The 113,283-nt window shown below is 59.2% G+C and carries 108 protein-coding genes (1 of these 108 only partly in view); 42 read left to right on the plus strand and 66 right to left on the minus strand.

From position 1 onward, the window contains the following. Window positions 1-19 precede the first annotated feature (19 nt). Together ACIQT8_RS04465 and ACIQT8_RS04470 are read left to right on the plus strand one after the other, a co-directional pair. Complete coding sequence (locus ACIQT8_RS04465) at window positions 20-1,207, plus strand: bifunctional 2-C-methyl-D-erythritol 4-phosphate cytidylyltransferase/2-C-methyl-D-erythritol 2,4-cyclodiphosphate synthase (RefSeq protein WP_400964383.1); 1,188 nt, start codon at window positions 20-22, stop codon at window positions 1,205-1,207. Then, window positions 1,204-1,713, plus strand: coding sequence for a CinA family protein (locus tag ACIQT8_RS04470; RefSeq protein ID WP_400963936.1), 510 nt, complete (start codon window positions 1,204-1,206; stop codon window positions 1,711-1,713). Before ACIQT8_RS04465 ends, ACIQT8_RS04470 begins: the two co-directional genes overlap by 4 nt. On the opposite strand, the gene ACIQT8_RS04475 is transcribed toward ACIQT8_RS04470, so the two are convergent. Both ACIQT8_RS04475 and ACIQT8_RS04480 read right to left on the minus strand, forming a co-directional pair. Next, window positions 1,695-2,150, minus strand: coding sequence for a type II toxin-antitoxin system RatA family toxin (locus tag ACIQT8_RS04475; RefSeq protein ID WP_138795449.1), 456 nt, complete (start codon window positions 2,148-2,150; stop codon window positions 1,695-1,697). The genes ACIQT8_RS04470 and ACIQT8_RS04475 overlap by 19 nt on opposite strands. Before the next feature lie 9 nt (window positions 2,151-2,159). Then, on the minus strand, window positions 2,160-2,729 hold the full coding sequence (locus tag ACIQT8_RS04480) for an AAA family ATPase (protein ID WP_138795450.1): 570 nt from the start codon (window positions 2,727-2,729) through the stop codon (window positions 2,160-2,162). A 239-nt stretch (window positions 2,730-2,968) separates the two neighbouring features. Here ACIQT8_RS04480 and ACIQT8_RS04485 point away from each other — a divergent pair, with 239 nt between their 5' ends. The 3 genes from ACIQT8_RS04485 (at window position 2,969) to ACIQT8_RS04495 (ending at window position 5,032) form a co-directional block, all read left to right on the plus strand. Next, window positions 2,969-3,145: a hypothetical protein gene (locus ACIQT8_RS04485; RefSeq protein ID WP_178340584.1), complete on the plus strand. Its 177-nt coding sequence runs from the start codon at window positions 2,969-2,971 to the stop codon at window positions 3,143-3,145. A 111-nt stretch (window positions 3,146-3,256) separates the two neighbouring features. Further along, window positions 3,257-3,997: an AraC family transcriptional regulator gene (locus tag ACIQT8_RS04490; protein ID WP_400963941.1), complete on the plus strand. Its 741-nt coding sequence runs from the start codon at window positions 3,257-3,259 to the stop codon at window positions 3,995-3,997. Window positions 3,998-4,093: 96 nt separating this feature from the next. Beyond that, window positions 4,094-5,032, plus strand: coding sequence for a DMT family transporter (locus tag ACIQT8_RS04495; protein WP_400963943.1), 939 nt, complete (start codon window positions 4,094-4,096; stop codon window positions 5,030-5,032). A 253-nt stretch (window positions 5,033-5,285) separates the two neighbouring features. Here the strand turns inward: ACIQT8_RS04495 and lipA are convergent, their stop codons facing one another. The 12 genes from lipA to ACIQT8_RS04555 all read right to left on the minus strand — a co-directional run bounded on the left by lipA (window position 5,286) and on the right by ACIQT8_RS04555 (window position 17,464). Continuing rightward, complete coding sequence (gene lipA / locus ACIQT8_RS04500; protein ID WP_262525465.1) at window positions 5,286-6,257, minus strand: lipoyl synthase; 972 nt, start codon at window positions 6,255-6,257, stop codon at window positions 5,286-5,288. Window positions 6,258-6,397: 140 nt separating this feature from the next. Beyond that, the gene (locus tag ACIQT8_RS04505) at window positions 6,398-6,646 is read right to left on the minus strand and encodes a GlsB/YeaQ/YmgE family stress response membrane protein (RefSeq protein WP_138795454.1); all 249 of its coding nucleotides are present in this window, start codon (window positions 6,644-6,646) and stop codon (window positions 6,398-6,400) included. Window positions 6,647-6,730: 84 nt separating this feature from the next. Further along, the gene (lpdA, locus tag ACIQT8_RS04510) at window positions 6,731-8,176 is read right to left on the minus strand and encodes a dihydrolipoyl dehydrogenase (protein ID WP_138795455.1); all 1,446 of its coding nucleotides are present in this window, start codon (window positions 8,174-8,176) and stop codon (window positions 6,731-6,733) included. A gap of 63 nt (window positions 8,177-8,239) precedes the next feature. Beyond that, window positions 8,240-8,884, minus strand: a complete 645-nt coding sequence (locus tag ACIQT8_RS04515) for an SGNH/GDSL hydrolase family protein (RefSeq protein ID WP_400963946.1) — start codon at window positions 8,882-8,884, stop codon at window positions 8,240-8,242. A 64-nt stretch (window positions 8,885-8,948) separates the two neighbouring features. Further along, window positions 8,949-10,310, minus strand: a complete 1,362-nt coding sequence (locus tag ACIQT8_RS04520) for a pyruvate dehydrogenase complex dihydrolipoamide acetyltransferase (RefSeq protein WP_400963948.1) — start codon at window positions 10,308-10,310, stop codon at window positions 8,949-8,951. A 14-nt stretch (window positions 10,311-10,324) separates the two neighbouring features. Continuing rightward, window positions 10,325-11,713 (minus strand): pyruvate dehydrogenase complex E1 component subunit beta, encoded by a 1,389-nt coding sequence (locus tag ACIQT8_RS04525; protein ID WP_138795458.1) that lies wholly within the window; start codon window positions 11,711-11,713, stop codon window positions 10,325-10,327. Window positions 11,714-11,730: 17 nt separating this feature from the next. After that, window positions 11,731-12,774, minus strand: coding sequence for a pyruvate dehydrogenase (acetyl-transferring) E1 component subunit alpha (gene pdhA / locus ACIQT8_RS04530; RefSeq protein WP_138795459.1), 1,044 nt, complete (start codon window positions 12,772-12,774; stop codon window positions 11,731-11,733). A 153-nt stretch (window positions 12,775-12,927) separates the two neighbouring features. Further along, window positions 12,928-13,245, minus strand: a complete 318-nt coding sequence (locus ACIQT8_RS04535) for a septum formation initiator family protein (protein ID WP_138795460.1) — start codon at window positions 13,243-13,245, stop codon at window positions 12,928-12,930. Between the two features lie 300 nt (window positions 13,246-13,545). After that, window positions 13,546-14,820, minus strand: coding sequence for a phosphopyruvate hydratase (eno, locus tag ACIQT8_RS04540; protein WP_138795461.1), 1,275 nt, complete (start codon window positions 14,818-14,820; stop codon window positions 13,546-13,548). A gap of 136 nt (window positions 14,821-14,956) precedes the next feature. Then, window positions 14,957-15,802, minus strand: a complete 846-nt coding sequence (gene kdsA / locus ACIQT8_RS04545; RefSeq protein ID WP_138795462.1) for a 3-deoxy-8-phosphooctulonate synthase — start codon at window positions 15,800-15,802, stop codon at window positions 14,957-14,959. Further along, window positions 15,802-16,683 carry a VOC family protein gene (locus ACIQT8_RS04550; RefSeq protein WP_400963951.1) on the minus strand — a complete coding sequence of 294 codons (882 nt, stop codon included), beginning with the start codon at window positions 16,681-16,683 and terminating at the stop codon, window positions 15,802-15,804. Before ACIQT8_RS04550 ends, kdsA begins: the two co-directional genes overlap by 1 nt. 217 nt (window positions 16,684-16,900) lie before the next feature. Continuing rightward, window positions 16,901-17,464: a hypothetical protein gene (locus ACIQT8_RS04555; RefSeq protein WP_400963953.1), complete on the minus strand. Its 564-nt coding sequence runs from the start codon at window positions 17,462-17,464 to the stop codon at window positions 16,901-16,903. A 509-nt stretch (window positions 17,465-17,973) separates the two neighbouring features. On the opposite strand from ACIQT8_RS04555, the gene ACIQT8_RS04560 reads away from it, so the two are divergent. From ACIQT8_RS04560 to ACIQT8_RS04570, 3 genes are all read left to right on the plus strand, one after another. Then, the gene (locus ACIQT8_RS04560) at window positions 17,974-18,621 is read left to right on the plus strand and encodes a DUF2161 domain-containing phosphodiesterase (protein WP_400963955.1); all 648 of its coding nucleotides are present in this window, start codon (window positions 17,974-17,976) and stop codon (window positions 18,619-18,621) included. 216 nt (window positions 18,622-18,837) lie between these two features. Further along, window positions 18,838-19,566, plus strand: a complete 729-nt coding sequence (gene lexA, locus ACIQT8_RS04565; RefSeq protein ID WP_138795466.1) for a transcriptional repressor LexA — start codon at window positions 18,838-18,840, stop codon at window positions 19,564-19,566. A gap of 584 nt (window positions 19,567-20,150) precedes the next feature. After that, window positions 20,151-20,828: a glutathione S-transferase family protein gene (locus ACIQT8_RS04570; protein ID WP_138795467.1), complete on the plus strand. Its 678-nt coding sequence runs from the start codon at window positions 20,151-20,153 to the stop codon at window positions 20,826-20,828. 25 nt (window positions 20,829-20,853) lie between these two features. Here the strand turns inward: ACIQT8_RS04570 and ACIQT8_RS04575 are convergent, their stop codons facing one another. Further along, window positions 20,854-23,304 carry a ComEC/Rec2 family competence protein gene (locus tag ACIQT8_RS04575; protein WP_400963957.1) on the minus strand — a complete coding sequence of 817 codons (2,451 nt, stop codon included), beginning with the start codon at window positions 23,302-23,304 and terminating at the stop codon, window positions 20,854-20,856. Between the two features lie 306 nt (window positions 23,305-23,610). Between ACIQT8_RS04575 and gltA the strand changes: the two genes are divergently transcribed. After that, the gene (gene gltA / locus ACIQT8_RS04580; RefSeq protein ID WP_138795469.1) at window positions 23,611-24,900 is read left to right on the plus strand and encodes a citrate synthase; all 1,290 of its coding nucleotides are present in this window, start codon (window positions 23,611-23,613) and stop codon (window positions 24,898-24,900) included. A 192-nt stretch (window positions 24,901-25,092) separates the two neighbouring features. Here the strand turns inward: gltA and lpxB are convergent, their stop codons facing one another. The 12 genes from lpxB to tsf form a co-directional block, all read right to left on the minus strand. Further along, complete coding sequence (gene lpxB, locus ACIQT8_RS04585; RefSeq protein ID WP_400963959.1) at window positions 25,093-26,274, minus strand: lipid-A-disaccharide synthase; 1,182 nt, start codon at window positions 26,272-26,274, stop codon at window positions 25,093-25,095. Beyond that, entirely contained in the window at window positions 26,274-27,137 is an 864-nt protein-coding gene (locus tag ACIQT8_RS04590; protein ID WP_178340583.1) for an LpxI family protein, read from the minus strand. The genes lpxB and ACIQT8_RS04590 overlap by 1 nt, the downstream gene beginning before the upstream one ends. A 3-nt stretch (window positions 27,138-27,140) precedes the next feature. Continuing rightward, complete coding sequence (gene lpxA, locus ACIQT8_RS04595; RefSeq protein WP_138795471.1) at window positions 27,141-27,956, minus strand: acyl-ACP--UDP-N-acetylglucosamine O-acyltransferase; 816 nt, start codon at window positions 27,954-27,956, stop codon at window positions 27,141-27,143. Continuing rightward, the gene (gene fabZ / locus ACIQT8_RS04600) at window positions 27,953-28,420 is read right to left on the minus strand and encodes a 3-hydroxyacyl-ACP dehydratase FabZ (protein WP_138795472.1); all 468 of its coding nucleotides are present in this window, start codon (window positions 28,418-28,420) and stop codon (window positions 27,953-27,955) included. The genes lpxA and fabZ overlap by 4 nt, the downstream gene beginning before the upstream one ends. After that, window positions 28,413-29,480: a UDP-3-O-(3-hydroxymyristoyl)glucosamine N-acyltransferase gene (gene lpxD / locus ACIQT8_RS04605; protein ID WP_400963962.1), complete on the minus strand. Its 1,068-nt coding sequence runs from the start codon at window positions 29,478-29,480 to the stop codon at window positions 28,413-28,415. The genes fabZ and lpxD overlap by 8 nt, the downstream gene beginning before the upstream one ends. Window positions 29,481-29,529: 49 nt before the next feature. After that, window positions 29,530-31,854, minus strand: a complete 2,325-nt coding sequence (bamA, locus tag ACIQT8_RS04610) for an outer membrane protein assembly factor BamA (protein ID WP_262525442.1) — start codon at window positions 31,852-31,854, stop codon at window positions 29,530-29,532. Between the two features lie 199 nt (window positions 31,855-32,053). Continuing rightward, entirely contained in the window at window positions 32,054-33,175 is a 1,122-nt protein-coding gene (rseP, locus tag ACIQT8_RS04615) for an RIP metalloprotease RseP (RefSeq protein ID WP_178340593.1), read from the minus strand. Window positions 33,176-33,221: 46 nt separating this feature from the next. Continuing rightward, window positions 33,222-34,055 carry a phosphatidate cytidylyltransferase gene (locus tag ACIQT8_RS04620; protein ID WP_262525441.1) on the minus strand — a complete coding sequence of 278 codons (834 nt, stop codon included), beginning with the start codon at window positions 34,053-34,055 and terminating at the stop codon, window positions 33,222-33,224. Continuing rightward, a complete protein-coding gene (locus tag ACIQT8_RS04625) occupies window positions 34,055-34,801 on the minus strand; it encodes an isoprenyl transferase (protein ID WP_400963964.1) in 747 nt (248 codons plus the stop codon). Before ACIQT8_RS04625 ends, ACIQT8_RS04620 begins: the two co-directional genes overlap by 1 nt. A 64-nt stretch (window positions 34,802-34,865) precedes the next feature. Beyond that, window positions 34,866-35,423 carry a ribosome recycling factor gene (gene frr, locus ACIQT8_RS04630; protein ID WP_262525439.1) on the minus strand — a complete coding sequence of 186 codons (558 nt, stop codon included), beginning with the start codon at window positions 35,421-35,423 and terminating at the stop codon, window positions 34,866-34,868. A gap of 66 nt (window positions 35,424-35,489) precedes the next feature. After that, the gene (gene pyrH / locus ACIQT8_RS04635; RefSeq protein ID WP_262525438.1) at window positions 35,490-36,212 is read right to left on the minus strand and encodes a UMP kinase; all 723 of its coding nucleotides are present in this window, start codon (window positions 36,210-36,212) and stop codon (window positions 35,490-35,492) included. Between the two features lie 97 nt (window positions 36,213-36,309). After that, a complete protein-coding gene (tsf, locus tag ACIQT8_RS04640; RefSeq protein ID WP_138795479.1) occupies window positions 36,310-37,236 on the minus strand; it encodes a translation elongation factor Ts in 927 nt (308 codons plus the stop codon). Between the two features lie 96 nt (window positions 37,237-37,332). Here tsf and ACIQT8_RS04645 point away from each other — a divergent pair, with 96 nt between their 5' ends. Continuing rightward, a complete protein-coding gene (locus ACIQT8_RS04645; protein ID WP_262525437.1) occupies window positions 37,333-37,461 on the plus strand; it encodes a hypothetical protein in 129 nt (42 codons plus the stop codon). Window positions 37,462-37,485: 24 nt separating this feature from the next. Here the strand turns inward: ACIQT8_RS04645 and rpsB are convergent, their stop codons facing one another. Next, complete coding sequence (rpsB, locus tag ACIQT8_RS04650) at window positions 37,486-38,253, minus strand: 30S ribosomal protein S2 (RefSeq protein WP_138795480.1); 768 nt, start codon at window positions 38,251-38,253, stop codon at window positions 37,486-37,488. Between the two features lie 193 nt (window positions 38,254-38,446). Then, window positions 38,447-39,289, minus strand: a complete 843-nt coding sequence (locus tag ACIQT8_RS04655; protein ID WP_400963967.1) for a cell envelope integrity EipB family protein — start codon at window positions 39,287-39,289, stop codon at window positions 38,447-38,449. A 115-nt stretch (window positions 39,290-39,404) separates the two neighbouring features. Between ACIQT8_RS04655 and ACIQT8_RS04660 the strand changes: the two genes are divergently transcribed. From ACIQT8_RS04660 to ACIQT8_RS04675, 4 genes are read left to right on the plus strand one after another with little or no spacing between them, the layout of a single operon-like run. Further along, a complete protein-coding gene (locus ACIQT8_RS04660; RefSeq protein WP_262525433.1) occupies window positions 39,405-39,875 on the plus strand; it encodes a RidA family protein in 471 nt (156 codons plus the stop codon). Continuing rightward, the gene (locus tag ACIQT8_RS04665; protein WP_400963969.1) at window positions 39,872-40,612 is read left to right on the plus strand and encodes a glycerophosphodiester phosphodiesterase; all 741 of its coding nucleotides are present in this window, start codon (window positions 39,872-39,874) and stop codon (window positions 40,610-40,612) included. Before ACIQT8_RS04660 ends, ACIQT8_RS04665 begins: the two co-directional genes overlap by 4 nt. Further along, the gene (locus tag ACIQT8_RS04670; RefSeq protein WP_400963971.1) at window positions 40,609-41,802 is read left to right on the plus strand and encodes a GNAT family N-acetyltransferase; all 1,194 of its coding nucleotides are present in this window, start codon (window positions 40,609-40,611) and stop codon (window positions 41,800-41,802) included. The genes ACIQT8_RS04665 and ACIQT8_RS04670 overlap by 4 nt, the downstream gene beginning before the upstream one ends. A 37-nt stretch (window positions 41,803-41,839) precedes the next feature. Beyond that, on the plus strand, window positions 41,840-42,271 hold the full coding sequence (locus tag ACIQT8_RS04675) for an HIT family protein (protein WP_400963973.1): 432 nt from the start codon (window positions 41,840-41,842) through the stop codon (window positions 42,269-42,271). Window positions 42,272-42,353: 82 nt separating this feature from the next. Here the strand turns inward: ACIQT8_RS04675 and ACIQT8_RS04680 are convergent, their stop codons facing one another. Then, window positions 42,354-43,205 (minus strand): urea carboxylase-associated family protein, encoded by an 852-nt coding sequence (locus tag ACIQT8_RS04680; RefSeq protein WP_400963975.1) that lies wholly within the window; start codon window positions 43,203-43,205, stop codon window positions 42,354-42,356. Between the two features lie 114 nt (window positions 43,206-43,319). Between ACIQT8_RS04680 and ACIQT8_RS04685 the strand changes: the two genes are divergently transcribed. Next, on the plus strand, window positions 43,320-44,204 hold the full coding sequence (locus tag ACIQT8_RS04685) for a LysR substrate-binding domain-containing protein (protein WP_400963977.1): 885 nt from the start codon (window positions 43,320-43,322) through the stop codon (window positions 44,202-44,204). Here ACIQT8_RS04685 and ACIQT8_RS04690 read toward each other — a convergent pair. From ACIQT8_RS04690 to cckA, 7 genes are all read right to left on the minus strand, one after another. Beyond that, entirely contained in the window at window positions 44,183-45,133 is a 951-nt protein-coding gene (locus tag ACIQT8_RS04690; protein WP_400963979.1) for a phosphatase PAP2 family protein, read from the minus strand. The genes ACIQT8_RS04685 and ACIQT8_RS04690 overlap by 22 nt on opposite strands. Before the next feature lie 61 nt (window positions 45,134-45,194). Further along, window positions 45,195-46,136, minus strand: a complete 942-nt coding sequence (locus ACIQT8_RS04695; RefSeq protein WP_400964386.1) for a phosphatase PAP2 family protein — start codon at window positions 46,134-46,136, stop codon at window positions 45,195-45,197. 62 nt (window positions 46,137-46,198) lie between these two features. Continuing rightward, window positions 46,199-46,549 (minus strand): AzlD domain-containing protein, encoded by a 351-nt coding sequence (locus tag ACIQT8_RS04700; protein WP_400963981.1) that lies wholly within the window; start codon window positions 46,547-46,549, stop codon window positions 46,199-46,201. After that, window positions 46,546-47,301, minus strand: coding sequence for an AzlC family ABC transporter permease (locus ACIQT8_RS04705; RefSeq protein ID WP_400964388.1), 756 nt, complete (start codon window positions 47,299-47,301; stop codon window positions 46,546-46,548). Before ACIQT8_RS04705 ends, ACIQT8_RS04700 begins: the two co-directional genes overlap by 4 nt. A 243-nt stretch (window positions 47,302-47,544) precedes the next feature. Next, the gene (gene clpA / locus ACIQT8_RS04710; protein WP_400963983.1) at window positions 47,545-50,061 is read right to left on the minus strand and encodes an ATP-dependent Clp protease ATP-binding subunit ClpA; all 2,517 of its coding nucleotides are present in this window, start codon (window positions 50,059-50,061) and stop codon (window positions 47,545-47,547) included. A 10-nt stretch (window positions 50,062-50,071) separates the two neighbouring features. Next, window positions 50,072-50,425 (minus strand): ATP-dependent Clp protease adapter ClpS, encoded by a 354-nt coding sequence (gene clpS, locus ACIQT8_RS04715; protein WP_138795491.1) that lies wholly within the window; start codon window positions 50,423-50,425, stop codon window positions 50,072-50,074. A 299-nt stretch (window positions 50,426-50,724) separates the two neighbouring features. Then, window positions 50,725-53,313, minus strand: coding sequence for a cell cycle histidine kinase CckA (gene cckA, locus ACIQT8_RS04720; RefSeq protein WP_262526131.1), 2,589 nt, complete (start codon window positions 53,311-53,313; stop codon window positions 50,725-50,727). A gap of 339 nt (window positions 53,314-53,652) precedes the next feature. On the opposite strand from cckA, the gene ACIQT8_RS04725 reads away from it, so the two are divergent. Then, window positions 53,653-54,945 (plus strand): flagellar biosynthetic protein FliO, encoded by a 1,293-nt coding sequence (locus tag ACIQT8_RS04725; protein WP_400963984.1) that lies wholly within the window; start codon window positions 53,653-53,655, stop codon window positions 54,943-54,945. A gap of 116 nt (window positions 54,946-55,061) precedes the next feature. On the opposite strand, the gene dksA is transcribed toward ACIQT8_RS04725, so the two are convergent. Then, window positions 55,062-55,481, minus strand: a complete 420-nt coding sequence (dksA, locus tag ACIQT8_RS04730) for an RNA polymerase-binding protein DksA (RefSeq protein WP_138795493.1) — start codon at window positions 55,479-55,481, stop codon at window positions 55,062-55,064. 266 nt (window positions 55,482-55,747) lie between these two features. Between dksA and ACIQT8_RS04735 the strand changes: the two genes are divergently transcribed. From ACIQT8_RS04735 to ACIQT8_RS04750, 4 genes are all read left to right on the plus strand, one after another. Continuing rightward, a complete protein-coding gene (locus ACIQT8_RS04735; RefSeq protein ID WP_400963986.1) occupies window positions 55,748-56,263 on the plus strand; it encodes a SixA phosphatase family protein in 516 nt (171 codons plus the stop codon). Between the two features lie 135 nt (window positions 56,264-56,398). Next, the gene (locus ACIQT8_RS04740; RefSeq protein ID WP_400963988.1) at window positions 56,399-57,877 is read left to right on the plus strand and encodes a YcjX family protein; all 1,479 of its coding nucleotides are present in this window, start codon (window positions 56,399-56,401) and stop codon (window positions 57,875-57,877) included. Continuing rightward, a complete protein-coding gene (locus tag ACIQT8_RS04745) occupies window positions 57,874-58,953 on the plus strand; it encodes a YcjF family protein (protein ID WP_138795496.1) in 1,080 nt (359 codons plus the stop codon). The genes ACIQT8_RS04740 and ACIQT8_RS04745 overlap by 4 nt, the downstream gene beginning before the upstream one ends. Before the next feature lie 131 nt (window positions 58,954-59,084). Then, the gene (locus ACIQT8_RS04750; protein WP_262525413.1) at window positions 59,085-59,645 is read left to right on the plus strand and encodes a hypothetical protein; all 561 of its coding nucleotides are present in this window, start codon (window positions 59,085-59,087) and stop codon (window positions 59,643-59,645) included. Window positions 59,646-59,670: 25 nt separating this feature from the next. Here ACIQT8_RS04750 and folK read toward each other — a convergent pair whose 3' ends face one another. Genes folK through folP form a run of 3 tightly spaced genes read right to left on the minus strand, consistent with a single transcriptional unit; the run spans window position 59,671 to window position 61,345 of the window. Continuing rightward, window positions 59,671-60,177 carry a 2-amino-4-hydroxy-6-hydroxymethyldihydropteridine diphosphokinase gene (gene folK, locus ACIQT8_RS04755; protein WP_400963991.1) on the minus strand — a complete coding sequence of 169 codons (507 nt, stop codon included), beginning with the start codon at window positions 60,175-60,177 and terminating at the stop codon, window positions 59,671-59,673. A 10-nt stretch (window positions 60,178-60,187) separates the two neighbouring features. After that, window positions 60,188-60,553, minus strand: coding sequence for a dihydroneopterin aldolase (gene folB / locus ACIQT8_RS04760; protein WP_138795499.1), 366 nt, complete (start codon window positions 60,551-60,553; stop codon window positions 60,188-60,190). A gap of 15 nt (window positions 60,554-60,568) precedes the next feature. Then, window positions 60,569-61,345, minus strand: coding sequence for a dihydropteroate synthase (gene folP, locus ACIQT8_RS04765; RefSeq protein WP_400964390.1), 777 nt, complete (start codon window positions 61,343-61,345; stop codon window positions 60,569-60,571). Window positions 61,346-61,524: 179 nt separating this feature from the next. On the opposite strand from folP, the gene ACIQT8_RS04770 reads away from it, so the two are divergent. Next, window positions 61,525-62,151 (plus strand): DUF922 domain-containing Zn-dependent protease, encoded by a 627-nt coding sequence (locus ACIQT8_RS04770; protein WP_138795500.1) that lies wholly within the window; start codon window positions 61,525-61,527, stop codon window positions 62,149-62,151. Window positions 62,152-62,504: 353 nt separating this feature from the next. Here ACIQT8_RS04770 and ACIQT8_RS04775 read toward each other — a convergent pair whose 3' ends face one another. Next, the gene (locus ACIQT8_RS04775) at window positions 62,505-62,825 is read right to left on the minus strand and encodes a 2Fe-2S iron-sulfur cluster-binding protein (protein WP_138795501.1); all 321 of its coding nucleotides are present in this window, start codon (window positions 62,823-62,825) and stop codon (window positions 62,505-62,507) included. 139 nt (window positions 62,826-62,964) lie between these two features. Beyond that, window positions 62,965-63,333 carry an Hpt domain-containing protein gene (locus tag ACIQT8_RS04780; RefSeq protein WP_138795502.1) on the minus strand — a complete coding sequence of 123 codons (369 nt, stop codon included), beginning with the start codon at window positions 63,331-63,333 and terminating at the stop codon, window positions 62,965-62,967. A gap of 484 nt (window positions 63,334-63,817) precedes the next feature. On the opposite strand from ACIQT8_RS04780, the gene ACIQT8_RS04785 reads away from it, so the two are divergent. Further along, window positions 63,818-70,579 carry a hypothetical protein gene (locus tag ACIQT8_RS04785; protein ID WP_400964392.1) on the plus strand — a complete coding sequence of 2,254 codons (6,762 nt, stop codon included), beginning with the start codon at window positions 63,818-63,820 and terminating at the stop codon, window positions 70,577-70,579. Between the two features lie 109 nt (window positions 70,580-70,688). Here the strand turns inward: ACIQT8_RS04785 and ACIQT8_RS04790 are convergent, their stop codons facing one another. Next, window positions 70,689-71,603 carry a PhzF family phenazine biosynthesis protein gene (locus ACIQT8_RS04790; RefSeq protein WP_262525408.1) on the minus strand — a complete coding sequence of 305 codons (915 nt, stop codon included), beginning with the start codon at window positions 71,601-71,603 and terminating at the stop codon, window positions 70,689-70,691. A 331-nt stretch (window positions 71,604-71,934) separates the two neighbouring features. Between ACIQT8_RS04790 and ACIQT8_RS04795 the strand changes: the two genes are divergently transcribed. Both ACIQT8_RS04795 and ACIQT8_RS04800 read left to right on the plus strand, forming a co-directional pair. Then, on the plus strand, window positions 71,935-72,708 hold the full coding sequence (locus ACIQT8_RS04795; RefSeq protein WP_138795504.1) for an NAD kinase: 774 nt from the start codon (window positions 71,935-71,937) through the stop codon (window positions 72,706-72,708). A gap of 11 nt (window positions 72,709-72,719) precedes the next feature. Beyond that, window positions 72,720-73,226, plus strand: a complete 507-nt coding sequence (locus ACIQT8_RS04800) for a hypothetical protein (protein ID WP_138795505.1) — start codon at window positions 72,720-72,722, stop codon at window positions 73,224-73,226. Window positions 73,227-73,257: 31 nt separating this feature from the next. Here the strand turns inward: ACIQT8_RS04800 and ACIQT8_RS04805 are convergent, their stop codons facing one another. The 4 genes from ACIQT8_RS04805 to ACIQT8_RS04820 all read right to left on the minus strand — a co-directional run bounded on the left by ACIQT8_RS04805 (window position 73,258) and on the right by ACIQT8_RS04820 (window position 79,058). After that, complete coding sequence (locus ACIQT8_RS04805) at window positions 73,258-73,728, minus strand: isochorismatase family protein (protein WP_400963994.1); 471 nt, start codon at window positions 73,726-73,728, stop codon at window positions 73,258-73,260. 77 nt (window positions 73,729-73,805) lie between these two features. Beyond that, window positions 73,806-74,937 (minus strand): peptide chain release factor 2 gene (gene prfB / locus ACIQT8_RS04810; RefSeq protein ID WP_178340580.1). Its coding sequence is split into 2 segments (ribosomal slippage): window positions 73,806-74,867 and window positions 74,869-74,937, totalling 1,131 coding nucleotides; the frame shifts between segments, so codons are not numbered across the junction. A 98-nt stretch (window positions 74,938-75,035) separates the two neighbouring features. Beyond that, on the minus strand, window positions 75,036-77,495 hold the full coding sequence (locus ACIQT8_RS04815; protein WP_138795508.1) for a penicillin-binding protein 1A: 2,460 nt from the start codon (window positions 77,493-77,495) through the stop codon (window positions 75,036-75,038). A 303-nt stretch (window positions 77,496-77,798) separates the two neighbouring features. Beyond that, entirely contained in the window at window positions 77,799-79,058 is a 1,260-nt protein-coding gene (locus tag ACIQT8_RS04820) for an N-acetylmuramoyl-L-alanine amidase (RefSeq protein ID WP_138795509.1), read from the minus strand. A 646-nt stretch (window positions 79,059-79,704) separates the two neighbouring features. Here ACIQT8_RS04820 and ACIQT8_RS04825 point away from each other — a divergent pair. Further along, window positions 79,705-82,593, plus strand: coding sequence for a ribonuclease E/G (locus tag ACIQT8_RS04825; RefSeq protein WP_400963997.1), 2,889 nt, complete (start codon window positions 79,705-79,707; stop codon window positions 82,591-82,593). 100 nt (window positions 82,594-82,693) lie between these two features. Here ACIQT8_RS04825 and ACIQT8_RS04830 read toward each other — a convergent pair whose 3' ends face one another. Further along, window positions 82,694-83,044 (minus strand): antibiotic biosynthesis monooxygenase family protein, encoded by a 351-nt coding sequence (locus ACIQT8_RS04830; RefSeq protein ID WP_400963999.1) that lies wholly within the window; start codon window positions 83,042-83,044, stop codon window positions 82,694-82,696. Continuing rightward, window positions 83,041-83,367, minus strand: a complete 327-nt coding sequence (locus tag ACIQT8_RS04835; protein WP_138795512.1) for an NIPSNAP family protein — start codon at window positions 83,365-83,367, stop codon at window positions 83,041-83,043. Before ACIQT8_RS04835 ends, ACIQT8_RS04830 begins: the two co-directional genes overlap by 4 nt. Before the next feature lie 74 nt (window positions 83,368-83,441). Here ACIQT8_RS04835 and ACIQT8_RS04840 point away from each other — a divergent pair, with 74 nt between their 5' ends. After that, window positions 83,442-84,128, plus strand: coding sequence for an ArsR/SmtB family transcription factor (locus ACIQT8_RS04840; protein ID WP_400964001.1), 687 nt, complete (start codon window positions 83,442-83,444; stop codon window positions 84,126-84,128). Between the two features lie 16 nt (window positions 84,129-84,144). Here ACIQT8_RS04840 and ACIQT8_RS04845 read toward each other — a convergent pair whose 3' ends face one another. Next, the gene (locus ACIQT8_RS04845) at window positions 84,145-85,308 is read right to left on the minus strand and encodes a pyridoxal phosphate-dependent aminotransferase (RefSeq protein WP_262525399.1); all 1,164 of its coding nucleotides are present in this window, start codon (window positions 85,306-85,308) and stop codon (window positions 84,145-84,147) included. A gap of 173 nt (window positions 85,309-85,481) precedes the next feature. Between ACIQT8_RS04845 and ACIQT8_RS04850 the strand changes: the two genes are divergently transcribed. The 5 genes from ACIQT8_RS04850 (at window position 85,482) to aat (ending at window position 89,298) form a co-directional block, all read left to right on the plus strand. Beyond that, window positions 85,482-86,249 carry a DsbA family protein gene (locus ACIQT8_RS04850; protein WP_138795515.1) on the plus strand — a complete coding sequence of 256 codons (768 nt, stop codon included), beginning with the start codon at window positions 85,482-85,484 and terminating at the stop codon, window positions 86,247-86,249. Between the two features lie 125 nt (window positions 86,250-86,374). Further along, window positions 86,375-86,812 (plus strand): type II 3-dehydroquinate dehydratase, encoded by a 438-nt coding sequence (aroQ, locus tag ACIQT8_RS04855; RefSeq protein WP_400964003.1) that lies wholly within the window; start codon window positions 86,375-86,377, stop codon window positions 86,810-86,812. Window positions 86,813-86,839: 27 nt separating this feature from the next. After that, window positions 86,840-87,328 carry an acetyl-CoA carboxylase biotin carboxyl carrier protein gene (gene accB, locus ACIQT8_RS04860; RefSeq protein ID WP_138795517.1) on the plus strand — a complete coding sequence of 163 codons (489 nt, stop codon included), beginning with the start codon at window positions 86,840-86,842 and terminating at the stop codon, window positions 87,326-87,328. 12 nt (window positions 87,329-87,340) lie between these two features. After that, on the plus strand, window positions 87,341-88,684 hold the full coding sequence (gene accC, locus ACIQT8_RS04865) for an acetyl-CoA carboxylase biotin carboxylase subunit (protein WP_138795518.1): 1,344 nt from the start codon (window positions 87,341-87,343) through the stop codon (window positions 88,682-88,684). 2 nt (window positions 88,685-88,686) lie between these two features. Then, window positions 88,687-89,298, plus strand: a complete 612-nt coding sequence (gene aat / locus ACIQT8_RS04870) for a leucyl/phenylalanyl-tRNA--protein transferase (RefSeq protein WP_400964006.1) — start codon at window positions 88,687-88,689, stop codon at window positions 89,296-89,298. A 21-nt stretch (window positions 89,299-89,319) separates the two neighbouring features. On the opposite strand, the gene ACIQT8_RS04875 is transcribed toward aat, so the two are convergent. The 5 genes from ACIQT8_RS04875 to gatB all read right to left on the minus strand — a co-directional run bounded on the left by ACIQT8_RS04875 (window position 89,320) and on the right by gatB (window position 92,948). Beyond that, window positions 89,320-89,757 carry a DUF2155 domain-containing protein gene (locus tag ACIQT8_RS04875; protein WP_262525390.1) on the minus strand — a complete coding sequence of 146 codons (438 nt, stop codon included), beginning with the start codon at window positions 89,755-89,757 and terminating at the stop codon, window positions 89,320-89,322. A gap of 140 nt (window positions 89,758-89,897) precedes the next feature. Further along, window positions 89,898-90,296: an NADH:ubiquinone oxidoreductase subunit NDUFA12 gene (locus ACIQT8_RS04880; RefSeq protein WP_138795521.1), complete on the minus strand. Its 399-nt coding sequence runs from the start codon at window positions 90,294-90,296 to the stop codon at window positions 89,898-89,900. A 105-nt stretch (window positions 90,297-90,401) separates the two neighbouring features. Beyond that, the gene (locus ACIQT8_RS04885) at window positions 90,402-90,875 is read right to left on the minus strand and encodes a GNAT family N-acetyltransferase (protein ID WP_400964008.1); all 474 of its coding nucleotides are present in this window, start codon (window positions 90,873-90,875) and stop codon (window positions 90,402-90,404) included. Further along, window positions 90,872-91,369: a GNAT family N-acetyltransferase gene (locus ACIQT8_RS04890; RefSeq protein WP_138795798.1), complete on the minus strand. Its 498-nt coding sequence runs from the start codon at window positions 91,367-91,369 to the stop codon at window positions 90,872-90,874. Before ACIQT8_RS04890 ends, ACIQT8_RS04885 begins: the two co-directional genes overlap by 4 nt. A 76-nt stretch (window positions 91,370-91,445) precedes the next feature. Beyond that, a complete protein-coding gene (gene gatB / locus ACIQT8_RS04895) occupies window positions 91,446-92,948 on the minus strand; it encodes an Asp-tRNA(Asn)/Glu-tRNA(Gln) amidotransferase subunit GatB (protein WP_138795523.1) in 1,503 nt (500 codons plus the stop codon). A 184-nt stretch (window positions 92,949-93,132) separates the two neighbouring features. On the opposite strand from gatB, the gene ACIQT8_RS04900 reads away from it, so the two are divergent. Continuing rightward, window positions 93,133-93,708 carry a hypothetical protein gene (locus ACIQT8_RS04900; protein WP_400964010.1) on the plus strand — a complete coding sequence of 192 codons (576 nt, stop codon included), beginning with the start codon at window positions 93,133-93,135 and terminating at the stop codon, window positions 93,706-93,708. A gap of 16 nt (window positions 93,709-93,724) precedes the next feature. On the opposite strand, the gene ACIQT8_RS04905 is transcribed toward ACIQT8_RS04900, so the two are convergent. After that, window positions 93,725-94,234, minus strand: a complete 510-nt coding sequence (locus tag ACIQT8_RS04905; RefSeq protein WP_138795525.1) for a GNAT family N-acetyltransferase — start codon at window positions 94,232-94,234, stop codon at window positions 93,725-93,727. Window positions 94,235-94,561: 327 nt separating this feature from the next. On the opposite strand from ACIQT8_RS04905, the gene ACIQT8_RS04910 reads away from it, so the two are divergent. Then, the gene (locus tag ACIQT8_RS04910) at window positions 94,562-94,819 is read left to right on the plus strand and encodes a YjhX family toxin (RefSeq protein ID WP_138795526.1); all 258 of its coding nucleotides are present in this window, start codon (window positions 94,562-94,564) and stop codon (window positions 94,817-94,819) included. Between the two features lie 69 nt (window positions 94,820-94,888). Here ACIQT8_RS04910 and gatA read toward each other — a convergent pair whose 3' ends face one another. The 3 genes from gatA to ACIQT8_RS04925 form a co-directional block, all read right to left on the minus strand. Beyond that, the gene (gene gatA / locus ACIQT8_RS04915) at window positions 94,889-96,370 is read right to left on the minus strand and encodes an Asp-tRNA(Asn)/Glu-tRNA(Gln) amidotransferase subunit GatA (RefSeq protein ID WP_262525380.1); all 1,482 of its coding nucleotides are present in this window, start codon (window positions 96,368-96,370) and stop codon (window positions 94,889-94,891) included. Between the two features lie 57 nt (window positions 96,371-96,427). Continuing rightward, complete coding sequence (gatC, locus tag ACIQT8_RS04920) at window positions 96,428-96,715, minus strand: Asp-tRNA(Asn)/Glu-tRNA(Gln) amidotransferase subunit GatC (protein ID WP_138795528.1); 288 nt, start codon at window positions 96,713-96,715, stop codon at window positions 96,428-96,430. A gap of 127 nt (window positions 96,716-96,842) precedes the next feature. After that, the gene (locus ACIQT8_RS04925) at window positions 96,843-97,547 is read right to left on the minus strand and encodes a metal-dependent hydrolase (RefSeq protein WP_138795529.1); all 705 of its coding nucleotides are present in this window, start codon (window positions 97,545-97,547) and stop codon (window positions 96,843-96,845) included. Between the two features lie 184 nt (window positions 97,548-97,731). Between ACIQT8_RS04925 and ACIQT8_RS04930 the strand changes: the two genes are divergently transcribed. Both ACIQT8_RS04930 and ruvX read left to right on the plus strand, forming a co-directional pair. Next, window positions 97,732-98,034 (plus strand): alkylphosphonate utilization protein, encoded by a 303-nt coding sequence (locus ACIQT8_RS04930; RefSeq protein WP_138795530.1) that lies wholly within the window; start codon window positions 97,732-97,734, stop codon window positions 98,032-98,034. Between the two features lie 10 nt (window positions 98,035-98,044). Then, window positions 98,045-98,524: a Holliday junction resolvase RuvX gene (ruvX, locus tag ACIQT8_RS04935; RefSeq protein ID WP_138795531.1), complete on the plus strand. Its 480-nt coding sequence runs from the start codon at window positions 98,045-98,047 to the stop codon at window positions 98,522-98,524. Here ruvX and ACIQT8_RS04940 read toward each other — a convergent pair. The 3 genes from ACIQT8_RS04940 to ACIQT8_RS04950 form a co-directional block, all read right to left on the minus strand. Then, a complete protein-coding gene (locus ACIQT8_RS04940; protein ID WP_138795532.1) occupies window positions 98,476-98,793 on the minus strand; it encodes a DUF6105 family protein in 318 nt (105 codons plus the stop codon). The two genes, ruvX and ACIQT8_RS04940, sit on opposite strands and share 49 nt — an antisense overlap. Continuing rightward, window positions 98,790-98,951 (minus strand): hypothetical protein, encoded by a 162-nt coding sequence (locus ACIQT8_RS04945; protein ID WP_178340559.1) that lies wholly within the window; start codon window positions 98,949-98,951, stop codon window positions 98,790-98,792. The genes ACIQT8_RS04940 and ACIQT8_RS04945 overlap by 4 nt, the downstream gene beginning before the upstream one ends. 230 nt (window positions 98,952-99,181) lie before the next feature. Beyond that, window positions 99,182-99,832 carry a TetR/AcrR family transcriptional regulator gene (locus ACIQT8_RS04950; RefSeq protein WP_400964014.1) on the minus strand — a complete coding sequence of 217 codons (651 nt, stop codon included), beginning with the start codon at window positions 99,830-99,832 and terminating at the stop codon, window positions 99,182-99,184. 194 nt (window positions 99,833-100,026) lie between these two features. Here ACIQT8_RS04950 and ACIQT8_RS04955 point away from each other — a divergent pair, with 194 nt between their 5' ends. After that, on the plus strand, window positions 100,027-100,950 hold the full coding sequence (locus tag ACIQT8_RS04955) for an ornithine cyclodeaminase family protein (protein WP_400964016.1): 924 nt from the start codon (window positions 100,027-100,029) through the stop codon (window positions 100,948-100,950). Window positions 100,951-100,974: 24 nt separating this feature from the next. Here ACIQT8_RS04955 and ACIQT8_RS04960 read toward each other — a convergent pair whose 3' ends face one another. The 3 genes from ACIQT8_RS04960 to ACIQT8_RS04970 all read right to left on the minus strand — a co-directional run bounded on the left by ACIQT8_RS04960 (window position 100,975) and on the right by ACIQT8_RS04970 (window position 104,074). After that, window positions 100,975-101,586 carry a GNAT family N-acetyltransferase gene (locus ACIQT8_RS04960; RefSeq protein ID WP_138795535.1) on the minus strand — a complete coding sequence of 204 codons (612 nt, stop codon included), beginning with the start codon at window positions 101,584-101,586 and terminating at the stop codon, window positions 100,975-100,977. A 137-nt stretch (window positions 101,587-101,723) separates the two neighbouring features. Beyond that, window positions 101,724-103,376 carry an acyl-CoA dehydrogenase family protein gene (locus tag ACIQT8_RS04965; RefSeq protein WP_138795536.1) on the minus strand — a complete coding sequence of 551 codons (1,653 nt, stop codon included), beginning with the start codon at window positions 103,374-103,376 and terminating at the stop codon, window positions 101,724-101,726. Window positions 103,377-103,495: 119 nt separating this feature from the next. After that, window positions 103,496-104,074 carry a LysE family translocator gene (locus tag ACIQT8_RS04970; RefSeq protein ID WP_400964019.1) on the minus strand — a complete coding sequence of 193 codons (579 nt, stop codon included), beginning with the start codon at window positions 104,072-104,074 and terminating at the stop codon, window positions 103,496-103,498. 296 nt (window positions 104,075-104,370) lie between these two features. Here ACIQT8_RS04970 and ACIQT8_RS04975 point away from each other — a divergent pair, with 296 nt between their 5' ends. From ACIQT8_RS04975 to rnr, 6 genes are all read left to right on the plus strand, one after another. Further along, a complete protein-coding gene (locus ACIQT8_RS04975) occupies window positions 104,371-105,312 on the plus strand; it encodes an aspartate carbamoyltransferase catalytic subunit (RefSeq protein WP_400964020.1) in 942 nt (313 codons plus the stop codon). After that, complete coding sequence (locus tag ACIQT8_RS04980; protein ID WP_400964022.1) at window positions 105,309-106,598, plus strand: dihydroorotase; 1,290 nt, start codon at window positions 105,309-105,311, stop codon at window positions 106,596-106,598. Before ACIQT8_RS04975 ends, ACIQT8_RS04980 begins: the two co-directional genes overlap by 4 nt. A gap of 52 nt (window positions 106,599-106,650) precedes the next feature. Next, window positions 106,651-107,268, plus strand: a complete 618-nt coding sequence (plsY, locus tag ACIQT8_RS04985; RefSeq protein ID WP_400964024.1) for a glycerol-3-phosphate 1-O-acyltransferase PlsY — start codon at window positions 106,651-106,653, stop codon at window positions 107,266-107,268. Between the two features lie 36 nt (window positions 107,269-107,304). After that, window positions 107,305-108,447 carry a DNA-processing protein DprA gene (gene dprA / locus ACIQT8_RS04990; RefSeq protein WP_400964026.1) on the plus strand — a complete coding sequence of 381 codons (1,143 nt, stop codon included), beginning with the start codon at window positions 107,305-107,307 and terminating at the stop codon, window positions 108,445-108,447. A gap of 306 nt (window positions 108,448-108,753) precedes the next feature. After that, complete coding sequence (gene topA, locus ACIQT8_RS04995) at window positions 108,754-111,432, plus strand: type I DNA topoisomerase (protein ID WP_400964028.1); 2,679 nt, start codon at window positions 108,754-108,756, stop codon at window positions 111,430-111,432. Continuing rightward, on the plus strand, window positions 111,429-113,283 hold the 5' portion of the coding sequence (gene rnr / locus ACIQT8_RS05000; protein ID WP_400964030.1) for a ribonuclease R. It continues 500 nt past the right edge of the window; only the first 1,855 of its 2,355 coding nucleotides appear in the window; its start codon is at window positions 111,429-111,431; its stop codon lies beyond the right edge, outside the window. The genes topA and rnr overlap by 4 nt, the downstream gene beginning before the upstream one ends.

A 113,283-nucleotide genomic window follows, 5' to 3' on the forward strand; every position in this document is an offset into this window, starting at 1 on the left:
TCCAATGCAGGAACGCATGATGAATATCGGTATTGTCATTGTCGCCGCCGGACGCGGTGAAAGAGCAGGCTCGCCAGAGGAAGGGCCAAAGCAATATCGCCCGATTGGCGGCAGACCGGTGATCGAACACACGCTTTCCACCTTTCTCGCCTGGGATCAGTCCGCACCGATCGCCGTTGTCATCCACCCTGACGACGAAGCGCTGTTTGCGCCGATACCCGCAAGGCTCGCCGCCGGTGAACGAATCATCACCCTGCATGGCGGCGCGACACGGCAGCAGTCCGTGCTAGCCGGGCTGGAAGCGCTTGGCGCGACCGGCATTACGCATGTGATGATCCATGACGCGGTACGCCCGTTCATTTCGAGCGATATTCTCGATCGCACCGTCACGCTTTTCGAAAACGGAGCGATGAGCGTCCTGCCGGCGCTTGCCGTCACCGACACGCTGAAGCGCGGTGCGCAAGGTCAAGTTGTCGAGACTGTCTCCAGGCAGGGACTTTACGCCGCACAGACACCGCAAAGCTTCCGCTATAGAGATATTGTCGAAGCGCACCGGGCAGCCGCAGCCTCCAACCGCACGGATTTTACCGACGACGCCTCGATTGCCGAATGGGCCGGCCTTCAGGTCACGCTCACCGAAGGGTCAGTCGACAACGTCAAACTTACACTGAAACGGGATATTGCCATGGCCGACGAAAAGCTCTCACACGGATTGCCGGATGTGCGCACCGGCAATGGGTATGACGTTCACCAGCTCGAAGCCGGTGACGGCGTGACGCTGTGCGGCGTCTTCATCGAGCATGACCAGAGGCTGAAAGGCCATTCGGATGCGGATGTTGCCCTGCATGCGCTGACGGATGCGCTACTTGCCACCTGCGGCGCCGGCGATATCGGCGACCACTTCCCGCCTTCCGACCCGCAGTGGAAGGGTGCTGCCTCCAGCATCTTTCTCGAGCACGCCGCAAAGGTTGTGCGCGGCAATGGCGGAACGATCATGAATGCGGATGTGTCGCTGATTGCCGAGGCACCTCGGATTGGCCCGCACCGCCAGGCGATGCGCGAAAAGCTCTCCGAAATTCTCGGCATTGCGCTGGAACGCTGCTCGGTGAAGGCCACCACCAACGAGACAATCGGTTTTGTTGGTCGCCGAGAAGGCATTGCCGCCATTGCCACGGCAACCGTCGTTTATACGGGCCGTCCGGCATGAGCCTGTTTCCCGCCGAGATCGAGGCGCTGGCGCGCGAGATCATCGCGGAATTTTCGGCACGGGGTCACATGGTGTCCACCGCCGAAAGCTGCACCGGCGGGCTGATTGCCGGTGCGCTGACCGAGATCGCGGGGTCGTCGGCGGTCGTGGATCGCGGCTTTGTCACCTACACCAATGAGGCCAAGGCAGACATGCTGGGCGTCAGCGGCCAGACGCTTTCCACCTTCGGTGCTGTTTCCAGGGAGACGGCGCTGCAGATGGCGCATGGGGCGCTGTTCCGCTCGCGCGCCGAATTTGCCGTGGCCGTGACCGGCATCGCCGGACCGGGCGGCGGCTCGGCGCAAAAGCCGGTTGGTCTCGTGCATCTCGTCGCCAGATGCCGCAACGGCGCAATCCTGCATCGGGAGATGCTTTACGGCGATATCGGGCGAACCGAAATTCGCCTCGCGACCATCAAGACCGCATTGGAAATGCTGATTCTTCTGTCTCAGGCCGGCGCTGAATAGATCTTGTCGGCGCGGGCTTCGAAGGCTTCCGTGAACATGCGGAAGGCACGATCGAACATCGTCCCCATCAGCGCACCCAGAATGCGGCTCTTGAATTCGTAATCGATGAAGAAGTGGACGGAGCATCCGCCATCTTCAGACGGCTCGAAACGCCAGCGATTTTCGAGATAACGGAACGGGCCGTCGATATACTTCACGTCGATGGCGCGCTCGGCAGGGTTGAGAAGCACCTGCGTGGTGAAGGTCTCGCGAATGGCCTTGTAGCCCACCGTCATATCCGCCACCAGAAGCGTCTTGCCATCGCGCTCCTTGCGGGACCGAACCGTCAGCGCCTCACACAAGGGCAGAAACTGCGGATAGCTCTCGATATCGGCGACAAGGGCATACATCCTGTCTGGCGAGTGTTTTACATGGCGATGCGTTTCGAACTGAGGCATGGGCCGCAGTTAATCCTCGATGCGCAGAAGATCAAGAAGCTGGCGGGTCTGTTTTCGACTTTTGATCTGGAATACCGGTACTTGCGGGCCATGAACACCGAAGTTCTGTTCAAAAATCGGCGCGTGCCGCTTTTCGAAATTCCAGATGTACTTGAGAAAATCGAGATCCAGCCTCTCCGGGCAGCCCTCCGCCATTTCGGGACGCGCCTTGCCATATCCTTTGACGGCGCGGCTGACGGCGCCCCACAGGCAGATCCAACGCGGCATTCTCACCCAAAGCACGATATGTGTGCGTGGCAGGCGCATGTCGAAAGACGATGGATTGCTGCCATCCATCAGCCATGTCTCGTCTGAGATAATGCTCGCTATGATCTGCCGCTGCTCTGGGCGCGAACGCATCTGCCACCCAGGCAACCAGAAGATCTCCTTGTCCATGGAGATGTAGCGCAGGCCGAATGTGCGGGCGAGCTTTTGCGACAAAGTGGATTTACCACCACCCGAACAGCCAACCACCATGATGCGTCTGGCCTGAGAAACGATGGCTGCGGCCTCTTCCACATGCTGGAGATAGTTTGGCATGGCGTGTCTCCTCGGCAGTTCGGGAGTGCTCGCCTCCCCTCATTAGACCCATGCATGCCGTGGAAGCATGGCAGTCTCGGAAAATTGACTATTGCAACGTGCATACAGGGATTGCTATTTAGTCGCGAACGAGACTACACCCATGAGGTGCAAACGCGCCGGAAACACCCGATTTCCACGCCCGTATTCACCTTAAAGTCACAACAAGACATACATGCTTTGAGCTACCGAGTGAGCCGATGGACGACTTTTCCAATATCATCAATCTTCTCGAATCCGCCAAGCAGCTTGCGTCGATGAACGGCATGCCGGTTCTGGCATATCTGATCGACGTCGCCAAGTGCGAAGCGCGTGAGAACAAGCCGGTGTTGCGCAAGCGCAAACGCGGCGAATCGACGGTCAAAAGTGAAGGTTGAACCTTTTTACTTCGCACGCTGGCTCTGTCGGCCAGCGTGTGCGACAATAGCAAAATGAAAATGGCCGCTTCATCATGCGGCCATTTGCTTTTGCACCGGGATATCGGTTCGATGAAAACGCCTGCCGTCGATTTGAGGACCTACAGGAAGGAAAGGCCGAGCGAACGCCACGGCTTCGTCCAGATCGTGTTGCCGGTTTTCGGTCAATTGCGCATGGATGTTGCCGGGCGGGAAAACGAGCTGTCCTCGGCACGCGGCGTCCTCATTGAAAGCGGCAGGCTGCACACACAGGAAGCAACCGCCATCAACCGCTCGCTGGTCGTCGATATCGATCAGAGCACCGTCAGCGACAAAATTCTCGAGCGATTTGCCGCCTCCCCCTATTTCGAGGTTGGCACGACGACAAGGCAGCTTGTCGGCTGGATGCGCCACAGCATGACAACCGACGGGCTTGAAAGCGAGACCGCCGGCCTGTGGGCGCCGCTTCTGATCGACAGCCTCGTGCACGACAAGCCCGCGATCCGGTCCCGCCTCGATGCGCTGCGCGCGATTGTCTCGGTCGATCCGTTCCATCCCTGGACGGTGGAGACGATGGCAAAACATGTCGACATCAGCGACAGCCGCCTGCATGCGCTGTTCATCGAGGAATTCGAGACTTCCCCGCATCAATGGCTCGCCAGCCTGCGTCTGGAAAAGGTCTGCCACCTTTTGCGGGACAGTGCGATGCCGATCGCCGAAATCGCCTTCAAGGCCGGGTTTTCCGACCAGACGGCGCTGACGCGGGCGATGCGCAACACGATGGGGCAGACACCGGCCGCCTATCGCCGCGCCCATCTGAAAGACGTGCACTGACGGCTTGTACGGCGTGCGTCGCAGGAGTTTTTGTCAAGACAGCCGCCCCGTATCCATGTCAAACCGCCGCAATCTTGAATGCGGAATTGAAATGACATGAACAACAAGACCGGTCTCGGCGTATTTTACGGCATGCTTGCGGGCGCGCTCTGGGGCGGCATCTTCCTCGCCCCGAAACTCATCCCGGCAGGATTTACGCCCCTTCAGCTTTCCACGGCGCGCTACCTCACCTATGGCCTGATCGCTCTCGTTCTGATCGGCCCGAAAATCCGTCGTGTCGCCTCGCGCTTCGGCAAGCAGGAATGGATTGCGCTTGCCTGGCTTAGCCTGATCGGCAACATCGTCTATTACGTCTTCATCTCCACGGCCGTGCAACTGAGCGGCGTCGCCTTTACCTCGATCATCATCGGCTTCCTGCCTGTCGCTGTAACGATCATCGGCAGCCGCGATCATGGGGCGGTGTCGCTGAGGCGCCTGTGGCCTTCGTTGTTGTTCGGCGCCATCGGCATTATCGGCATCTCCTGGCAATCGCTAAGCGAAGGCCAGGGGCCGCTCGACATCAACAGGATCATCGGCCTTGCCTGCGCGCTTGGCGCGCTGGTGTCCTGGACAGCCTTTGCGGTCGGCAATGCCCGCTGGCTGACACGCCTGCATGATGTGAGTGCCGACGAATGGAACCTGATGACCGGCGTTGTCACCGGCGCGCTGGCGCTGGTGCTGGCCGTTCCCGCCTTCGGTTTTGGCGACACGGCGGCGCACAGCAGCAGCGACTGGCTGCAATTCACTTCCGTCGCCATCGGCCTCGGCATCTCCGCCTCGATCCTCGGCAACGCCTTCTGGAACCGCATGAGCCGCCTTCTGCCGCTGACGATGGTGGGACAGATGATCCTGTTCGAAACCCTGTTTGCCCTGCTCTATGGTTTCCTGTGGGAACAGCGCGGCCCGACACTGGTCGAGACCGCAGCCATCGTTTCCGTGGTGTTGAGCGTGCTGCTCTGCATGCAGGCGCATCGACCGGCCAAGGTGCACGGATGATTGCGGGGGATGTTCTGCGTTCGGCGGCACAGTCCTGAACGCTCTTCCTCCACTCGACGATGAATGGTGGGGTCCAGGTCGATCCTTGATCGCTGGAGACCTCTTTTGCGTCGAAGACGCGGCGCTCTATTCCAGCTCAAGGCCGGAATGACAGGAAACCTAGGTTGCCGGTTGGGGAATTCGTCTGGCGCGTGCAACCCGATGCAGCCCAAAACCAAATCGCCAGCGTGGAGACGCTGGCGATGTCTGATGCTTACTCGGCGGCTGCCAGAAGCTTCTTTTCGCGGTTGGCGCGCAGGCGCTCGAAATCGTCGCCGGCGTGATGCGAGGAGCGGGTCAGCGGGCTCGACGACACCATCAGGAAGCCCTTGGTGTAGGCAATGGTCTCGTAGGACTTGAATTCTTCCGGCGTGACGAACTTCTCGACCTTGTGATGCTTGCGGGTCGGCTGCAGATACTGGCCGATGGTCAGGAAGTCGACGTCGGCGCTGCGCAGATCGTCCATCAACTGCAGCACTTCGTTGCGCTCTTCGCCAAGGCCAACCATGATGCCTGACTTGGTGAACATGGTCGGGTCCAGTTCCTTCACGCGCTGCAACAGGCGGACGGAGTGGAAATAACGCGCACCGGGGCGAACGGTGAGGTAGTTGCCGGGAACCGTTTCCATGTTGTGGTTGAAGACGTCAGGCTTGGCGGCCACAACGCGCTCCAGCGCACCCGGCTTCTTGAGAAAGTCAGGGGTGAGGATTTCAATCGTGGTGTTCGGCGAGGCGGCGCGAATGGCCCAGATGACCTTCTCGAAGTGTTCGGCGCCACCGTCTTCCAGATCGTCGCGGTCAACGGAGGTGATGACGACGTGGGACAGGCCCATCTGCTTGACGGCCTTTGCGACGTTTTCCGGCTCGGCCATATCCAGCGGGTTCGGCTTGCCGGTGGAGACGTTGCAGAAGGCGCAGGCGCGGGTGCAGATTTCACCCATGATCATGAAGGTCGCGTGCTTCTTGTCCCAGCACTCGCCGATGTTCGGACAGCCGGCTTCTTCGCAGACCGTAACCAGCTTGTGGGAGCGCACGAGCTCACGCGTCTCGTGATAGCCCTTGGAGGTCGGCGCCTTGACACGAATCCACTCGGGCTTGCGCTGAACCTCGGTATCGGGGCGATGCGCCTTTTCCGGGTGACGAACGCGCTTTTCGTCCGAGGATGTCCTGTCGAGAATAGTGACCATAAGAAACCTGCTTCTGTCGCTTACTGCGGCCCTTTAGAACAATTCCAGAAAAAGTGTAAGCATTTTCATCTGGAACTGCATGAAATCTGGATTCTACAGCGTTCGGTTATCGAAAACCTGAACGTTTCTGCCCTGAGCTTTCAGCGCCGGACGAGTTTCGCCAGAAACAGCAACAGGCTTGCGCCAATGAATGACGTGACGAAGTAACCTAGACGGCTATCCTGCACGAACACGTCGAAGGTGCGCAGCACTGCGACCGCAACAACCGAACCGACGATGCCGAGAATGATGTTCATGATGATGCCGAAACGCATATCCATGAGCTTGCCGGCGAGCCATCCCGCCAATCCGCCGATGATGATTGCGGCAATCCAGCCTACACTTTCCATTCCCACGCTCCCTGAAAGACATGTCCAGTCAGACATATGGGATACCCGGCATCGTCAGGCAATGCCGGGCACCGTCGTATGGTATCAGGCGTTCAGCACGCGTCCGTAGGCGTCCAGAACACTTTCCTTCATCATTTCGGAAAGGGTCGGATGCGGGAAGATGGTGTGCATCAGCTCTTCTTCGGTCGTCTCAAGGTTCATCGCAACGACAAAGCCCTGGATGAGTTCGGTGACTTCCGCGCCAACCATGTGCGCGCCGAGCAGTTCGCCGGTCTTCTTGTCGAAGATGGTCTTGACCATGCCCTGATCTTCACCGAGCGCAATCGCCTTGCCGTTGGCTGCGAAGGAATAACGGCCAACGCGGATTTCGCGGCCCTGTTCCTTTGCCTTGGCTTCGGTCAGACCGACGGAAGCGACCTGCGGGTTGCAGTAGGTGCAGCCCGGGATCTTGTTCTTGTCCATCGGGTGAACGTTCGGCAGGCCTGCAATCTTTTCAACGCAGATGACGCCTTCGTGCTCGGCCTTGTGGGCCAGCATCGGCGGGCCGGCAACGTCGCCGATCGCGTAGAGGCCGGGAACATTGGTCTTGCCGTAACCATCGATGACGATGCAGCCGCGGTCGGTCTTCACGCCAAGCGCTTCCAGACCGAGATTTTCAATGTTGCCCTGGACGCCGACAGCCGAAATCAGGCGATCCGCTGTGATCTGCTGAACCTTGCCGTCCTTGGTCTCGACATGGGCCGTAATCGAGTTCGCGCCCTTGTCGACCTTCGAAACCTTCGCTTCGGTGATGATCTTCAGACCACGCTTTTCAAGCTGCTTGCGGGCGAATGCGGAGATTTCCGCGTCTTCGACCGGCATGACATTGGCCATCAGTTCAACAACCGTCACATCCACGCCCATGGAGCGGTAGAAGGAGGCAAATTCAATGCCGATCGCGCCGGAACCCATGACGACGAGAGACTTCGGCAGGAAGTCCGGCTTCATCGCTTCGAAATAGGTCCAGATCAGCTTGCCATCCGGCTCGATGCCCGGCAGGGCGCGCGGACGTGCGCCTGTTGCGACGATGATGTGCTTGGCGGTGTAGGTGCCCTCACCCAGAACGCCCTTGGGAACCGGGTTCTGCGGCTGGACAACAGGCTTGGACGACTTGCCGACGACGATTTCGTTCGGCTTGGTCAGCTTGGCCTCGCCCCAGATGACGTCGATCTTGTTCTTCTTCATCAGGAAGGCAACGCCGCCGTTGAGGCGGGCTGAAACGCCGCGCGACCGCGCCACGACTTCCTTGACGTCAGCCGTGATCGTGCCTTCGAGCTTCAGGCCGTAGTTCTTGGCGTGGCTGGCATTGTCGAGGACTTCAGCGGAGCGAAGCAGCGCCTTGGTGGGAATGCAGCCCCAGTTGAGGCAGATGCCGCCCAGGTGCTCACGCTCGACGATGGCTGTCTTCAGACCCAGTTGAGCGGCGCGAATAGCGGTGACATAACCGCCCGGACCCGAACCGATGATGATGACGTCATATGATTGAGCCATTGTGTTTCCTGCCTTTATCTTTTTGACGGCGGCGTCGCGCCGCTGCGTCAATCGAATCTATCTTCAAATTCCAAGCAGCATGCGCACCACGGGCTCCAGCCCGCGTCCCAGCGCACGCGTATTTTCAGCATCCAGGTGGACGCCATCGAGTGGCGTCGTCACGGCGACGGATGCCGCATCAAAGAAAGCGCATCCCTTGTCGTCCGCCAGATCGCGATAAAGCGAACCCATCATCAGCGATTGCTCGATGGCACCCGCATACATGGCGGCAAACATTTCGTTGCCCGTCTCGCAGATCTGCGGCGGAGACACGATCAGGATTTCCGGCTGCTCCTGGTCCTCGAAGGACCACGCATGATGCCGGACGAGACTCACCAGCCTGTCGATGCCCTTCACCGCACCGACTGCGGAACCGGCGCCGATTCCCCGTTTCAAGTCGTTGGTGCCAAGCATGATGATGACGAGATCGAGCGGCGCATGGCTGTGCAGAATGGTCGGCAGCAGCGTCGCACCGTTGCGGTCGCAATCCGCGAGGTGATCGTCGTAAGCCGTCGTGCGTCCGTTCAATCCTTCGGCGATGACGTTGACATTGTCACCAAGCGCCTTCTGCAGCACGCTCGGCCAACGGTCTTCGAAGGCATGACGGCCAAGGTTTTCGGCGTCATATCCCCACGTCAGGCTGTCGCCGTAGCAAAGAACGGTTTTCATCACATCCGTCTCCCGAACGGGAAGAGCCGAAGGCTGGTGACAGCTTTCGGCTCGACCGTTTTTATCAGACCAGCATGCCCATCGGGTTTTCGATGTAACGCTTGAAGGCGCCGATCAGCTCGGCTCCCAGCGCGCCATCGACGCAACGGTGGTCGGTGGAGAGCGTAACCGTCATGACGTTGGCGATCTTGATCTCGCCGTTCTTCACAACTGCCCGCTGCTCGCCCGCGCCGACGGCCAGAATGGTGGCGTGCGGCGGGTTGATGACAGCGGAGAAGCTCTTCACGCCCATCATGCCCATGTTGGACACGGCGGTGGTGCCACCCTGGTACTCTTCAGGCTTCAGCTTGCGTTCCTTGGCGCGCTTGCCGTAGTCCTTCATCTCGTTGGAGATGGTGGACAGCGACTTCTGCTCGGCCTTGCGGATGATCGGCGTGATCAGGCCACCCGGAATGGAAACGGCAACGCCGACATCCGAATGCTTGTGCTTGACCATGGCGCTTTCCGTCCAGGAGACGTTGGCGTCCGGAACATCACGCAGCGCCAGAGCCAGCGCCTTGATGACCATGTCGTTGACCGACAGCTTGTAGACCGGCTTGCCGTCCTTTTCCGGTGCGGCAGCATTGAGCTGGGCGCGCAGGGCAAGGAGCGTATCCAGTTCGCAATCGACGGAGACGTAGAAGTGCGGAACGGTCTGCTTGGACTCGACCAGGCGCTTGGCAATGACCTTGCGCATGCCGTCGTGCGGAACGAGTTCGTAAGAACCTTCCTCGAACAGCTTGAGGACGGCCTCGTCCGACTGGCCCTTGGCAAGTGCCGGAGCCGGAGCGCCAGCCGATGCTGCAGCCGCCGCCGGAGCAGCCTTTGCGCCACCAGAGGCAACAGCCTTTTCAACGTCGGTCTTGATGACGCGGCCATGTGGTCCCGAACCGGTGACATTACCGAGATCGAGGCCAGCTTCCTTAGCCAGGCGGCGTGCCAGCGGCGAGGCGAAGATGCGCTCGCCGGACTTGGCAACCTGTGCCGGCGTGGACGGCGCGGCAGCCTGATCGGCAACCGGCGTTTCAGCCTTGGCAGGCGCAGGCTCGGCCTTGGCAGCTTCCGCCTTAGGGGCTTCCTGCTTGGGTGCTTCCGCCTTTGCAGGGGCGGCATCGCCGCCCTTTGCAGCCGCAGCCACGTCTTCGCCTTCACCAGCCAGGATTGCGATCAGGGCGTTGACCTTGACCCCATCCGTACCGGCGGGAACGACGAGCTTTGCAACCGTACCTTCGTCAACGGCTTCCACTTCCATGGTCGCCTTGTCGGTTTCGATTTCCGCGATCACGTCGCCCGGTGCAACCTTGTCACCTTCCTTCACCAGCCACTTGGCGAGGTTGCCCTCTTCCATGGTTGGGGAAAGGGCAGGCATGGTAATGTTGATAGGCATCGAAACGCCTCCCCTTACTTGTAGCAGACGGTTTTGACGGCCTGAACGACTTCATCGACGTTCGGCAGAGCCAGCTTCTCGAGATTTGCCGCGTAAGGCATCGGAACATCCTTGCCGGCAACCGTCAGGATCGGCGCGTCGAGGTAGTCGAATGCAGCGCGCTGGACCTGGTTGGAGATGAAGTCACCGACCGATGACTGCGGGAAACCTTCCTCAACGGTGACCAGACGACCGGTCTTCTTGACCGATTCGATAACCGTGGGCAGGTCCATCGGACGGATGGTGCGCAGGTCGATCAGTTCGGCGTCGATGCCGAGCTTTTCGAGTTCTGCAACAGCCTTTATCGCATAGGTCATGCCGATGCCGAAGGAAACGATCGTCGCGTCCTTGCCCTTGCGGTGAATGCGTGCCTTGCCGATCGGCAGGACGAAATCATCGAGCTTCGGAACTTCGAACTGCTGGCCGTAGAGAATTTCGTTCTCAAGGAAGATGACCGGGTTCGGATCGCGGATAGCAGCCTTCAGAAGACCCTTGGCGTCAGCAGCCGTGTACGGCATGACGACCTTGAGGCCCGGAATATGGCTGTACCAGGCGGCATAGCACTGCGAGTGCTGAGCCGCGACGCGTGCCGCCGCGCCCGAAGGGCCACGGAACACCATCGGTGCGCCCATCTGACCGCCAGACATATAAAGTGTCTTGGCAGCAGAGTTGACGATCTGGTCGATCGCCTGCATCGCGAAGTTGAAGGTCATGAATTCAACGATAGGCTTGAGGCCCGTCATTGCAGCGCCGACGCCGATACCGGCAAAGCCGTGTTCGGTGATTGGCGTGTCGATCACGCGGGCTGCGCCGAATTCCTGCAGAAGACCCTGGGTAACCTTGTAGGCGCCCTGATATTCGGCAACTTCTTCGCCCATGACGAAGACTTTTTCGTCCGAACGCATTTCTTCGGCCATCGCGTCGCGCAGTGCTTCACGCACCGTCTGCGTCACGAATTCGGTGCCTGCCGGAATATCCGGATCGGCAGCGACTTCGATCTTCGGTGCAGCCGGAACCTTGGCGGCTTCGGTAGCGGCGGCCGGCTCGGAAGCAGCGGCAGCAGGCGCTTCAGCCTTCGGCTCTTCCTTCTTGGCAGGAGCCGAAATGTCGTCGGCGCTTTCGCCTTCCTGAATCAGGATTGCAATTGCGGTGTTGACCTTGACGCCTTCGGTGCCTGCATCGATGAGCAGCTTGCCGATAACGCCTTCATCAACAGCTTCCACTTCCATGGTCGCCTTGTCGGTTTCGATCTCGGCAATCACGTCGCCGGACGTTACCTTGTCGCCTTCCTTTTTAAGCCACTTGGAAAGCGTGCCTTCCTCCATGGTCGGGGAAAGGGCGGGCATAAGAATTTCTACTGGCATTGTTTTCCCTTTCCCGATCAGAGCAGAATGTCGGTGTAAAGCTCGGACGCATCCGGCTCTGGATCGTTCTGGGCGAAGTCGGCGCTGTCGGCAACGATGTCACGGACATCCTTGTCGATTGCCTTGAGTTCCTCTTCGCTTGCCCAGCCCTGCTCCAGAAGGCGTGCCTTCACCTGCTCGATTGGGTCGTGTTCGGAGCGCATCTTCTGCACTTCGTCCTTGGAACGGTATTTTGCCGGGTCGGACATGGAGTGACCGCGGTAACGGTAGGTCAGCATTTCAAGAATGATCGGACCCTTGCCGGAACGGCAATGTTCCAATGCCTGGTCGGCCGCAGCCTTGACGGCGCGAACGTCCATGCCGTCAACCTGGATACCAGGAATGCCGAAGGACTGGCCGCGCAGCGAGTAGTTCGACTGTGCGGTTGCGCGGGCAGTGGAGGTGCCCATGGCGTAACGGTTGTTTTCGACGATATAGATGATCGGCAGTTTCCACAGAGCAGCCATGTTGAAGCTCTCGTAGACCTGGCCCTGGTTTGCAGCGCCGTCGCCGAAGTAGGTCACCGACACATTGTCGTTGCCGCGATACTTGTTGGCGAATGCGAGACCGGTGCCGAGCGAAACCTGCGCACCAACGATACCGTGGCCACCATAGAAATGCTTCTCTTTCGAGAACATGTGCATGGAGCCGCCCTTGCCCTTGGACAGACCGCCCTTGCGGCCGGTCAGCTCGGCCATGACGCCACGAGCGCTCATGCCGCAAGCCAGCATGTGGCCGTGGTCGCGATACGCGGTAATGACCTGATCGCCTTCCTTCTGCGACATCTGCATGCCGACAACGACAGCTTCCTGACCGATGTAAAGGTGACAGAAACCGCCGATAAAGCCCATGCCATAAAGCTGGCCGGCCTTTTCTTCAAAACGACGGATCAGGAGCATTTCGCGATATGCGTGAAGCTCTTCATCCTTCGAGAAGTCCGGGCTGTTCTTGCCGGTAAATTCGGTGGCGGCTTTCGCCGTGGTCTTTCGGCCGGATACGGACGCGGATTTTCGCGGCGCCATTCATCCCTCCCTGAGTTGCCATTAGAATGGGTAGATTGGGCCGTACCATATGCAAGAAAACGCCACGCAGCAATGCTTTAAACGCATGGCACGTATTCACGCTAAATAGCTGTGAACAAATCAAAAAAGCTTAATTAACCTAATTTCGGTTAATCAGAAATATCCGTTCATGATGACGATTTCGTCCGAACGGGACATATTGAGCTGATACCGGGAAATCTCATCGATCATGTCGCGCTCCAGCGAACCGTCGCTCAGCAATTCGACCTGCCGCTCCAGCGCAACCCGCGCTTCCGTCAGCTTTGCAAGCTCGGTTGTGCGGGCCAAACGCTGGCGTTCCAGGCGTTCCGTTGCCTGAAGGCCGAAGTCGCCGTGGATGGAATGATATCCGAAATAGGAAAGAAAAGCGATGGTGATTGCCGGAACAACGAGGCGGCCGAATCGTCTCTTTTTATGATGTCTTGTCCACATGCCGGATAGATGCCTTCAAACGCGTAACGTGAGTCTGAGACTACGGCGGATTGTTTAACTATCCGTTGACCTTAAAAATTCACCGGTTGCAAAGCACAAAAAAAGATCGCGGTGGGCAGCAGGAAAGATCGGCCGGCGAATCTCAGGCGAACTGGAACTTGATCGCGCCGACACCGGATCGATTCCGGGTTGACGAGCGGGAAGCGGACACCTTCCGAAAAGGAGCGAAGCGGATGCCACTGCCCCAAAACAAAACAGCCCGCCGAAGGGCGGGCTGTCCTTGAACAAATCGAACGCGAATTAGCCGCGCAGGATGGAGCGACCGGCGTAAGCAGCCTGCGGACCCAGCATTTCTTCGATGCGGATGAGCTGGTTGTACTTTGCGAGCCGGTCAGAGCGTGCCAGAGAACCGGTCTTGATCTGACCGCAGTTGGTAGCAACGGCGAGATCCGCAATGGTGGAATCTTCCGTCTCGCCCGAGCGGTGCGACATGACAGCGGTGTAGCCTGCCTTGTGTGCGGTCTCGACGGCGTCCAGCGTCTCGGACAGCGAACCAATCTGGTTGACCTTGACGAGAATGGAGTTGGCCACGCCCATCTTGATACCGTCGCGCAGACGTGCGGAGTTGGTAACGAACAGGTCGTCGCCGACCAGCTGGCACTTCTTGCCGACGAGATCGGTCAGAACCTTCCAGCCTTCCCAGTCGTCTTCAGCCATGCCGTCTTCGATGGAAATGATCGGGTACTTCGCAACGAGATCGGCGAGGTATTCAGCCTGTTCCTGCGGCGAACGGGTCTTGCCTTCGCCTTCGTAGACGTAGTTGCCGCCCTTGAAGAATTCGGTCGAGGCACAGTCGAGGCCGATGAACATGTCGTCGCCCGGACGGTAGCCGGCCTTTTCGATCGACTTCATGATGAAGTCGAGCGCTGCAGGCGCGCTTTCCAGACCAGGTGCGAAACCGCCCTCGTCACCAACGTTGGTGTTGTGGCCCTGTGCCGCCAGTTCCTTCTTGAGGGTGTGGAACACTTCCGAACCCATGCGCACGGCTTCACGAATGTTTTCCGCGCCGACCGGCAGGATCATGAATTCCTGGAAGTCGATCGGGTTGTCGGCATGTGCGCCACCGTTGATGATGTTCATCATCGGCACCGGCAGAAGATGCGCGTTGGGGCCGCCAACGTAACGGTAAAGCGGCAGACCGGAGGCTTCAGCAGCAGCCTTCGCAACAGCCAGCGAAACGCCGAGGATGGCGTTTGCGCCGATGCGCGACTTGTTCGGCGTACCGTCGAGCGCGATCATCATCTGATCGATCTGGATCTGGTTTTCGGCATCGAAACCGCCGATGGCGTCAAAGATTTCGGTGTTGACGGCTTCAACAGCCTTTTCCACGCCCTTGCCGAGATAACGCTTGCCGCCATCGCGCAGCTCTACCGCTTCATGCGCGCCAGTCGACGCACCCGACGGAACGGCCGCACGGCCCATGGAACCGTCTTCGAGATAAACATCGACTTCGACGGTCGGATTGCCGCGGCTGTCGAGAATTTCGCGCGCAATGATATCGGTAATGGCAGTCATGGTCTCTCCCTTGGGAATGGAACAGATATTTTCAGTCGCCTGTCTTAGACGATGGCGAAGAAATTACAATGACGGTGCGCCAAATCAGCGCACTGCTTTCTCATAAAAATCACATGCGGCAAATCGCAGGATTTCATCAGGCTTTCGCGATGGAATCGAAAGCCAGAAGCTTTTCGAGAAGCTTCGGCATGTCCTTCAGATGAACCATGTTTGGGCCATCGGAAGGCGCATTGTCGGGGTCTTCATGGGTTTCGATGAAGAGACCGGCGACGCCAACGGCAACGGCCGCACGCGCCAGGGTCTCGACGAATTCACGCTGGCCTCCGGAAGAACCGCCCTGCCCGCCCGGCTGCTGAACCGAGTGCGTGGCATCAAACACCACCGGTGCGCCCAGCGACGCCATGATCGGCAGCGAACGCATGTCCGATACCAGCGTGTTGTAACCGAAGGAGGCGCCGCGCTCGCACAGAAGCACGTTCGGATTGCCGCTGTCGTTCAGCTTGGCGAGAACATTCTTCATGTCCCAGGGCGCCAGGAACTGGCCCTTCTTGACGTTGATGACGCGACCGGTCTTTGCCGCAGCGACCAGAAGGTCTGTCTGACGGCTGAGGAAGGCCGGGATCTGCAGAATATCGACAACCTTCGCCACTTCGGCGCATTGTTCTTCGGTATGAATATCCGACAGAACCGGGAAACCGAATTCCTTCTTCAGATCGGCAAAAACCTCCATGGCCGTATCCAGACCGATGCCACGCTTGCCCGAAAGCGAGGTGCGGTTTGCCTTGTCGAAGGAAGATTTATAGACGAGGCCAATACCAAGCTTGTCGCACAGTTCCTTCAGAACGCCGGCAATCATGAAGGCGTGATCGCGGCTTTCCATCTGGCAGGGACCGGCAATCAGCGAGAATCGCTCGGTGTTGCAGAAGGACACCTTGGTGGCGCCGTCTCCGGCGGTGACTTTGAGATTGTTGGTAACGCTCATCATTTTTCCTCGAAGGCGAATGCGACGCCCTGACCGGGTGCTGCGGGTACCATCAGACGGGCACCCTCTCTCATATGGGGAACGCCATTAGCAGCAAGCACCGCTTCTGTCACGGCGATATCTGCCGTTGAAAAAACGATGGTTGCGCCGCGCAGCCCGTTCTTTTCGCCAGTTTCTTCCGCACCAGATGCCGATGGCGACATCAGGTCCGAGGCAACATATATATCGACGTTGCCGGCCTCGAACAGAACATCACCATCCGGCGACACCTTGCGATCAACCTGAAAGACGGCCTCGACAAGCGGTGCGGCCGCAGAAGGATCATCCGACACCAGCTGGATTTCGCCGAGACCGATGACACCATTGTCATGGCGCACAAGCGCGGAGCGATCCCCCGGCAGGGCCTTGACCCGCTGGCAGGCGAAGAAAAAGAAATCGGACGCGCTGCCCTCCGCCGCAAAAGCCAGCCGGAAAGATGCTTCGCTTTGCGACCCATCCGGCAACGTCACCGGCCGGGAAAAATCGAAAACATCGCCAGCCGAAATACCGGTTTCGACAAAGCGCTGATGATCGGCCAGAGCATCGTCGGTTTTGGCGACCAGCGCGGAAAAGCCATCGCTGCCATGTGCGTTCCGAAAAGCCTGATCCCTGCCGGTAAAGACATCGCCAGCCTCTATCGACGCCCGATACTTATCCGGGTCAGCAATGGCGAGAGGCTCCAGATAGGTGCCATCTTCGAAAAAGATGCAGGCGTTTTGCGTGCCGAAGGGATGGAGCGCCAGCGGGGCCAGCGTAAAACCGAGACTGGAAAGCCGTCGTGATGCGGTTTCAATGTTGCCAACGGGCAGGACAAGATGGTCGACATCAACAGGCTTTGCCATGACAAGCTCCCTCTCCGGCAAGATCGGCGCCCGTGTCAGACGGCACGCCGAACCATACCAAAGCACATCAGCAACAATGCTGGCAAATCATGGCAGTAACCGGCACCGGCGGCCGGGAGCAGCAAGACCGCCGGACATGCCAAAACCGCATGTCAGGCGGGTAGCGGGTGGAGATGACCTGATGGACATCTTCACCCGTCAAACAACGAAGGGCGAACTAAGCCTGCGCCCTTTTTACCGTGTCAGGATTGTCCTTGACGAACTGCACAAACGGTGCGGCCGATCTCACGGCATCGGCAAACTTGCCGCTGCCCTTCAGTCCGTCCACCTCATCCGGCTTGAAGCCCTGCGTCAGCAGGATGCGATAGACGTGCGTGGCGGTTTCGCCCTGAGCGGAGACCCAGGCGGGCAGCGTTGCTTCCAGCGCTTTCTTTTCGCGCTGGTTTCTGTCTGCAACAACGGCGAGGCGCACCAGACTGCCGAGCGGGATCGGGATACCGTTGATACCGACGTCGGGAATGAAGTTGGCGGCGTGCGGCCCGGCGTTGAGATTGTTGTTCTTCAGGATATATGCGCACTGGTTATCCCGCGTCGGCTCCTTGTTCTGCGCCTTGCGCTTCTGATTGAGCTCCACGATCAATTTGCAGTTGGCGACTGTGGAGTTCAAAAGCAACCGGTCATATTCGGCGCGCTTCAAAGCTTCCGGAGAATTGGGCGACACGGTCTGGCATCCCGTGGCCACCAGCAGGCCCAGAAACAATGCGAATTTCATGCGTTTCATGCGAAATTTTCCCGCTCACGCGCCATATCTCCATGCGGAGACACTGGCAGCGATCCATCACGATTTCAGAAAGATGCTTTGAGCGGCAAAGAGCCTTCTGTCCCACAAGACGATCCGGTCATGTCCACATGACCCTCGAAAGCAGGGCCGTAGATATCGTGACACAGCCATTTGGCAACCCAGAGACGTGGGAAGCTGAGAAGATCGTAAAAAAGGTGTAAGCGTTTTCATTCGAAGCCTGCGGGGTTGCGGCAATCCCCGGAGATTTATCCTGATGCCTTTTTCCATCGAGACCCGTTGCGAAAAACACAAAGGGCGCTCGATCCGTTTCTGGAGAGCGCCCTTTGCAGACCCGGACAGCATTGCGCGAGGAAAACCACTGCTGCAAGCCATCGATAACGGGTGATGATCCCTAGATGAGGTGGCGCCCCTCAGTTTTCAAGGGGTGTCGTGATCCAGCACCGTCTTGCTGTATGGTCGCCAGACGATTCTTTCTTCCGAGTGCCCGCATGGAAACCTCCCTCTACCAACCTGTGAAAGCCTTCCTTGAAAATGCCGGCTATACGGTAAAGGGCGAAATCGGCGGCTGCGACCTTGTCGGGATGAGTGACGGTGATCCGCCTGTGGTGGTGGTGTGCGAACTGAAACTCGCCTTCAATCTCGAGCTGATCCTTCAGGCGATCGATCGTGCCGCGATATCCGACGAAGTCTGGATCGCGGCAAAAATGTCTGTCAGTGGCCGAGGGCGCGAGACCGATAAGCGTTACCGCGATCTTTGCCGGCGGCTGGGAATTGGCATGCTTGCCGTCTCCGAAGGCGGTCATGTCAGTGTCATCGTCAGTTCGGTATCGCCGATGCCGCGCACCAACCCGAAACGACGCTCGCGGCTGATGCGCGAACACCAGAAACGCAAGGGTGATCCGGTCCTTGGCGGCAGCACACGCATGCCGCAGATGACAGCCTATCGCCAGCAGGCGCTGGGATGTGCGAAAGCGCTCTCCGAAGGACCGCTCCGGCTTCGGGAAGTCAAGTTGAACGCCCCCGATGCCGGCAAGATATTGCAATCGAACGTCTATGGCTGGTTCGAACGGCTTGAGCGGGGCGTCTATGGTTTGACGGAAGCTGGCCGCGAAGCCTTGGTGCGCTGGCCGACGTGAGATTGCGTGACGCGCTTTAGGAGCTGGATCAATTTGCCTGAAACGCTGTTTCGGGGGCCTGGGACACACAACCGGAACAAAACGCGTCACTCATCAAAATAACCGATTGCAGTTTCACGAAATTTTAGGGGATTGCAGAACACATATGGAACATATAGTGTTCGTTCTGTATTTGTTTCGCAACTTTTCGATGCGATTCTCAAGGGTGTTTTCCTCATGCTGACGCGCAAACAACAGGAATTGCTTCTCTTCATTCATGAGCGAATGAAAGAATCCGGCGTGCCGCCGTCCTTCGATGAAATGAAGGATGCACTCGATCTTGCTTCCAAATCCGGTATCCACCGGTTGATTACCGCGCTTGAAGAACGCGGATTTATTCGCCGGCTACCGAACAGGGCGCGCGCACTTGAAGTCATCAAGCTGCCCGAGGCCTATTCGCCCGGCCTGAAACCGCAACGCGGCTTCTCGCCAAGCGTTATCGAAGGCAGCCTTGGCAAGCCTAAGGCGCCTGAGCCAGCCCCTGCCCCATCGCTGAAACCCGCCAGCAATGATTTTGCCGGTGCGGTCAATGTTCCCGTCATGGGCCGTATCGCGGCCGGTGTGCCGATTTCGGCGATCCAGAACAACACGCATGACGTGGCAGTGCCTGTGGACATGCTGGGTTCTGGCGAACACTACGCGCTGGAGGTCAAGGGCGACTCGATGATCGAGGCCGGTATCTTTGATGGCGATACCGTCATCATTCGCGATGGCAGCACGGCCAATCCGGGCGACATCGTTGTGGCACTGGTGGATGACGAAGAGGCAACGCTGAAACGCTTCCGCCGCAAGGGCGCTTCGATTGCGCTCGAGGCTGCAAACCCGGCCTATGAAACCCGAATCTTCGGACCTGACCGGGTGAAAATCCAGGGCAAGCTGGTTGGCCTTATCCGGCGTTATCACTAACGCCGCATCGATCTGTATCGACGCTTGAACCGCTGGCCATTGGCTGGCGGTTTTGCTTTTGGGCGTGACACAATGGATTGTGTCATTTGCGGTGTTTTGCGTCGTGCCCATAAAGGGCTGAAACACAGATCCGGTGTGGAACCGGGTCCTGAGCATCGGCTTTATCTCGGCAGGGATATGAACAATCTTTGGCATGATGGAGAGAGATTGGTCGGGTGCTGGATAGTCTTGCCGAATAAATCGTGAGGCTGCGTTTTGTCTGACGAGACACCGCCTGCCGGAGCGCTCCCGCGAAAAACGTTGGTCGAGCGACGGTGATCCTTCACAACAGAAGCCAAGCCAGTCCGGTCGGCATCTGTTGGCGCGAGAAAACGATGAGGAAGCGCGGGGGGCAGACGGTCTGATTTCGACTGAACCGGCCCGCTTCGCTGGATGACAGCGTGCCGGTCTGATTGCATGATCCGGTGTAACGGCTCATTTCGAACCGACCCATCATTTCGGCTTATGGGAGCCATGGAATATTTTCGATATTCGAAGCGTGTATCCTGGTCGTAAGAAAGCCAGATCATATCGGGGAGCATGCCATGTACGATCTTTATATCGCCAACAAGAACTACTCGTCCTGGTCGCTGCGACCGTGGGTGCTGATGCGCACGCTGGGCATCGACTTCAACGAAAAGCTCGTGCCATTCGGGCAGGATGTGCCCTTCACCACTTTTTCGCCAACCGGCAAGGTGCCCTGCCTGGTGGATGGCACGACGACAGTGTGGGAATCACTTTCGATCGTCGAATATCTGGCGGAACGGCATGATGGCGTCTGGGCCGCTGACGCCATCGCCCGCGCATGGTCGCGGTCCGCGGCCAGCGAAATGCATGCCGGCTTTTTCTCGCTGCGCAATTTCTACCCCATGTGCGTCGGCATCCGTGCCACGCCGAACCCGGACAATAAGGGTCTTGCGGCGGATATTGCCCGGATCGATGCACTGTGGAGCGAGGGGCTCTCCCGCTTTGGTGGCCCGTATCTGGCCGGTGCGGAGTTTACCGCTGTCGACGCCTTCTTCTCACCCGTGGCGTTCCGTTTTCAGTCCTTTGGCGCCGACCTTTCACCAGCGGCAAAAGCCTATCTGGAGCGTCTTCTCGCCCTTCCGGCGATGCGCGACTGGTACGACGCCGGCCTGAAGGAAATCTGGCGCGACGAACCGCATGAACAGGAGATCCGCGACGTCTCAACCGTGGTTGCCGATCTGCGCAGCCAGGCTTGAAAAATCGTCATTGGTGCGGCGGCCCTTATGGCGTCGCCGCAACCAGTTCCTCGATCGTTTCAGATGTCTCACGGTCAAACGACCGAGTTTTCCAATCATAGGAGCGGTGTTCGCTCCAAGGGCGGTTCGTGCCCGCCATGGCCGTCGCCAACCGTCCAATCGGCCCGCCTTCATTCTCATGAGACAGCGTCATTTCCACCGAACCTATGCGCCGCAGGACATCGCGGCTGAACAGCACCGCGCCCGAACGGCACTGCTGGAATGAGGTTCGTCTGCTGGTGACGATGATATCGGCGATATCGCAGGCTGCCCCGGTCAGCGACGTATCCTCGAGAACGACGATGCGCTGGCCCTTGGCGCTGCGGGCAGCGCACCAGAGACTTCTGTGGCAGGTAAAGCCCTGACCCGCTGCAGCCAGCGCCTTGCCGATATCCTCAATCGCCTTCGCCCTTTGCTCATCGGAAAGGCGCCGGCTCTCCCTCGACGGCTGGGCGCTCTGCGGATTGGTCTCCTTCATCTTTTTCTCGGTCTTGAGAAAGATCGGTGAGACGGTTTTTTCCGGCAGCAGCAAGGCGCGGGACCATTGGTCGTATACAAAACCGGACGGTCGTGTCTTGGTTGTCGCCACCGTGCTCTCCCCGACCAGCCCGACCAGCGTTCCATCCTCATAGATCAGCAGATCGGGCCTCGGGCGGTGATGTTCGGCCACAGAGAGGCCGAAAGCCAGGAACAGCAGAGGAATGCCTGACAGGGCAAGCCGCGTGCGAAACAGCGAGAGCAGCAGGAAGCCTGCCGTGGAAAGCGCCAGAAACCAGCCATGCTGGCGGCCGATTGCGGCACTGCCGCCCCATGAGGCGACGCCATTGGCGATTTCAATCACCATGGCCATGCCATAGCCCATGACCTTCAGGAACGGCGCATCCAGCCCGAAGGGCATCAGCAGCATGCCAATCAGGCCGAAAGGCATGACAATCAGCGACATGACAGGCATGGCGGCGAGGTTTGCGGCAAGTCCATAAGTGGTGACACGATGAAAATGTTCGATGGAATAGACAGCCGTCGACAGGCCGCCGATCAACGATGTCACGACCACGCCGCCGACAATGGCGATGGCTGCTTCACTGACCTTCATCCATGCCGGTTTCTGACCGACGAACAGCCGCTCGCGATCCACCCGCCAACGGCTCCAGAAGGCATAGGCCGAAACCAGCGCGATGGTTGCGGCAAAAGACATCTGGAAACTCGGCCCCATGACTTCCGATGGCGAAAAAGCCAGAATGATGAGGGCCGACAAGGCGACATTGCGCATGCTGAGCGCCGGTTTGTCGAACAGTACGGCGATCAGCAGAACCGACATCATCAGCCAGGCGCGCTCCGCCGAAACGGCAAAGCCGGAGATCAGGTAATAGGCAAGCGTCATCAGAAGCGCCAGGAAGGCAGCGATCTTCTTGACGGGCCAGTGCTGCGCGAAGGCCGGGAACAGGCTGAAACCAATCCGCAGGCCAACGAAGAATATGCCCGATGCCAGCGCCATGTTGAGGCCGGATATGGCAACGATGTGAGCGAGGCCAGAGACACGCAACGCCTCCATCGTATCGGCGGATATGGCGCTTCTTTCATCCGTGATGATGGACGCCGCGAAAGCACCGGCATCTCCGCCGATAACGGAGCGGACACGTTCGGCAATGGCACTTCTTAAAAGATAGAGCCAGGTGCCCGCATCTTTCAGCCAGCTCTGCGGTTTCTCACCGGCATCACCGGCAAGCGACACCGCTTTCGGTGCGCTATAAAAGAAGCCCGTGGCGCCGATGCCTCGAAAATAGGAGGCGAAGGCGAAATCGTTCAGTCCGGGCAAAGCCGGGCCCGAAGGCGGCGAAAGCCGCGCCTTGCCCTCGATGATGCCGCCAACGGCAATCGCTTCTCCCTTGCTGCGGGATAGCACCGAGACCTTTTCCGGCGGTCGGGACAAGGTCGGACCTTCGGTTGCCGATACGGCGATCAGGTAACGCCAGTATCCGCGCGCATCGACCTCCCGGCGCTCGACCGTTCCGGTGATGGTCGTGGTAACCGGCGTATCGAGCATGACGGTTGCGGCACGGCGCGTTTCGAGATCCGCAAGCAGCATGCCAAGCAGCGCGAATGCGCCGAATGCACATATCTTCGCCGTCCAGCCGGTGCGGTGACGAAGCAGAAGCGCCAATGCAGCCGCAACGATGAAAAACAGCGCCACGAAAATGGATGACGGGGACTCAGCGAAGGAAAACCATAAAACCGCGCCAGCGCTGATAAAGACAGGAATGAAAAGAAATTCGGTGGCGAAGGCGCGTTCGTGTTCAACGGAAACCGCAAATTTTCTGGCGATTCTGGCCGTGCGGTCGCGGCGACGAAATGCTATTGTCACGGCCTCAGCGGCGGCGTCTGTCGAGCGCCTTAACGGTGACAAAATCTCCGCCGTGCCGGGAGCTGAACCCTGCATCGTTTCAGCATATCCGAAATGCTGTTTTTCCCCTTGACTGGTCAATCCGTGCTGCCCCCTGCCGGACTGGAAGGGAGTGTGCAGCTCATCGCTAACGATTGCAATCTTTTGCTTTAACGGGTCGTTCAGAGATATTTAATCGGCTCTTCACCCAACTGCACGAAGGCGCGCAACAGGTTTACTGCAATGCACAATTTGACCTTTGAATAGCTTGGCATTGGCGCAAGGATCATATAGCTAATCATCAGACGCTTAACCGCGGGGCGCTTCCCAGCGCCCCCACCCGCATGTTTTCGGAGGATCAGTATGACGGAAAAAAGCGCTACAGTGACACTTGGCGATAAACAGGTCGAACTCCCGGTACGGGAAGGCACGATCGGACCAAACGTCGTCGATATCGGCACGCTGTACAAACACACAGGGTCTTTCACCTACGACCCGGGTTTCACGTCCACGGCCTCCTGTGAATCCAAGATCACCTACATCGACGGCGACGAAGGCGTTCTGCTTCACCGGGGCTATCCGATCGAGCAGCTCGCCGAACAGGGCGACTTCCTCGAGACCTGCTATCTGCTGCTTTACGGCGAACTGCCGACATCCGCACAGAAGAAGGACTTCGACACCCGCGTAACGCGCCACACCATGGTGCATGAGCAGATGAGCCGATTCTTCACCGGCTACCGTCGTGACGCACACCCGATGGCCGTTATGTGCGGTACCGTTGGCGCGCTCTCGGCCTTCTACCACGACTCGACCGACATCACCGATCCGCATCAGCGCATGGTCGCTTCGCTGCGCATGATCGCCAAGATGCCGACGATCGCTGCCATGGCTTACAAGTACCACATCGGTCAGCCCTTCGTTTACCCGAAGAACGATCTGGATTACGCCTCCAACTTCCTGCACATGTGCTTTGCCGTACCGTGCGAAGAATACAAGGTTGATCCGGTTCTGGCCCGCGCCATGGATCGCATCTTCATCCTGCACGCTGATCACGAGCAGAACGCTTCCACCTCGACGGTTCGTCTTGCCGGTTCTTCGGGTGCAAACCCGTTTGCCTGTATCGCGGCTGGCATTGCCTGCCTCTGGGGCCCGGCACATGGTGGCGCGAACGAAGCTGCGCTCAACATGCTCAACGAAATCGGCTCGGTTGACCGTATTCCTGAGTACATTGCCCGCGCCAAGGACAAGAACGATCCGTTCCGTCTGATGGGCTTTGGCCACCGCGTCTACAAGAACTACGACCCGCGCGCCAAGATCATGCAGAAGACGATGTACGAAGTGCTGGAAGCAACCGGCAACTCCGACGATCCGATCATGCAGGTCGCGCTGGAACTGGAAAAGATCGCTCTGTCCGATCCGTACTTTGTCGAAAAGAAGCTCTACCCGAACGTCGACTTCTACTCCGGCATTACGCTGAAGGCTCTCGGCTTCCCCACGACCATGTTCACCGTTCTGTTCGCCCTGGCCCGTACCGTTGGCTGGATCGCACAATGGAACGAAATGATCGAAGATCCGCAGCAGCGCATCGGCCGTCCGCGCCAGCTCTACACGGGCGCTGGCAAGCGCGACTACGTTCCGGTTTCCAAGCGCTAAGCGCTGGCAACCAAGCCATCAAAAAGGCCGACGGGGAAACCCGCCGGCCTTTTTCTTTGCAAAGTCTGCAGAAGGTAAGACCCGAGTTACGGCAACGCTTCCGGGACGATCGGACAGGCCTCTTCAGAATCGGCAAGCTTCGCCGCAGCAGGATTGGCTCTGCGATGTCAGGTCAACCGAAATGCTGAAATGTCAGTGTCTCGCGCGACGTGCGTTCAGAACATCGAGAAGAATGCGGGCGCCGGTTTCGCCCGGCGGAACATCGGTGCGCAGGCGCTCCTGCACCAGCGCATAGCCTTCCAGCATGGCCTGACGCTGGATCGTGTCGGAAGACAGGCGCTCTGCCCAGCGCAGCATGGAACCGGCGCGCACGACCTCGTTGAAATATTCCGGCACGACCGCGTAATCGGCAATCAGGTTTGGCAAAGCGCCGGTCCAGGTTTTCACGCGCTTGCTGAGCATGGTGAAAATCCAGTCGGTCTTGTAGACGGAAATGGTGGGAACCGTTGCGAGCGCCAGTTCGAGAATGACCGTGCCGGATGCGGCAATGGCCGCATCGGCCTCGGCAAAGGCCTTCCACTTGAAATCAGCGCCAACGCCGATTTCAGGCCGGATGTTGTCCGGCCACGTCGCCGCCAGCTCGCGAATGCGGCTTTCCTGACGCGGTACGGTCGGCAGGACGAAGCGGGTGGGGCCATTGCGTTCCACGAAGGCTTTTGCCGCATCCTGGAACGGCTCCATCAGCCGCGTGGTCTCGGTCGAGCGTGAGCCGGGCAACAGCAGAATGGCTCGGGGTTCACCCTTCGCCGGCAAGGCACGCCCTGCCCGCTTTTGCCGCACGGCCAGCAAATCCGCATCAACGCTGAGGCGATGGCCGACGAAGGTGGTTGGCGGGCCGCCCAGCCGTTTCATGGCTTCCGGTTCGAACGGCAGAAGTGCGAGAACATGATCGACGTAAGAGAGCATCGCGGTGGCGCGGTACTCCTTCCAGGCCCATACGCTGGGGCAGACATAGTTGATGACCGGCAGATCCGGCAATGCCTGACGCACCTTTCTGGCGACACGATGGGTAAAGTCCGGGCTATCGATAATCAGCAGCACGTCAGGTTTTGCCGCGACGATGCCCTCGGCCGTCTGCCTGATTCTGGCGATCAGCTTCGGCAGCTTCTTCAAAACCTGCGTGAAACCCATGATCGACAGTTCGGAATAGTCGAAAAACGAGGTGAGACCTTCTGCCTCCAGCCCCTCGCCGCCCACGCCGACCAGTTCGATCGGCCCTGCATACTGGGTCTTCAGAGCGCGGATCAGGTCTGCTCCCAAAAGGTCACCGGACACTTCACCCGCGATCACGGCCACCTTCAGGGTTTCAGCCATCACATCATGTCTCCATCCAGTGACGTATCAATACCGCAGACGAAGATGCCTTGTGCATCGGCGGCCTGCAGCATGGCGTCACGATCCAGCACCAGGGCTCTGCCCGATTCAACCGCGATCCCGGCAAGGCCTGCCCTGGCAGCATTCTGGACCGTCTCTACGCCGATTGTCGGCAGATCGGCCCTGATATCCTGCTGCGGCTTGCAAAGCTTTACGAGAACACCTTTGCGACGCGCGGAAATACGGCCCTCCGCACGCAACGCGGCAACCCGCGCTAGCATGGCATCGGTTCCCTCGACACCTTCAAGCGCCACGATACGCCCGCCAACGGAGACAGCGCCCTGCCCGACATCAAGCGTGCCGAGCGCCAGAGCAGCCTGTGCCGCCTTGCGGATATCACGCAGATCGTCTTCCTGCGGCTTGTGGAGGCCAAAGGGACCGGTGGTGGCCAGAAGACCGGGCGCAATCTCATGGGCGCCAATGACCCGCGCACCCAGCGTTTCGATGATCTTGATGACCATCTGCAGCACGGTGTCGTCACCGCCGGACAAAAGCGTGCGGACGATCGACGGCAGGCGCAGCAGTATTTTTGCCGAAGGGCGAATTTCGCGCCACTCCGGGCGGCGTGCGACGGCGCCGGAGAGAACGACACGGTCTATGCCCTTGTCTTTCAGCAACCGGCCGAGGCCTGCGACATCGCCGACACTGATGACGGCGCTGTCGAAGCCTTGCCAATCAAGGCGGGAATCATCGCGCAGACGGACAACGAACGGGTTTTCACCCATGTCGCGCGCAGCGCCAGCCACGTAAAGCGGCAATTGCCCGCTGCCCGCAATAATGGCGAGGCGTCCGCTGCCCTTCACGGCTTATTTGCCCCGGTTCGGCGAGGAAATCGGCCGATCGGTTGCAGCCAGGATGAAGTCGAGAACCTCAAGCGCCTGCGGGCAATCGGCGAAATCCGCACGCTCGATGGCCGCAGCATTGCCACGGATCGCGCCTTCGCTTTCGAAGACCTGCTTGAAGATACGGCGAACCTTGTGAATGTCTGCCCGCTCGATACCAGCACGCGTCATGCCGACGACGTTCAGGCCACCGAGAATACCGGGATTGCCATTCAGCATGCCGTAGGGAATGACATCGTAATTGACCGCCGCGAGCCCGCCGATAAACGCCTGGCGACCGATACGGGTGAACTGATGGACGGCGCAGCCGCCACCGAGGATGGCGCGATCGCCGACGGTGACGTGACCAGCCAGCATGACGTTATTCGACAGAACGATGTGGCTGCCGAGGATGCAGTCATGCGCGACATGCGAATTGGCCAGGAACAGGTTGTCATCGCCAACAACGGTCTTGCCGCCGCCATCCGAGCTACCGGCATTCATGGTGACGCCTTCACGCATCGTGCAGCGTGCGCCGACCTCCAGCGTCGTTTCTGAGCCGTCGTGGCGAATTGCCTGCGGTGGGCCACCGATAACTGCCATGGGGTAGATGACGGAATCTTCGCCTATGACCGTGTTGCCCGTCACGACAGCATGGTTCAACAGCTTTACACCATTGTGCAACGTCACCTTCGGGCCGACATAGCTGAACGGACCTATGGAAACGTTCTCTCCGATCACAGCGCCGTCTTCGACGACCGCTGTCGGATGAATTGTGGCCGAAGCCGCGATCTTGCTCATTGCTGATCCTCAGGGATCATCATCGCGCCGACATCCGCCTCAGCGACCAGCACGCCATCCACCTTCGCTTCGCAGTGGAATTTCCAGACGTTACCGCGCTGGCGCTGCTTTGCAACGTGAATTTCCAGACGGTCGCCAGGAACGACCGGCTTGCGGAAACGGGCGTTATCGATGGTCATGAAATAAACGAGGTAACCGCCATCGCCCTGGTTGCGCGCGCAGATCGCGCCGGCCGTCTGGGCCATGGCTTCAACGATCAGAACGCCAGGCATGATCGGGCGATCCGGGAAGTGACCCGTGAAGTGCGGCTCGTTGACCGTGACGTTCTTGATGCCGATTGCCGAATTGTCACCGTTGATCTCGATGATCTTGTCGATGAGCAAAAACGGATAACGATGCGGCAGCAGCTTCATCACTTCAAGAATGTCAGCCGCGCCAAGCGTCGTCGTCGTTTCTTCAGCCATTGTTTTTTTCTCCTGTTTTTTTATCACGTTCTTCGACGCGGGCCAGAATGTCGGCCATGTCGCGCAGGAAATACTTCATCGGACGCGCCGGCGTACCGCCGTAACGCGCACCGGGCGGCACGTCGGCAACAACGCCGCTCATTGCCGCAATCTGTACGCCATCACCAATGGTGATGTGTCCGTTGATGCCTGCTGCGCCGCCAATCATCACGCCATCGCCGATGCGGGTACTTCCGGCAATGCCGACCTTGCTGACGATGCCGCAATGGCGACCAATGCGAACGTTGTGGCCAATCTGGACCTGATTGTCGATCTTGGTGCCTTCGCCGATAACGGTATCATCCATCGTGCCACGATCAACCGTGGTGTTGGCGCCGATCTCGACGTTGTCCTGAATGATGACGCGGCCAATCTGAACGATCTTGAGCATGCCACGTGGACCCGGCGCATAACCGAAACCATCCTGGCCAATGCGTGCACCGTTGTGGATGATGACATTGTTGCCGAGCAGTGCCGCGACAATGCTGGCGCCGCCGGCAATCGTGCAATCGCGACCGACCTGCACATTGGCGCCGATGATCGCGCCCGGCCCGATGCGGGTGCCCGCACCAATATGTGCCTCAGCACCGATCACCGCAAACGGCTCGACAACCACGCCGTCTTCCAGACGTGCCGACGGATCGACATGCGCGGACGGCGAAATCGCCGTGTCCATGCGACCGAAGGTCGAAGGACGCATGGCGGAAGGATGCAGAAGCGCGCCGGCCTGCGCAAACAGCGTATGCGGCGTCTTCGAGATCAGAGCGGGGATATGGGGCGGTATCGAGCTTGCCAGGGCCGCATCGCAAATGACCGCAGCCGCTTCACAGGTCAGCAATTCCTCGCGGTTCTTGCGGGAAAGTATGTAGCAGAGCTGGTCGGATTTTGCCCGGTAGACGGGCGCCACGGATCGCACGATCCGCTCGCCAGCCGCCTCATCAGACAGTTCCGCCCCAAGACGGTCTGCGATGTCTTTCAATCGCATTCCTTCGTGGGGCGGAAAAAAGCCGTTGTATTCCATCAGACGGAAACTCCAGAACGTTCAAAGTTGCAGTTCTGGACTGCCGATATCAGAAAGTGTTGGACATGCCAAACCGGAAACGCTGTTCCTCGTCGTAGTCTTCCTTCATGAAAGGAACGGCATAGTCGACGCGGATCGGACCGAAGGGTGATGCCCACATGACGCCGATACCAGCGGAAGCACGGATCGAGCTGTCGTCCTGAACGGTCTGGGTCGTGGAGACCTTGTTACCGTACATGGTACCAGCATCAACGAAGCCGGCGAGACGCAGACCGAAGTCTTCCGGAATGCCAGGCATCGGAGCAGTGACTTCAGCAGAAGCTGCGAAGTAGGTCGTGCCGCCGATGGAGTCGTTTCCGATACGCGGACCGATACCATCGTTCTCGAAGCCGCGAACCTGACGACCACCAAACTTGAACTGATCGAAGACCAGCAGGTTGTCGTTGGTCGGCATTACGTGACCAGCCTGACCCGTCAGCGAGCCGATGATGTCGTACTCGTCCGAGAAGGTGTGGTAGTAACGCGCCTTGGCGTAGATCTTGTAGTATTCGGAATCGCCACCGAGACCTGCAAACTCGTTGGTGAGCTGCGCCTGCCAGCCTTCGCGTGGCATGTTGCGGTCATCAAGCGTGTTGAAGTTCAGCGTGTTTGCGATGATCGACTGTGTCCAGTCACCGCCACGGATCAGCTCCTGATATGGCTCTGCGAGGTTGGCAGTGTTCTCCCAATCGCCTTCGCCGTCATAGTTGATCTGCTTGTAGGTGTACTTGAACGTCGTGGACAGGTCTTCGGTGATCGGCGCGGTCACGCGCAGCGTGAAGCCCTGTTCGTCGTAATCGTAATAGTCTTCGCTGCTCGTCTGGCTCTTGAAGAGATCGAAACCGGCTGCAAGGCGATAACCGAGGAAGTAAGGCTCGGTGAAGGACAGCGTGTAGCTGCGCGCATCGTCTTCGCCTGCGCCCGCAGCGATACGGATGTACTGGCCGCGACCGAGGAAGTTCTTTTCTTCCACAGAAGCTTCGAGCAGCACGCCGTCGTTCTGCGAGTAACCAGCACCGATACCGAAGGAGCCGGTCGGCTGATCTTCAACGTCAACAACGATCACGACGCGGTCCGGGGCGCTGCCGCCGGCGGTCGAAACGTTGACCTTGGAGAAGTAGCCAAGCGCTTCAAGACGACGCTTTGCGGAGGTGATGATCGACTGGTTGAAAGCATCGCCTTCGGAGATATCGAATTCGCGACGGATAACGTAGTCGCGTGTGCGGGTGTTACCGCGGATTTCGATACGCTCGACGTAAGCGCGTTCGCCCTGGTCGACGATGTAGGTAACGCCAACGGTGTTGCCGCTCATGTCACGGTCGCCACGCGGCGTAACGCGGGCGAAGGGGTAACCTTCGGCAGCAACACGCTTGTTGATGGCTTCCATGCTCTGCTGAACTTCCTTGGCGCTGTAGGTGCCGCCCTGGCGGGTTTCTACGAGACCCTGTAGTTCAGTGCCGTCAACGCCCGGAACAGTCGATTCAACCGCGACATTGCCGAAGTTGTAACGCTGACCTTCATCGACCGTCACGGTGATGTTGTATTCGTTCTTGGACTCGTCCAGCACAGCCTCGGACGACACGACGCGGAAGTCGGCGTAGCCGCGGTTGTAATAGAACTGGCGCAGCGCCTCTTCGTCGGCGCGCAGCTTGTCCTCGTTGTAAACGTCCTTACGCGTCAGGAACGACAGCATATTGGACTTCTTGGTGTTGATAACGGCAGCCAGACGGCCGTCGCTGTAAGCGTTGTTACCAACGAAATCGATGCGACCGATCTTGGTGCGCTCACCTTCGTTGATGACGAAAGCGATGTTCACGCGGCCCTGGCCGACGGAAACGGTCTGCGTCGTCACTTCAATGTCGCTACGGCCAATGGCGGCGTAAGCTTCCTTGATGCGGGCAATATCAGCCGTAACGAGCGCCTGGTTGAACGGACCGAGCGGCTGCGTCGACACGATGCCGGAAAGCTTCTCGTCCTTGATCTTGCGGTTGCCGTTGAAAACCACCTGGTTGACCATCTGGTTTTCGCTGACGGTCACGACCAGCGTATTGCCGGAAACGCGCATGGCGACATTCGAGAAGTAACCGGTGGCGTAAAGACGCTTCACCGACTCGTCGATGTCAGAATTGGAAAAGTTGCGTCCGGGCGCGATGGTGAGATTGGAGCGTACAGAATCTGCACCAGATCTTTCGGCACCCCGAACATCAATTCTGCTGACGACAGCGGCATTCGCAACACCCGCAGAAGCAAGCACCCCCAGGCCTACAACCGAAGAAACACCAGCAGACAGCGCAACCGCCGACACCGCGTTCAAAAATCTTGAACCAGCCTTCATTTCAATTCTTACCTTTTTACGTTGTCCCTCAGCGGGCGGAACCCGACTCCGGCCATCTGCGTCGTTTTACCTGCTTTTCCTCTACAAGCAAGCGCGAACGTTAATTTCTGTTTACTTCGTGACCTAGAGTGGCTCATTCGCCACTTTGGCATAAAAACAAGGTAAACAAGCCGCTAACAAAATCGATAAAACACCCCATTCAACCGATCAAGCTGCTGATATCATTCCAAGTTGCGAATACCATCAGACTGAAGATCATGGCAAGTCCGATACGGAAAGCAACTTCCTGCGCGCCCGCACCGAGCGGCCTGCCCCTGATCGCCTCGATGGCATAGAACACCAGATGCCCGCCGTCCAGAACCGGGACAGGCATGAGATTGAGAAGACCGATCGACACCGAAAGCACGGCTGCAAGCTGTATCACGGCGGAAATGCCAAGCGTCGCCATCTGGCCGGACGCCTGCGCAACCCGCACCGGACCACCGAGCTGATCGGCATTCATGCGGCCAGTCACCAGATTTCCGATGTAATTGAACGTTCCCGTGATGACGTGGCCGGTTTCCTGCACGCCTTCAATCAAGGCCTCGGTCGGCGTGAAGGTAATGTGCCTGAAGTTGCCGCTGTTCTGATCGGTGACGATACCGATGATACCCATTTCCAGCTTGTTGCCGAACTGGTCGGTGGTTTCAGTGCGGGTCGGAACCATCGGCAGACGAAGCTCCTCGCCTGCCCGCTCGACCGTCACGACGATCTGCGTGCCCGGACGGATGCCGACGTAACGGCGCACATCCTCAAAGGTCTTCACTTTTTCATTATCGATGGCCACAAGCCGGTCTCCGGCCAGAACGCCTGCGGCCGCAGCCGCACTGTTTTCGCGCACCTCCGCCACAACCGGGTCAGCGATGACGCGGCCGTAGATCCCGAACAGAAAGGCAAAGATCAGGATCGCCAGAATGAAGTTGGCGATGGGACCGGCCGCAACGGTAGCAGCTCTTTTCCACAGCTTTGCGCCCGACAGAGTCTGGGCGCGCTCTTCAAGCGACATGTGGGAAAGGCCGGAACTATCCGGTTTGCTGGATGCATCCTCATCGCCGAAGAATCGCACGTAACCGCCGAGCGGGATTGCGGAAATCTTCCAGCGCGTGCCGCGCTTGTCGGTGAAACCGATCAGTTCAGGCCCGAACCCGATGGAAAAGGCGGTGGAGCGAATGCCGCACCAGCGCCCAACCAGATAATGGCCCATCTCATGCACGAAAACGAGCAGCGAGAGAACGAGGATGAATGGAATGATATAACCGGTCAGAAACCCGGTGGCAGCCATTACTGTGCTCATAACTCAGCCTCTTACTCCAATGACCCGCCGCACTTCAAAAACCTGGCAACAGGCCGCCGCGTGAACCGGGCGCATCGCCGGTAACCGCCGCATGCACGAAAGCAATGACGAACACGGTAAAGCAGGCAAAAACAAGACCGTCAACCCGGTCCATAAAACCGCCGTGACCGGGAATGAGGTGACTGGAATCCTTCACCTGAAAACGCCGCTTCACGAAGGATTCGAAAAGGTCGCCGATCTGGCTGAAAACGGACAGCACCAGAGCAAGCCCGAGAATGACGAAGCCGACCCGGCCATGATAGACCATGGATACGCCCGCCCCGCCAATCAGCGCGGCAACCGTGCCGCCGATGGCGCCGGACCAGGTCTTGCCGGGCGAAATGGACGGCGCAAGCTTTGGCCCGCCAATGGCGCGACCGACAAAATAGGCCAGGATATCCGTCGACCAGACAACGGCGAAGATGAAGATGATCGAAACGAAGCCATCGAGATCGTCGCTGCGGATGGCGGCAAGCGAAATCGCGCTCAGCCCCGCATAGACAATGCCACCAACCAGCCACCAGTTCTGGCCGCGGAGAATCGGAAACAGCGCCGCTGTCAGGGCAAAACCGGAAAGAAGCGGCAGATCGAGCGATGTCTCGCCGAAAATCGTGTTGCCGGCGATCACAGCGACCGAGAACCAGCCCCAGGCATTGCCCGTCGGGTTTGTTTCAGACAGCCTCGTGATCGAGGACCACTCATAATAGATGAGGATCGCCAGAAGGCCCGCGACGATACGGAAGAGAATGCCGCCGTACCACGTCGCAGTGAGGATGACCGCCGCCATGACGATCGCGGAGACGATCCGCAAACGGAGTTCAGGGCTCATCAGGCGCCTGCCACAGCAACCTGATCGGCCAAGCCGCCGAAACGGCGATCACGCGTCGCATATTGCTCGATTGCAGAATAGAAATGCTGGCGGTCGAAATCCGGCCAGTAGTCTGGAACGAAGAGAAATTCCGAATAAGCAGCCTGCCAGAGCAGGAAGTTCGACAGACGCTCCTCACCGCTGGTGCGGATGATGAGATCCGGGTCCGGGATGCCGGCCGTGTCGAGCCGTCCCGAAATCATCTCCGGCGTGATCGAGGCTGCATCGAGCTTGCCCTGGGCAACATCCTGCGCAAGCGAGGCCGCCGCACGGGCAATCTCGTCGCGGCTTCCGTAGTTGAACGCAATAATCAGCGTCAGCTTGGTGTTATCACGCGTCATGTGCTCGGCTTCCTCGAGAAGCGAGCGAATGTCGGCTTTCAAAGTCTCGCGATCACCGATGATGCGGACGCGCACGTTTTGACGGTGCAGCTCGGCAAGGTCGCGACGGATGAAGGCTTTCAGCAGGCCCATCAGATCCGTGACCTCGGACTCCGGCCGACGCCAGTTTTCCGACGAGAAGGCAAACAGCGTCAGATAGGAAATGCCGCAGTCACCGGCAGCGCGCACCGTTTCACGAACGGCTTCCACGCCGCGGCGATGACCCATGATTCGCGGAAGACCGCGCTGCTTTGCCCAACGCCCGTTACCATCCATGATGATGGCGACGTGCTCGGGAACTGAGGAACGTATCGTCGTCGTCGGCATATCGATCCAATATTGGCAGCGCGGAATTAAAACGAATAAAATACAGTGTCTATCGCCCTGGCGATCAGACCTGCATGATTTCCTTTTCCTTCTCGCCAAGCAAGCGGTCAATTTCCGAAATCGTGTCGTCGGTCATTTTCTGAACTTTTTCCGACTGTCCACGGCTTTCGTCCTGACCGATGTCGCCATCCTTTTCGGCTTTTTTCAGACCATCCATGCCATCGCGGCGAACGTGGCGAATCGCGACCTTGGCCTTTTCGGAATATTCGTGGGCAACCTTGACCAGCGATTTGCGGCGCTCTTCGTTGAGTTCAGGCAGCGGAATACGCAGATTCTGACCGTCAACGATCGGGTTGAGACCGAGATTGGATTCGCGGATGGCGCGGTCGACGGCGTTGACCATCGACTTGTCCCAGATGTTGACGCCGAGCATGCGCGGCTCCGGAACGGTGATGTTGGCCACCTGGTTCAGCGGCACGCGCGAGCCGTAGGCGTCAATCGTGACAGGGTCGAGAATGTTGGCCGATGCGCGGCCGGTGCGCAGCGATGCGATATCGCTCTTGAATGCATTGATGGCACCATCCATACGGCGCTTGATATCGGTGAGGTCAACACCACTCATTTGATACTCCATCTCTGTCGGCCATCGCGGCCGTATTCCGCACGGGGCGGCATCGTTCGTTTGCGATTACTTGTCGTGCACGATGGTCTTACGGCCGCCGCCGGTCAATATCTGTGCGAAGCCACCCTTCTCGTGAATCGAGAAAACGATGATCGGAATGTGGTTTTCGCGTGCAAGCGCCACGGCTGCAACGTCCATGACCGCCAGACCCTTGCCGAGAACCTCGCTGTGGGTCAACTCATCGAAACGGGTTGCCGTCGGGTCCTTCTTGGGGTCAGCCGAATAGATGCCATCGACCTGCGTTCCCTTGAAGATTGCTTCAGCGCCCATTTCGGCAGCACGCAGGGCGGCTGCGGAGTCGGTCGTGAAGAACGGGTTGCCCGTGCCACCGGCGAAAATCACCACGCGGCCCTGGGCCAGATGGTGCAGAGCGGCGCGCTGCGAGAAGCTTTCGCAGATTTCAGGCATGGCGATGGCAGAGAGAACGACCGTGTCGATGCTGAGCTTTCGAAGTGACGTTGCAAGCGCCAGCGCATTGATGACGGTTGCCAGCATACCCATGTGGTCGCCGGTCACGCGGTCGCCACCCTTGGAGGCAACGGCAACGCCGCGGAAAATATTGCCACCGCCGACGACGACGCCGACTTCGACATTCATTGCTCTTGCTTCAGCGATATCGGAGGCAATCCGGTCGGCGACCGCAACATCGATACCAAAACCCTGGTCACCCATAAGGGCTTCACCGGAAGCCTTGAGCAGGACGCGTTTATAGATCGGCTTGGAAGACATCATGACTCCTCGGAAATGTAACCGAAACGCGGATACACGAAGGGCACCGCGTTGTCACGCGATGCCCTCCCGTTTCCCCAAGATTGGGTAAATATAATCAGCCCTTGGCGACTGCGGCGACTTCTGCAGCGAAATCGCTTTCTTCCTTCTCGACGCCTTCGCCGAGCAGCAGGCGAACCATGCCGGTGACTTCGATCGCTGCGCCGGCTTCCTTTTCGGCTTCCTTGACAGCAGCGCCGACCGTCAGGTCAGGGTTGATAACGAAAGCCTGCGACAGAAGAGCAACTTCTTCGAAGAACTTGCGCATACGGCCGTCAACCATCTTTTCGATGATTGCTTCCGGCTTGCCGGATTCACGAGCCTGTTCGATGAAGACGTTGCGCTCGCGCTCAGCAACAGCAGCGTCAACTTCTTCAGCGCGAATCGCCAGCGGGTTGGTTGCAGCGATGTGCATGGCAACCTGACGGCCGATCGAGGTCAGAACAGCCTTGTCACCAACCGACTTCAGGGCAACCAGAACGCCCAGCTTGCCGATGCCGTCGCCAGCAGCGTTGTGGATGTAGGTTGCAACAACGCCGTGCTCAACTTCGAGCGCAGCCGAACGGCGCAGCGTCATGTTTTCGCCGATGGTGGCGATTGCGTCCTTGATGCTGTCAGAAACGGACTTGCCGGTTGCCGGGTAGGTGGCAGCAGCAATCGCGTCAACAGTGCCGTCGGTCGTCAGAGCAACGGCAGCAACGCCGCGAACGATGTCCTGGAAGGCATCGTTACGAGCAACGAAGTCGGTTTCGGAGTTGATTTCGACGACAACAGCCTTGTGACCGGCAGATGCGATACCGACGAGACCTTCGGCAGCCGTGCGGCCAGACTTCTTGTCAGCCTTGGCAATACCCTTGGCGCGCAGCCAGTCGATTGCTGCTTCCATGTCGCCATTGGTCTCAGCAAGAGCCTTCTTGCAGTCCATCATACCTGCGCCAGACTTCTCGCGCAGTTCCTTAACCATTGCGGCTGTGATTTCGGTCATTGTTTGCCTCTTGTCTGTTCAATCGGTCAGCAGGCTGGAAATCGCCATGCCGATGTTTGGGTGACGAATTTACCCTAAAGTGTGACAGGGTGATGAATGAGCACCCCGGACGTTTCAATCACATCAGGACGCCGATCACCGGCGGAGCGATTTGAAACGAACAAGGCCGTCAACCCGGAACGGTCTTTGACGGCCTTGCAGATCATGATCGATGAGGCGGCGTGAAATTCGCCGCCCGACAGACCCTTATCAGGCGCCAGCCTCGTCTTCGAGCGCAGGCTCGATCGGAGCTTCTTCCGAAGCGCCGATGTCACGGCCGGAAGAGCCCTGCTGACGTGCGATGCCGTCGATGGCAGCGCGAGCAATCAGGTCGCAGTACAGCGAGATTGCGCGCGAAGCGTCGTCGTTGCCGGGGATCGGGTAATCGATTGCATCCGGATCGCAGTTCGAGTCGATGATCGCAACGACCGGAATGCCAAGACGCTTGGCTTCTTCGATCGCGATCTTTTCCTTGTTGGTGTCGATGATGAACATCAGGTCCGGAACGCCACCCATATCGCGGATACCGCCGAGAGCCTTTTCAAGCTTTTCGCGCTCGCGCTCGAGGTTCAGGCGCTCTTTCTTGGAGTAGCCGGAAGCTTCCGAGTTCAGGATTTCGTCAACCTTGCGAAGACGCTGGATCGAGTTCGAAATCGTCTTCCAGTTCGTCATCATGCCGCCGAGCCAGCGGGAGTTGACGTAGTACTGAGCCGAACGCTTTGCGCTGTCCGCGATGATTTCGGACGCCTGGCGCTTGGTGCCAACGAACAGAACGCGGCCGCCACGGGCAACGGTGTCGGACACGACCTGGAGGGCGCGCGACAGCATCGGAACCGTCTGAGCGAGGTCGATGATGTGGATGTTGTTACGGTCGCCGAAGATGTACGGCTTCATCTTCGGGTTCCAGCGGTGCGTCTGGTGGCCGAAGTGAACACCAGCTTCGAGAAGCTGACGCATAGAAAAATCGGGCAATGCCATGCCTTGTTACTCCTTTTCCGGTTTAACCCCCGCGAAGCGAACAGCATCGACTTTCATCGACACCACCGGGCGGAACGATCCGGATTTCTCCCGGAACATCCCAAGCTTCGCGTGTGGAATGGTGAGGCGCATACAGTCGCCTGCGACAAAATGCAAGCTTTTATGCGAAAAAACCTGCCTGACGAGGCCGGTTTCAGCGAACCGGCTTGTTTTCGCAGGTTTCGGGCGTGAGGATATCGAGCTTCGCAAGCTTTCCGGTCAGCACGAAGTCACCGTAATCCATGGTCAGGTCGCGGGTGATTCCGTTTTCGTAGAGCTTGAACGACATGCGGTAGATCGGCAGAGAATCCGTACCGGTCTTGTCGTTGTAATAAGCGATGGTGACAGGCCAGAAGGATGCCTTGGCGAAATCGCCCGCCTTACCGGCTTCCGCGTCGCCATCCTTCGGCGTCTGCGACTTGCCGACCAGGGTCGAGGTAATCAGGCTTTCATCACCATCATCGGAGCCATCGAAAATCCGGGATTCGAAAATCCGCTTTCCCTGTTTGGCGTTCTCGATGACCTGGAACATGTGTTCGGTCGGGAATTCTGAGGCGACGAGATCGATCTGGCGCGCATCGGGCCGGGTAATGTCGACCTTCACACCGGCATCGCTGTCGCTGGCAGCGCCCTGCACTTCCTTGTCCAGCTTGTCGTCGGTGTAGGATTTCGTCTCGAAGGTGAACTTCTTGGAGGCCGGGTCCTCAAACGTCGTGGTCTGCTGATCCGTCAAGCGAACGGCGTCGCCGGTATTGATCTGCGTGACGAAACGGAAGTCCGTCTTGTAGCCCTGACAGGCGGAACCGGTGAATTCATAGACCATGCGGCCCGTCATGCCCTCGATGCCGGAGCGATCCGATGCATCCTTCAGCTCCAGATCGTAGACGGCCCGATGGGCAATCAGATTGGGGAGCTGGGCGGGCAAAGCATTGGCAGCGTTCGACAAGCAGGACAAGAGCCCCGTAGTGGCAACGAAACCAAGCTTCCTGACAAACATGCATTATCTCCTGTTGGACTCGCCACTCATATTGTACAAGCAACCGCCCGGCTTTGGGATCACATCTCCTGAATGCCGGATTCTTGAAGGATTTACAACAAAACCGGAGACGAAAATGTCGGACGTCATCGAAGGCCGCCTCAAGGAACTTGGCTTTACGCTTCCCGTCGCCGCCGCACCTGCGGCAAACTACGTTCCGTTCACCATCAGCGGCAATCTGCTTTACGTATCGGGTCAATTGCCGATGGAATCCGGCAAGATTGCGGTCACGGGCCTCGTTGGACGCGATGTTGATGTTCCCGCAGCCCAGCGCGCGGCCGAACTTTGCGCCGTCAACATCCTCGCGCAGGTCAAGGCAGCCTTGAATGGCGACCTTTCGAAAATCCGCCGCATCCTCAAGCTCAATGGCTTCGTTGCCTCCGTTCCCGAGTTCACCGAGCAGCACCTTGTGATCAACGGTGCGTCCAACCTTCTCGCCAATGTTCTCGGCGATGCCGGCAAACATGCGCGCGCCGCCGTCGGCATGGCCTGCCTGCCCTTCAATGCCTCTGTCGAAATCGACGCGATCGTGGAAATAGACGTATGACGCTGAAACTTTCCTGGCTGATTGCTCAGCCTGTTGCCCATCGCGGCTATCATGACATGAACCATGCGATCTGGGAAAACACGCTTTCGGCGTTTTCCCGCGCCATCGAAGCCGGATTTGCAATCGAATGCGACGTTCAGCTTGGTGCCGACAGCGTACCGGTCGTTTTCCACGACCATGAGATGACCCGCCTGACCGGCATCAAGGGTGACATCCGCGAGCGGACGTCCGGCGAACTGTCGCTGCTGTCGATCGGCCAGACCAAGGACAAGATCCCGACCCTCAAGCAGCTTCTGGCGCTCTGTGCCGGCAAGGTGCCGCTGGTGATCGAACTGAAGGGCCACGAGGGTGAAGGCGTCGATGACGGTTTTGCCGAGGCGGTGCTGGAAGACCTCGAAGGTTACAAGGGCCATGTGGCGCTGATGAGCTTCGACCATCATCTCCTGAAGGATCTGAAGGCCGCCGGTTCCCCCTGGCCACTCGGCCTCACAGCCGAAGGCGACAAGCCGGAAGACTTCTTCAAGCATGACGAAGCCATGCATATCGGCCTCGACTTTATCTCCTACCATTGGGGCCACCTGCCCAACAGCTTTATCGAAGCCCAAAGAAAACTCGGCGTTCCGGTGATTACCTGGACGGTAAGGGATGAAAATGCCCGTGCGATTACCTATAAATATGCTGACCAGATGACATTCGAAGGTTTCGACCCGAGAGAGAACCCGTCCGCTACGGCATGACAGAAAACTACTCCATCCGCGTTGCGCAATCCTTCACGGATATCGATCCGGATCGCTGGAAGCAGCTTTCCGGTACTTCGCGCAACGCGGAAGGAAAGTCCTATAATCCATTTATTTCCCACGCCTTTTTATCATCCATCGAAGAGTCCGGATCGGCAACGGCCAAGACCGGCTGGCAGGGACACCACCTGCTGCTAGAAAATGAAAAAGGCGATCTGCTTGGTGCCGTACCGGCCTATCTGAAGAACCACAGCAAGGGCGAATATGTTTTCGACCACGGCTGGGCGGACGCTTTTGAACGGGCCGGCGGACATTATTATCCCAAGCTGCAGTGTTCTATCCCCTTTACCCCGGCGACCGGTCCGCGCCTTCTGACCGCGCAGACATCCGAAAATGACGGCGTCAAACTGCTTCTTGCTTCTGGCATTGGACAGGTAACGGAAAGGGTCGGCCTGTCATCGGCCCATGTCACCTTCGCAACGGATGACGACATTGCAGCCCTCACCTCGCAGGACTTTCTGCACCGGACCGATCAGCAGTTCCATTTCCTCAACAATGGCTACCGCGATCACGACGATTTTCTCGATGCCCTTTCGTCCCGCAAACGCAAGGGACTGAAAAAGGAGCGCCGCGCCGCGCTCGAAAACGGCATCAGCATCGACTGGCTGACCGGCAGCGATCTGACGGAAGACATCTGGGATCAGTTTTTTACCTTCTACATGGATACGGGTGGCCGCAAATGGGGTCGCCCCTACCTGACGCGGACATTCTATTCGCTGATCGGCGAGCGTATGGCCGACGACATTCTGCTCGTCATGGCAAAGCGTGACGGACGCTATATCGCAGGTGCCATCAACTTCATCGGTTCGGACGCGCTTTATGGCCGGCACTGGGGCTGCATCGAGGATCATCCCTTTCTGCATTTCGAGGTCTGTTACCATCAGGCCATCGATTTCGCCCTGTCGAAAGGCTTGCAGCGGGTTGAGGCGGGCGCGCAGGGCGAACACAAGCTGGCGCGTGGTTATGTGCCTGTCACCACGCATTCTGCGCATTACATCGTCCATTCGGGGCTGCGCCGCGCCATTGACGACTATCTGGAACGGGAACGTCAGGAAGTTGAAAACATTGGCGACTACCTCGAGGACCACACGCCCTTCCGCAAGGGGGAAAGACAAGAACCGGATGAATAATCCGTTTTCGATATCACCACATGAGGAGAGACTGCTGATGACCGCCAGCGCTTATGACGACAACAACATCTTCGCCAAGATCCTGCGCGGCGAAATCCCGAGCGTGAAGCTCTATGAGGACGAGCATACGCTGGCCTTCATGGATGTGATGCCGCAAGCGCCGGGTCACCTCCTGGTCATTCCCAAAAGCGGTTCGCGCAACCTCTTGGATGCCGATCCGAACGTGCTGGCCCGCACCATTGCCGTGGTGCAGAAGCTTGCCGTCGCCGCTAAGGAGGCCTTCGATGCCGACGGCGTCTACGTTGCGCAGTTCAATGAGCCGGCTGCCGGGCAGACGGTGTTCCACCTGCACTTCCACGTCATCCCGCGCGTCGAAGGCCAGCCGCTGAAGCCGCATTCCGGCGCGATGGCCGACAGCGACGTGCTGAAGGCACATGCCGAGAAGATCAAGGCCGCCCTGGCTTCCTGACAATCACAGCAACGACCCCGGAGACGATCCCGGGGTCCTGCTCGTGAATACGGGGCTGGTGGCAACAGATCAGATCCGGCCTTCACGCCGGGTTACGATAAGCGTTGCGTTCCGGGAAAGGCCAAGCGTTGAGAAGCGCCATATCCGGGCGGTAGATTTCCACCTTCAGCGGGTAGCAGGCCGCCGCATCGCTTGAGTGGCTGGCGCTGCAATCGCCGCCGGGGCAGGCGGAAAGACCGCCGAGCAGATCCATCTCGGCAAAAAATTCCAGATAATCGCCCGGCCGAACGGGACTTGCCTTCATGAAATACTGGTGTGTGTCGCGGGTGAAGCCCGTGCACATGAAGACGTTGAGAACGTCGTGCACATGCGGTTCGGCCTCTGCAAACGACAGGCCCCTGGACGATGCCAGCGCATTGGTGAGGTTCGAATGGCAGCAATGGTGGTAATCACCGCCGCTTAGCAGGCGATTGGTGTAGGGATCGCAGCGCGTGCCGATCACATCATGCAGTCCGCCGCCATCCTCATCCCAACCGTACCATGCGAGGCTATCACCGGTGATCGTTGCCATCGGGCGCAATGATGGCAGGTTGCTCCACAGCCGGTCGCCGATGGAGACATGGGTGGCATGAAGGGCGCGGGTCTTGCCGCTGAAAAAACGCTCGGTCAGATCATGCGCGTTCCAGAGATTGAGGTCGCCAACCTGCGGACCATCGATGCTGATAATGCGGAAGAAATGCCCCTTAGGCACCCGAAAGGTGCGGCCATCGCGTGGCGGTACAATCACCTCATCCACCTTTTGCATCGTTTCCCTGGCCTTTACGAGACTGGAAAGGTCGGGCGCCTCAAGCGTTCCATTCGGATAAACGACGACTGGGCGGCGGGCGCGCCGCTCAGCGGCATCAGCGGGTTCGGTCATGGCGGTGTGCGACATATAAATCCTCGAAACAAAGGGCAGTGGCAAAAGCGAAACTGCCCTGTGCAAGACGGCCTGACAAGACGGGTTTTTCTTGCCCTGAGCACAAGTATGACTTAGCCTTTGGAGATCATGAAACTACCTCCGCTCCCTGCCCTTCGGGCCTTTGAGGCTGCTGCCCGCCACGAAAGTTTCGCAGGCGCTGCGGCGGAACTGAGCATGAGCGCCGCCGCCATCAGCCAGCATGTCCGTACACTGGAGCAATGGCTGGGCGAACCGCTGTTTGAACGGCAGGCGCGCGGTGTTCGACTGACCGCGGCAGGACGCGAGTTTGGAGCCACGGCCTCCGCAAGCCTGCGGCAGGTTGCAGTATCTGCCGAAGAGATCCGCGGACGCAAACAGCGCGCAGTCGTGCGACTGGCCAGCCTGCCTTCCGTGGTGGCATATTTTCTGACGCCTCGCCTGCCACGCTTCCGCGCACTTCATCCTGATATCCAGGTTTCAATCAGCTATTCGACGACGGGCATATCCGCGCCGGCCGACCTGACCATCCTGCACGGCAGACGACCGACGGAGAGCGCAGTGGCGCTGTTCAGTGCCGCAACCAGGCCAACCTGCGCGCCCGCCTATCTCGAAAACTTCGGACCGATCAAGGATATTGCGAGGCTCTCGAAGGCGGAACTTCTGCATGACGAGACCGAGGCGGCCTGGCGGGACTGGTTCGCAGCGGTGGGAACACTCAGCCCCCAAAACACGGGACCGATCTTTGCCGATTTCAATCTGCTTCTGACAGCCTTGAAAGCCGGACAGGGTGTTGGACTATGCCCGACGGAGTTGATGCGGAACGAGATAGCGATTGGTCGTCTGAGCGTGCTGTTCGATCAGGCGTCTGATCAGGACAAATATTACTGGCTGGTGGCGCCAGAGGCCATGACAGCCCCAGCAAAACGGCTGTTCGACTGGCTCGTTCGGGAGGCACAGGACCAGCTGGACGGTTATTTGGTTGCCAGAGCTTGAGACTGGGAAAAAGGTGCCCTGCGCGCCTTTTCCCGCTCCGCCATGCGGTTCAGCAGCCACGCCGAAACCGGGCAGATGATGGCAAACACCAGTAAACCACCAGCAATGTCCACAAGGTGGTGACCACCCTGTACCAGAACGGCCGGCAGCATCAGGGCATTCAACGGCCAGATCACCGCTCTGAACGCCCAATGGCGCGGCACGAACCAGACAGACATCGCCGCCATGACGATGTGGAACGACGGAAAGCCGATCAGGCCGAGCGTGTCTTTCGGCGTGAGATAGACGACACCTTCATAGGCGAGACGAACCAGTTCCCGACCGTAGCCTGCATCAACCGCCAGAGGGATGACCTGCGTCACCCATTGCGGAAATGTCTGATATGCGGAGGGGCCCAAAGTCGGGAAAAATATCCAGAAGATGACACAGGTGAGTGCACCCAGCACACCGGTCACGAGGAAGTGGTGAAGCGAAGCACGCCTGCCGGTAAAGCCGAGCGTGATAACGATCAGCAAAAGCTGCGGCAAGGATGTCGCGTAAACGGCATAGAGAATCTTGGCGACCAACGGATGGGTCGCAGACCAGGTCACCACATCGGGCCAGCTATAGCCGAGAGCCTCATCGATCCGGAAAAGCAGGGGATCAACAATTGCAAAACGGACCGGCAGGAACATGTAGTTAAAGACAGAAGCGACAAGCGTGAACAGGACGAACAGACCCGCCGAGGTCAGCGCGGCGGCTATGTGCAGATCGCGGCCGCTGTTGCGATAGAACTGACCGAGTATGAAAACGCCGCTGCCGAGCAGCCCGCAGACCAGGTATCCGGCATAGTCGATACGAATGCCTTTCAGCGTGATCAACGTCGCGTCGATCACAAACAGCGCAACGATGATGGACAGAACAAACCGTTCTGCAGGGAAGAGTTTCATGATCGAGCCCCTGTTCGAATGACCACAGTCTAGAACAGGGGGTTTAAAATTCGGATAAGGCTTATCCTGAAAGCCCCACGGGAACGATCCCATCTGGAACAGCGCCAGCTTGATGAGATCGGGCATCCATCCAGTTCAGGAGCCATGCCGACAGCGGGCAGACAATGGCGAAGGCGGCAAGTCCGCCGAAGATATCCGAGAGATGATGGCCACCCTGAACCAGAACGGCAGGCAGCATCAGCACGTTCAGTGTCCAGATAACCGCCATGAAAAGCCAATGCCGGGGCACGAACCAGACCATGAAGATGTGAAACGATGGGAAGCCGATGAGACCGAGGACATCCGCAGGTGTCAGATAGCTCATGCCCTCCTGCCCGAGCCGCATCAACTCACGGCCACAGGCAGGATTGACCGCCATAGGGATGGCTTCGGACACCCATAAAGGCAGTTCGTGGTAAGCCTTGGCACCGTAGGTCGGGAAGACGATCCAGAACAGGATGCTTGCCAGCGCCCCCAAGACACCTGTGACAAGGAAATGGTGCAGCATACGGTCTCGGCCGGTGAAGCCGAGCATGATGACGATCAGGAGAAGCTGTATCAGCGACGTTCCATAGACCACGAAAAGGCCAGTACCGATCCATGGGTAGGTCGCCGCCCAGGTGACGACATCCGGCCAGCTATAACCGAATGCGGCATCGATGCGCATGAGCAGCGGATCGATGGCCGGAAAGTGAACCGGCAGGAACATGTAGTTGAAAACGGATGCCACCAGAGTGAACAGAATGAACAATCCCGCCGAAATCAACGCCGTTGCGATACGCAGGTCGCGTCCGGTTTTTCGATAAAACTGGCCAAGTATAAAAATGCCACCACCAAGCAACACGCAAACAAGATATCCGGCGAAATCGAAATTGACATCTTTGACGACAATCAAAACGGCATCAATCAGAAACAAAGACAAAATGATACTCAGAACAAAACGTTCCGCGGCAAATAATTTTATACTGAAAATTCCTGACTAAAACATCCGAAAGCGAGAACCTGGAATTTAATATTCAGATAAAGTCAGGCACCAAAACCCAGTATAAACAGCCCCGCAGCCAGAAAAATAATGGGGGCTGCCACACCGACCAGAACGCGTTGACCGGCGGCAAGGAAGGTGGCGAAGCCGAGAGTGGCGGCGCCGACCCTTAGCCAGACAGGCGACGCCTCAAGCGAGCCGGTCGGAAAAACAATCAGCTTGGCTGTGACGGCCATGACGAGGGCAGTGGCGACCGCCCTCACCCACGACAACGCCTCCGAATCCTCCTTCAGCCGGTTGCCGGCGAGAACGCCGAGCCAGCGCCAGAGATCGGTTGCCAGCCATCCGGCAATGGCGATGAAAACGTAGGGCGCCCACCATTGATCGGTCATCACGGTTCTCCTTCCGGCGAGACAGGCACGATCTTGCGGCGAAAGAGAAAGCGATCGACCAGATAGGCGAAGGTGCCACCACCAATCCCGGCATAAAGAATATCGAACTCCGGTGTGATGATCGCGAATAAGGGCCCGGCAATGACGCCCACCACAAAGGCGACCTTGACGACGGAGTGGCGGGCCGAGGCCCAGATGGAAGCGATGAAATAGACCGGTGTCAGGAAGAACAGTACGCCAGCCACCAGAGGCGGGAAGGCCGCGACGACACCGTAGCAAAGGCCGACGATCAGCGTGTTGACGAGGGTGAGCGTCATGCCGAAGCCCGCAAACCAGGCGGCACGGCCCTCGCGCGGCACGTTCGAGAGATTTTGCGTGGCAAAAACCCAGGCGGTGATGGCGACGAAATGCGATAGGAACAGCAACAACCAGGTCGGGGTTTTCGCGCCGCGCATTTCCGGAACGATCGAGGCCACCATCGGCATCATTCTGACCGATGAGAGCGTCACCGCCAGAAAGCAGGCGGCGAGATTGGCGCCGCCGACCATGGAGCCGATCAGGATCATCTTGGCCGGCAAAGCCCAAATCATCAGCGTCATGAACACGGCCTCGCCCCTGTTGACACCCGATTCCAGCGCAAAGGCGCTGAAGCCGACAAAGGACGTCATGAGGATGAAGGACGGCAGGGAAAAAATACCCCTCATGCCCCGGAGGAACCAGTGACCCAGGGAAACCTGATCGCTTTCGGATTGCATGGCCATGAAGATACGCTTCCTTGCTCGTTCTGCCGAGGGGATTTCCGGCGGGACAGAGGCGGTTGGCCAAGGGCATAACCGAAGGGACGGCCGGAAACAATCGTCTTTGGCCAAGGGCACGGACGGAGCCGTGTGAATGCCGCCCGATCGGCAACGCCCAGATTTATCTCAGGCAGCAGCTTCGCAGAAACGAAAATGCCGGGCATTGAGCCCGGCATCCTCTTGTCGATCAAGCGATCGATATCACTTCTTTTTCGGAACCTTCGGAACCGCGTTCGCCTTGCGGCGCGGACTTTGAGTCTCTTCCGACTTGTCCGCGTCGAGCGTCAGTACGTCAGCCTGTTCGGCCTTGGCCGCCTTGGAGGCAGACTTGGACTTGCCCTTTGCCGTTTTGGCCGGCGACTTGGCAGCCTTCAGTTCCGCTTCCGGCTTTGGCTTGACGGGTGCCGTTTCCGGCAACACCTCGAGGATCAAGCCGTCGGTTCCGTCTTCCTTCTTGCCAACGGTGACGCTGACGACACCGCCCTTCTTCAGCTTGCCGAAGAGGATTTCGTTGGCGAGCGGCTTCTTGATGTTTTCCTGGATCACGCGGGACAATGGACGGGCGCCCATCTTCTCATCGTAACCCTTTTCCGCCAGCCAGGACACGGCATCTTCGTGCAGGTCGAACGTGACGTTGCGTTCGGAAAGCTGCGTTTCGAGCTGCATGACGAACTTCTGCACGACCTTGTGGATGACAGCGGTCGGCAGCGGCGAGAACGGAATGATCGCATCCAGACGGTTGCGGAATTCCGGCGTGAACAGGCGGTTGATCGCCTCTTCATCCTCACCCGTGCGACGAGACGAACCGAAGCCGATGGCCGACTTCTGCATTTCGGACGCGCCCGCATTGGTCGTCATGATCAGGATGACGTTGCGGAAGTCGATCTTCTTGCCGTTATGGTCGGTCAGCGAGCCGTGATCCATGACCTGCAACAGAATGTTGTAGATATCCGGATGCGCCTTCTCGATTTCGTCGAGCAGAACAACGGAGTGCGGATGCTGATCGACGCCATCGGTCAACAGACCGCCCTGGTCGAAGCCGACATAGCCGGGAGGTGCACCGAGCAGACGCGAAACCGTGTGCCGCTCCATGTATTCCGACATGTCGAAGCGCAGCATTTCCACGCCAAGCGATGAGGCAAGCTGCTTGGCGACTTCCGTCTTGCCGACGCCGGTGGGGCCGGAGAAGACATAGGAGCCAATCGGCTTGTTCGGTTCGCGAAGACCGGCGCGCGCCAGCTTGATGGCCGTCGACAGCGCCTCGATGGCGGTGTCCTGACCATAAACGACCGAACGCAGTTCCTGCTCGAGATTGGCAAGCACCATCTCGTCGTCTTTGGACACCGTTTTCGGCGGGATGCGGGCCATGGTGGCGATCGTCGCTTCGATTTCCCGTTCGGTAATCAGCTTGCGACGCTTGGAAGCCGGCAGCAGCATCTGTGCGGCACCGGTTTCATCGATCACGTCGATCGCCTTGTCCGGCAGCTTGCGGTCGGAGATATACCGTGCCGAAAGCTCGACTGCCGCCTTGATCGCCTCATTGGAATATCTGAGGTGATGGTAATCCTCGAAATAGGGCTTCAGGCCCTTCATGATCTCGATGGCATCATCGATGGACGGCTCGTTGACGTCGATCTTCTGGAAACGACGCACCAGCGCGCGGTCCTTTTCGAAGAACTGGCGATATTCCTTGTAGGTGGTCGAACCGATGCAACGGATCGCACCCGACGACAGCGCCGGCTTCAGCAGGTTTGAAGCATCCATGGCCCCACCGGACGTGGCGCCTGCACCGATAACGGTGTGAATTTCGTCAATGAACAGAACCGCACCTGGAAACTCTTCGAGTTCCTTGACGACCTGCTTCAGACGTTCTTCGAAATCACCGCGATAGCGGGTGCCGGCCAGAAGCGTGCCCATGTCGAGCGAGAAGATCGTGTCGTTCTTCAGCGCTTCGGGAACCTTGCCTTCAACGATACGCTTGGCCAGACCTTCGGCAATTGCCGTTTTACCGACGCCTGGATCACCCACGTAAAGCGGGTTGTTCTTGGAACGGCGGCACAGGATCTGGATCGTGCGATTGACCTCTTCATGGCGACCGATCAGCGGATCGATCTTGCCGTTGCGGGCCTTTTCATTGAGGTTGACGCAGTAAGCCTTGAGAGCATCCTGCTGCTTCTTGGAAGAAGGACCTTCTTCTTCCTGATTGTTGTTGCGAGTGGCCTTGTTTTCGCCTTCGGTTTCCTCGGTGCCACGCGGGGTGCGCGTCTGCGACGTGCCCGGGCGTTTGCCGATACCGTGCGAAATGTAGTTGACCGCATCGTAACGGGTCATTTCCTGCTCCTGCAGGAAGTAGGCAGCGTGGCTTTCGCGCTCGGCGAAAATGGCGACGAGCACGTTGGCGCCGGTCACTTCCTCGCGGCCGGAAGACTGGACATGAATGACCGCCCGCTGAATGACCCGCTGGAAGCCGGAGGTTGGCTTGGAGTCTTCATCGTAACCGGTCACCAGATTGGCAAGCTCATTATCGACGTAGTCGCTGACAGTCTTGCGCAGCGCATCGAGATTTACATTGCAAGCGGCCATAACGGCGGCTGCGTCCGCATCATCGATCAGCGCCAGAAGAAGATGTTCAAGCGTCGCATATTCGTGGTGACGCTCATTTGCAAAGGTCAGTGCCTGGTGCAGCGCCTTCTCGAGACTTGGGGAAAAAGTTGGCACGTTGCGATCCTCATTTCTTTTCCATGACGCACTGCAGCGGATGCTGGTGCTGTCGGGCGAAATCCATGACCTGGCTTACTTTCGTCTCTGCGACCTCATATGTAAACACTCCGCATTCCCCCACCCCATGCTGATGGACATGCAGCATGATGCGGGTTGCTGCTTCGCGATCCTTCTGGAAAAAACGCTCCAGAATGTGAATGACGAATTCCATTGGAGTATAGTCGTCATTCAGCAAAAGAACACGGTACAGATTTGGTCTTTTCGTCTTAGGTTTAACGCGGGTGATAACGGACGTTCCACGGTTGGAACCGTCGCCCTCCCCTTCGCCTTCGCCCTGCATATAGATCGGCTTAGCGATCATCTTTCATCATTCTCCAAACTGTTCTCAAACCGTCGGCTCATGCCAGGAGGGAGAACTTCGCCTCTCCATATCTAGGTCGTTCATCGGTGATTTTAAGCCCCTTGCGAAACACTGCAATCACTATTGCGTTTGCGAAGAGGCAAACTTCAGGAAATTTGCAGATGACGGCGAAGGGCTGCCGCATTCGTGCGCCATCGCACCGGCCCGCCCATCCGGCACACCTGAAAAATACACGCGAAAACGAAAAAGGGGCCGACTGAGCGGCCCCATCGTCAAGCATTGCCACCAGGAGATTCGCATCAGTCCTTGTTGTCGAGCATTTCCCGCACCGCAACGGCGAGTTGCTTCAACGAGAAGGGCTTTGGCAGGAAGCCGAACTTGGCGTCGGCCGGCAGGTTCTTGGCAAAGGCATCTTCCGCGTAACCCGAAACGAAGATGAATTTCAAATCGGGGTGAGACTTGCGCAATTCGCGCAGCAGCGACGGGCCATCCATTTCCGGCATCACCACGTCGGAGACGACGATGTCCACCTTGCCGCCCAATTCCTCCATCACATCAAGCGCTTCGGTGCCCGAACCGGCCTCATGGACGGTATAACCACGCGTTTCCAGCATGCGCTTTCCGCCGCGCCGCACCGCTTCCTCGTCTTCAACGAGAAGAACGACGGCAGACTTGCCAGTCAGATCAAGAGGCTCTTCCTTGGCCGCTTCCACCGCTGCAACAGGTGCGGCCACGGCTTCGGATGCCAGTGCGCCCGGCTGAACCGCTTCGACGACATGGCGCGGCAGCAGGATGCGGAACGCCGTTCCCTTGCCCACTTCCGATTCCGGATAGATGTAACCGCCGGACTGCTTGACGATGCCGTAGACCATCGAAAGGCCGAGGCCGGTGCCCTTGCCCACTTCCTTGGTCGTGAAGAACGGCTCGAAAATCTTGTCCATGATTTCGGGCGGAATGCCGGTACCATTATCGGCAACTTCAACCATGACCATGTCTTCTGCCGGAATATCCGGACGCGCGAGCGCGGCCGCTTCCTGCGCTTCGACATTGCGGGTGCGAATGGTGATCTTGCCGCCATTCGGCATCGCGTCACGCGCGTTGACGCAGAGGTTGATAAGCACCTGCTCGAACTGCGACAGGTCGGTCTTCACCGGCCAGAGATCACGACCGTAATCGACTTCCAGCTTGACGTTGGTACCCGAGATCAATCGATCGACCAGCATGCGCAGATCGCCGATCACATCGGTGAGATTGAGAACCGCCGGACGCATGGTCTGCTTGCGCGAGAAGGCCAGGAGCTGGCGCACCAGAACCGCGGCGCGGTTGGCGTTGCGCTTGATTTCCATCAGGTCGGCAAAGCTCGGATCGGCCGGACGCGCCTGCAGCAGCAGGTGGTCTGACGAAAGCAGGATCGCCGTCAGAACGTTGTTGAAGTCGTGCGCAATACCGCCTGCCAGCGTGCCGACCGCATTCATTTTCTGCGTCTGTGCCATCTGTGTCTCGAGCGCCTTCTGCTCGGTCACTTCGATGGCGTAGACGATAGCGATTTCTTCAGGCGCTTCATCGTCCTGGTCGATCACCGCATTGACGTAGAAACGGAAATGGCGGCCCTCGTCAGTCGGATGGCGGGAATCGAACGGCGCGATATCGCCCTGGCGATCCCTCGCCTCGGCCAGCGCATCCTTGAGGCGTGTCTTCTCGGTATCATTGATGACCGTTTCGAACGCGATGCCGCGATCGATGTCGTCACGGCCGACAACGCCCGAGAACATCTTGAGGAATGGCGCATTGATCCGAAGAATGCGGCCTTCACCGTCCAGCGAGGCAATCGCCATCGGCGTGTTGTTGAAGAAACGCGTGAAGCGCATCGCCGAAGACGATTCGGCGTCTTCATGACCCTTCGGACGCATCAGAACGATAGTTCGGCTTTCACCCGGTGCACCATCCTGCGCTGTCACCTGATGCACGAGACGGGCCGGCATGCTCTGGCCGTTGACGCGGCGCATGTCGAGATCGAGGATTTCAGTGCGCTTGGCGTTGTTCTGTGGCTGGACGGATTCGATCAAAGCCATGCCTTCGCCCGCGACGATATCCGAAACGGTCATGGACCCCGGTGAGAACTGCGCAAGATCGATGCCCAGCCATTCCGACAGCGTGGCATTCAGATAGACGATTTCGCCCTTGCGGCCGGCGGAGAAGAAACCGGCCGGCGCATGGTCGAGATAATCGATGGCGTTCTGCAGTTCGCGGAAGAATCGTTCCTGGTCTTCGCGCTCGGGGGTGATATCGGCGATCTGGAAGACATGCAGGTCTTCGTCACCGGCATCCTTGAGCACGCGGCCCTTCAGGCGATACCAGTGCGGTCCGCCATTGGTGGCGTTTTCGCTCAACGGCTTCAGAAGCCGGAACTCCTCGTAACCGTCGCGGCCTTCCCGCAGAAGATTGATCAGGCGGTAAAGCGCCTCGGTCGATTCCCGGCTGCGCGACAGCAGGGTTTCCAGGCTCTGAATGTCACTCGCCTTGGTCGTGCCGGTCATGCGGCAATAGGTGGCGTTGGCATAGACCATGCGGCCCTTGGCATCGGTAATCAGCGTTCCATCCGGATGAGCGGAGAGGAAACGGCGGGCCAGACCATCGGAGCGCGACTGCGGCATCACCTCGATAAAGCCGATGATCGACGAGACGAGGAAGAATATCCCCATCATGGCCAGCACGCCGAGAATGCCGAGCACGATCTCGTTTTCCAGCGAATCCTTGAAATAGACGAAGGCGGCGGCGGCGGCGACCAGCACCAGCGCAAGCAGCAGGATGCGCAGAACCGTGCCGGACCGGGCACGCCTGTCCACCAAAGGAAGGTCGTTGTCGCTTGGCTGGCGCACCCGTGTCATTTTTGGCCTCGCAATCGTGCAGGTCGTCGTCATCAGAAAGGCCCGGTTCCTTTACGGAATCGGGCAGAAAGACTGTCTTGTAGCAACTCGCTCAAACATCAAAAAGCTCTGCTGCGACACAAAGACTTAAAAACGCACAGCCAAAGCGCCTCGGAGCAAAGAATTTTGCGATTTTTACCGGATGGAACCGGATAAAGCTTCAAGGCTTTTTGCAAATGTGGGGACATGGGCGGATAAAACTTGTAACGAACCCAAAAAAATCGTCTTTTCCTGCTAACGCACGGTAAAACAAAGAAACACGGCATTTTTTGCCCGAGAAAATCTAAAGGGAAGATCTCCATGATGGACGATTTTATCGGCACCTATGGAAACAATCTGATCGTCGCCGTCGTCGGCGTCGGTGTTGCATTGCTTCTTCTGGCAATCGCGCTGTGGATCATTCGTAGACGCAGCGGTTCGGCGCCGTTCATTCGCGGCGGTCGAAACCGCCAGCCGCGCCTGCAGGTGCTGGATGCGACAGCGGTCGATGCGCGTCGCAGGCTGGTGCTGGTGCGCCGTGACAATGTCGAACATCTGGTCATGATTGGTGGACCAACGGACATCGTCATCGAAAGCGGTATCGGGGCGATCCCAATCGTCAAGGAAGTGCGCGAGCCCGAAGAACTGCCGCTGAAGTCGCTGCCTCGCCAAGAAAACGAGACGAAAGCGCAGGAGAATGCGATCCAGCAGGAACGCCGCGAAGCCCTGCCGCAGCAGTCTCCGGCACCCTCCATTGCTGCCGCACCGATTCTCCAGACCGAAGAACCGGCCAAACGCCCATTGAGGGCAGAGCCTGCAGCACCCGTGGCCCGCGCGCCCGCAGCGGCAACGCCGCAGCCGCCACGCCCGGCGCCTGTTGCGCGCGATGTACCGCCTGCTCCGCGTCCCGCGCCACCGGTTGTCGCGCGCGACATTCCGCGCCCTGCTCCGCAGCAAGCCCCGCAACCGGCGCCTGCTGCAACCCCTGCGGCTGCACCCGTTTCGTCTCCGGTCGCATCGGCACCGGTAACGGCCGCTGCCCGGCCTGCACCGGACGTGGCGACACCTGTTCGCCCGCCCGTCGCCGTTCAGGCCGCCGCCGCCCTGCCGCTCGCAGCCGCGGTGATCGATACGCCTGCGCAGAGCGCGGAGCCGAAGCAGGTGGATGCACCTGTCGTTTCGATCGCGCCGCAGCCAGTGATAACGGTCGAGACGGAAGCGCCACACCCAGCTGCACTGTTTACAGCGCGTGAAGCGGTTATCGACCAGTCCAGCGCCGCCGATTTTCTCGATGCGGCGCGCGAGCGCGTGCTTCCGACACTGACACAGCCGGCCCCCTCGGTGGACAGGCCGGACGCCGTCGTCGTTGCCTCCGACGCCGAGCCGAAGTTTTCCGACGATCTTGCCAGCGACTTCGAGAGCTTTCTCGAAGCGGAAATTGCCAAGGGCCAGGATGCGGCAGCAACCGCGTCCAATGACGCCACCCCAGCACCGAAAGCACCTGTAAAGGCCGAGATCGTAGAGCCGCCGATGACGGGTGCCACGCCCGAAAAGGACATGCAGAAGGAAATGGCGCGTATCTTCGGTGAGCTTTCCGTCACCCGCGATCGCTGAGGCATGCCGAAACGCATTGCTGCCTTCAGCATGAAGGAAAACAAAAAGGGCGCGGACAGAAATCCGCGCCCTTCTTTTCTGTGATGTCTGGTTGGCCTTAACCGGAGGCCCGTGACTTATTCGTCGCGGTAGACCTTCTCACGACGCTCGTGACGCTCCTGCGCCTCGATCGACAGAGTTGCGATCGGTCGCGCATCCAGACGTTTCAGTCCGATGGGCTCGCCAGTTTCTTCGCAATATCCGTAAGTGCCGTCGTCAATGCGCTGGAGCGCGGCATCGATCTTGGAAATCAGCTTGCGCTGACGGTCACGGGCACGAAGTTCGATTGCCCGGTCTGTTTCGGAAGACGCCCTGTCCGCAAGATCCGGATGATTGGCGCTTTCCTCCGCGAGATGGCCTAGCGTCTCGCGCGCTTCTCTCAGGATGTCGTTCTTCCATGCAATCAGCTTCGCTCGAAAGTACGCCCGCTGATTGACGTTCATGAACTCATCGGATTCCGAGAGTACATAGCTGCTAAGATCGATCTTCTCACTCAACGCGATTCTCCTCGAAGAACATCTCAATGTGGCGGTGTATACTCCAATGATATAGATCGATTCAAGTCTACAGATCAGTTTTCAGGCATTTTTAAAACTGACACAAAAATCATCTAAATGACTAATTTTTATCCTTTATTGCGTTTCGCCCAGATCTCTTCTTCACGCACATTTACGCGACTTGCTGAAAGGTGAAGGGACTTGCGGGCTGACAACTCTATCTTGTAGCATGGCAGTTGCTCCTTTCTGGTTTCGAATGCTGGTCCATGCTTCAGATCGATTCTCCGCCGTACCGCATCTATCTTCTGCGCCACGCAAAGGCCGCCTGGGCGGCTCCGGGCGAGCGCGACTTCGACCGCAGATTGAATGAATCCGGTTTTGCCGAAGCGGAAATCGTCGCCGATATTGCCGCCGACAAGGGCTACGATCCGGACATACTGCTGTCTTCCACGGCAGAGCGTTGTCGGCAGACGACAGAGGCCTGGCAAAGAGCTTTTAACGAAGAGATCAGCGTCTCCTTTGTCGACGAGATGTATGAGGCGCAGGTCGATATCTACCTCGCCCTGATCGCCGCCCAGAAAGAGGCGAAATCGGTGATGCTGGTCGGCCATAATCCAACGATGGAAGCCACGCTTGAAGCGCTGATCGGCGAAGATCTTCTGCACGCCGCGCTACCCTCCGGCTTTCCGACAGCCGGTCTTGCGGTCCTGGATTTCATTGAGGACGCTTATAACGGAAAAGGCCGCTGGCGGCTTGTCGACTTCGTTTCGCCAGGAAAATAATGGCGGCACCTTTACGGCGAGCCAAGCGGCCGGGGCATGGAAATGACGTGAAAATCCGTTATTCCGCTTCTTTTTTGGGCACGAAAATTTCCTATATTGTTGGCGTAACTATCGAAACCAGACGGGAAACCGCCATTGCCGCCTTCATTTACGTCCCTGACTGACAGCGCGCTCGTCGCTTTGGACAATCTGGCCGACCGTGCAAGCACCCTCACCCACCCGACCCTGAGGCTTGGCGTGACCGGTCTTTCAAGAGCCGGCAAGACGGTGTTCATCTCTTCGCTGGTCCATAACCTGCTGAATGGCGGCCGCCTGCCGCTGTTCGAAGCGATGCGGTCCGGCCGTGTTTCCAATGCGCGGCTGGAGCCGCAGCCCGACGACGCCATTCCGCGCTTTCAGTATGAAGATCACATTCAGGCGCTGGTGCGCGACCGGTTGTGGCCCGACTCGACCCGCGCAATCTCCGAACTGCGCATTACGCTCGATTACCAGAGTGCAAGCGGCTGGGGTCGCTGGTTTTCTCCGGGCAAGCTTTCCATCGACATCGTCGATTATCCCGGTGAATGGTTGCTGGACCTGCCTTTGCTTTCGCAGGACTACAAGAGTTTCAGCGACAGCACAGTGGCGCTGGCCAAGACGGGAGTGCGTGCCGAACTGGCGCGTGAATGGCTGGCGATTGCCTCTTCGCTCGATCTCAACGCACCAGCCGACGAAATGACGGCGCGGCGGCTTGCGGAAAGCTTTTCGGCCTATCTCAAGGCCTGCAAGTCCGACGAACGCTCGCTTTCCACCCTGCCACCCGGCCGCTTCCTGATGCCCGGCGATCTGGAGGGATCACCGGCACTGACCTTTGCACCGCTGCCGGGCCTGACAGATGAAAAGGCTGCGAAGGGTTCGCTGCGCGCCATGATGGAACGGCGTTACGACGCCTATAAATCAATTGTCGTCAAACCGTTCTTCCGCGAGCACTTTGCCCGCCTCGACCGGCAGATCGTGCTGATCGACACGCTGCAGGCCGTCAATCGCGGTCCCGAGGCGGTACAGGATCTGGAACGGGCGCTCGGCGACGTGCTGGCCTGCTTCCGGCCCGGCACCAACAGCCTGTTGTCGTCCCTGCTGGGCCGGCGCATCGACAAGGTGCTGATTGCCGCCACCAAGGCCGACCATCTGCACCACGAAAGCCACGACCGGCTGGAGCGACTGACGCGCCGCCTTGTCGACCGTGCGATCACCACCATCGGCATGAGTGGCGCCGGCATCGAGGTGATGGCGCTTGCCTCGGTGCGCGCCACCAAGGAAGCGAGTGTTCGCCAGGATGGCCATAATCTGCCCGTGATCGTCGGCACGCCAATTGCCGGAGAAACGATCAACGGCGAAACCTTCGACGGCAATCGCAAGACGGCCATTTTCCCCGGCGACCTGCCCGATGATCCCGAACCGCTGTTTCGCAGCATCGATGTGGACGGTGACAAGGCAACGCTGCCGGATGTCAACGTGGTGCGGTTTCGCCCACCCGCAGTCGATGAACCCGGTAGCGGTGGCATCCGGCTTTCCGTACCGCATATCCGGCTCGACCGCGCCATGCAGTTCCTTTTCGGAGACAAGCTCGCATGAAGCTTCCTACCCCCAGCGATCAAAAGACACGTCGCCCCGCGGCCTTCACGCTTGAACCTGAAAGCACGGAAAAGCCAACCGCCACGCAGAAGCGCGCACCGCAGAGCTTTGCCAGCGAAGTGACAATGACGCCGGACGAAGATGACCCGTTCGTGATCCCTGATGACGTCGATGCCACCGCCTTGCCCGTCGCCACACCTAAAAAGACGCGCTTTTCCTTCGGAAAACTCGCGCTCGGCGCGCTCGGCGTGCTGTTCTCGCTCGCCTTCGGTCTTTGGGCGGACCAGCTTGTCCGCGACCTCTTCACCCGCTCCGACTGGCTGGGTTACACCGCAAGCGCCGCGCTGATCCTTGCCGTTTTTGCCGTTCTGGTTCTCGTCGGACGGGAGGTCTTCGGCATCATGCGGCTGAATGCCGTGCAGGCGCTGAAGGCCGATGCCGAAGCGGCGAGCCTGGAGCGCAGCCCGACTGCGGCCCGTGCCATTGTCGCGCGGCTCAATGCCGTGCTGTCGCATCGCGCCGAAACGGCCAAGGGACGTGCAGCGCTGAAGGAAACAGACAATGACGTGATCGACGGCCCGCATCTGATCGATCTTGCCGAGCGCGAGCTGCTCATTCCGCTCGACCGGCAGGCGCGTGCGTTGATCCTCAATGCATCGAAACGGGTCTCGGTGGTAACGGCCGTCAGCCCGCGCGCCATCGTCGATCTGTCCTATGTGCTGTTCGAGGTGACGCGTCTGGTGCGCGCCATGGCCGAACTTTACGGCGGCCGTCCCGGCACGCTTGGCATGTTGCGGCTGTTGCGCGACGTTGTCGCCCATCTTGCCGTAACGGGCTCGATTGCCGTTGGTGACGGGCTTGCCCAGCAGGTGCTGGGCCACGGCCTTGCTTCCAAGCTTTCGGCCCGTCTTGGCGAAGGTGTGATCAACGGCCTGATGACGGCACGAATCGGCATTGCCGCGATGGATCTTTGCCGTCCCCTGCCGTTCAGGGCCGTCAAACGTCCTGGCATCGGTGATTTCGTCTCCGATCTGACCCCTGACCTAACTGGCGGAAAAACCCGCGAAAACGCCTGATTTCAAGGGCATCCACCGGTTCAAAAGGTTACGGAGTTTGCGCTGTTTCGAGGCCAAATAAACCGTTCATTAACCATTCCGCCAGTAGATTGCCCCTTATCGAACAAGGCTTCTTCGCCGGGGAAAGTATCATGTATTCGCGCTTCTTTTCGCTTTTGGGCGGACTTGCCGCCGCTATGTCCTTCAGCGGTGGCCTGGGAATTTCCGACGTTCAGGCTGCCTCGCGCGACCGTGACGACGTGTTCTTCCGTTCCGTTGCCGGAAGCTGGAAGGGACCGGGCGAAATTGTCGCCGGCAAGTACAAGGGCACGAAATTCACCTGCGACCTGACCGGCGAACCGCTGGAAGACAAGCAGACCGGCATCAAGCTTGGCGGCACCTGCCGCGTGGGCGTGTTCAGCCAGCCGATGTCCGCCGTCATCGCCCAGAAGGGTGGCAGCTACGAGGGCAAGTTCCTTGATGGCGCCGAAGGCAAGGGCCTGGACATCATTTCGGGACAGGTCAGCGGCGACAAGGTGGTTGTCGGCATCAACCGCGCAAAGCTCAATGGCGCCATGGTTGCCCGCGTTTCCAGCGACAACTCCATGAACATCACGATTTCGGTCAAGGTTGCCGACCAGATGGTTCCGGTTATCGGCCTGACGCTGGCACGCGATGTGGATCAGATGGCTGTCGGCTCGATCAAGCCGTAAGCGAAAACCAGGCTTTATCCGATTTTCAAAGCGGGAGTGTCCACCACTCCCGCTTTTCGTTTGCCTTGACGATACCGGCCGTATCGACAGCCTCCAGCCAGTCGCTCACCGTGCGGCCCTTGACCAGCAGGTCGGGGGCGATATCGGCAAGCGGCATCAGAACGAATGCGCGCTCGGTCATGCGCGGATGCGGCACCTCGATGGTTTCCGCAACGTAAGGTGCGTTACCATAGGTCAGCACGTCGATATCGATGGTGCGCGGACCCCAGCGCTCGATCCTGACCCGCTTCATGCTTTTTTCGATGTCGAGGCAGGTCTGCAGCAGCGCCTCCGGCGACAAGGACGTCTCGATCCTGGCGCAGCAATTGAAAAAATCCGCCTGATCGGTCTTGCCCCATGGTGGCGTGCGATAGAGCGCAGAAACCGCCAGCAACCGGCAATCGCCGCGCGCATCGAGATCGTGCAGCGCCTGCGCCATCGCAGCCTTGGGATCACCGATATTGCCGCCAAGCCCGAGCGTGGCGACTGTCATCTGCCTTGCCTCAGGCATGATGCTCGACACTCACTTGCGCGTAATCGAGAATTCCCGGAACCGGCGCCGACGGCTTGCGCACCGTGATGCGTACCCAGACGATCTGCGGATAACGTTCGCGCAGCGCCTTGGCGATATCGTTTGCCAGTGCCTCGATCAAATAACGGCGCTGTCCGACGACGCTTTTTTCAATGACCGAGAAAGCAACGCCGTAATCGACAGTGTTTTCAATCGAGTCGGTTTCCAGTGCGTCACCGGCCTCGACCTCCATCTCGGCATCGACGAAGAAGCGCTGACCCAGCACCTCCTCCTGCTCCAGCAGGCCATGACGGGCAAAGAACGAACAGTTTTTCAGTACGATGGTGTAGCGGCTCATGTGTCAGCCTTCCCTTCAAGCCTTCGATACGCGGGCGAACACCGCATCGGCAATCGCCAGCGTGTCGCGTGTCATGGCAACATTGTGGACGCGGAAGACAGAGGCTCCCGCCATTCTGAGGATCGCCGTTGTCGCCGCCGTACCAATATCGCGATCGGTGGCAACATCCCTGCCCGTCAACGACCCGACGAAACGCTTGCGCGACGTTCCGGCCAGGATCGGCAGGCCGAAAGGATCGAGTTCACCAAACCGCGCCATCAGTTCCACGTTTTCATCCGTGTCCTTGGCAAAGCCGAAACCGGGATCGAGAACGATGGCGCCGCGGGCGACACCTGCCTTTGAGGCGATCTCAAGCGAAGTATCGAGGAACGCAAACTGATCCTCGATGACGTCATCGAGCTTTTGCCGTTCGCGACCGGTGTGCATGATGCAGACACCTGCGCCAGTCGCAGCCACAACAGCGGCCATGTCAGCGTCCTTCTGCAGACCGAAGACATCGTTGACGATGTGGGCACCTGCCTCGATGGCCCGCTTTGCCGTCGAGGCGCGGTATGTATCGACCGAGATCAGAACGTCGCTTTCGCGCACCAGTTTTTCGATCACCGGCAAGATCCGGTCCTGCTCTTCGCTCTCCGTGACATCAGCCGCACCGGGACGTGTCGATTCTCCGCCGATATCGATGATATCAGCGCCTTCTTCCACACATTTGATGGCGTGAGAAAACGCCTGATCGGCGGCGAGATAGCGGCCGCCATCGGAAAACGAGTCGGGTGTGGCATTGACGATTGCCATAATACGGCCACGTCCATCAAGTTTCAGGGAGCGGCCATGGGCCGCTTGCCACACATTGCTGCTGGCTGTTATCACGTAACACGAGCCTTTCAGGAATAACGGAGTGTTATGCAAAGTCTTATAAGTTCCGCTCCGCCTATGCAGCAAACGATTTTCGAATTCAACCGGAAGGCCGGGTAATGACCAGACCAACACGCGCCCTTTGCGCCATTCTTGCCGGCGCATTGGCCGTTTCTTTGCCGACAGCGGCATTTCCGGAAACGGTTCTGCGCAAAAGCTATTCCTATTTCTCGATTGGCGGCAAAACGGCTGGTGATCTGGACAAGGAGCTTTCAGCGCGTGGCCCACTGACGAAAGCGACAGGCGCGCGTCATCCGGGTGCGACGGAAATCAAGTTCGGCGGCGACGTGACCTATGTCGAACGAAACGGACTCTGCAGCGTCGGTACGGCCAAGGTGTTGCTGAACACGCGCATCCTGCTGCCGCAATGGAAGAACCGCCGCCGTACAACGGCAGAACTTGCCTTCATCTGGGATACCCTGCTTGCCGACATCAAACGGCACGAGGAACGGCACGCGGAAATCGCCCGAACCTATGCACGTTCGCTCGAACGCCAGTTGAAGGCGATGCGGCCGCAGTCATCCTGCGACAAGCTGCAGGAAATGGCCGGAAAGATCACCCAGACCGTCATGGAAGAGCATGACAAGGACCAGTACCGGTTCGATGTGGTGGAATCGAAGAACTTCGATGCGCGCATGACGCGGCTATTGAAGCATCGCCTGGAGCAAGGCCAGAACCGCCGGTAACGGAAGCCGGCGAACAACACGCCATCAACTCATAAAAATCAGAGACTTAACGTCGCATTCTGGCGCCCGCGCCATAGGCGGCGTTACGTTACGTCATGCCCGATTTTACCGGTAACTTCTCACCGTGGCGCGCGCAAATAGACTCATTGTAGCCTGCTTCCAGAATACGAAATTCAGGAAGAAGCCGAACAAAACCATCGGCATAAGACATCCGACAGCAGTTCTCCCGGTGCGCGCTTGAGGGCTCGCAGGTGTTTCCTCCCTCGCCTGCATGCTGCGTACCCACCTTGCCCCGCTCTCCTCCCAAATCAGGCGAGCGGGGTTCTTTGTGCGCAAAGCGGAATAATCAGATATCAGCCCTGGCGCTCAGGCACATGAACGACGAGACCATCGAGCTCGTCGTTCATCTTGATCTGACAGGAAAGACGCGACGTCGGACGCACATCGAACGCGAAGTCGAGCATGTCCTCTTCCATCGGCTCCGGGCCGCCGACGCGTTCGGTCCACGCATCATCGACATAGACATGACAGGTCGCACAGGCACAGGCACCGCCACATTCGGCATCGATACCGGGAATGGAGTTGCGCACGGCATTCTCCATGACGGTGGAACCGTTGCTTACATCAAGTTCATGGGACGTGCCGTCGAAGGCGACGATGGTCAGTTTGGTCATGTCGGAGATCCAGGTCGTGTTCTGTGACTGAGGTGTGTTCTAAGAATTGTTCTAAACACATAGAAAGGCCGGCTCCGCTTGGCAACCCGCAGAAGCGGTACCAAGCCCGGCCGGCCTGACAAAATCGATCAATCCCGGCTTAGCGGCAGAGCTTGAGAACGAAATTTTCCGCTTCGACGATGGCTGCCACGAGCTTTGCCATGGCGGCGCCGTCACCTGCATTGTCTTCGAGCTTGGCAGCGGCGGCGGAAACGGCGAATGCGCCAACCGCGTCGGCGGCACCCTTCAACCGGTGTGCGATGGCCTTGACGGCGGTCGCATCAGCGCCATTCAGCTCGTGCAATGCCGAGCGGGCGCTGCGGCTGAAAAGCTGCAGGACTTCAATTTCCAGTTCCTTGTCACCCATCGTCTGACGGGCAAGATGAACAAAATCGATCGGCTTTGTGCTGGCGGAAGCCGCGCCACCGGAATTATCCGGAGCTTCGAAAGCAATACTGACCGCTGCCATGTCTCAATTCCTTGTTTCTGTCTCGCCGTTTCTTGTTTTGCGTCACATCTGTGCCGGATTTACGCATGTATGGCGGTGCTATCGGCTTAAATTACGGCGCGGCATTGGTGAAAATCTTTCGCTATGGTTAATTTATGCTAAACTTATATGAAACAAGGCATTCGGCGCGGGACCGAGGTTTAAATACTGTTAAAAAGCCGACACTTCGCCCTCTCTGCAAATCCGCATTAATTGTTTCGAAGACGCAAATGTGTCACTACGGTACTGCCGTTCCGACCAGGCTTTCGCTCAAGCTTTGTTATTACGGCACAGTGATGTAATTTCGCCCGAAAGCTGGGTCACCAGCATCCGGGAATGTGTAATGAGCGGAATCGATTCCCTTTCTCAGGGGCTTTTCCGTTGGCAGATGGCGGCAATTCGTTTGCGGGCGGCAAACGGGTTCTACGGCATGAAGCCGGGCGTATGTGTAACGAGGCGTAACCGCATGGCGAACAACAAGATTAGCGACTCCGTCGACGAGACTGCATTTCAGGCGTTGGAAGACGCCTTGCAACTCGGCGCCTTTGAAGACACGCCGGAGCAGCGAAAATCTACAACGCCGAAGCAGCCGGAGGCCAGATTGAAGGAAGCCAGCAGACAGCAGCGTTCCGCACCCGAACCGGCGCGCGCTGCGGCCGAACAGGCGCCAAAATCCCCCAATCTGGAAGCGGCCAATGACGGCTCCAAACGCAGCCCGGCGATGATTTTGAAATCGCTGGAAGGCGGCTCGATTGGTGGTGCGCTGCGCAACGCGGCGATCATGTCGGTCATCTGGGCGATCGGCGGCCTCGGCATCGCGCATCTGTTCTACGGCAACGCGCTGTGGAACATCGCATCGATTGCCGATCTCGCTGCTATCCCCGGCCTGATGGCGATCATTGTCGGCATCATCGTTCCGGTCATGCTGTTCTTCGCCTTCGCCATCATGATGGCGCGCGCCCGTGACCTTCGCAATGCCGCACGCTCCATGGCGGAAGTCGCCCTGCGTCTGGCAGAGCCGGAAACCGTTGCCTCCGACCGCATCATGTCGGTCGGCCAGGCGGTTCGCCGCGAAGTTTCGGCCATGAATGACGGCATCGAGCGCACCATTGCCCGCGCCACCGAACTCGAAACCCTCGTCCACTCCGAAGTCAACGCACTTGAGCGCAGCTACGCCGACAACGAATTGCGCGTTCGCAGCCTCGTGCAGGAACTGACGGCGGAACGTGACGCCATCGTCAATCACGCCGAACGCATCCGCTCGTCCATCGTTGGCGCGCAGGAGCAGATCAAGGAAGAACTGTCGATTGTCGGCGAAGAGCTGTCGATGCGCCTTGCCACCACCGGCGAGGCTTTCGCTTCGATGATCGATACGCGCTCGGCGGCACTCCTCGAAAAATCGCGCGCTTCGACCGAAGCCATGGGCAGCCTGATTGCCGCCAAGACGGAAAACCTGCTGCAGGCTCTGAACACCTCCGGCTCGGCGCTCTCCAATGAATTCGACATGCGCCTGCACAATCTTTCCTCGACGCTCGACGAGCGCGGTGAAATGTTGCTGGAGCGCTTTGCAATCCACGCTTCCACCCTCGATAGCGGTGCAGAAAGCCTGAACAGCGCGCTTGAAGAGCGCACCCGTCAGCTCAACGACACCCTGTCGACGCGCACGCTGGAACTGAACCGCAATATCGACCGCGGCCAGCAGATCATTGGCGGCTCGCTCGACACCGTTCTCGACAAGCTCAGCGCGACGCTGGAAGAAAAGGGTCTGTCCTTCCGTCAGAACCTGCAGAGCACGGCAGACGACGCGATCATGGATCTCGATCTGCGTTCGGGTCTGTTCGAAGAACGCCTGCAGGCGACCGTCGGCCTGGTCAACTCCGCCTTCGACGAGCGTGTTGCCGAATTTGCAAGCGCCTTCGACCAGCGTGCCGGCAGCCTCGACAGCAAGCTGATGGAGAGCCTGGCTCGCATCAACGAAACCGTTGCAGGCGGCTCGGAAGCCTTCGACACCATGCTGAACGGCAGCATCGAGCGCCTTGGCTCGACAATGACCGATCAGTCGCTGGCACTGGCGACTGCACTCGGAACCGGCCAGGAAATGCTCGAAAGCGCGCTTGACGATCGCACCCGCGCCTTTAGCGATGCTCTTGGTCGTCGCACGGCCGAAATCACCGGCGCATTTGCCGATACGCATGAAAAGATCGACAACGTGCTTGCAGAGCGCAGCAATGCCCTGTTCGGCGCGCTTTCTGCCAGCCAGAACCGCTTCGATGAGGCGCTTGCCAGCCGTTCGCAGGCCATCACCAGCTCCGTCTCTGGTACGGCCGAACATCTGGCCGCGCTGCTCGACGAAAGAGCTGCGGCCATCAACAACGTGGTTGCCGATGTTGAACGTCGCCTGACCGAAACGCTCGAAACCCGCGCAGCCGCCATCACCGGCGCTGTTACCGGCATCGAAGACCGCATCGCCGACACGCTGGAAAGCCGCACGGCAGCCCTCAACGAAGTTGTTTCGGGCGCGGAAAACCGTATCGCCGATACGCTCGATGGTCGTACAGCGGCGCTCTCCAGCGCGATCTCCGGCGTCGAGGAACGCATTGCAGACACGATGGACAGCCGTACGCTGTCGCTCGACATGACCTTTGCCAATGTCGAAGAACGTCTGTCGGAAACCCTCGATAACCGCACCTCTGCGCTGGCAGGTATCGTTGAAGGCGCCGAAGGCAAGATTGCCGACGCGCTCGATAGCCGCACGGCGGCCCTCACCTCGGTCGTCTCTGGCGCTGAAGAACGCATCGCCGATGTACTCGACAGCCGCACCATGGCCATCGACATGGCTTTCTCGGGTGCCGAAGAAAAGATTACCGAAGCACTCGACAGCCGCACGGCAGCCCTCACCTCGGTCGTTTCAGGCGCTGAAGAACGCATCGCCGATGTGCTCGACAGCCGTTCCATGGCCATCGACATGGCTTTCTCGGGTGCCGAAGAAAAGATTACCGAAGCACTCGACAGCCGCACGGCATCGCTGCAGACCATCGTTTCGGGCGCGGAAGAGCGTATCACCGATGTGCTCGACAGCCGTTCCATGGCCCTCGACATGGCCTTCTCCGGTGCTGAGGAAAAGATCACCGAAGCACTCGACAGCCGCACGGCATCGCTCAGGACCATCGTATCGGGTGCGGAAGAGCGCATCACCGATGTACTCGACAGCCGCACCGCAGCCCTCAGCGGCGTCGTCTCGAATGCCGAAGAGCGCATCGCCGAAACTCTCGACAGCCGCACCATGGCTCTCGACATGACCTTCTCGGGCGTCGAGGAAAAAATTGCCGACGTCATCGAAGGTCGCACCGCTGCCCTCAACAACGTCGTTTCCGGCGTTGAAGATCGGATCGCATCGGCACTCGACAGCCGCACGGCAGCACTCAGCGGTATCGTTTCGAATGCCGAAGAGCGCATAGCCGATGTGCTCGACAGCCGCTCCATGGCGCTCGACATGACCTTCTCCGGCGTCGAGGAAAAGATTGCCGACGTCATCGAAGGCCGTACCGCCGCCCTCAACAACGTCGTTTCCGGTGTCGAAGACCGTATTGCCTCGGCACTCGACAGCCGCACGGCAGCACTCAGCGGCATCGTCTCGAATGCCGAAGAGCGCATCGCAGACGTGCTGGACAGCCGCTCCATGGCACTCGACATGGCAATTTCGGGTGCGGAGGAGCGCATCGCCGAAACTCTCGATGCCAAGTCCGCTTCGCTTTCGCTGGCGGCTTCCGGTGTTGGCCAGCGCCTGGAGGCAACCGCCTTCACGCTTGAGAACGCCCTCGCCGGCGGTCACGAACGTCTTGAAACCATGCTGGGTTCGCAGGCCGAGCGCATTGCCGGCACGCTGGAACGCAACAGCGGCCTGATCGAAGACAGCGTTGCCGGTGCAGCCCACCGCATCGAAACCGCCGTTGAAGGTGGCAGCAGCCGCTTCTCGCAGACCGTTGAAGAAGGCGTTTCGCGCCTGGAGACGAGCCTGTCGCAGTCGCAGGCCGATATCGCCACCACCCTCGACCAGCGCCATGCCGATATTGCCGCGACGCTGAATTCCGCGTCGACGCAGATGAGCGACCTGCTCTCCGAACAGGCCATGATGATCGGCACGACGGTCGCTTCCAGCGCCAGCATGCTCGAACTCTCGCTCGAAACGCAGCAGGACAATCTGCAGAAAGCCATCGACGGAAGCGCTGCAAGCCTCGAAGAACGCCTTCGCAACGGTGCTGGTGCCATTGCCGGCAAGATCAGCGACGCCGCGCGTGAAATCGGCGGTGCGACGGACCAGCTTTCCACCCGCATCGAAACCTCGCTCGGCAACATCACCAACCGTCTGGACGAGACAGGCACGCGCATCGAGGTCAGCCTCGACACGCTGCAGGAGCGCGTTCATGGCGACCTCGGCAATGTCAACACTGCCATCGACGATGCGAGCCGTCGTTTCGCCGAAACGCTTGATGACAAGACCGCAGCCTTTGCCCGCAGCAGCGAGGACGCGGCACAGCGCATCACCGGCCTGCTCGACGAGCAGTCGGCACGCGTTGCCGATACCTTCGAAAGCCGCACCAGCCGTCTGGCGGAAACCTTCGACAGCGGTTCGGCCAAGATCGACGAACGCCTTGGCACCATGGACCGGGCGCTGACGATCGGTCTCGAAAACGTCAACCGTACCATCGAAGGCAAGGCTACCGATCTGGCGCTCAGCCTGCGCGGCGCCGTTATCTCGGCCACGGAAAGCATTGGCGAAGAAGCCACACGCTCCACCGCTCTGCTGGCCAAGACCGGTTCCGACTATGTCGAGCAGGTTCAGGCGCAGAACGAAGCCTTCACCAAGGCCATCGAAGAGCGCTCCGGCGAGATCGTCAACCGCATCTCGGATGCGCAGACCCGCCTTTCGGGCCAGGCTGCGGCCGTTGCCCAGACCTTCTCGGAAGCCGGCAACATCATCGTCAACAAGGTGGCCGAGGCGGAAGCTGTCGTACGCTCGCAGGTTGGCGTGATTTCCGAAACCCTGACCAATGTGGAATCGGCTCTCGATGCACGCGGCGAATCCATCCGCTCCGCACTCGACAACCGCACCCGCGAACTCAACTCGATGCTGGCCAGCCGGTCTGCCGAACTGTCGCGCCTCATTGAAGAAAAGGCCAAGCCGGTTGTGGACGAATACGCCACCATCGGTCGCGAAGCCGCCGAAAAGATCGTCTCCGCCGCACAGCAGAGTGCCGATCTTCTGACGCAGAGCAACAGAGGCATGGTCGGCATGGTCGAACAGGCCATCAGCGATTACGCCACTGCCGGCAACGAAGCCGCCAGCAAGCTCGTCGCAGCAACTCGTCAGAGCACCGACATGCTGTCCGAAACCCACACCGCCATGGCCGACGCCGTGGAACAGGGTATCGACAAGTATGGCCGTGTCGGCAGCGATGCCGCCAACAAGCTGGTTGCCGCCACCCGCCAGAGCACGGACATGCTGTCTCAGACGCACAACGGCATGGCGGAAATCGTCGAGCAGTCGGCAGCGAAGTTCAACTCTGCCGTCGAACGCGCCGCTCAGGAATTCAGCGCCGCAGATCAGGCTCTGAATTCGACCGCGACGCATTTTTCGGAAGCTGCTTCCCAGGCCGCCGATATGGTGTCCAGCTCCAGCCGTCTGCTGGAAGGAAAGATCGACCGTCTGTCGAACATTTCCGGTCAGACGCTGGCACAGGTCGCCGGTATAGTTGGACGTTTCGAAGAACACTCCAAGGTTCTGAGCCAGGCATCCGAACTGCTGAACGCGGCACAGTCGAGCCTCGTCGGTACGCTGGAAGAACGTCAGGATGCACTGCGCAGCCTCTCGGTCGGCCTGCTGAAGCGCTCGGAAGAAATCGAAAACTCCATGCGCGGTGTTGTCACCGTGGTGGAAGACACGCTCACCGCCGCCGAAGAGCGCTCGCAGAATGTTGCAGGCAACCTGCGTGACAATCTGCAGTCCTCGTTCTCCGATATCGGCCGTTCGCTGGACGAAACCGAACAGCGGGCCCGTTCGGCTGCACAGACCATGCGGGGCGCCCTGCTCTCCGCCGGTCAGGATGCCACCCGCTCGATCGAGAGCACGCTGGCCGATGCGCAGAAATACTCCGACGAGCTTGTCAACCGCCTGCGCGGTGGCGTGGAATCGTCGCTCTCGGAAGTTGACACCCTGCTGGGCAGCGCCTCCGAAAAGTCGAATGCCGCAGCCGCCAATATGCGTGACACGCTGCGTCAGGCCGTGGAAGAGGCCGTTGCCCGCTTTGCCGGTGCCACGGACGAAATCCGCCGCTCCAGCCACGATATCCGCCGCGAACTCGACTCGACCCGCGCCGAACTGAAGCGTGGTGCCTTCGACCTGCCCGAAGAGGCCAAGGAAAGCGCAGCCGCCATGCGTCGCGCCGTCTCCGAACAGATCAAGGCGCTGCAGGACATTTCACAGCTCGTCGGTCGCTCGACACAGCAGATGGAAGTGTCCGAACCTGTTGCCCGTGCGATTGCGGCAACGCAGCCTGTCGAACGTCGCGTTGAAGCGCGTCAACAGCCTGCGGCCCCTGCTCCAGCACCGGCCCCGGTTGCTCCAGCACCTGCACCTGCACCCGTTCAGCAGCGTGTTGCACAGCAGCCAGCCGCAGCGGCGCCTGCCCTGCGTGGCAACCTGCCGATCGAAAACCGCCAGCCCGTCGCGCCTGCACCGGCAGGACGTCGTGAAGAAGGTGGTGGCTGGATCAGCGATCTGCTGCGTGGCGCATCGCGTGACGGTCAGGAAGCGCCTGCCGCAGCCGCACCGCGCGCTGCTGCAGAGCAGCCGACCCGCGCTGCTGACACCCGCAACCCGCGTCATATGGTGGAATCGCTGAACTCGCTTTCTGTCGATATCGCCCGCGCCATCGATCACGATGCCTCGGTCGAATTGTGGCGCCGATACCAGCGCGGCGAGCGCGACGTATTCACGCGTCGTCTCTACACGCTGAAGGGCCAGCAGACGTTTGACGAGATCAAGCGCAAGTATGATCGCGAGCAGGAATTCCGCACCGCGGTTGACCGTTACATCGCCGATTTTGAGAAGCTGCTGGCCGACGTGGCCCGCACGGATCGCGACCGCACCGTAACGCAGTCCTACCTCACCTCGGATACCGGCAAGGTCTATACGATGCTTGCCCATGCGGCGGGTCGGTTCAACTGATCCGACGCTACGCTGGACAAACAAAAACCCCGGTCGAAAAGACCGGGGTTTTCTTTTGCGGCTATGAATGGATCTGGCCGGACGGCGTGTGCTGCCCGGCCCTTCTGCGTCAGAGTTCGAACACACCCGATGCCACGCGGACAGCATTGCCGCCGATGCGGGCGCGGGCGACTTCGCCGTCCTTGATGTCCATGCGCAGATGAATGTGCGACGGGCGGCCCATTTCCACACCCTGCTCTATCAACAGCGGATACTGGCCGTCGGACAGGCCATCGAAATAATGAATGGCGCCGGACATTGCCGCCACGGCAGAGCCCGTTGCCGGATCTTCGGGAATGCCCATTTCCGGCGAGAACATGCGGGCATGAAACTTTGCGGCGTGGTTGATGCCACCGCGACAATAGATGAACGCCGCAGCGAGGCGTCCTTCGACCAGCGGGGCTGTTCTGAGCCACAGGCTGGCGTCAAACTCCATTTCCTGTACGGCAGCCAGATTGTGCAGCGGTACCAGCAGGAAAGCCACGCCGGCCGTCCAGACCGAGGGCACGTGGTTTTCGAAACCGATATGACCTTCACTGACGCCGAGCGCGTCGGCGAGCCTGGTGTTGTCGAGCGGCAGGTCGACGCGCGAAGATTTGCGCGGCAGGTCGAATTCGGCGAAACTTGCCGCACCCTCACGGATTTTCACCGCGCAGCGGACCGGTCCGACCTTTTCCTCCAGCACGCTGACCATGTCGAGATCACCGCCGGCCGCATGCTGGCGCTCGGCAATTGCCACCGCCGATCCGACTGTCGGATGCCCGGCAAAGGGCAACTCGCCAAACGGCGTGAAGATGCGCAGCGATGCGGCATGGGCCGGATTGGACGACGGATTGACGAATACCGTTTCGGACAGGTTCATTTCCCTGGCAATGGCCTGCATGGTCGCATCGTCGAGACTTTCGCCGCCATACATGACAGCCAGAGGATTTCCGGCCATCTTTGTTTCGGTAAAGACATCATAGATTGAGTAGTTCAGAACCACGCTTTGCCTCCTGCCAGACGTCAATTCATGTCGGCGCATGTTGGTGTCGAGCAACCTGCCCCAGACGAAAGCGCATCGCAACCCTCGGCGCGCAGGTAAAAACAACAAGCTGTGGACCGGATCTGGTGCAGAGACCCTCGCAGAACCGATCTCGGTCAAAATAGCTTGTCGCGACATAAGCTCTTCATGTACCAAGGAAAATATACCTGCGAAGGATCGGCGGATTTTCGTCGACGATTCGCCTGCAGACCGGAAGATTGCGAGTTGCCTCAACAAGTTACCCACATTTTCGCGTGTCATCTCTGTCCCGCGACATTGTCAAGGAAAGCGAATGTCGCGTCCTAGCTCTTCATTGTCCTTTGTCGCTGCAAAAACCGAGGACGCCGAGGCCGCGCTCGAGGAGCTGACGGCACTTTACGGCAATATGCCGTTTGAAGAGGCCGAAGTCGTCGTGGCTCTCGGCGGTGACGGCTTCATGCTGCAGGTGCTGAACGAAACCATGAACTCGGGAAAACGTGTCTATGGCATGAACCGTGGTTCTGTCGGCTTCCTGATGAACGACTACAAGATCGAGGGATTGCGCGAACGCATTGCCGTGGCAACCGGCAATGATTTTCATCCGCTGCGCATGACCACAACGGATTCCGATGGCGACGAGTTTACCGCGCTTGCGATGAACGAAGTGAGCCTGTTCCGCCAGTCCCACCAGGCCGCCAAGCTGCGTGTAGAGGTGGATGGCAAGGTGCGGCTGGAAGAGCTGATCTGCGACGGCATGATGGTGGCGACGCCGGCCGGCTCCACCGCCTATAATTTTTCCGCGCATGGACCGATCCTGCCGCTGGAATCGCCGCTTCTGGCGCTCACGCCTGTCAGCGCTTTCCGTCCACGCCGCTGGCGCGGTGCGCTTTTACCGAATAAGGTGACGGTCGACATTCATGTTCTCGAACGCGACAAGCGCCCCGTCAATGCCGTTGCGGACCATACGGAAGTCAAATCCGTAACCCATGTCAGGATCGCCCAATCGCAGGACAGGACAGCACGGATTTTATCCGACCCGGATCGTTCATGGTCCGACCGCATTCTTGCCGAGCAATTCACCAACTGACGAAGACCCGCATGCACCCGAAATTGACGCTCCTTGCCACATTGTTTCTGGCCGCCAGCACGCTTTGCGCGCCTGCGCAGACGCAGGAGATCGATGCGCTGCCGGTTTCCACGATCTTCGTGACGAGCAGCGGCCTTTGGGAAGACGCCAACCCGCCCGCAGCCCCTGCGCAGAACGGCGCTGACGCCCAGAGAACGCCACCGAGCGCCCCGACACGCGGTTACTACAAGGTGATTGCGCTGCGACAGGGCGACGGAACCGCCAAGATCTATCTGCAGCGCATTGCCTTTACGGCCAATGGCCCGCACCTCGTCGAGACGGTCGAGCTGGAAGAATTCAATCAGATGAAGTCTTACGTGACGGATATTCGACCCGAAAGTTCCAACGGTGCACCGACCGCGCCGGGGCTGTTTGTAACGGTCTACCTCAAGACCGATCCGATGGCCAAGGAATCGGAAAGCTGGACGATCCTCATCGATGAACTCGGCGAAATGAAAATCGAGCGCGCCTCGAACTGAGACCGGAAGACCGGATGTAACCCGCCCCGCTCTACTGGCCCAGTTCGTTCGGTCCTGACAACACCGCGCCGAAATGATGTTTCCAGAGCCTTTCGCCGAGCCCACCGCTCCGGTCCAGGCTGGAACCAACCGTCAGCCACGGCAGCAGGGTCGGGGTGAGACCGGCATCGAACAGTGCAAAACCGGCGGCGAGCACGCAGGTATCGGCCTGAATACCGCACACGAGCACACGCTCCACGTTCAGCGAGCGAAGATAATCGATCGCCTCTTTCGGCGGCGCATAGCCGTATTTGATGAACACCCGGTCTGCCGGCACCAGGCTCTCATCGTCCCGGCCCGGTTTCCAGCCCAGTTGCCGTTCGAAGGGCGTGATGGCCTCATCATGGCGTTCGACGCTCGCCGCACTTGGCATGGTCGTCGCCAGTCGGGCAATCTCCGTGACCAGCGCGGCCGGTGGATTGAAGCTTGGCTGAACATCGACGATGTATAGAGCCTGTCTCACGCATTCCTCCAAACAAAAAAGCCCCCCGCAGTTTTCTGCGAAGGGCGAATTCTACGACACTGGTCTGTCAGCCTTCATCAATCGATGTCGGCGACATCCACGCCCGCGCCACCGCTGATGCGATGGGCAAGAGCCGCTTCCATGAACTCGTTCAGATCGCCGTCCAAAACGTTGCCAGGTGCCGTGCTTTCCACACCGGTACGCAGGTCCTTGACCAACTGGTAAGGCTGCAGAACGTAAGAGCGGATCTGGTGACCCCAGCCGATATCCGTCTTGGATGCAGCCTGCGCATTGGCGGCATCTTCGCGCTTCTGAAGCTCGACCTCATAAAGACGCGAGCGCAGCATTTCCCACGCCTTGGCGCGGTTTTTGTGCTGGGAGCGTTCCTGCTGGCAGGCAACCGCGATACCGGTCGGAATGTGCGTGATACGAACAGCCGAGTCCGTGGTGTTAACGTGCTGACCGCCCGCACCCGAGGAACGGTAGGTATCGATGCGGCAATCGCTTTCGTTGATGTCGATCTGGATCGAATCATCGACCACCGGATAGACCCAGATGGACGAGAACGACGTATGACGACGGGCGTTGCTGTCGTAAGGCGAAATACGGACGAGACGATGTACGCCCGATTCGGTCTTCAGCCAGCCGAAGGCATTGTGACCCTTGACCAGGATCGTCGCGGACTTGATGCCCGCTTCTTCGCCGTCATGAACTTCCAGAACCTCGACCTTGAAGCCTTCGCGTTCCGCCCAGCGCGTATACATGCGCAGCAGGATATTGGCCCAGTCCTGGCTTTCGGTACCGCCGGCGCCGGAGTGCACTTCGAGATAGGTATCGTTACCATCGGCTTCGCCCGACAGCATGGCTTCCACCTGACGGCGGTTGGCCTCGTTCTTCAGTGCCTTCAGCGCGTCTTCGGCGTCCTTGACGATTTCGTCGTCGCCTTCCATCTCGCCGAGTTCGATCAGCTCGATGTTGTCGCTCAACTGACGCTCAAGCGCCTTCACGCCGCTGATGCTGTCATCAAGCTGCTGGCGCTCGCGCATCAGCTTCTGGGCTTCTGCGGCATCGTTCCAGAGGGTCGGGTCCTCTGCCTTGTTATTCAACCAGTCCAGTCGTCTTATCGCCTGGTCCCAGTCAAAGATGCCTCCTCAGCAGGCTTATGGCCTGCTTGATTTCGTCGACTACGTTCACAATTTCATTGCGCATTTCGCTGGTTCTTCACCTTGTTTGAAACTGGCTGCTCAAATAAATGCGAGGGGCGCGGATGTAAAGACCGCGCCCCTTACGAACTCCTAGATGACGGATCAATAAAGGCCGCCGCCACCGCCGGTGATGGCCTGCTGGGCCTGTGGCGATGTCTTCAGAATATCTTCCTGAGACATATAGCCGTCCATGCCGCCAATGACCGAGAAGCTGTCGGCCGGACCCGTGCCGGGCTTGAAGGCTTCCATGATCGTGTCAGGTTCACCTTCCATGGCTGCCATACCGGTCTTGCGGTTGACGGCGATGAACTTCATGCCCTCCGGCACGATGAACTGGCTCGGCTCCGTATGCTTGGCAAAATCAGCCACGAACTCACCGAAGATCGGCGCCGACAAGGAACCACCGGTGCCACCGCGACCGAGCGGGGCCGGAGAATCGAAGCCGATATAGAGGCCCGCAACCATGTTCGGCGTATAACCGACGAACCAGGCGTCCTTTTCATCGTTGGTCGTGCCGGTCTTGCCTGCAACGGGGCGGTCATTGACCGGGATCTTGCCCGCAGCCGTACCGCGACGAACAACGCCTTCCAGCATCGACGTCGTCTGGTAAGCGGTCATCGGGTCGAGAACCTGCTCGCGGTTGTCGACGATGACGGGCTCGTCCTGGTTCTGCCAGCTCGTCGCATTGCAGCCTTCACAAGCGCGCTCTTCATGACGGAAGATTGTCTTGCCGTAACGGTCCTGAATGCGGTCGATCAGGGTCGGCTTGATCTGCTTGCCGCCATTGGCAATGACCGAATAGGCCGATACCATGCGCATGACAGTGGTTTCACCCGAACCCAGCGACATGGCCAGAAGCGGCGGCATCTTGTCGTAGATGCCGAAACGTTCGGCATATTCGGCGACGACGTTCATGCCCATGTCCTGCGCCAGACGCACGGTCATGAGGTTACGCGACTTTTCAATGCCGAGGCGCAGCGTCGAAGGACCAGCCGAACCGCCGCCGTAGTTCTGCGGCTTCCAGACCTGACCGCCTGAGACGACTTCGATCGGCGCATCGAGAATAACGGATGCAGGCGTGTAGCCATTGTCCAGCGCCGCCGCGTAGATGAACGGCTTGAAGGAGGAACCCGGCTGGCGCATGGCCTGCGTCGAACGGTTGAACTCCGACTGGCCGTAGGAGAAGCCGCCGACCATGGCCAGAACACGGCCGGTATGCGGGTCCATCACCACCATGCCACCCTGCACTTTCGGCGGCTGGCGCAGACGGTATTCGCTGCCCGTGGCATTCAGCGGCTGGGCATAGATGACGTCGCCGGGTGCGAGAACGCCGACCGGCGATTTTGCCGTCGAGCGCTTGCCATTGGCGTCGCGATAAGCCCAGCGCATGTTTTCAGGGGCGATATGGCCGCGTGTCCGTTTGTCGCCGCTTTCGTCCTCGGCATCAGGATCGGCCTGAACGCCAATGGTCAGACCGTCTGCGGCAACCGCCAGAACCACACCGACCTTCCACTCGGGAACGTCGCGCAGGCCCTTGATCTTGGCGAGAGCCGCGCTCCAGTCACCGGTCGTATCGATCTGCTCGATCGGGCCGCGATAACCACGACGCTCGTCATATTCAACGAGGCCATCCTGAAGCGCCTTGCGAGCTTCAAGCTGAACCTGCGGATCGAAAGAGGTACGAACCGAAAGGCCGCCTTCGAGGAGAGCCTTTTCGCCGTATTTTTCAACGATCTGACGACGGACTTCCTCGGCGAAATAGTCGGAGGCGAAGATATGGGCGCCACCGCGACGCACGTTGACACCGAGCGGCTGCTTCTTGGCATCGGTGGCGTCGGCAACGGTGATGTAGCCGTTTTCGGCCATGCGGTCGATCACCCAGTCGCGGCGCTCAAGGGCAGCCTTTTCACGACGGAAGGGATGATAGTTGGCAGGGCCCTTCGGCAGAGAGGCGAGATAGGCCGTTTCGGCAATCGTCAGTTCGGTGACCGACTTGTTGAAATAGGTCAGTGCCGCACCAGCGATACCGTAGGAATTCAGACCGAAGAAAATCTCGTTGAGATAAAGCTCGAGAATCTTGTCCTTCGAGTAGGTCTGCTCGATGCGGAAGGACAGGATCGCTTCCTTGATCTTGCGGTCGAAGGTCTGGTCGTTGGTGAGAAGGAAGTTCTTGGCGACCTGCTGGGTGATCGTCGATGCGCCGACCGGGCGACGGCCGGAACCGAGGTTCTGGACGTTGACGAGGATCGCGCGGCCAAGACCCCAGACGTCGATACCGGGATGGTTGTAGAAATTCTTGTCTTCGGCGGAGAGGAACGCTGCCTTCACACGGTCCGGGATCGCCTGAATCGGCAGGAAGAGGCGCTTTTCATGCGCATATTCCGCCATCAGCGCACCGTTACCGGCGTGCACGCGGGTCGTTACCGGCGGCTCGTAGGTGCTCAGTACGGCATAGTCCGGCAGGTCTTGCGACACGCCGCGCAAATAAATTGCACCGGCGGCGGCGGCGCACAGAAACAGCACGCAGGCCAAGCCGAAGAAATATCCAATAAGTCTGATCATACCAAGCTACCGATAATTCGAATCGTAACCATCAACGCCCATCGATATCGGGACGTATCCTTGCATATCGGGTGCCGTTTTGCACACCATACCTTCAATGACAAGCCGAATGCGCTGCATTCGCCGATATGTTACCACACGATCGACAAAGGCCGCGTCCCGACTATCGCCGAATCCGACCTCCGAGTAACGCGTCGATTGTGAGTAAAATAGGGCTCCCGCCTGTTTTACCCTGTGTAGAACCCATGGTTTTGTTGCACTATGGCGATGATACAACGGATTGCAGGCGCTCGCAAAATTTCGTCAGCCGCCGTTTGCCATCGCCTTTTCACGATAACGACCGACGGCTTTTGCCAGCGTATCGGCAACCTTCTTGCGCCATTCGGTGTCAAGCAGAAGCTTCTCGTCCTCGGGATTGGACAGAAATCCGAGTTCCAGCAGAACAGACGGCACGTCGTGGGCACGCAGAACCATGAAACCGGCGTAACGATGCGGGTTGTTGATGAGACCCACCTGCCCCTCGAAGGAGGAAACGATATTTTCCGCCAGCGTCACCGAAAACGCCTGGGTTTCGCGACGGGTGAAATCGAGAAGGATATCGGCAACCTCGGGCGGCTCGCTCGAGGCGGCCACGCCGGCGATCTGATCGGACTTGTTTTCGCGTTCCGCCAGTTCCTGCGCCATGCGGTCGGAGGCGCGGTCGGACAAGGTATAGACGGTGGCGCCGCGAATACCCTTCTGCTTCAGCGTGTCGGCATGAACCGAAATGAAGAGATTGGCATTGTTCTGCCGGGCCAGCGTCACGCGTTCGGAAAGCGCCAGAAACGTATCGGAATCACGGGTGAGGAACGCCTTCACACCGGGTTCGCGGTTCAGGCGCTCCGCCAGCTCGCGGGCGAAAGCCAGCGTGATGATCTTTTCTTCCGTTCCGGTTGTGCTGCCGGATGCGCCGGCATCGATACCGCCATGACCGGCATCGACGGCAATCACGAAGTCATTGGTGCGCGATGTCTTGTCATCAGGGGTAATGGAGGCCGTGGAAACCGGCGCTGGCGTCTGCCATTGCTGCGTCTTCAGCAGTTCGGCGAATTTCGCCTTGGTGGTGATCTCCGTATCCAGAACGAAACGATAGGAGTTTCCATCTTCGCCGGGCTTTGCCTCGGCCACGGCCACCTTGACCGGTTTCTTCGCCGTCAGGACGATACGGGCGTTGCCCTCGCCCATGCTGCCGAAGCGGATATCCGAAAACAGCCCGGTCGCGGCAAGATCGGATGCCGGGAAGGCAAAGTTCACGGCGGGGAAATCGACGACGATACGCGTCGGCGAGTCGAGATAGTGAATATCGAACTCCGGCTCTTCGGCGAAATCGAGAACAATACGCGTGCGCGCCTCGTCTCCGATGATGCGGGCCTGATGCGCGACCAGCGGTCCATTGGCCGATGCAGCGCGGAGCCCTGGAATCGATACGACGAAAGACAACGCGACGACGCACGCCAGACGTGCGATTCGCGCGCCAAACGCTCTTGTCTCACCCGAAAAGGCTGATCCTCGATAGAAAATCATGGTCTTCTAAAAAAATCCGTATTTCAGTCATTTGCACGAACAACGCCGCGTTGACGCCGGTTTGTGGCTATTTCAGCCCCGACGCATATGCCTTTGCGCCATTTGGCACCAAAATCGCAGGCGTTGATGAACCAATTCTTAACCCGCCAATTCCACCAACAATATGGCATATTTAGCCAGCCTATTGCTATTATGACAGAGAAAACATACAACACGGGAGAGGGTTAAAAGTGTTGACGGGATAGACGCCCGCCGGCTGCCAATCGACTTAGAAGCTGGCGCCGCAAAAGCGGGTAATCATCTGCCGTTGTTACATTTATCCTGAAACTGGATCAATTCCGGAACTGTCCGGAAACGTACCCGGTGGCGTTGCCACCGCCGCTCTGAGGAGAGCAAATTCATCGGACCCCAAGGGGTCTATATATTATTGTCGTTCCGCCTGGCCCAAGATGTCGCAGCAGTTTTCATATGAACCGGATACCAGGAGCAGGCCCAGCGCCTCGCCGTCGGTCCGGATGCTGCCAGTTTACGGAGGTCAGGCTGGAGACTTCATTTCCGGCACATCCTTGCACTCATATGAAAGGCCCGTCCTCCCGGCGGGCCTGTTCTCGTATAATACAAGGCTGCGCCGAGGAGCACAGCTTACATGGCAGACAAAATGCTTATCGACGCCTCCCATGAAGAGGAGACGCGCGTTGTAGTCGTCCGTGGAAACCGGATTGAGGAATTCGATTTCGAATCGGAACACAAGAAGCAGATTCGCGGCAACATTTACCTTGCCAAGGTAACCCGCGTTGAACCTTCGCTTCAGGCGGCCTTCGTCGACTACGGCGGGAACCGTCACGGCTTTCTCGCTTTTGCGGAAATTCACCCTGACTATTACCAGATCCCGCTTGCCGACCGTCAGGCACTGCTGAAGGCCGAAGCCGAGGATCATCGCCGCAGCGACGATTTCGAATCGGCTGACGCACCGGAACCGGGCGCACCTGCCGTCGATCTGTCGCAGGTAGACCAGCCGGATGTCGGCATTGTGGCGAGCGAAGAAACAGCGGTTGCCGTTTCAAGCGAAGAACCGGTTGCCGAAGTCACCGAAACGGAAGCGGAAGCCGTCGCTGTTGAAGCGGTCGCAGAAGACGCCGTTGTCGAAGAAGAAAAGCCGAAGAAGCGCACCCGCCGTCCCCGCGCCAAGAAGAAGGTCGCGGAAGACGAAGCAGCGGCTGAAGCCGTAGAAGGCTCTTCCGAGGATGATGGCAGCACCGGTGGCGAAATGGCCGCCATGGTGGATGCCGACACGATTTCTGAAGAAGTCGAAGGTCTTCGTCGCGATAACAACGACGACGACGATGACGACGACGATCACCACGAAAAGGAAGTGATCGAATCCGTTGGCGCCGAAGACGCCATGGAAGAAGTTCCTGATCGCGTTTCGCGCAAGCCGCGCAAGCAGTACCGCATTCAGGAAGTCATCAAGCGTCGCCAGATCCTTCTGGTGCAGGTTGCCAAGGAAGAACGCGGCAACAAGGGCGCGGCTCTGACCACTTATCTGTCGCTGGCAGGACGTTATTCGGTTCTGATGCCGAACACGGCACGGGGCGGCGGTATTTCCCGCAAGATCACCCAGCCGGCCGACCGCAAGCGCCTGAAGGAAATCGCACGCGATCTCGAGGTGCCGCAGGGCATGGGCGTGATCCTGCGTACCGCTGGTGCCAACCGTACCCGCGTCGAGATCAAGCGCGACTTCGAATATCTGATGCGCCTTTGGGAAAACGTCCGCACGCTGACGCTGAACTCCACGGCCCCCTGCCTCGTTTACGAGGAAGGTTCGCTCATCAAGCGCTCGATCCGCGATCTCTACAACAAGGATATCGGCGAGATCATCGTTTCGGGTGAAGACGGCTATCGTGAAGCGAAAGACTTCATGAAGATGCTGATGCCGAGCCACGCCAAGGTGGTCCAGCCTTACCGCGACATTCACCCGATCTTCTCGCGCTCGGGCATCGAAGCCCAACTCGACCGCATGCTGCAGCCGCAGGTCACGCTGAAGTCGGGCGGTTATCTCATCATCAACCAGACGGAAGCTCTGGTTTCGATCGACGTGAACTCCGGCCGTTCGACCCGCGAACATTCGATTGAAGAAACCGCGCTGACGACCAACCTTGAAGCCGCTGAAGAAGTTGCCCGCCAGCTTCGCCTGCGCGACCTTGCCGGTCTTGTCGTCATCGACTTCATCGACATGGAAGAAAAGCGCAACAACCGCTCTGTCGAAAAAAAGCTCAAGGATTGCCTGAAGAACGACCGCGCCCGCATCCAGGTCGGCCGCATCTCGCATTTCGGCCTTCTGGAAATGTCGCGCCAGCGTATTCGCGCATCGGTTCTGGAATCGACCACCCAGGTCTGCTCGCATTGCGGCGGCACGGGCCACGTTCGCTCGGAATCGTCCATCGCGCTGCACGTACTGCGTGGCGTCGAGGAATATCTGCTGCGCAACACGACGCACAACATCACCGTTCGCACCACGCCTGAGACAGCGCTCTACCTGCTCAACCACAAGCGTGGCACGATTGTCGATTATGAAGGCCGCTTCGGCGTCTCGATCATCATCGCAGCCGATGCCAGCGTTGGTGCACAGCACTTCGCAATCGACCGTGGCGAAGCCGTCGAAAATCCGGTGAAGATCGAAAGCCTGCTGCAGGCCCTGCCCGACTTCGCCGAAGAAGAAGACGATATCGTCATCGAGATCGAAGAGGACGAGGACGAAGAAGAAATCGTCAAGGCTCAGGGCGCCGAAGCCCGCCAGCCGCAGGGCGAAAATGGCGAAGATGGCAAGCGCAAGCGCAAGCGTCGTCGTCGTCGTCGCGGCAAGGGCGGCCAGAACGGCCAGGGCGGAGACAATCAGGCCGAAGGTTCCGAAGACGGTGCTGGCGATGAGTCCGATGCCGACGAAGACAATGGCGTGGATGCCGATGAGGATGCCGTTGCAGAAGGCGATGCCGCTGCTTCCGATGAAGACGGCAAGCGCAAGCGTCGTCGTCGCGGCAAGCGTGGCGGTCGTCGCAACCGTGCGGAAGACGAAGCTCTTGATGCCGATGGCGAACAGCAGGCCGACGGCGAAGCAGAAAGCGACGAGGCGGAAGCTCCGGTCGCCGCTGCCGAAGATGTCGAGGTTGTCGAAGTTGTAGAAGCCGTTGCAGAACCGGTAGCCGAAGAAGCGCCGAAGAAGCCACGCCGTACCCGCAAGGCCAAGGCGAAGGTCGAGGACGAACCGAAGGCTGTTGAAGTCGAAACGGTCGAGCCTGTGATCGTCGAGCAGACCGTTGCCGAAGTGGCAATCGAGGAAGCCGGCGAAGCCTCGGCAGACCTTGGCGCTGAAACGGTTGCACCGGAAACGGAAGCCGAAGCCGAAGGCAAGACTGCCCGTGCCAACCGTGGTGAGAACGTCTCCACGTCCGAGCCAGTCGTGACCTCGTCCGGCAATGACGGCGATGAGCCGAAGCCGCGCAAGGGCGGCTGGTGGCAGCGCCGCGGTTTCTTCTGAGACCAAGCGAATAGACACTGAAAAACGCCCGCAACGAACATTGCGGGCGTTTTCTTTTGTGCAGAGACGTGCGGTTCAGCGAAGGGTACCGGTCCAGCCGTCAGTTGTTCTCGTGCATCGCACGGCTGTCGGACGGTGCATGGTCTCTTTCGTTCAGACCGTAGTCGCGCATGACGCTGGCGACCCGCAGCCGGTAATCGGCAAAGACACCTGAACGCCCTGCAGACTGGGCGGCCCTGTGGCCGCTGCGGTTGCGCCATTCCTTCACTGCCGCCTCGTCGCGGAAGAAGGACAGGGACAGCATCTTGTCGGGATTGACGATGCTCTGGAACCGTTCGACGGAGATGAAACCGTCGATCACCTCAAGATCGGCGCGCAGCGCGGATGCGATATCCAGATAATGCTGTCGTTCGCCTTCCGCCGGCCAGACTTCGAAGATGACAGCGATCATCTCCCGCCCACCCCATGCGGCGCGGAGGCGAGTTGAAGGAACAGCCGGTCTTCGCGGCGAATGAACTGCTCGCGCCTGGCAAACTCGTAATTTTCGCGACCGAGCGGATCGGCGGCCAGACGGGCGCGATAGGTCTCGTAGGCGGCAAGGTTGTCGATGTTGTAAACGCCATAGGCAACGGTGCTCGATCCCTCCTTCGGGGCATAATAACCGATCAGATCGGCACCACAGCGCGGAATGGCCTCCCCCCAGTTGCGGGCATACTGGTTGAAGGCGTCGACCTTGAACGGGTCGATTTCATAACGAATGAAACAGGTCAGCATGGCAATCTCCCTTGATGTGACATGCCCCTGTTTACGCCATTGCTGCGCGTCGATGCTTCGGCTATGATCGAAGTATGAAGGATGGACCGATGATCGCCAATGTTGCCGCACTGATCGGCGACCCTGCCCGCGCCAACATTCTGACGGCGCTGATGGATGGGCGTGCGCTGACGGCAAGCGAGCTTGCGCAGGCGGCCGGGGTCACACTGCAAACCGCCAGCGGCCATCTGTCGAAACTCTCCGACGCGCATCTTCTGAAAGCCGAAAAGCAGGGACGCCACCGTTACTTCCGGCTCTCCGACGAAGATGTTGCGCAGGTTCTGGAGGCCTTGATGGGCCTTGCCCAGCGCACCGGGGCGGTGCGGGTGCGGACCGGCCCGAAAGACAAGGCGCTGCGCGAAGCGCGCGTCTGCTATGATCATCTGGCTGGCGAAAGCGGTGTCACGCTGCTCAACGCCATCATCGCGCAAGGGTTTGTCACCGATGGCGATGACCCTGCCCTGACCGACAAGGGGTGCCATTTTTTCGAAGACTTCGGCATCGATCTTACGACGCTGGAGAAAAGCCGCCGTCCCATCTGCCTGCAGTGCCTGGACTGGAGCGAACGTCGCCATCACCTCGGCGGCGGACTTGGTGCATCGTTGCTGTCGACCATGCAAAGCCGCGACTGGATACGACGCGGACAAGGCCGTGTGCTGACCTTCACCACCAAGGGCGAGAAGGCTTTCCGCAGCACCTTTCAATGCGATGCTGCGGAATAACAGGGTCTAGGCTACGTCAGCCCTGTTTCAGCCAGCCGGCAATGCGACCGACAGCTTCGGCGATATCCGACACCGACCCCGCATAGGAAATGCGGAGTGCCCGGTGGCCTTCTTCCGGATCGAAATCCATGCCTGGCGTTGCCGCCACGTCGATTTCAGCCAGCATGCGCTTTGCAAAATCCATGCTGTCATTGGAATAACGGCTGGTGTCGACATAGGCATAAAAGGCCCCGTCCATCGGAGATGCCAGCGGCAGGCCGATTTCCGGCAGGCGCGCCATCAGGAAATCGCGGTTGGTGCGGTAGCTTTCCTTGTAGACATCCAGTTCAGCCTCGGCCGAAAACGCGGCCGCAGCCGCGAGCTGCGACAGTTCCGGCGCGGAAATGTAGAGGCTTTGCGCAAGACATTCGACCGGGCGAACGAGTTTTTCCGGCAGCACCATCCAGCCGATACGCCAGCCGGTCATGCAATAATATTTGGAGAACGAGTTGATGACGACGGCGTTGTCGGTAATTTCGAGCGCGCTGGTCTCATCACCGACAAAGGTCAGGCCGTGATAGATCTCGTCCGAGATGAAGGCGATATCGCGGCTGTCGCAATAGGCAGACAGGCGTTTCAGCGCCTCGCGTCCCGTTACCGTGCCGGTGGGGTTGGCCGGGCTTGCCAGCAAAACGCCCTTCAGCGTGCAGCCCGCCTTGGTTTCGGCGCGCTCCAGGCTTGCAGGTGTCAGCGTGTAGCCGGTTTCGGCGGTGACTGGCACCTCCACGACATTGAGGCCGAGGGCCTTCAGAATGTTGCGGTAGGCAGGATAACCGGGTCTTGCGATTGCGACATGGTCGCCCGCATCGAAAAGGCCGAGAAAAGCGAGATTGAAGGCGGCCGAAGATCCTGTGGTCACCGCAATGCGGGCGGGATCGACCGAGACCTGATGGCGGCGCTGATAGTGGCCGGCGATCGCTTCACGCAGATCACGCAGGCCAAGCGCGTCGGTGTAACCGATGCGGCCATGTTTCAGCGCGGTCTCGGCGGCAGCGAGTGCAGCCTTTGGCGCGGGGTGAGACGGCTGGCCGACGGCCATCGAAATCACCGGACGGCCTGCCTGCTTGCGCCGGTTCGCTTCCGCCAGAATGTCCATGGCATGGAAGGGTTCAACCGCGCTTCGCTTCGACATCGTTATCAATGGCGTCTTCTTTCCTGAAATGTTTTTCGAGACTTGCCGCAAAATCGCAGTCTTCACAATGATGCGATCATAATGAGGACAACTATTTTTGCCGTATGATATTTGGCTTAAGGTAAGGTAAGTGCCAGAGTGATATTCCAGTGGCACTGCCCACACACATGACGAGGACCGATATGGCGCACCTTCTCCGTTCAACCGTTTTCGCCAGCATCACGGCCCTTTCGACCGTTTTTGCCTTCCAGCCTGCGCACGCGCTTGACGCGCAGCAGAAGAAGGAGATGGGCGAATTCATCAAGCAATACCTGATCGAGAACCCGGAGATCATGCTTGAGGTGCAGGATGCGCTGGAGCGCAAGCAATATGCGGCGCGCAACGCCAAGGCATCCGAAGCGGTGGCCGACAACCAGAAGGCCATTTTCGAATCAAAATACGATCTGGCGCTCGGTAATCCCGAAGGCGATGTCACACTGGTCGAGTTCTTCGACTACAATTGCGGCTACTGCAAACGCGCCATGAGCGACATGGACAACATTCTCAAGTCCGATAACAAAGTGCGTGTCGTTCTGAAGGAATTTCCGATTCTCGGACCGGAATCGGTCGCGGCCCACCGGGTTTCGAATGCCGTGAAACTTCTCTCGCCGGAAAAATATCCGGAGTTCCAGCGCACCCTGCTCGGTGCGCGCGGCCGCGCCAATGAAGAAAGCGCGATGGAAGTTGCGACCTCTCTCGGCCTCAAGGAAGCGGATATCCGCAAGTCCATGGAAGAGAACCCCAACGACGCGCAGGTGCAGGAAGCCTACCAGCTCGCCAACAATCTCGGCATCACCGGAACGCCGTCCTATATCGTCGGCACGGAGGCCGTGTTCGGCGCCGTTGGTGCCGCACCGCTGAAAGAGAAGATCGCCAATATGCGCACCTGCGGTAAGGCCACCTGCTCCTGATTTCTCAAAAGCCCCTGCATAAACCCTGAAGTTGCCGGACAACCCGGTGCTTTACGGTGTTCAGGGGCTTTTCCTTCGAAGCTGTGCAGTCTATAGGTGTCGCTGATTTTCTTGTGGAACCACGAATGAGCAACACGATCTTCGTCCTGAACGGACCCAATCTCAACATGTTGGGAAAGCGGGAGCCGGGTATTTACGGCGGCAAAACGCTGAAGGACATCGAAAACGACTGCATCAAGGCCGGCGAAGAACTCGGATTTTCCGTCGAATGCCATCAGTCCAACCATGAGGGCGCGCTGGTCGATCTGCTGCATGAAGCAGGCGACCATGCAGTCGGCGTGGTCATCAATCCCGGTGCTTATGGCCATACGTCGATTGCTTTGCACGATGCCATTCGCGCCATTTCCGTTCCCGTGGTGGAAGTTCATATTTCCAACATCCACGCCCGCGAGGAATTCCGTCACAAGTCGATGATTGCCCCCGCAGCCAAGGGAATGGTCTGCGGTTTCGGGCCATACGGCTACATCATGGCGCTCAACGCGCTGAAGAATATCACGGCATAAAAAGAAACAATCAGAATAGGGTTTGTCATGTCTGAAAAGAAAAACGGTATCGACAAGGAACTGATCCGCGAACTCGCGAACATCCTCAACGACACCGACCTTTCCGAGATCGAAGTCGAGCAGGACGACCTGCGCATTCGCGTTTCCCGTTCTGCCCCGCCTGCAACGGTCTACGCTGCACCACCAGTCGCCTACGCTCCGGCAGCACCGGTTGCCGCACCTGCGGCTGTTGCTGCGCCTGCCGCACCGGCAGCAGCGGCTGCGGCCCCTGCCCGCAACCCGGCCAACACCGTAACCTCGCCGATGGTCGGTACGGTTTACCTGTCGCCTGCTCCGGGCGCTCGCCCGTTCATCGAAGTCGGCGCCACCGTCAAGGAAGGCCAGACGCTTCTCATCGTTGAAGCCATGAAGACCATGAACCAGATTCCGGCAACGAAGTCCGGCAAGGTCGTGGAAATCATCGTCAACGACGCACAGCCCGTGGAGTATGGTGAAGCCCTCGTGGTCATCGAATAAAGGCGGTCCACAATGGTTTCGAAGATCCTCATAGCCAACCGCGGCGAAATCGCCCTTCGCGTGCTGCGCGCTGCGAAGGAACTTGGCATCTCGACCGTCGCCGTGCACTCCACGGCCGATGCGGACGCCATGCATGTTCGCCTGGCCGACGAAAGCGTGTGCATTGGCCCGCCGCCGTCGCGTGACAGCTACCTCAACATCCACCAGATCGTCGCAGCCTGCGAGATCACCGGTGCTGATGCGGTTCACCCCGGCTACGGCTTCCTGTCGGAAAACGCCAAGTTTGCCGATATTCTCGATGCGCACGGCATTACCTTCATCGGGCCGACCGCCGAGCACATCCGCATCATGGGCGACAAGATCACCGCCAAGCAGACGGCTATGGAACTCGGCATTCCCGTTGTTCCCGGTTCCGATGGCGAAGTGAAGCCTGAAAACGCGCTGGAAATTGCCAGACAGATCGGTTTCCCGGTTCTGATCAAGGCAACCGCCGGCGGCGGTGGACGCGGCATGAAGGTCGCCAAGACCGAAGCCGATCTCGACGAAGCCGTGAACACGGCCCGTTCCGAAGCGGCTGCCGCTTTCGGCAACGACGCCGTTTACATGGAAAAGTACCTCGGCAAGCCGCGCCACATCGAAGTGCAGGTTTTCGGTGATGGTGAAGGCAATGCAATTCACCTTGGCGAACGCGATTGCTCGCTGCAGCGTCGTCACCAGAAGGTTCTGGAAGAGGCTAACTCTCCGGCCCTGACGGTCGAACAGCGCATGGAAATCGGCGAGATCTGCGCGAGCGCCATGCGCAAGCTGAAGTATCGCGGAGCAGGCACGATCGAGTTCCTCTACGAAAACGGCGAGTTCTATTTCATCGAAATGAACACCCGTCTTCAGGTGGAGCATCCGGTCACCGAAGCCATCACCGGCATGGATCTCGTGCAGGAGCAGATTCGCGTCGCTTCCGGCCAGGGCCTTTCGGTGACGCAGGCCGATATCGAATTCCATGGCCACGCCATCGAATGCCGTATCAACGCCGAAGATCCGCGCACCTTCGTTCCGTCTCCGGGCACCCTCACCTATTTCCATACGCCCGGCGGTCTCGGCGTGCGCGTGGATTCGGGTGCCTATCAGGGCTACAAGATCCCGCCTTATTACGACAGCATGATCGGTAAGCTGATCGTTCACGGTCGCGACCGTGACGAATGCATCCGTCGTCTGCGCCGCGCGCTGGACGAGTTTGTCGTTGACGGTATCAAGACGACCCTGCCGCTGTTCCAGGATCTTCTGCAGAACGAAGACATCCTGAAGGGTGAATACGACATCCACTGGCTGGAAAAATATCTGGCCGGTGACGCACACTAAGAATGGGACGGCGCGGCAGAAATAACGATCTCAACGTCGATATTCTGCTGCGCGCCTATTCCGTCGGCCTGTTTCCCATGGCCGATTCGGCGGATGACCCAGAGCTGTTCTGGGTCGAGCCGGAGCTGCGGGGCGTCATCCCGCTCGATACGTTCCACGTTTCCAAGAGTCTCGGCAAGGCCATCCGCAAACGGCCGTTCGACATCCGTTTCGATACGGATTTCGAAGGCGTGATGGCGGGCTGTGCGGCCGAAGCGCCTGACAGGCCAAGCACCTGGATCAACCAGACGATCCGCAATCTTTACACGGAACTGCACCAGATCGGCCATGCCCACAGTGTTGAAGCGTGGGAAGGCGATACACTTGTCGGAGGCCTTTATGGGGTCTCTCTCGGCTCGGCATTTTTCGGAGAGAGCATGTTTTCACGGCGCACCAACGCGTCGAAAATCTGCCTCGTCCATCTGGTCGCACGTCTGCGCGCACAGGGCTTCACCCTGCTCGACACACAATTTACCACCGACCATCTGAAGACGTTCGGCGCCATTGACGTTCCCAAGGCTGAATATGTGAAGATGCTCGAGGCTGCCGTGAACCGGCCAAGCCTGCCATTCTGAATTTTCAGAGTTTCCGTTAGGTCAGTTGCTTGCCGTAGAGGGAGCAGGCACTTCCGAGTCCTGCTTGCAACCGGTCAGCCAGACGTCATAGATCGGATGTTCCACAGCGTTGAGGCCGGGGCTATCGGCAAACATCCAGCCGGTGAAGATGCGGCGGATCTTGCGATCGAGGGTGATTTCGTCGACCTCGATGAAGGCATCGATCTTCTGGGCTTCCGTCTGATCGCGGGAATAGCAGACCTTCGGTGTGACCTGCAGCGCGCCGAACTGCACGGTTTCATCAATATAGACGTCGAAGGATGTGATGCGGCCGGTAATCTTGTCGATGCCGGAGAAAACCGCCACCTTGTTTTCCAGGCGTGCCGCCGGTGCGGGCGACACGAGAACTGCCGTAGATGCAATTGCCAGCAGCGATGTTGCCAGCGCACGCAAAGAACGAACCCGCGTGTTTTTGCTCATACGACCTGTCTCCAAAAATTCTTCCTGAGTCGTCTCTTCGACCGGATCACGCCATTGCTCTAAGGGCGGAATGTGGCGAAAGCGGGTGAGGACGAGGTTTCAAAGGCGGCATCCACAAGCATGCCGCCCGAAACGAAAAATCAGTTGCCGGGGGTCCAGGCGTCGTAGTCGCCGGTCACGCGCGGACGTTCACCTGCAACGACAAGCGAACCCTGCGGGCGGTAGGCCTGGGAAGAACCAGTCAGGTTCGGCTGGTGCGGCTTCTGCCATTCACGCGCAACATAGTTTTCCTGGCTTGGCGGGGTATCGGTGCGGTAATGCATCCAGCCGTGCCAGCCCGGAGGAATGGCGGAAGCTTCTGCGTAACCGTTGTAGATCACCCAACGACGCGGCATGCCCCAGGAGGTGGTGCCACCTTCGTAATAGGTGTTGCCCAACTCGTCCTGCCCTACCTTCTTTCCGAAACGCCAGGTGTGAAACCGTGTTCCGATCGTCTGGCCATTCCACCAGGTGAAGATTTGCGTCAGGAGAGTCTTCATAATGCGTTCCTCAGGCTTATAGGTGCTGCGGTTTTTACGCCTGCACCGCCAAAAGCTTATGCCGTCATGTGCGTGGATTGTCCAGCATTTCCCGTCTGGCAAACACTATTTCAGCTTCATTCTGAAGCCGAACTGGCGCTTTTCAAAACCGAGCCGCTCATAAAAGCGATGTGCATCCAGACGCTTCATATTCGAGGTGAGCTGAACCGCGTTGAGGCCACGTTTTTTCGCGTCCTCGATGCAGTGGCGGATCATCGCAGCGCCAATGCCGCGCCCGCGCCGGTCAGGGCGCGTATGCACGGCCTCGATCATCATCGACACGGCCCCTCGCCCGACCATCTTGGTCAGGATCGCGGTCATGAAAGTTGCGACGACCTCGCCGTCCAGTTCGGCGACGTAGAGCGTTTCACTGGGCGATGCTTCTATCGCCCTGAACGCCGTCACGTAGTCGGCCAGAGCGGATTCGTCGGACGTGTCGCCGTGTCCGCCAAGCTCGTCCGACGCATAAATTGCCACGAGTGCGGGAATGTCATCTTCCCGCGCCTGGCGGATTGCGAGATTATCGAGCGCAGCACTCATTTCGGCAGGCTCTTTTCCATGACGATGCCGGGAAGACCCTCGACGCCGGCCATGCGTTCGATTCGGTCCACCTCGACAAAACCGACGCCCTGGTAAAACGCGATTGCAGCAGTGTTCTTCGGCTCGACTTCAAGACGCATGATTTCAGCCGATGGGAAGCAGGTTTCGAGTTCGGCGAACAGATCGCGTCCGATTCCCTGACGCTGGAATTCGGGAGCAACGTAAAGCTGGTAGAGCAGCGCCGTCTTGGTCATCTTGCTGGACATGGCGGCATAGCCCATGCCGGCGATACGCTTGCCGTCATCGGCCACCAGAAACTCGCCGCCCTTCTTGTGAACGCGGTCCTTCATGGCCTGTGGCGAATGCCAGCTTTCCATCATCTTCACGACGTTTTCAGCGCCGTAGATATCGTCGTAGGTGGCGTGCCAGGTTTTGTCGAGCAGCGCCCTTACCGGCTCGATATCGCGCTCGCTGGCTGTCCGAATGAAAAACACCATCGTGTTCCTTTGCTCCAAATGAAAAAGGCCGGGTACCGTTTCCGGCCCCGGCCCGGCACCGCCTCAGCGATGCTTATTCCTCAATGCCGAGCTTGGCCTTGACCAGCGCCTGAACGGCCTGCGGGTTGGCCTTGCCGCCAGTCGACTTCATGACCTGACCGACGAACCAGCCGGCCAGCGTCGGCTTCGCCTTGACCTTCTCGACCTGATCCGGGTTGGCGGCAATGATCTCATCGACAGCCTTTTCGATGGCGCCGGTGTCGGTCACCTGCTTCATGCCACGGCTTTCAACGATCTCCGCCGGGTTGCCGCCTTCGTTCCAGACGATTTCGAACAGGTCCTTGGCGATCTTGCCGGAAATGGTTTCGGCCTTGATGAGGTCGATGATGCCACCGAGCTGTTCCGGCGAAACCGGGGTCGTCTCGATGTCCTTGCCGAACTTGTTGAGCGCGCCAAGAAGGTCGTTGATGACCCAGTTGGCAGCAGCCTTCGGATCGCGACCGGCAGCAACAGCCTCGTAATAGTCGGCAATCGCCTTTTCGGAGACCAGGATCGATGCGTCGTAAACCGACAGACCGAGATCGGCGACGAAACGTGCCTTCTTGTCGTCAGGCAGTTCGGGCAGGTCGACCTTCAGGGCTTCCACGAAAGCATCGTCGAATTCCAGCGGTAGCAGGTCCGGATCGGGGAAATAACGGTAGTCGTGCGCGTCTTCCTTGGAACGCATCGACCGCGTTTCGCCTTTGCCCGGATCGAACAGGCGGGTTTCCTGGTCGATGACGCCGCCGTCTTCGAGAATGGCGATCTGGCGACGTGCTTCGTATTCGATCGCCTGACCGACGAAACGGATCGAGTTGACGTTCTTGATTTCGCAACGCGTGCCGAATGCACCGCCCGGCTTGCGCACGGAAACGTTGACGTCGGCGCGCATGGAGCCTTCGTCCATGTTGCCGTCGCAGGTTCCGAGGTAACGGACGATGGAGCGCAGCTTGGTCAGATAGGCCTTCGCCTCATCCGACGACCGCATGTCCGGCTTGGACACGATTTCCATCAGCGCAACGCCCGAACGGTTAAGGTCCACGAAGGACATGGTCGGGTGCTGGTCGTGCATGGACTTGCCGGCATCCTGCTCCAGATGCAGGCGCTCGATACCGATTTCGATATCCTCAAAATTGCCCTGACGGTCTGGACCGAGCGAAATGGTAATGGTGCCTTCACCCACGATCGGGTCCTTGAACTGCGAAATCTGGTAGCCCTGCGGCAGATCCGGATAGAAGTAGTTCTTGCGGTCGAAGATCGAACGGTTATTGATCTGCGCCTTCAGACCGAGACCGGTGCGAACCGCCTGCTTGACGCATTCCTCGTTGATGACGGGCAGCATGCCGGGCATGGCCGCATCAACCAGCGACACGTTGGAGTTCGGCGCATTGCCGAAGGTCGTGGACGCGCCGGAGAAAAGCTTGGAATTGGACAGAACCTGCGCATGCACCTCCATGCCGATGACGATCTCCCAATCGCCGGTGGCGCCGGGGATAAAGCGTTTCGGGTCTGGGGTGCGCACGTCTACAAGGGTCATCTGAAGCTCACGGAATACGTTTTTCTGTGCGTGGGGTAAAACAAATAGGCCGCATACGCAAGGCTTCTCACGGCATGCATAAAGGTGCACGGCTTATTGCCATGACGATAGGGATTGAATAGCCTCCCTCAAACTCCGCCAAACCCCTCGATATCAAAATCCGGCCTGTTCCAAGAGGACTGACATGACAACGCTTCCCCTGTTTCGCGGCCTGCTTCTGGCAGCGGCTTTTCCCGCCTTTTGCGCTGCGGCCGATGGCGTGCCGGTAAAGGACCAGGTCGCACTGATGAGCGAGGCAAAAGCCCGCCACGAGACCGGAATTGCCCGCAAGACACGGGAAATCGACGCCCGTCCTGCGCTTGCCGGTGAAATCATCATCACGACGATCAAGGGTGAAGGTGTGGAGACACGCTCAAAGCCAGCTGAAAATGGCGACTGGGTGGTTCGCAACCGCTGCCCGGAAACCGGTAACGAGGAAATTCTCGTCAAAGCCGCCAAATTTCCGCAGCGTTACGGCGAACCCCTGTCTCAACCGGACGAAAAAGGCTACCGCACATTCAAGCCACTGGGCGGTGACATGACCTATTTCATCGTCAGCGACAAGATCGGCGCTTTCAACTTCACCGCCCCCTGGGGTGAGACGATGATTGCCAAGCCGGGAGATGCGATCGTTCAGGTTCCTTCAGACGAGAAGGACACCTACCGTATCGCCGCCAGTTCCTTCAAATGCACCTATGAGATAACCACCCCGGCAAAATGACCTTGGAGCCGTCTCCTCAGAAGCCCGGCCCATAGGTACCGCTTTCGATCTCAACGAACTGCTTGTGCAGGCCGACCGATTGCACGTCGCGATCGAGCTTGGGCGCATAGGACACCGAAAGCCAGCTGATGCTGTAACCGTGGTGACGGAAGAAGGCGACGGCCGGTTCATTCTGCGCATGGGTCTCCAGCCGTGCGCTTTCAAACCCCTTCTCGGCGATCTGTTTCTCAATCTCGCCCAGCAACAGGCTGCCAATGCCGCGGCGCTGAAAATCGGGATCGATCCAGAAATCGCTGATCGTATCATCAAAGCGTTCACGCGATGCCCAGCCCGCAACGACCCCGCCGGTCTCTGCAACGATGATGCTCAACCAGGATGAACCGGTGAAATTGGCAAAAGCGCTGCTGGCGTTTTCATAAAGCGCTGTCGTGATGCCGATAGCGGCAGTTGCCTGCTGCCAGGCGCGCAGGCCGATTTCCGCCAGCACTGCCGCCTCTTCCTCACGCGCATTGCGAATGACGATCAATCCGCGCCCTCCATTGTCCACCGAAGTAAAGCATTGGCCGAACGATTCGGCCAGCGCAACCTTGAGACGCAATATCGCCTGAAATGATCCTTCGACAGAGTAGAGACGCAGCGCAGGATGGAAATTGCGCCAGACTTGACCGCGTTCGTCTCGCGGTTTAACCAGAAGGCGCAAACAAGGAGCTTTTATGTTCGCTCAATCGGAGTCCCGGTAAAGGCCCTGCCCGCAAGTCTCTTGCGCGCCGGGCCAAAATGAAACCGAGCCGGATGCCTGTGGCACCCGGATTTGTTTTCACGCGTCCAAAAGACGCCGACCGGATTTCCGAAAATGGACATTTCCCGCGCCGAACAGCGCATCCTTCACCTGCTCGCACAAGGCGGCAGCATCGAACTCGTTCGTGACATCAATCGCAAAGTCGAAAAGCTTTCGCTTTACACACGCGACGGCTGGATTTTCAGTGGCCTCGACCTCGAAACCTTTCGCAAACTGAAGCGCAAGAAGGCGATCGCCTCTTCAGGCGGCAGACCTTATCGCATCACCACGCGTGGGCTCGTTCTCGTTCGAGGCGAACTGGACAACCGATAAAAAGAAATCGCCGGGCTGCAGCGACTGCGGCCCGGCGAACACATCAGAACAGATGTCTGGTAAAACTTCTTACCACCACTTGGCGGGCGTGAACTTGCCTGCAGCCTGTTCGATGGCATGCGCCGTCTTGAACAGGGTTTCTTCCTCGAACGGCTTGCCGATCAACTGCAGGCCAAGCGGCAGACCCTTGCCGTCGAGACCGGCCGGGACCGACAGGCCCGGAAGGCCGGCCATGTTGACGGTGATGGTGAAGACGTCCTGCAGGTACATCTTGACGGGATCGGATGCGAGTTCCTCATCGCCGACAGCAAATGCGGATGATGGCGTGATCGGTGCCAGAATCGCATCGACGCCAGCGTGGAACGCATCTTCGAAGTCGCGCTTGATAAGGGTGCGAACCTTCTGCGCCTTGAGGTAATAGGCATCGTAATAACCGGCCGACAGCACGTAAGTGCCAACCATGATACGGCGCTGAACTTCCTTGCCGAAGCCGGCAGCGCGGCTCTTTTCATACATGTCGGCAATGTCCTTGCCATCGACGCGCAGGCCGTAGCGAACGCCGTCGTAACGGGCAAGGTTGGACGAGGCTTCAGCCGGTGCCACGATGTAATAGGCTGGCAGCGCGTATTTGGTGTGCGGCAGGGAAATATCGACGACTTCAGCGCCGGCATCCTTCAGCCACTGAACGCCCTGCGCCCAGAGCTTTTCGATTTCTTCCGGCATGCCATCGACGCGGTATTCCTTGGGAATGCCGATCTTCAGACCCTTGAGCGACTGACCGATAGCCTTTTCATAATCCGGAACCGGCAGATTGACGGAGGTCGTGTCCTTGGAATCAACGCTTGCCATCGACTTCAACAGGATCGCAGCGTCACGCACGTCACGGGCGATCGGGCCGGCCTGATCGAGCGAGGAGGCGTAAGCGACGATGCCGAAGCGCGAGCAGCGGCCATAGGTCGGCTTGATGCCGACGGTGCCGGTGAAAGCGGCTGGCTGGCGGATCGAGCCGCCAGTATCGGTTGCGGTCGCACCGGCGCACAGATGCGCGGCAACGGCAGCGGCCGAACCACCCGAAGAACCACCCGGCACGAGCTTCTGCTCGGAGCCGTTGGCGCGCCACGGGTTGATGGCCGGGCCATACCAGGAGCTTTCGTTGGAAGAGCCCATGGCGAACTCGTCCATGTTGAGTTTGCCGAGCATGACCGCGCCCTGATCCCAGAGGTTCTGGGTCACGGTGGATTCGTATTTCGGCTTGAAGCCATCGAGAATGTGCGAGCAGGCCTGGGTGTGGACGTCGCGGGTCGCAAACAGGTCCTTGACGCCGAGCGGAATACCTTCGAGGTCACCGGACTTGCCGGCAGCGATGCGCTCGTCCGACGCCTTTGCCATTTCGCGGGCCTTTTCCGGCGTCAGCGCGACATAGGCATTCAGCGCGCCGTTGGCGGCATCGATGGCCTTCAGATAGGCGTCCGTCAGCTCAAGGGCGGAAAACTCTTTCGCCTTCAGCTTCTCGCGGGCTTCAGCGATGGTAAGGCTCGTCAGTTCGGTCATGGTCGGCAACGGCTTTCGAAAATCTCGGAAAAATCGGGCGAAGGAACGGCGGTCGGTTTATTCGACCACTTTCGGAACCATGAAGAAGTTCCGGTCAGTCGCGGGCGCATTGGCAACGATATCGTCGGCCTTGTCGCCATCGGTCACAGCGTCGGCGCGTTTCTTCATTTCCACCGGGGTGACGGAGGTCATCGGCTCAACGCCGTCGACATTTACTTCCGAAAGCTGCTCCACGAAACCGAGAATACCATTCAACTGGCCGAGCATCTTCTCAGCCTCTTCTTCGTTGACGGCAATACGGGCAAGGCGCGCAACGCGCTTCACGGTGGCGAGATCGACGGACATGGTTCTACTCCGGTAGGAATTTTCCTACCCGCTATAATCAGCATGTCCGCCGTTCGCAACGGTAGAAAGCATGTCGGGTAAAACTCTGACGCGGTTTTACGGTGCCGACATGCTTAAAAACGCGATATCAGAAGGACAGGGTCTCGCCTGGCTTCGGGGTGTGAACGCGGGTCTGCTCACCGTCCATACCATCCACGAACTTCTCCGGCGTCTGATCGATGATCGGGAACGAACCGTAGTGGCAGGGGATGGCATGCTCGAACTTGAAGAAGCGCTGGCAGGCCAGAGCAGCCACCGCGCCACCCATCGTGAAGCGGTCGCCGATCGGCACGAGGCCGATGTCTGGCGCATGCAGTTCATTGATAAGCTTCATGTCGGAGAAGATATCGGTGTCGCCCATGTGGTAGACCGTCGGGCCGTCTTCGAAGTGCAGCATCAGGCCGTTGGCATTGCCGAGCGAATGGGAAACGCCGTCTTCGGTGATCTGCGCCGAGGAATGAAGCGCGTTGGTGAAGGTCGCCGAAAATCCGTCGAAATGCACTGTACCGCCGGTGTTACCCATTTCGAGCTTCGAAACGCCCTTGGAGCCGAGCCATGCAGCAAGGTCGGCATTGGCGAGAACCGTTGCGCCTGTTTCATTGGCAAGCTGGATCGTGTCACCCACGTGGTCGCCGTGACCGTGGGTCAGGAGAATGTGGGTGATACCGCCAGCGGCGCCCTTGGCGTCCAGCCCGGCAAAGGAAGGATTTCCGGTGAAGAACGGGTCGACGAGGATTTTCGCCTTTGCGGTTTCAATGCGGAAGGCGGCGTGACCGAGCCAGGTGACTTTCATGGAAGTTCTCCTTTGTATTAACGGTATACTGTGACATAGGACGGGCCGGATAACCGGTTACCCCAGCAAGGCGTAGAGATTTTCAGTTTCACAACGCTTTGCAGATTTCTTGCTTTCGCATGTCATTATCGCAAAACCGCCTGACGTATTTTTGCGCGACATGCTTTTGAATTGGATTGCGAACATGGCCGCAGATGATGACGAATATGTGTATGACGAAGCGAGCGGCGAATGGCGCCCGGCCTCTGAAATAGCAGCAGAAGCGGCAAAGGCAAACGCAGTCTATGACGCGGCGGGAAACCTCCTGGCCGATGGCGATTCTGTTACACTTATCAAGGATCTGAAGGTCAAGGGCGCAAACACGACGCTGAAGCAGGGAACGGTTATCAAGTCGATACGCCTGACAGATAATCCCGAAGAGATCGATTGCAAGCACGATGCCGTCAAAGGGCTGGTGCTGCGCACCGAATTTGTTCGCAAGCGGTAAGAGAAAACGCATGGCAACGCTGACAATCGAAGAACTTGCGGGTTTTCTGCAGCCGGGACAGGCCATTGCCGGACTGGACCTTGGCACGAAAACCATCGGCCTTGCCATGTCCGACCTTTCTCGACGCTTTGCCACACCGCGCCCCGTGATCAAGCGAGTGAAATTCACGCAGGATGCCGAGGTGCTGTTGTCCTTTGCTGAAAAGGAAAAGGTCGCAGCCTTCGTGATCGGTCTGCCGATGAATATGGATGGCTCATCCGGTCCGCGCGTGCAGGCCACGCGCGCCTTCGTTCGCTCGATGAGCGACAAGACCGCCCTGCCCTTCATCTACTGGGACGAGCGGCTTTCGACGGTTGCAGCGGAACGGGCGCTTCTGGAAATGGACGTGTCACGCGCCAAGCGGGCCGAACGCATCGATTCGGCTGCGGCAAGCTTCATTCTTCAGGGTGCGCTGGACAGGCTTTCGGCGCTGGCGCGCTCCACAGACTGACGGCCCTGCCACCAGGCGATGATTTTCTTTCTTTTGCGGAAGGCGACGATTGCCAGCACGATCAGGCTGTCGACCGCAATGGCGCGTGCCACCATCGGCGGCAGGCTTTCCGGCGGCAATCCGAGAATGTTGCCGTAGACCTGGAAGACGAGATCATGCGTCTGGCGGGTGAGCATGTAGAAGCCGAAACTCATGTCGTAATAGGAAAGCCAGTACCAGCCGGCCAGCAGAGCGACGGGACCGGCCCAGAGGATAAGAAACCACTTCATGCCATCTGCTCCCGTACGAAAAACGTCTCGGGAATGCCAGCAAGCACCGCCCAGCGCGCGAACGCCATAAGGCATAGGTTCAGCGCTGGCACGTCGATATCCAACGGCAGCATGGCAAAAAACGTCATCATGACGCTCAAAGCTATCCAGCGGCTCACTTGCGGCTCCCTCTGCGCAGTCATTGCGCATGGTTAACGAATTATTAACACAGTGAACCGGCGGCCGCCGCCAGGCAAACAAAAGCTGCCAACATGGTTAACAAACGGGATGCGGATGTGGATAACCCTCGACGTCACCCGCAAGAGACATCGGTGCCACGAATAGAAAAACCGCTGCGAAAGACGCAAGCGGCCAGATAGGGGAATATGAAGATCAGTCCTTGCGGCTATCAGCCGTAGACGCCACGCACCAGTCTCTTGACGGCGGTTGCGACCTTTTCCCAATCCTTGGTGGATTTGAGCGGGACGCCGGCGAACTGGCCGCTGGCGGCGGAGGAGATAACGAGATGCTGGATCGCCGCAAACAGCACGGCGTTGACGGCTGCGGTATCGACGCCTTTGGGCGCCTCCAGCGAACCGCGCATACGCTCCAGCCATTTTGCCAGGGACTTTGCACGCGCTTCGGAAAGCTGGCGCACCTGCGGCGAGTTTTCGGACACTTCCCAGGCGATGATCTTGCAGACGAGCGGGTCGGCGCGCAGCGCATCCATGAAATAAAGCGCCAGCTTCTCCATGAGGTCGCCATAGGTCAGCAGGAACATGCCACCGGTATCTTCAGGGATGCGATCCTTGACCCATGAGCCCAGGTCTTCACCGATTGCTTCGATCAGGCCTTCAAGACCCCGGAAATAGCGGTAGATGAGCTGCTTGTCGCAACCGGCCCGGCGCGCAATGGCATTGATGCCGAAATTCTGGAAGCCCTCTTCCGCCAGAATGGACTTGGCGGCATTGAAGATGGCCTTCTCGGTGGCGGCGCGATCCTTGATGCGCTTTTCCGGTTTTACGTCCGAAATCATCTCTGCGGCGGCGCTCGCAAGCATAGTGTCTACCCGTCCTTCTCGGAAGCTGAACCACCGGGTTAACAAAGCATGAAGGGAAGAACAACGCACGAGGCGCGGCAAGGCCAAGGTTCCTGTGGATGACGGCCAAACTGCGCACCAGCGCTTCTTTTTTGAGAGATGCTTGACCTAAACTGCACTTGAGCTTGCAGCATGTGGCAACCGAAAGGACAGCCATGACGACGATATTGACGGATCAGGACCTGAGCGGCGGCGACATCATGCCGATCGCTATAGAAGCGGTTGAGGCGGCCATGCGGAAAAAAGCGCTTGGCGAACTGGTTGCCCCACCCAGACACCATGTCGCCTTTCCCGGCAAAGGCGATCTTGTCTTTACCGTCGGCGGCCTTGTCGGGGATGATGCGATCGCGGGTTTTCGTGTCTACGATACCTTTGCCGGCAACGAACATTCGCAGATCGTTGCCGTCTGGTCAGCCGACACAGCCCGGCTGGAAGGGCTGGTTCTGGGAGAAAAGCTCGGTGCAATCCGAACCGGTGCAATCGGTGGCGTCGCCATTCGCCACCTCAGCTCCGAAAATGCCAGAACGGTCGGCATCATCGGCAGCGGCCTTCAGGCCCGGACGCAACTTGCTGCGGCAGCGGCCGTGCGGCGCCTTTCACATGTGCGCGTCTTCAGCCGGGACAAAGCGAACAGACATGCCTTCGCAACAGAAATGCGGCGTCAGCTGGATATCGACATCCAGCCTGCCGAGACGGTCGAGGATGCAGTCGCGGACGCCGATATCGTCATCTGCGCGACCAGCAGCAAGACACCCGTCATCCATGCGCGATCATTGAAACCCGGCGTCCATATCAACACGGTTGGGCCGAAGACCGTCAATGCACACGAACTGGACAAAGACGTCGCCGCTGCTGCGAGCCTGATCGCGACAGATTCGCCCGACCAGATTCGCGCCTACGCATCGCCGTTTTTTCTTGTCGGCACGCCGGACGAACAACGCATCAGGGATCTCGCAGAGATCGTTGCGGGACAGCAGACCGGCCGTCGGTCACCGAACGAGATAACGCTGTTCTGCTCGACCGGCCTTGCCGGTACGGATGTCGCGGTGGCTGCGGCGCTGTTGCGCAGGAAGGCGTAATTTCCGCGCAGGCCAATAGAAGCGCTATTCGAGCGCCATACCAAACCAGACGGTGCCGGGCGTTTCGTGGCTTTCGAGACGCTTGAAACCGCGGGTCTCCCAGAAGCGCATGCCGGTTTCGTTGCGTTCGCTGGCACCGAGATGGATACCGCCGACGCCATTTTGCCTCGCCATGTCGAGCCAGCGGGACAAAAGCCGGGTGCCACCGCCCTTTCCTTGCGTGCGCGGCAGAAGGTTCATGTGGATGTGAGCGGCAAAAGGTTCGGTCAGCCAGGTCGGCGTGCGGCGCGGGTGATGAATGTAGTGGGCGCGGCGCTGATCGGCGTTCCAGCTTTCCGGATCGCCTTCAGGATCGGGATAAAGCGCGCGCAGGTGCGGCCACCACTCCTGTTCCAGCCGTTCTTCGTGCAGCGCCGTATCGAGCGCCCCGACGATATAACCGCAGACACCCTCGTCATCCTCGGCGACAAAGACAGCGTCCGGCCACAGATGCAGATAGGGAACCGCGTAGATATGGCCGACCATGCGCCCGTCGCGGTAAAGCTGCGTCGCATCCTGGCCGGCATCACCGGTTGCCAGGCTGATGGCGTAAAGGGCGTCCTCGTCTTCGGGTCGTGCAGAGCGAAAGATCAGCATGGTGTTTCAAGCCCCATGACCGCGCCCATAAGCACGGCATGCGAAAGACAAATCGGACAGATGAATACGCCACCACTGCTGTTCAAATCCCACCCCTCCCACAGGATCGCGTGTGCCTGATCTTCCCAATCGCCACCTTATGTCGCTGGCGGATAGAGAAGATCGATAATGTATGTCGGATCGAAGCGCGAATCGAGCATGCCATAGGTGTGCCTCCAGCCGCCGGCCAGACGCGTTTCCAGGAAGGCGTCGGCGATCTTGCCGGCACCGAGACGGCAAAGCTCTGCGGCAGCGGCCGCAAGCGCAAACTGTTCGACCAGAAGACGGGCTGCACCCTCGTCGCGCTCGGCAAGCGCAATGGCCGCACGCAGAACATCCGTGGTCTTCTTGCCCGAAGGGCCGAGATCGCGCTCCAGCGTCTGGAAGACGAGATCGAAGAGATCTTTGCCGCGCTGAAGGACGCGCAGCACATCCAGCGCCATGACGTTGCCGGAGCCTTCCCAGATGGCGTTGACGGGAGCTTCGCGGTAATGGCGAGCAATCGGTCGCTCTTCGACGTAACCGTTGCCGCCGAGGCATTCCATGGCCTCGTAGATCAGCGCCGGTGCGATCTTGCAGCACCAGTATTTGACGATCGGCGTCATGACGCGGGCATAAGCCGCTTCTGCAGGATTGTTGCGGGCTGCGTCGAAGGCCGTGGCCAGCCGGAACGAAAGGGCCGTTGCCGCCGCCGCATCAAGCGCCATGTCCGCAAGCACGCGGGTCATGATCGGCTGGCTGACCAGCATCTTGCCGAAGACAGAACGGCCACGGGCATAGTGCACGGCTTCGGCCAGCGAGGCGCGCATCATGCCGGCAGAGGCGAGCGCGCAATCAAGGCGCGTCAGCGTCACCATATCGAGAATGGTGCGAACACCGGCACCGGGATCACCCAGCAGATAGCCGAAGGCATCGGTGAACTCGACTTCGGCAGAGGCGTTGGAGCGATTGCCAAGCTTGTCCTTGAGGCGCTGGAAATGCAGGCCATTGGCGGAACCGTCTTCAAGGTAACGCGGCACGAGGAAGCAGCCCATGCCATCGCCCATCTGCGCCAGCATGACGAAACCGTCACTCATCGGCGCGGAGAGGAACCATTTGTGACCGGACAGGCGATAGATGCCCTCGCCCACCCGTTCAGCCGTCGTACGGTTGGCGCGCACATCCGTGCCGCCCTGTTTTTCCGTCATGCCCATGCCGATGGTCACGGCGGTTTTCTGCAATGCCGGCTTCTGCGACGAATCGTATTTGCGCGACAGGATTTTCGGCGCCCACTCCTTCTGCACGCGCGGCGAGGTCATGATCGCGGCAACGGATGCGCTGGTCATGGTCAACGGGCACAGATGCCCGGCCTCAAGCTGCGAGGTCAGATAGAACTTGGTGGCGCGTGCCTTGTGTTCGTTGCCGCGCGTATCCGGCGAATTTTCCCAGGCGGCGGAATGCAGGCCAGACGACATGGAGCGGCGCATCAACGCGTGCCAGGCCGGATGAAACTCCACCTGATCCAGCCGTTCGCCGCGCGGGCCGTGGGTGTTGAGTTTCGGCACGCCCTGGTTGGCCATGCGCGCCAGTTCCTGCGCCTCGTGCGAGGTAACGTAACGGCCAAGCTGGTCGAACTCATCCCGCACGTTTCGCGACAGCCCCGACGTCAGATCAACGATCAGCGGATCTGAGCGATAAGCATTGATGCCGGTCCAGAGGCTTGGCTGGTTCAATTCGGCGAGCGATTCATCGGTCCGGGAATTCTGGGTCATCAAGTGCTTCTAGCTGCTTTTAATTTGAATTGCATAGTGGGTGATATTGCATAATTTTGCCCACAGGAAGCGATTGAACGGATTAAACGCCCGGTTTTGGCATTTTTCGGACGCTGTTCTCAGAGAATGCCGAACACGTTTCCGGCAAGTCCAAGTGACAGCACAAGCAAAAAGCACGATGCCGTGCCGCGAACCAGACGCGGTGACGACTGGCTGGCATGGCGAATGAGAAAGGCACCAGCACAAAGCCACGCCAACGCAGCAAACGCCACCAGCAGCGAAAACAGCAGAATATACGACCAGACCTCGGCAACCGGCGCCTGCGGCAAAAGCACGAGGCCGACGATCAGCGCCTTTGGATTGAGGCATGTCGTGACGAATACGCGGCGAACCGAGATGGCCTCGCCGATCGACGCGGACGGCGGCAGGCTCCAGAGCCGAACCGCCAGAAAGGCCACCCAGACCGCCGCGCAAAGCTTGATGGCAGAGGCAAGCCCGGCATGCGCCTCGAGAAAACGCGAGACGAGCAGAACAAGCGACAGGATGACGAGAAGATAACCGGCAATTTCGCCAAGCATCAGCGGCAGTGAGGCTTTAACGCCGCGACCGGCACCGGACAGCGCCAGAAGCGTGTTGGTCGGGCCTGGCGTCAACAAAAGCGCAAGAGCCGCCAAAGCAAAAACCGAATAGGAAGACATGGCATAATTCCGATGATCTGCGCGCAAAACCCTGATCGGCTGCGACTACCACTGGAGAGTGCCTGACGCCACAAAGACGCGCTTTGATATAAAGCAAGCGGGGAAACATCGCCATGTTTTCATTTCACAGGGTCGCGGACGCTTGCCCCTCGCCCAAGCAGTCTCTATAGAGCGCAGGACCGAATTCCGCGGCGCTCCACAGGCGTGTAGACAGCGAATGGGAGCGCACGGACCAGCATTCGGGCGTTCCGGGCATTTTCACGGGAAAATGCGACGCCCATCAGGAGGCAAACCGCATGGTCTTCTTCCCCCACCGCCATCTCCTCGGCATCAAGGGGCTTTCCCACCAGGACATCACCCTTCTTCTCGACAAAGCCGATGAGGCGGTGAAAATCAGCCGTCAGCGCGAGAAGAAAACCTCGACATTGCGTGGCCTGACGCAGATCAACCTGTTCTTCGAAGCTTCGACGCGCACACAGTCCTCTTTCGAGCTGGCTGGAAAACGCCTCGGTGCCGACGTGATGAACATGTCGGTCGGCAACTCCTCCGTCAAAAAGGGCGAGACGCTGATCGACACGGCCATGACGCTGAACGCCATGCGCCCCGACGTGCTGGTGGTGCGCCACTCATCCGCCGGTGCCGCAGCGCTTCTGGCGCAGAAGGTGGCCTGCTCGGTGGTCAATGCCGGTGACGGCCAGCATGAACATCCGACCCAGGCCCTGCTCGACGCGCTGACCATTCGCCGTGCCAAGGGCGAGCTGTCTGGCATCACGGTTGCGATCTGCGGCGACGTGCTGCATTCGCGCGTTGCCCGCTCCAACATCATTCTGCTGAACCAGATGGGAGCACGGCTACGCGTCGTCGCGCCTGCGACGCTGCTTCCTTCCGGCATTCGCGACATGAGCGTGGAAGTTTACCACGACATGAAAGAAGGCCTGAAAGATGCCGACGTGGTGATGATGCTGCGCCTGCAGCGCGAGCGCATGTCCGGTTCCTTCGTGCCTTCGGTGCGCGAATACTTCCATTATTACGGCCTCGACGCGGAAAAGCTGAAAGCAGCCAAGGAAGACGCCCTCGTGATGCATCCCGGACCGATGAACCGTGGCGTGGAAATCGCATCCGAAGTGGCCGACGGTCCGCAGAGCGTGATTGAAAGCCAGGTTGAAATGGGGGTTGCCGTTCGTATGGCGGTGATGGAAACCCTGCTTGTCTCGCAAAACCAGGGTGAGCGCGCATGAGTGCCGTTACTGTTCTGAACAATCTCCGCATCATCGACCCTTCCCGCAGTCTCGACGAAACCGGCAGCATCGTCATCGGCGCAGACGGAACGATCCTTGCCGCTGGCAAGGACGCCCGCAATCAGGGCGCACCAGAAGGTGCTACCGTGCGCGACTGCAAGGGTCTGCTTGCCGTTCCCGGCCTGGTCGATGCCCGCGTCTTCGTTGGCGAACCCGGTGCCGAACATCGCGAAACGATCGAATCCGCCTCACGCGCGGCAGCGGCCGGCGGTGTCACCAGCATGATCGTCATGCCGGATACCGATCCCGTCATCGACGAGATCGCGCTGGTGGAGTTCGTCAAGAAGACCGCACGCGACAAGGCGCTGGTCAACGTGCACCCGGCAGCCGCGCTGACCAAGGGTCTGAACGGCGAGGAAATGACCGAATTCGGCATGTTGAAGGAAGCGGGCGCCGTTGCCTTCACCAATGGCCGCAAGGGGCTCTACGATACGCTGGTGCTGCGCCGGGCCATGACCTACGCCCGTGAACTGGGTGCCGTCATCGCGCTCGAGACACGCGACAAATATATCGGCAACGGCGACATGAACGAGGGGCTTTTCGCAAGCTGGCTCGGCCTTCCCGGAATTCCGAAAGAAGCCGAAATCATTCCGCTGGAGCGCGACCTGCGGATCGCCGGACTGACGCGGGCGCTCTACCATGCCGCCAAGATTTCCGTGCCGGAATCGGCAGAGGCGATCAAGCTGGCAAGATCGCGTGGCGTACAGGCCACCTGCGGCATCTCCATCAACCACCTGACGCTCAACGAGAACGACATCGGTGAGTATCGCACCTTCTTCAAGCTTTCCCCGCCGCTTCGCGCGGAAGACGACCGCAAGGCCATGGTGGAAGCGCTGAAGGACGGCACCATCGATATCATCGTCTCCTCGCATGATCCGCAGGACGTTGACACCAAGCGCCTGCCCTTCTCCGATGCGGCAAGCGGCGCGGTCGGACTGGAAACCATGCTGGCGGCAGCGCTTCGTCTGCACCACAGCGGCGAAGTTCCGCTGATGCGGCTGATCGATGCGCTCTCGACCCGTCCGGCCAAGATCTTCGGGCTCGATGCCGGCACGCTGAAGGCTGGTGCCAAGGCCGACATTACCTTGGTCGATCTCGACGAACCGTGGCTGGTCGCCAAGGAACAGCTCGTTTCGAAATCGAAGAACACGCCGTTCGAGGACGCCCGTTTCAGTGGCCGTGCCGTTGCAACCTATGTAGCCGGCAAGCAGGTTCATGCATTGTAAGACATGTGGGCATAACCACGGTGCGGAACGCACGATGACTGGGGACATTTGAATGACTGCATTGACTGTCTGGGAGACGGCGCCCTCCCTTCTCGCACTGTCCGCGCTGGTGGGTTACCTGCTCGGCTCGATCCCGTTCGGGCTGATCCTGACCCGCATGGCGGGTCTGGGAGACGTGCGCAAGATCGGTTCGGGCAATATCGGCGCTACCAATGTGCTGCGTACCGGCAACAAGAAACTTGCTGCCGCGACATTGCTGCTCGATGCACTGAAGGGTACGACAGCGGTGCTGGTAGCCAACGCGCTCTGGGGCTACGAGGCATCGCTGATTGCCGGCTTCTTTGCCTTTCTCGGCCACCTGTTTCCGGTCTGGCTGGGCTTCAAGGGCGGCAAGGGTGTGGCGACCTATATCGGTGTGCTGCTGGGTGCCGCACCGCTGATGATGCTGGGCTTTGCCGTGGTCTGGCTGGTGACGGCATTCGTCACACGCTATTCCTCGCTTTCCGCACTGGTTGCGATGCTTGTCATTCCGGTTGCATTGTGGATACTCGGCCCGGAAAAGACCGCGCTGCTCGTGACGGTGCTGAGTGTGATTTCCTGGTGGAAACATCGCGAAAACATCAAGCGCCTGATGGCAGGCACGGAAAGCAAGATCGGCCAGAAGGGCTAAGACGACAGGTCTTACGCCCTCTTTCGGGGGCGTTTGATGCCGCATGACGGGACGAAACGGCAAGGCATGGCGCTTTCCGAGCGGCAAAAGATCGCCTGGCTGCGGCTGATCCGCAGCGACAATATCGGTCCCGTTACCTTTCGCGAACTCATCAATCACTATGGCAGTGCCGAAAAAGCGCTGGATGCCCTGCCGGAATTGTCCCGGCGAGGCGGCGCGGCACGCAATGTCCGTATCGCCACGCAGGCGGAAGCCGAGCAGGAAATCGAGGCGGCAGAGCGCTTCGGCGCCCGCTTCGTCGGCATCGGCGAGCCGGATTATCCGCCCGCCCTGCGGCATGTGGATGGCGCCCCGCCGCTGATTGCCATGAAGGGATCGGGTGCGGCCGCGATACGTCCCTCCATCGGTATCGTCGGCTCCCGCAACGCCTCGATCAACGGCGCGAAATTCGCCGCCATGCTGGCGCACGAATGCGGGCGTGCCGGTTATACCATCGCATCCGGTCTGGCGCGTGGCATCGATGCCGCCGCACACCGGGCCAGTCTTGCGACCGGCACTGTGGCCATGCTGGCAGGCGGGCTCGATCGCCCCTACCCGCAGGAAAATTTCGGCCTGTTGCAGCAGATCTATGAACAGGGTGGCGCGACCATCAGCGAAATGCCCTTCGGCTGGGAGCCGCGCGCCCGGGATTTTCCCCGCCGCAACCGGCTGATTGCCGGTGTCTCGCTTGGTGTCGTCATCGTCGAGGCCGCCGAACGCTCCGGCTCCCTGATCACTGCCCGGCTTGCCGGCGAAGCGGGCCGTCTGGTCTTTGCCGTGCCGGGGTCGCCACTCGACCCACGCTGCCAGGGTACGAACCGGCTGATCAAGGAAGGCGCGATGCTGACAACAGGCGCCGCCGACATTCTGGATGCGCTGCGGCCGCTTGTCGAACCCGGGCTGCCGCTTGGCCGCAAGGTCGAGGAACCGTCCCGCGACGCGGACATGTCACCGCCCGCAGACAATCAGCGCGAGATTGTTGCCGCAGCCATTGGCCCCTCGCCGGTCGAGACCGATGATGTCATCAGGCATACGGGTCTTTCCGCAGCGACGGTGCATATGGTGCTGCTGGAACTGGATATTGCCGGGCGACTGAACCGCCACGCTGGCGGCCAGGTTTCCCTTATCATGGCCGAGTGATTGCCGACGTCGTCGATATCTGCGGATTGCGCCATCGCCACGCGACACCATATATGTGTCAGCCAGCCACCACGAAGGCAGGATCTTGGGTGTCGTCACAAGCATCATGCAACCGGGGATCGATGACCCGAAGTTGCGAATCCGGCAAAAATAACCCATCGGCTGCATTCGTGCCGATATGAGAAAATCGCCCTTGCCTCTTGACCAGCGCGCATTACCTGTCCATGTCGAAATATAAGGAAGCCTTGCTGCAGTACGCCAATGCACCGGGCACACACTAACGGACCCGTTCCCAGAGAAAAAAATATGAATGTCGTCGTCGTAGAATCTCCGGCCAAAGCCAAGACTATCAACAAGTATCTTGGTTCGGGCTACAAGGTTCTTGCATCCTTTGGCCATGTTCGCGACCTTCCTGCCAAGGACGGCTCGGTGCTGCCCGACCAGGACTTTGAAATGTCCTGGGAGGTTGACCCTGCCTCGCAGAAGCGCATGAAGGACATTGCCGACGCGGTCAAATCCTCCGACGGACTGTTTCTGGCAACCGACCCTGATCGCGAAGGCGAAGCGATTTCCTGGCACGTTCTCGATCTTCTGAAAAAGAAGAAGGTGATCGGCGACAAGCCCGTTAAACGCGTGGTGTTCAACGCCATCACCAAGAAGGCGGTGCTGGATGCGATGGCCAACCCGCGCGACATCGACGTGCCGCTGGTGGACGCCTATCTGGCACGCCGCGCACTCGACTATCTCGTCGGCTTCAATCTTTCGCCGGTGCTGTGGCGCAAGCTGCCGGGCGCACGCTCGGCTGGACGTGTGCAGTCGGTGGCGCTGCGTCTCGTCTGCGATCGCGAGTCCGAAATCGAGCGTTTCGTCTCGGAAGAATACTGGAACCTTTCCGCCCTGCTCAAGACACCGCGCGGTGACGAATTCGAAGCCAAGCTGGTTTCTGCCGACGGCAAACGTCTGCAGGGCAAGTCGATCAAGACGGGCGATGACGCCAACCGCCTGAAGGCTCTGCTCGATGGTGCGACCTATCTTGTCGACACGGTCGAGGCGAAGCCCGTCAAGCGCAATCCCGGCCCGCCCTTCACCACTTCGACGCTGCAGCAGGCCGCGTCGTCGCGCATGAGCTTTTCCGCCTCGCGCACCATGCAGGTGGCGCAGAAGCTTTATGAAGGTATCGACATCGGCGGCGAGACTGTCGGTCTGATCACCTATATGCGTACCGACGGCGTGCAGATGGCGCCGGAAGCGATCGATGCGGCGCGCAGCGCCATCGGTGAGCAGTTCGGCAGCCGTTACGTGCCGGAAAAGGCCCGCTTCTATTCCACCAAGGCCAAGAACGCCCAGGAAGCGCACGAGGCGATCCGTCCGACCGATTTCAACCGTACGCCGGATCAGGTGAAGCGTTTCCTCGATCCCGATCAGTTCCGTCTCTACGACCTGATCTGGAAGCGTGGCATCGCCAGCCAGATGGCATCGGCCGAAATCGAGCGCACCACGGTTGAAATTCTGGCCGACAACAAGGGCGACCAGGCCGGTTTGCGTGCGGTTGGTTCGGTAATCCGTTTCGACGGTTTCATCGCTGCCTATACCGACCAGAAGGAAGATGGCGAACAGAGCGACGACGGTGACGATGAAGGACGTCTGCCGGAGATCAATGCACGCGAGAACCTCGCCAAGCAGAAGATCAACGCCAGCCAGCACTTCACCGAACCGCCACCGCGCTATTCGGAAGCATCGCTCATCAAGAAAATGGAAGAGCTCGGCATCGGCCGCCCTTCCACCTATGCGGCGACACTGAAGACGCTGAGCGACCGCGAATACATCATCGTCGACAAGCGCAAGCTGATCCCGCATTCGCGTGGACGTCTGGTGACGGCGTTCCTGGAAAGCTTCTTCACGAAATACGTCGAATACGACTTCACCGCTGCTCTGGAGGAGAAGCTCGACCGCATTTCCGCCGGTGAACTGGACTGGAAGCAGGTTCTTCGCGATTTCTGGACGGACTTCTTCGCGCAGATTGAAGACACCAAGGAACTGCGTGTCACCAACGTTCTCGACGCGCTGAACGAGGTTCTGGCACCGCTGGTATTCCCCAAGCGCGAAGACGGTTCCGACCCGCGCATCTGCCAGGTTTGCGGCACCGGCAACCTGTCGCTGAAACTCGGCAAGTATGGCGCCTTCGTCGGCTGCTCGAACTATCCGGAATGCAACTTCACCCGCCAGCTCAACTCTGACGGTGCGGAAGCGGAAGCTGCAGCGCTGAACGAGCCGAAGGCATTGGGCGCAGACCCGATGACCGGCGAGGAACTGACGCTGCGTTCCGGTCGCTTCGGACCTTACATCCAGCGTGGCGACGGCAAGGATGCCAAGCGCGCATCGCTGCCCAAGGGCTGGAAGCCGGAAGAGATCGACCACGAAAAGGCTCTGGCGCTGATCAACCTGCCGCGCGACATCGGTCAGCATCCGGAAACCGGCAAGATGATTTCTGCCGGTATCGGCCGCTATGGCCCGTTCCTGCTGCATGACGGCGGTTACGCCAACCTGGAGAGCGTCGAGGACGTGTTCTCGATCGGCCTCAACCGTGCGGTTACTGTGATTGCCGAGAAGAAGGCGGCACCGGGCCGTGGCCGATCCTCCACGCCTGCCGCGCTGAAAACACTTGGCGATCACCCCGATGGTGGCGCGATTACCGTGCGTGACGGACGTTTCGGTCCCTACGTCAACTGGGGCAAGGTCAACGCCACCATTCCGAAGGCTCAGGCGCCTGACAGCGTGACGCTGGAGGAAGCGCTGGTGCTGATTGCCGAGCGTATCGCCAAGACCGGCACCGGCAAACCTGCGAAGGCCAAGAAGGCGACGGCAAAGTCTGCGGATGGTGACACGGCAGCCAAGCCGAAGGCGACCAAAGCAAAAACGGCCACCAAGGCCAAATCCGCTGCCAAGCCGAAGGCCGCAGCAAAATCGAAGAAGGCAGAATCGTGAGCAAAGCGCCGCGTCAGGGACAGGGTTCGGCTAAGGACGGTTTCGGACGCACTGCGCGATCCAAGCGCGTCAACGAAGGTGAAGGCATCATCCACGGTGAGGTGCCTTCCCGCGAAGTGCTGCTGAAATTCATTGCCGACCATCCGCAACAAGCTTCCAAGCGTGAAATCGCCAAGGCTTTCGGGCTGAAGGGTGAGAACCGCGTGCTGCTGAAAGCAGTGCTGAAGGAGCTGGAAGGCGACGGCATGGTGCAGAAGAGCCGCAAGTCGCTGGTGCGACCGGGCGGCCTGCCGCCTGTCACGGTTCTCGATATCACCACCCGCGACAAGGACGGCGAATTGATCGGTCGGCCAGCGGAATGGCCGGATGATCTGGGCGCAGCCCCTGCCGTTCTGATCCGCCAGTCGTCACAGGATCGCGGCAAGAAGGCGCCGACCGCCGGTCTCAACGACCGGGTTCTGGCAAAAATCTTTCCAGCCAAGGAACGCGGTGGCCCGGCCTATACGGCGCGTGTCGTCAAGATTCTCGACCGCAGACAGGGTGCGCTCCTCGGCGTATTCAAGCTGTCGCCGGGCGGCGGTGGTCGCCTGATGCCGATCGACCGGCGCGGCGAAGAAATGGTCATCGACCCCGATGGCGTGGGCGAGGCCAAGGACGGCGATCTGATCGAGGTCGAAACCTCGCGCAACAGCGGGCGTTACGGCCTGACGCGGGCAAAGGTTCTGTCTGTCGTCGGTTCGGTAGCATCCGAAAAGGCGATCTCGATGATCGCAATCCATGCGCATGGTATTCCGCACATCTTCCCGCAGAACGTTCTGGCCGAGGCTGACGATGCCAAGCCGGCGACGATGTCACACCGCGAAGACTGGCGTGACCTGCCGCTGATTACCATCGACCCTGCCGATGCCAAGGACCACGACGACGCGGTTTATGCCGAGCCCGATCCTTCGCCCGACAACCCTGATGGCGTGATCGTGACGGTGGCGATTGCCGATGTCTCCTGGTACGTGCGCCCAGGTGCGCCGCTGGACCGTGAAGCGCTGAAGCGCGGCAATTCGGTTTATTTCCCGGATCGCGTCGTGCCGATGCTTCCCGAACGCATTTCCAACGACCTCTGCTCGCTGAAGGAAGGTGTCGATCGCCCTGCCCTTGCCGTGCGGATGATCTTTTCGAAGGAAGGCCGCAAAGCGGGCCACACATTCCATCGCATCATGATGAAGAGTGCTGCCAAGCTGTCCTACCAGCAGGCACAGGCCGCCATCGACGGCAAGCCGGACGACAAGACCGGACCGATGCTGGAGCCGATCCTCAAGCCGCTGTGGCACGCTTATGAGGTGATGAAGCGCGGGCGTGATCGTCGCCAGCCGCTCGAACTCGACATGCCGGAGCGCAAGATCCTGCTTCGCCCCGACGGTACCGTGGACAAGGTCGTTATTCCGGAACGCCTCGATGCGCACAAGCTGATCGAGGAAATGATGATCCAGGCAAACGTTGCCGCCGCCGAGACGCTGGAAAAGAAAAAGCAGCGCCTTGTTTACCGCGTGCACGATGCGCCGACGCTTTCCAAACAGGAAACGCTGCGCGAATTCCTGGGCACCATCGGTATTTCCATGGCCAAGGGTGCGGCGATGCGCGCCAACTCCTTCAATGGCATTCTGGCACGTGCGCTGGATACGCCGCATCAGATCATGGTCAACGAGATGGTGTTGCGCGCCCAGAGCCAGGCGATCTACAGCCCTGAGAACATCGGGCACTTCGGCCTGAACCTGATGAAATACGCGCACTTCACCTCGCCGATCCGCCGTTATGCCGACCTGATCGTGCATCGCGCGCTGGTCGGTTCCCTCGGCC

The sequence above is a fragment of the Agrobacterium sp. NPDC090273 genome, assembly GCF_044772305.1.
GTDB lineage: Bacteria > Pseudomonadota > Alphaproteobacteria > Rhizobiales > Rhizobiaceae > Agrobacterium.

Coding starts and splice junctions, on each gene's coding strand:
- ACIQT8_RS04875 (WP_262525390.1), bottom strand. CDS start 89,757: ATGAGCAAAAACACGCGGGTTCGTTCTTTGCGTGCGCTGGCAACATCG.
- ACIQT8_RS04680 (WP_400963975.1), bottom strand. CDS start 43,205: ATGTCGCACACCGCCATGACCGAACCCGCTGATGCCGCTGAGCGGCGC.
- ACIQT8_RS04495 (WP_400963943.1), top strand. CDS start 4,094: ATGAACAACAAGACCGGTCTCGGCGTATTTTACGGCATGCTTGCGGGC.
- ACIQT8_RS04955 (WP_400964016.1), top strand. CDS start 100,027: ATGACGACGATATTGACGGATCAGGACCTGAGCGGCGGCGACATCATG.
- ACIQT8_RS04620 (WP_262525441.1), bottom strand. CDS start 34,055: ATGAGCCCTGAACTCCGTTTGCGGATCGTCTCCGCGATCGTCATGGCG.
- ACIQT8_RS04830 (WP_400963999.1), bottom strand. CDS start 83,044: ATGATCGCTGTCATCTTCGAAGTCTGGCCGGCGGAAGGCGAACGACAG.
- frr (WP_262525439.1), bottom strand. CDS start 35,423: ATGAGTGGTGTTGACCTCACCGATATCAAGCGCCGTATGGATGGTGCC.
- ACIQT8_RS04685 (WP_400963977.1), top strand. CDS start 43,320: ATGAAACTACCTCCGCTCCCTGCCCTTCGGGCCTTTGAGGCTGCTGCC.
- ACIQT8_RS04750 (WP_262525413.1), top strand. CDS start 59,085: ATGTATTCGCGCTTCTTTTCGCTTTTGGGCGGACTTGCCGCCGCTATG.
- ACIQT8_RS04745 (WP_138795496.1), top strand. CDS start 57,874: ATGAAGCTTCCTACCCCCAGCGATCAAAAGACACGTCGCCCCGCGGCC.
- ACIQT8_RS04940 (WP_138795532.1), bottom strand. CDS start 98,793: ATGAAGTGGTTTCTTATCCTCTGGGCCGGTCCCGTCGCTCTGCTGGCC.
- ACIQT8_RS04520 (WP_400963948.1), bottom strand. CDS start 10,310: ATGCCTATCAACATTACCATGCCTGCCCTTTCCCCAACCATGGAAGAG.
- ACIQT8_RS04490 (WP_400963941.1), top strand. CDS start 3,257: ATGAAAACGCCTGCCGTCGATTTGAGGACCTACAGGAAGGAAAGGCCG.
- ACIQT8_RS04900 (WP_400964010.1), top strand. CDS start 93,133: ATGACAACGCTTCCCCTGTTTCGCGGCCTGCTTCTGGCAGCGGCTTTT.
- kdsA (WP_138795462.1), bottom strand. CDS start 15,802: ATGAGCGTTACCAACAATCTCAAAGTCACCGCCGGAGACGGCGCCACC.
- ACIQT8_RS04690 (WP_400963979.1), bottom strand. CDS start 45,133: ATGAAACTCTTCCCTGCAGAACGGTTTGTTCTGTCCATCATCGTTGCG.
- ACIQT8_RS04825 (WP_400963997.1), top strand. CDS start 79,705: ATGGCAGACAAAATGCTTATCGACGCCTCCCATGAAGAGGAGACGCGC.
- gltA (WP_138795469.1), top strand. CDS start 23,611: ATGACGGAAAAAAGCGCTACAGTGACACTTGGCGATAAACAGGTCGAA.
- ACIQT8_RS04910 (WP_138795526.1), top strand. CDS start 94,562: ATGGACATTTCCCGCGCCGAACAGCGCATCCTTCACCTGCTCGCACAA.
- gatA (WP_262525380.1), bottom strand. CDS start 96,370: ATGACCGAACTGACGAGCCTTACCATCGCTGAAGCCCGCGAGAAGCTG.
- ACIQT8_RS04775 (WP_138795501.1), bottom strand. CDS start 62,825: ATGACCAAACTGACCATCGTCGCCTTCGACGGCACGTCCCATGAACTT.
- lexA (WP_138795466.1), top strand. CDS start 18,838: ATGCTGACGCGCAAACAACAGGAATTGCTTCTCTTCATTCATGAGCGA.
- ACIQT8_RS04800 (WP_138795505.1), top strand. CDS start 72,720: ATGCACCCGAAATTGACGCTCCTTGCCACATTGTTTCTGGCCGCCAGC.
- ACIQT8_RS04725 (WP_400963984.1), top strand. CDS start 53,653: ATGATGGACGATTTTATCGGCACCTATGGAAACAATCTGATCGTCGCC.
- ACIQT8_RS04795 (WP_138795504.1), top strand. CDS start 71,935: ATGTCGCGTCCTAGCTCTTCATTGTCCTTTGTCGCTGCAAAAACCGAG.
- rseP (WP_178340593.1), bottom strand. CDS start 33,175: ATGGCTGCCACCGGGTTTCTGACCGGTTATATCATTCCATTCATCCTC.
- lpxD (WP_400963962.1), bottom strand. CDS start 29,480: ATGGAATACAACGGCTTTTTTCCGCCCCACGAAGGAATGCGATTGAAA.
- ACIQT8_RS04560 (WP_400963955.1), top strand. CDS start 17,974: ATGGAAACCTCCCTCTACCAACCTGTGAAAGCCTTCCTTGAAAATGCC.
- ACIQT8_RS04785 (WP_400964392.1), top strand. CDS start 63,818: ATGGCGAACAACAAGATTAGCGACTCCGTCGACGAGACTGCATTTCAG.
- eno (WP_138795461.1), bottom strand. CDS start 14,820: ATGACTGCCATTACCGATATCATTGCGCGCGAAATTCTCGACAGCCGC.
- clpS (WP_138795491.1), bottom strand. CDS start 50,425: ATGATCGCTAAGCCGATCTATATGCAGGGCGAAGGCGAAGGGGAGGGC.
- ACIQT8_RS04655 (WP_400963967.1), bottom strand. CDS start 39,289: ATGTTTGTCAGGAAGCTTGGTTTCGTTGCCACTACGGGGCTCTTGTCC.
- ACIQT8_RS04820 (WP_138795509.1), bottom strand. CDS start 79,058: ATGATTTTCTATCGAGGATCAGCCTTTTCGGGTGAGACAAGAGCGTTT.
- ACIQT8_RS04925 (WP_138795529.1), bottom strand. CDS start 97,547: ATGAAAGTCACCTGGCTCGGTCACGCCGCCTTCCGCATTGAAACCGCA.
- bamA (WP_262525442.1), bottom strand. CDS start 31,854: ATGAAGGCTGGTTCAAGATTTTTGAACGCGGTGTCGGCGGTTGCGCTG.
- folP (WP_400964390.1), bottom strand. CDS start 61,345: ATGGCAATCGTCAATGCCACACCCGACTCGTTTTCCGATGGCGGCCGC.
- folK (WP_400963991.1), bottom strand. CDS start 60,177: ATGACAGTCGCCACGCTCGGGCTTGGCGGCAATATCGGTGATCCCAAG.
- gatB (WP_138795523.1), bottom strand. CDS start 92,948: ATGACCCTTGTAGACGTGCGCACCCCAGACCCGAAACGCTTTATCCCC.
- ACIQT8_RS04975 (WP_400964020.1), top strand. CDS start 104,371: ATGGTCTTCTTCCCCCACCGCCATCTCCTCGGCATCAAGGGGCTTTCC.
- ACIQT8_RS04660 (WP_262525433.1), top strand. CDS start 39,405: ATGTCGGACGTCATCGAAGGCCGCCTCAAGGAACTTGGCTTTACGCTT.
- ACIQT8_RS04675 (WP_400963973.1), top strand. CDS start 41,840: ATGACCGCCAGCGCTTATGACGACAACAACATCTTCGCCAAGATCCTG.
- ACIQT8_RS04515 (WP_400963946.1), bottom strand. CDS start 8,884: ATGAAAACCGTTCTTTGCTACGGCGACAGCCTGACGTGGGGATATGAC.
- ACIQT8_RS04465 (WP_400964383.1), top strand. CDS start 20: ATGAATATCGGTATTGTCATTGTCGCCGCCGGACGCGGTGAAAGAGCA.
- pyrH (WP_262525438.1), bottom strand. CDS start 36,212: ATGTCTTCCAAGCCGATCTATAAACGCGTCCTGCTCAAGGCTTCCGGT.
- ACIQT8_RS04550 (WP_400963951.1), bottom strand. CDS start 16,683: ATGGCAAAGCCTGTTGATGTCGACCATCTTGTCCTGCCCGTTGGCAAC.
- ACIQT8_RS04645 (WP_262525437.1), top strand. CDS start 37,333: ATGAGCACCCCGGACGTTTCAATCACATCAGGACGCCGATCACCGGCG.
- ACIQT8_RS04575 (WP_400963957.1), bottom strand. CDS start 23,304: ATGCAGGGTTCAGCTCCCGGCACGGCGGAGATTTTGTCACCGTTAAGG.
- ACIQT8_RS04505 (WP_138795454.1), bottom strand. CDS start 6,646: ATGGAAAGTGTAGGCTGGATTGCCGCAATCATCATCGGCGGATTGGCG.
- ACIQT8_RS04535 (WP_138795460.1), bottom strand. CDS start 13,245: ATGTGGACAAGACATCATAAAAAGAGACGATTCGGCCGCCTCGTTGTT.
- lpxB (WP_400963959.1), bottom strand. CDS start 26,274: ATGGCTGAAACCCTGAAGGTGGCCGTGATCGCGGGTGAAGTGTCCGGT.
- ACIQT8_RS04555 (WP_400963953.1), bottom strand. CDS start 17,464: ATGAAACGCATGAAATTCGCATTGTTTCTGGGCCTGCTGGTGGCCACG.
- tsf (WP_138795479.1), bottom strand. CDS start 37,236: ATGACCGAAATCACAGCCGCAATGGTTAAGGAACTGCGCGAGAAGTCT.
- dprA (WP_400964026.1), top strand. CDS start 107,305: ATGCCGCATGACGGGACGAAACGGCAAGGCATGGCGCTTTCCGAGCGG.
- ACIQT8_RS04930 (WP_138795530.1), top strand. CDS start 97,732: ATGGCCGCAGATGATGACGAATATGTGTATGACGAAGCGAGCGGCGAA.
- fabZ (WP_138795472.1), bottom strand. CDS start 28,420: ATGGCTGAAGAAACGACGACGACGCTTGGCGCGGCTGACATTCTTGAA.
- ACIQT8_RS04670 (WP_400963971.1), top strand. CDS start 40,609: ATGACAGAAAACTACTCCATCCGCGTTGCGCAATCCTTCACGGATATC.
- ACIQT8_RS04960 (WP_138795535.1), bottom strand. CDS start 101,586: ATGCTGATCTTTCGCTCTGCACGACCCGAAGACGAGGACGCCCTTTAC.
- folB (WP_138795499.1), bottom strand. CDS start 60,553: ATGAGCCGCTACACCATCGTACTGAAAAACTGTTCGTTCTTTGCCCGT.
- ACIQT8_RS04665 (WP_400963969.1), top strand. CDS start 39,872: ATGACGCTGAAACTTTCCTGGCTGATTGCTCAGCCTGTTGCCCATCGC.
- accB (WP_138795517.1), top strand. CDS start 86,840: ATGTCTGAAAAGAAAAACGGTATCGACAAGGAACTGATCCGCGAACTC.
- ACIQT8_RS04525 (WP_138795458.1), bottom strand. CDS start 11,713: ATGCCAGTAGAAATTCTTATGCCCGCCCTTTCCCCGACCATGGAGGAA.
- ACIQT8_RS04835 (WP_138795512.1), bottom strand. CDS start 83,367: ATGCTGACCTGTTTCATTCGTTATGAAATCGACCCGTTCAAGGTCGAC.
- cckA (WP_262526131.1), bottom strand. CDS start 53,313: ATGACACGGGTGCGCCAGCCAAGCGACAACGACCTTCCTTTGGTGGAC.
- ACIQT8_RS04770 (WP_138795500.1), top strand. CDS start 61,525: ATGACCAGACCAACACGCGCCCTTTGCGCCATTCTTGCCGGCGCATTG.
- ACIQT8_RS04570 (WP_138795467.1), top strand. CDS start 20,151: ATGTACGATCTTTATATCGCCAACAAGAACTACTCGTCCTGGTCGCTG.
- ACIQT8_RS04950 (WP_400964014.1), bottom strand. CDS start 99,832: ATGCTTGCGAGCGCCGCCGCAGAGATGATTTCGGACGTAAAACCGGAA.
- lpdA (WP_138795455.1), bottom strand. CDS start 8,176: ATGGCTCAATCATATGACGTCATCATCATCGGTTCGGGTCCGGGCGGT.
- lipA (WP_262525465.1), bottom strand. CDS start 6,257: ATGGTCACTATTCTCGACAGGACATCCTCGGACGAAAAGCGCGTTCGT.
- ruvX (WP_138795531.1), top strand. CDS start 98,045: ATGGCAACGCTGACAATCGAAGAACTTGCGGGTTTTCTGCAGCCGGGA.
- ACIQT8_RS04485 (WP_178340584.1), top strand. CDS start 2,969: ATGGACGACTTTTCCAATATCATCAATCTTCTCGAATCCGCCAAGCAG.
- ACIQT8_RS04470 (WP_400963936.1), top strand. CDS start 1,204: ATGAGCCTGTTTCCCGCCGAGATCGAGGCGCTGGCGCGCGAGATCATC.
- aroQ (WP_400964003.1), top strand. CDS start 86,375: ATGAGCAACACGATCTTCGTCCTGAACGGACCCAATCTCAACATGTTG.
- ACIQT8_RS04780 (WP_138795502.1), bottom strand. CDS start 63,333: ATGGCAGCGGTCAGTATTGCTTTCGAAGCTCCGGATAATTCCGGTGGC.
- accC (WP_138795518.1), top strand. CDS start 87,341: ATGGTTTCGAAGATCCTCATAGCCAACCGCGGCGAAATCGCCCTTCGC.
- rpsB (WP_138795480.1), bottom strand. CDS start 38,253: ATGGCATTGCCCGATTTTTCTATGCGTCAGCTTCTCGAAGCTGGTGTT.
- ACIQT8_RS04815 (WP_138795508.1), bottom strand. CDS start 77,495: ATGATCAGACTTATTGGATATTTCTTCGGCTTGGCCTGCGTGCTGTTT.
- aat (WP_400964006.1), top strand. CDS start 88,687: ATGGGACGGCGCGGCAGAAATAACGATCTCAACGTCGATATTCTGCTG.
- ACIQT8_RS04880 (WP_138795521.1), bottom strand. CDS start 90,296: ATGAAGACTCTCCTGACGCAAATCTTCACCTGGTGGAATGGCCAGACG.
- ACIQT8_RS04735 (WP_400963986.1), top strand. CDS start 55,748: ATGCTTCAGATCGATTCTCCGCCGTACCGCATCTATCTTCTGCGCCAC.
- gatC (WP_138795528.1), bottom strand. CDS start 96,715: ATGTCCGTCGATCTCGCCACCGTGAAGCGCGTTGCGCGCCTTGCCCGT.
- ACIQT8_RS04475 (WP_138795449.1), bottom strand. CDS start 2,150: ATGCCTCAGTTCGAAACGCATCGCCATGTAAAACACTCGCCAGACAGG.
- ACIQT8_RS04970 (WP_400964019.1), bottom strand. CDS start 104,074: ATGTCTTCCTATTCGGTTTTTGCTTTGGCGGCTCTTGCGCTTTTGTTG.
- ACIQT8_RS04705 (WP_400964388.1), bottom strand. CDS start 47,301: ATGCAATCCGAAAGCGATCAGGTTTCCCTGGGTCACTGGTTCCTCCGG.
- pdhA (WP_138795459.1), bottom strand. CDS start 12,774: ATGGCGCCGCGAAAATCCGCGTCCGTATCCGGCCGAAAGACCACGGCG.
- ACIQT8_RS04850 (WP_138795515.1), top strand. CDS start 85,482: ATGGCGCACCTTCTCCGTTCAACCGTTTTCGCCAGCATCACGGCCCTT.
- ACIQT8_RS04885 (WP_400964008.1), bottom strand. CDS start 90,875: ATGAGTGCTGCGCTCGATAATCTCGCAATCCGCCAGGCGCGGGAAGAT.
- ACIQT8_RS04840 (WP_400964001.1), top strand. CDS start 83,442: ATGAAGGATGGACCGATGATCGCCAATGTTGCCGCACTGATCGGCGAC.
- ACIQT8_RS04480 (WP_138795450.1), bottom strand. CDS start 2,729: ATGCCAAACTATCTCCAGCATGTGGAAGAGGCCGCAGCCATCGTTTCT.
- ACIQT8_RS04625 (WP_400963964.1), bottom strand. CDS start 34,801: ATGCCGACGACGACGATACGTTCCTCAGTTCCCGAGCACGTCGCCATC.
- ACIQT8_RS04980 (WP_400964022.1), top strand. CDS start 105,309: ATGAGTGCCGTTACTGTTCTGAACAATCTCCGCATCATCGACCCTTCC.
- ACIQT8_RS04965 (WP_138795536.1), bottom strand. CDS start 103,376: ATGACCCAGAATTCCCGGACCGATGAATCGCTCGCCGAATTGAACCAG.
- lpxA (WP_138795471.1), bottom strand. CDS start 27,956: ATGAGCAAGATCGCGGCTTCGGCCACAATTCATCCGACAGCGGTCGTC.
- plsY (WP_400964024.1), top strand. CDS start 106,651: ATGACTGCATTGACTGTCTGGGAGACGGCGCCCTCCCTTCTCGCACTG.
- topA (WP_400964028.1), top strand. CDS start 108,754: ATGAATGTCGTCGTCGTAGAATCTCCGGCCAAAGCCAAGACTATCAAC.